Source organism: Nocardia sp. NPDC051321, assembly GCF_044455225.1.
GTDB lineage: Bacteria > Actinomycetota > Actinomycetes > Mycobacteriales > Mycobacteriaceae > Nocardia.
The window spans coordinates 127,516-242,031 of sequence record NZ_JBITEM010000011.1 but is presented as its reverse complement, the minus strand read 5'-3'; the positions used below and the strand labels follow the sequence as shown (position 1 = coordinate 242,031).

The following is a 114,516-nucleotide window of genomic DNA, read 5'->3' as shown; positions in this document are numbered from 1 at the left end:
CTAATCGCGGTCGGCATCGACTACGGCACCACCAACCCCACCCACGCCATCCTGCTGGGCCTCGGCATCGACGGGATCCTCTACGCCGTAGACGAATACCGCTACGAGCCCTCCACGATGAGCCAGCGCAAAACCGACGCCGAACTCTCCACCGACCTGCGCACCTGGCTCAACCAGTCCCACCTGCCGGATCTGCGCCAAACCCGGATGCGTGCCGAGCACATCATCGCCGACCCTTCTGCAGCGTCGCTGCGCGTGCAGCTGCACTCCGACGGCGTCGAGACCGCGGCCGCCGACAACGACGTCCTCTACGGACTGCGAGTGCTGACGATGCTGTTCGCCCGCAACCTGCTTCGCATTTCCACCCGCTGCCCGGCACTGCTGCTCGAGATCCCCGGCTACTCCTGGTCGACCACCGCCACCGAAGAGGGCGAGGACGCACCCATCAAAGTCAACGACCACGGCATCGACGCCCTGCGGTATGCGGTCATCACCACCGAACGCCTCTGGCGACCGGTGATTGGATTCGATGAGGTGCCCGATGCTGCCTGATACCGACATCGCCTGGCCGCCACCACCATTCGACCGCGCCCAGAAAGCCATGAAGACCTGGGATGCCTGGTACGCCGGAGACACCGACCGCCTCGCCGACATCTACCAGCGCTACCCGGCCTACCGACCCGCCCAGTTCTCCGGCGGTCTCGTCGGACGCATCGCCCGCTTCTTCTGGGGCCGCCCGAATCCCCAAGCCACCAAACGCCTCCACATCCCCCTCGCCGCCGACCTGGCACGAGGCTCCTCGGCGTTGCTGTTCTCCCAACCCCCACGGTTCGTCATCGGTGAAGACGACGCACGCGGAGACCGCAAACCCGCTCAAGCCCGCCTCGAGCTGTTGCTCGGCGGAGCCGACACCGCCGCCATCCTCCTCGAGGCCGGCGAGCTCGCCTCCGCACTAGGCGGCGTGTATCTGCGGGTCTGGTGGGACCGCTCGATCAGCGACCACGTCAACGTCGCCACCATGGCCGCCGACTGCGCCATCCCGCGCTGGCGATATGGCCGACTCGCTGGTGTCACGTTCTGGCAAGTTGTCGCCGAGGACACCACCAGCGGCGAAGTCTGGCGGCACCTCGAGTACCACGCTCCCGGCCGGATCCACCACGGCCTCTACCGAGGCGGACACGACCAGCTCGGACAGCGCCGCCAGCTCATCGAACACCCCGACACCGCCTGGGCCGCACCGCTGGTCGATTCGACCGCCGCCATCGCCACCGGCGTCGACACTCTCACCGCCCGCTACGTGCCCAACGTGCGACCCCACCGGGGCTGGCGCCACACACCCGGCCTGGCCCAGCTGGGGCGCTCGGATCTAGACGGCCAGGAACCACTCCTAGACGCCCTCGATGAGACCTGGTCGGCGTGGATGCGCGATATCGACCACGGCCGCAGCCGCCTGTTCGTAGACAAGCAGCTCACCCACACCCGAGGCCCCGGCACCGGGGCGACCTTCGATTCCGAACAGGCGATCTTCACCCCGCTGCCCGGAGCGGGCTTGGGCAGCCTCAAAGACGGAGCCCCACCGATCGTTCCGCAGCAGTTCGCCATCCGGTGGCAAGAACACAGCGAAACCGCCACCGAGATCACCGAACTCATCCTGCGCGGCGCTGGCCTGTCGGCCTCCACCTTCGGTGACCCCCGCACCACCGGACTGGTCACCGCCACCGAGGTCAACTCCCGCGACAAACTCTCCGAAACCACGCGCGACCAGAAAATCAACTACTGGAAAGCCGAACTCGCTCCGTTCGCCCGCACCCTCACCGAGCTCGACCGGATCCACTTCGGCAGCCGTATCGAACTCAAGGCCAACCCCGAGGTCCGCTGGCCCGTTCGTGCCCAGCTCCCGCCGCTCGAGACCGCCCAGCGGCTCGCCGCCCTCAAGTCCGTGGATCTCATTTCACTGGAACAGGCTGTGCGCGAACGCAACCCGAACTGGTCCGGCGACGACGTCAACGACGAAGTCGCGCGCATCCTGCATGAAGTCGAACAACGGGCCCGTATGCAGGCCCTCCAACCTCGTCTGCCGGGCAACGCCGCAGTCCATGACCAATTCGCGCACTGACCGCGAAAAAGCGGCTAGCCCGAAATCCACTGGGCCATAGCTGTTTCAGAACCACTCGTCATCTATTCCCGGAGGAAGCAAGCCATGTCCGACGACCCCACCCCACCCGCCGAGCCCGCAGAACCGCCTACCGAACCGGCTCAGCCCCCGACCGCCATACCCACACCGACGCCACCCGCGCCAGCATCGGCACCGGAGGAAGCCGAAGCGCAGGACCCGGTCCAGCTGGGGGCGGTGATCGCCGAGCTGCGACGTGACCTGGAAAGCGCCCGCACCGACGCCTCGGCCGCCCTCGACCAAGCAGCCCAGCAAGCACGCGAGGAAATGGTGCAGGAGATCGGACGCGCTCTGGGCCTGGTCGCCGACGAGAACACCGACCCCGAGCAGGTCATCGCCGAACTCACCGACCGTGCCAGCACCTCAGACCGCAGGCTGCGCGACTACCGGATCAAAGACGCCATCGCCGCGGCCGCCGACACCCATCGTGGCGACAACAAGCTACTCGTCCCGTACCTGCGTGGACTCGGCGCCCTCGACGAACTCGACCCGGACGCAACCAATTTCACCACCCGAGTCGACGCCCTGGTCGCTGACGCCATCACCACGAACCCGAAACTCGCCAACACCCCACCCGTCGAGCGCTCCGGTGGGGAGTTCAGCGCAGGCAACTCCACCCCGCCCGCACCTGCGGTCGAGGACGACATCGAGGCCATCCGCCGCAAAGTCCGCGACTCGATCGCCGACTCGCGCACCTAGGAGACCACCGTGCCCAACACCTTCCTCACCCCCGACGTCCTCGCACGCCGCAGCCTGGCCAACCTCTATGAGCTCACCGTCATGCTCCCGCTGGTCTACCGCGACATCTCCAGCGACTTCGGCCCGCAGAAAGTCGGCAACACCGTCAACGTCAAACGCCCCCCACGATTCGTGGCCACCGAATTCGACCGCGCCCGCGGCATCGTCATCCAAGACACAACCGAATCCAAGATCCCCGTCGTGCTCGACACCATCGCCGACGTCTCGGTCGAAGTCACCTCCGAAGAACTCACCCTCGACATCGAAAACTTCGACGAGCAGATCCTGCGCCCCGCCATGGAAGCCATCTCCCAGAAGGTCGACCGCGACCTGCTCTCGCTGCGTGCCCAGGTCACCCAGCACTGCGGAGCAGACGTGATGGAGGGCGGCACCGGGCGACTGTGGGAGAACCCGGAAAACCTCATCGAGGCCGGTCGCCAGCTCGACATCCAAAACGTCCCCGCGCCGGGACGGCGCGCGGTCGTCGGCCCGACCACCAAGGCCCGCTGGCTCGGCAAACCGCTGCTGCTGCACGCGGACAAGAGCGACTCCACCGCCGCGCTGCGGCAAGGCTCGATCGGACAGCAGCTCGTCGGGTTCGACACCTTCTGGAGCCAGAACGTCGGCCAGCCGCCCCCCACTCCTGTGCCCGGCCAGCCGAGCACCGAAGTCGGAGTCGCCTTCCACTCGACCGCCTTCGCCTTCGCTTCCGCGCCGATGGAACTGCCGCCCGGCGCCGAGGTCTTCACCGTCCAGTACAAGGGCCTGTCGATGCGTGTCGCCATGGACTACGACATCCGCCACAAGACCACCGTGATCTCCGTCGACACCCTCTACGGCGTCAAGTGCCTCGACCCCAACCGCGCCGTCCTCCTCAAAGGCCCCGACGCCACCGCTGCTCCCGCATCAGCACCCGACGCTGGAACGGGTGCGCCCGCGGAAACTGCGACCACGGCCAGCAAGCGCTCCGCAGCGAAGACAGGAGCTGCGGCCGCGTGATGCTCGTCTACGCCAAACCCACCGACCTCACCAACCGTCTGGACCCGATCCCGTCCAACGCCATCGCGCTGATCGAGGCAGCCTCGGCCCGCGTCCGCGACATCACCAGCAACGACCTCTACGACATCACCCCGCCAGGACTACCTGCCGACGACGACTTACGCGACGCATTACGCGAAGCGGCCTGCCTCCAGGTCATCGCCTGGGCCGAAGCCGGAATCAACCCAGCCACCGCCGGGCGGAAGGCCGAGATCGCCAGCCAAAGCGCCGACGGCGGATCGGTCTCCTACAGCCGGCCCGACCCCGCCGCGCTGCGCCGGGCATCTGAATACCTGTGCCACGAAGCGGTTCTCGTGCTCCGCAACGCGGGCCTGGCCAGCGGGCGACCACTCATCTGCTGATGGACACACCCAGCTACCCGCACGGAGTGATGATCGAGATCTACCGCGAAGGCGAACCCGACGCCTACGGCGACCTCCGCGACGCCGACGGCCAACTGCTCGACCGCTACGCCCACCTCAGCCACACCATCGGCCCCTGCGCGATCTCCTGGACCACCAGCGAGGAATACATCGACGGCGAAACCATCACCGTCGCAGTACAAGTCACCGCGCCGGTGGGCTCGGATGTACGGTCCGCCGACCGCGCCAAGATCGCCGGAGACACTTTCCGAATCGTCGGTACCGTCCTCGACCCGAGAAACTCCATCACCGGTTGGTCACCGGGCAGGCGCTTCCGCCTCGCTCGGGGCTTCTGACAAGGAGGGCCGGTGGACTTCGACCCGAGCAATAACGAACTCGAACTTGCTGTCGGCCTCGGCGAGAACACCCGCCAGATGCTGCAACAGGTCGTCGAGCTCGGTGCGGACTACTGGCGCACCCGATCTCATCGGCGTACCGGCCACAATGCCACCTCGGTGATCGGCTATGTCGATCCTGGCGGCGGCCACCAGTTCGGTGTCGTTTACGCCTACAGCCGTTATGCGCTCTATCGCGAGGCAGGCACCCGCGACACCGCCGCCGAGCACGTTCTGGCCGACTTCGTGAACCTGATCGAGGGGCTGTGATGCCTACCTACCCGAACGTGCACGAAGTGCTCATCGCCCTGCTGTCCCCGATCGCGACAACGGTAAAGGCCAAGCGGCAAGGACAGCCGGTGCCCTACACCGTTGTTCGCCGAATCGGCGGAGCAGAGGACAGCATCACCGACCGGCCGATTGTCCGCGTCGACAACTACGCTCACACCGACGAACAAGCCGAGCAGATTAAAGAAGCCTGCCGCCAACGCATTTCCGAGGCTGGCTGCACCCTCGTCAACGGCATCCTCATCGACACCGCCAACGAGATCACCGGCGGCCAGGACGTCCCTGCTCCCGACCCCAACGACCGGAAACAGACGGCGGTCTATCAGCTGTCATTCAGAGCGCTGTAGGGCTTGTCGCCGTGCTGGCCAGGCTCACCCGCCAAACTTGAGCCCAACGCCTTAACGACTACAGCGCTCCCGCGCTGCTGAAGACCAGGATCACCAAAGGCAGTGCCGCGCAGAAGCATGCACCGCCGGTGGCCAAGGCGTTCGGCAGCCGCTGCCCGCCTACATGGGCGAGTATGGCCGCACCCATAGCCGCGATGATCGCCAGCAGGACTGCGACTACCACCAGCAGTGCCCGAACACTGAGTGCAGGTTGCACTTCAACCTCCTGAGTAACGCCTGAGATGCGTGTCCTAAGAGTCCCTCCGACGTCAGAGGTCGTCTACTATCCGAGAGAACTTCGATACAACTCGGGACTATCCAGGACTAAAGGGAGTGCTCGATGGGACGGCGCCGGAAGCGGCTGGACCCGAATCACCCGCTCGCGGCATTTGCTACCGAACTCCAGGTGCTACGCGACACGGCGGGGAAGGCGGGCGCACCCGACGCGGTGCCCGGAATCTCTAAGTCGACCTACTACGCCTGGCTCTCTGGCTCGCGCTTGCCGAACCGAGACGAGTTCGAGATTCTCGTCAGAGCGTGGGGCGGCGACGTCGGCCACTGGATGCAACGAAGGCGGGAGGCGGAAAGCGTACTGGCAGAAGCGGCGGCTGCATCCCCGTCGCGAGAGGCTGCGATCAACCGGCCTACGGTGGAAGGGCAAGAAGCGCCACAGCCACCCGTCCGGCAGTCTGCCCAGGCTGAACGACCGTTGGGTGCGGCCGAACGTCGGTACGCCCTTCGCCTACGCGCGCTGCGGAAAGCGAAGATCGAGAACTCCCGCCAGATACTCATGATGATGGGGTTCGGTAGGCAGCGAGCAAACGACCGCACCGCCTTAGCCCTCCTTGCATTTGTCCGGGTCGGCCCTGAATCTGAATGGAGCCAGGCTAAACGGCCCATGATGCGAACGGTCGAAATTCTGGATTGGATGCGCACCGAATATGCGGTGGACTCCCCTCCGAGCGCTCGCGGGACTCTGCGAAGGTCCGTACTGGAGGGATTCATTGATACCGGTATCGCCGTTATGGATCCGGACGATCCAAACCGGCCAGCAAACTCCCCAAGACGGTGCTATCAAGTCAGCGCTGCCGTTCACGAGCTGCTTGCTACTTACGATGACGAAGATGGCTTCGCTGACCGGATGATGAAGTATCTAGCGGAACGCCAACTTCCTCCGCCGCGTGACGATTATGCTGTGCGGGTAGTTCGTCAGAGGCTCCATGCGCCTAGTCCGCCTAGTTCTTCGGCCACGCTGATTTCGAAAATCCTGACAGATTTCTGTGATCGGTATGCTCCGAATGGCAAAGTCCTTTACGTCGCCCACGCGAACAGTAAGGAGCGTCTTGTTGAACCTGCGGGACTTTCCCCCCTGGGCATCACGGCCGATCTCTATGATTTGTTGCCCGACGTCGTCGTGCACATAAAGAAAAAGCATTGGGTCATTTTGGTCGAAGCAGTTACTACCCACGGGCCCATCGACCTCAAAAGGCGTCAAGAGCTGGCCGGTATCTTCAGTGGTGTGCCGGTAAATCTCTCCTTCGTTTCGGCATTTCCGTCCCGTAATGAGCTCCGCAATTTCCTCAAAAAAATATCTTGGGATACCGAAGCGTGGTGCGCTGACGATCCGTCGAATCTCATAAGCTTCGGAGTCGGACGCTCACTCGCTACGAATAAATAACGGCCTGCCGTCTCGGGGGCCATCGGGTGCAGATATTCGACTCGTGCGCCGAAGTCAAATCTACCCGCCGCCGCAAACCTGGCCAGGTTTGTGACGGCTAAGTGTATGTGGAGAGGAACTCGCATGGTGGCAACCACTTTCGAGCAGATCGTCAATACGAACAAGGATCTACTGCTCAAGCCACTCAAGGGTGCGGTTCTTATCGCGCCGATGAGTGTCGGTGTCCCGATCAAGTTCACCGCAGGCGCAGATGCGAAATTTCAGTCGCTGGAGGACTATTCGTCGCTGGGGTTGATCGACAAGGCCGGTGGCCCACAGTTCCGGCCCGAGCAGCAACTCTCGGAGACCGAGAGCTGGGGTTGGCTCGAGCCGACCCGATCCGACATCGTAAAACGGGACATGAGTGTCGGTTTCACCGCGCAAGAGTTCAAACGTGCAGTGCTGGAACTGGTTTCGGGTCGCAGCCTCGCAGACGTGCAGGCCGACGCGGTGACCAAGGAGGTGTCGTGGAATGAGCCAGTCGCGCCGGACACCATCTATTACCGAGTGATCTTTTTGTTCGTCGACGGTGTCGGTGCGCGGGAGAAGTGGGTGCTGCGGATCATGCCGCGCGCGTCGGTGACCGAGGTTGGTCAGCAGCAGTGGAATTCGGAGAACATCGCGGCGTGGCCGATCACGGTCAAGGCGACCGTGGACGACAAGCTCGGCTACTCAATGCGCAATGTACTGTGCGGTCCCGGCGTCGGAAACCTGGTCATCCCCATGGGCTTCACCGTCGCCACACCAGCGTCGCCCCCACCTGCAGCCGACAAGAGCGACACCGAAAGCACACCGAAGAAGGTGGCATAAATGCCGAACTCCTCCAAGCGCCGCAAACCACGCCGCCGTAACTCCGGGACCGTCGCGCCGGAGAAGTCGACGTGGCTTCAGATGCGCGACGATGCCCGTGCGAGCAGGAAGCAGAAACGCAAGCGCCCCTACATGTTCGACGGCACCACCCCACCGACCCCGATCCATGAACCCGACACCGTGTGGCAGGTGCTGACCCTCGCGGCGCTGCTCGACGGCCAGGACATGCCCGCCGGCCGAATCCGGGAGTTGTTCGAGGCCATGTGTGGCGACGGGTTCGAGGCGGTGTGGGCTGTGATCAAGAGCGAGCCGGTGGAAGTGTTGTGGCCGTTGTTCGATGCCATCAACCGCCATTTCAGCTCGCTGCCCGACCCGGAGCAGGCAGGTGAGCTGCCGGGGGGCTGACTGGCCTCGTGATGCTCATCGAGGACTTCGGTGAGCACATCGAGGCCGACCTGTTCACCCGCGGGTGGGACCTGCTCGATTACATGCGTGGCGAACGCCCCTGGACTCAGCTGATCCGGCTGCTAGGACGGCAACCGATGTGGTCGCACTACCAGGCCGCGCTACTGATGGACCCCGAACTGGGCGAGCTCCGCGCTGCCGAACCCGAGCCCGAAGATGCGGAGCCGCCTCCGCTTTCGCCGCTGCATTACGACCTACCAGCACTGTTGGCGTTGCGGCATATCGATGTCACCAAGGAACTCATCCGGGTCGTCGCGTCGGTGTTCGGCGAGAGCCCTGCTGCGCCGTTGCCGCCTGAGCCGCGACCGATGACCGCCGAAGCGCACGCGCGTGCGCGTGCCGACCGGGATCAAGTGATCGACGTGCTGTCGCGGCTGGGAGTCCAACTGTAGAACGGCGGTGAATCGGTGGCGCAGCCCTATTCCGCCGGTTCGGCCCGCATGACCGTTGTTCCGGAGCTGGCGCGCGACTTCGTCACCCGCCTGCGCGGCCAGCTGCAGCGGATCCGAGAGAACCTCTCGGTACGGATCGTGCCGAACCTGGGCGAGTTCGCCACCGACCTGCGCGCCAGGCTGGCACGGTTGCGGAACTTCACCGTGCGGGTCCGGCCGGACCTGGACATGGCCGGGTTCGCCGCCCGGCTCAATGCCGCGCTGGCACCGTTTCGTGGCCGGGTGATCCGGATTCGGATCGAGATCGACAACTCCCAGCTGCTGTTGCTGTTGCAACTGCTGGCGCAGCTCAATCGCGCTGGGGGTCCGGCCGGGATGTCGATGGGGCGGCTCGGGTCGGTGATGAGCCTGGCCTCGGTCGCCGCCGGAGTGCTGAAAGCGGCCCTGATGGGCCTAGTTCTAGGGTCGCTGTTCCCACTGATCGCGGTCGCCGCGCAAGCCGCTGGCACCCTGGGATTGCTGCCCGCGGCCGCCGCCGCGGCCACGGCCGGAATCGCGACGATCGCGGTCGGCGTCTCCGGGGTCAAAGACGCTTTCGCCGCGGCCAAACAGATGTCGGAGACCTCAGGCAAGGACGCCGAAACCCGTTCTCGCGCCATCGCTTCCGCCCAGCGCGGCGAGCAGCAAGCCACCCGTGCGGTCGCCACCGCTCGCACCGACCTCAACCGCGCCTACGCCGACGCAGCGAAACGCTTGCGCGACCTCGAGCTCCAGGCGCGCGGCGCGGCGTTGAGCGAAGGCGACGCCCTGCTCTCGATCGCCGAAGCCCACCGGGACCTGGACCAGCTGCAATCCACCGACCCTTTGGAGTACGTGCGCGCCAACCAGCGCGTCGCCGAAGCCGAGCAGCAACTACTCGAGACGCGAGCCCGCCGCGCCGACATCGACGCCCAAGCCGCCGACGCCCACGCCAAAGGCATCAACGATGCCGATGAAGTCGTCGCCGCGCGCGAACATCTCGCCGACGCCGAGACCCAGCTCGCCGACGCCCGCACCGCCCTGGCCGACGCGAGTGCCCAAATGTCGCCTGCGGTCGAGGCATTCGAGCGGGCCATGGCCAAACTCTCGCCTGCGGCTCAGGATTTCGTCACCAAGATCCGCGGACTCGGCACAGAGTGGACCAGCTTCCGCATGGCCGTGCAGCAGCCACTGTTCAACGGTCTCGGCGACTCGGTCGTGGCACTTGCCGATGCCCAACTGGGGCGTGTGCGTGAGGGATTGGCCGGAATCGCTACGGTGATCAACGCCGGTGTCCGACACATTCTCGATGACCTGGCGATCCCGGCAACCGGGGTCAAGCTCGAGAAGATCTTCACAGGCGCCCAAGCCGCGATCGGCCCGCTGATCGACGGCGTCAACGACCTGCTCCAGGGCCTGCTATCCCTGGCCGGGGTCGGTTCGGAATTCCTGCCGGATGCGAGCCGCTCGTTCGCTGACACCATGGCCAGCTTCCGTGCTTGGGCTGAAAGCCCGGACGGGCAACAGAAATTCCGGGACTTCCTCACCGACTCCCTCGACGCTCTCGACCGCATCTGGGAGCTGGCCAAGTCCATCGGCAAAGCCCTGGCCGGCCTGATCACCACCGCCGAACCTTCGGGTGAGTCGATGCTCGAGTCGCTGGTGCGCAACCTCGACCGATTCTCGACCTGGCTGAACTCACCCGAAGGCCGCCAAGCGATGAAGGACTTCTGGGAAGACGTCCGCACCACCGTCACCAACCTCGCCAACCTCGTGGTGTGGATCGGACAAGCCGCCGAGAAGATCTACGAGTTCCTGGATGCGATTCGAGACATCACCGGTATCAACATCTTTCAGGGTGCGCTGTTCACCCTGATCGACAACCTCGAGAAGATCCCCGAGAAGTTCGACAAGATCCGCGAATGGCTCGACGAGCGTCTGCCCGGCTCACTGGTCGGGGCGGCGCTGAGTCTGAGCGGGTTCGGGGACTCCCTCGACACCCTGCACGCACGGGTGTCGAGCATCGTGTCCGGGATCGGCGATGCCTGGGATGGGCTGCGTGAGCGCACGGCCACGCCGATCAACTGGGTCATCGAGCACGTCGTCAACGGCGGATTCCGTGCGGCCTGGAACGCGATCCGCACCGTGGTGCCCGTGCTCACCGAATGGACCGGTGAGGTTCCACTCATCCCGATCACTCGCCGCGCTACTGGTGGTCCGGCAGCCGAAGGCCGAGTCGTTGGTCCTGGTTCGCGGACCTCGGATTCGGTGCCCGCGTTGTTGTCGCGTGACGAGCACGTCTGGACCGGCGCCGAAGTCGATGCCGTCGGCGGGCACGCGGCGATGCTGCGGCTACGCCGCTCCGCCCTCGCGGGGCAGCTGCCCCGCTTCCGTGACGGGGGTGGGCTGTTCGGGTCGGTCACCGACTGGATCGGTGACCGCTTCGCCTCAGCCACCGCGGCAGTGCGCGCGAAGATCGCGGAGCTGTTTCTCAACCCGGTACAGGCACTGGTCGACACCGTGCCCGATTTCGGTGGCGGTGTCGGGGAACTGCCCCGCGCGACGCTGGCCCAAGTCACCGATTCCGCCGCCGAGCTTATCGCCGGCCGAACCGCTGGCATGCGCGCCGGAGCCGATGCCCGCGCCACGGCACTGCCGCCCGGCGAGGGAGTGCAGCGGTGGCGGGCGATGGCCATCGAGGCCCTCAAACGCGTGGGCTTCGACCCCGCCCAGGTCGACATCATGCTCTCGCAGATCGAGTCGGAGTCCGGCGGAGACCCCGACATCGCTCAGCAGATCGTCGACGTCAACGGCACCGGCGAAGCCGCAGGCGTCGGTTTGTTGCAGATCATTCCGGGAACCTTTGCCGCACACCACGATCCGGATCTTCCCAACGATCGGCGCGACCCGTTCGCCAACATGGTCGCGGCGTTGCGCTACTACAAATCCCGCTACGGGCTGGACTTGTCGCAGATGTGGGGCCGCGGGCACGGTTATGACTCCGGCGGGATGTGGGAGCCGGGGACGCTGGGCTGGAACACCTCCGGCAAGCCCGAAGCGGTGCTGACCCACGATGAGTGGCGATGGTTGCGTGAACTCATCGACTCACGCGTCCCGCTCGTGCCCGACCAGCAGAAACCCGGCTTGGATGATCCCGCCCGCAAGGGGCTGGGTCTGGATACGTGGGACAGCCTCGGGCAGCGGGCGACCGAGTCGTTTACCAAGGCGGGCAAGGAATTCCTCGGCGGCCAGCTCGATGACGCCCTGTCGGTAGTCGGTGCCCCGAACCCGTTGAACTCCGAACGCGTGCGCGCACTTCAGGACTATCAGCGCTCCTATGAGGTGTTCGAGGCCACCAAAGCCGCACGCGCGGCAGGGACCGCGGACTACCAGTCGCTGATGAATCAGGTCGCGCCACCACCGGTGCCCACCGTCACCTCGCCAGCGGGGCCGATGTCACACACCGACAACTCGACCCACATCACCGTCCAAACCCGAGACGTCGACGAAGGCTACCGCCGCGCCCAACAGATCGCGGACCTACGCGCACTCCAATACACCGCGAGGGGGTGAAACCACTGCTGGTGCACCCGGATTCGGTCAGCGTCGAGGTCTTCGGCGTCGATGACTCGCATTGGATCATCAACGGCCCCCACGCCGATCGCGATGTGATCACCCTGGCCACCAGCCCGAAAGGCATCGGGGATGCTCCGGTCACCACCAGCTACAAGTCCTCGGTCTACCAGCGCGGCGCGACCTATCAGGGCAAACGCTATCTCAAGCGCGACATTACCTTCGCCGTCACCATCCACGGCAGCGACGAAGAGGAATGGGAGCTGCGGGATTCGGGGTGGCGCAACGCCTGGGACTACGAACTCGATCAGTGGGATCCCGATGCGACGCTGACGAAGTTGCAGATCAGCACCGACCGCTCCACCCGCTGGCTGTGGCTGGCACTGGATCGCAGCATCGAGTTCGAGTCCGAACGCGACCCCCACTTGCTGCGCAAATCGGTTGTGCCGATGGCGGTTACGGCCGCGCAGCCGATGTGGGAAGAACCCATGAAGGTGACTTCCTGGGAGAGCGGGCAGGGATCGGGTGAAGGGTTCATCGAGGTCTCCAACCCCACCGATCTCGAGATGGCACAGAAATGGGTGCTCACCCGCGGCAGGTGGCGGATCCCGGACCTGTCGTGGATCGGCAAGAAGTACCGGCGCACCCCCGGCGGGCGGTTCGGGAACCGGATGATCACCTTGCCGATGCTCGGTGACCGGGAAGGCGGAGCCCGCATCGACCTGGACCCGGACAAGCTCTACGTGCGAGACCTGGTCGGCACCAACCTGATCGGCCGATTGGGCGGATTGCATTTCATGCACCGTATTCCGCCGCGCACCCCGCCGACGCTGCTGCCGATCAGCGTCACCGATGCCCCGGTCGGCGGCGCGCGGGCCGAGCTGCGTCAGCCGCGGTTGTGGACGAGGGCGTGGGGTCTGCGGTGAGCGTCGATCTCGACTCGATGAGCTTGGCGCAGCAGTGCGAGGCGATCTGGGACGCCACCCTGGCTGCAGAACGTGCCGACGACCTCGATCGGCTCGCTCAACCACTGGTGCGGCTCTGGGACGGGCACTGGCGCCTGGCCGGGATCATCTGCTCGGAATACCGCGCCGAGTTCACCTGGGTCGACAACGACACCGGCACCGCCTTGGTCGAGATCCCGCTGTCTGACCCGCTGGCGCGGTGGGTGTGGCGCACCCGCGCGCGCATCGAAGCCGGTGAAGGCCGCAACATCCACATCACCTGCGACAAACCCGACGGCACCCGGTGGTCAGGGCATCTGCACGATCACTCGATCGAACGCCGTGCCGACGGCAGCCAGGTACTCACGCTGCGGTTCGTTCACGATTTTCAGCACCTGAAGGCGTATCTGATCTGGTCGAACCCGTTCTTCGGCCCGGAAGTCCAGATACCGCGTACCTTCGGCCCGATCCCCGGTCCGGCGCGGTGGGCGCTGAAACTGCCGCTGCTGCTCAACGTCATGCGTGAGCAGATGCAGCAACACGGCTGGCACCTGCCCGACGATCCGCTCGACCCCGCCTCCTGGCTCGGCGCGGTCGGGCTGGACATGTCGGACTGGTCAGTGGTCGTCGTCCCGACCAGCTTCGCCGAAGACCTGGCCGCCGGAACCCTTTGGGCGGTACCGCATTCGCGGTTCAAGTACTGGTTCGACATGGCCCGCGACATCCTCGAAGACGCCGAACTGTCGGTGCGGTGCCGTCGCTGGCTCGAAGGCGACCCGCCACCGTGGCCCGGTGCGCCCCGGCTGCGTCACGGGGTACTCGTCATCGACATCGTGAATTCCTCGGGCTTCTACAGCGACACCTCCAGCGGCGGAAACCCTTTCGACGGCCTGGCCCGCACGGTAGCCCGCTTCTCCGAGGACTTCATCGACACCATCGTTGAACCGATCGTTGATCCGGTCACCCCTGCCGACTACCTGATTCCTGGTCGTCGGCGTACCGATGTCACCACACCGTTCGTGGTGTATTTCGACAGTCCCGAGACCGGTATCGAAACCTCCAAATTCACCGAGACCGCTGCTACCGCAGTGCAAGTCGTGACCGGAGGGCAATCGATGCCGGGGGTCGCGGGCGCCCCACTCCCATACGGGGGTGGGGCACCCGCGATCCGACCCAGCCGACGAGGGTCTGTCAGCCGCCATACAGATGGCCGGCGATCTCCTGGCCGCCGCCATCGTCCTGCCGCCCGTCGGGGGCGCCACCGACGCTTTATTGCGCCCTTTATATCAAGGAACGCTGCTGGCCTGGCATGCGGTGAAATCCAATGCCCGAGAACAGAACTCGGGCTGGTCGAGACTGTTCGAGTACCTCGCAGGCTCGCCGGGGCGGGCCTACACGATCGCGGCAATGATGGCCCTGCGCAAGGGCTTTCACGATACACGAGCCTGGTTCTCTCACGAGATCACCGTGCGCGACGGTGCGCCCTTCGTCATCGGCGAGGGCGGGCACTGGTTCATCGGTGACCGCATCGGCGCCACCGCGCCCGGTGATGACACCTACACCATCCGCGTCGACCGCGTCCGCGAACTCACCCTGGCCTGGGACCGCGACCAATTCCCCGAATGGCGCCCCGTCATCGGCGACCCCACCGGCAACAAAGACCGCGGCCAACGCACCCTCGACATGGTCTCCGACCTCGTCTCCGGCGTGCACGAACTGGGGGTGATGGCATGAGCCCGGACGGCCAGTTCCCCATCCGCGACAACTGCGACCCCACCGACCCCGAAGAAGCGTTCCTGTGGATGCTCGTCGGGCTACCAGGGCTCAAGGGCGCACCGCTGCTGTTGCCGGTCCAGCACCTGCGCGCGGTCTCACGCCGACTGTGGGACTGCGGAGCACGCCCGATCGAAGACCCCGTCATCAAATACCGGCCACCACGCGCCGGTGACCCGCACTGGCTCCTCTCACCGGGCACCTGGGCCGACATCGACGACCCCGACCCCGAAGAGGTCTTCGACGTCCGGCGATTCGTGGCCGAACTCCCGCTCCGCCAACGCCAGCAACTCGCCGCCGCCCTCGGGTTGACCGGCACCGTCGGAGATCAGGCACCACCGGAGCCGATGCTGCCGGTCACCCGCCCGGTCACCACCGAGGCCACTGCCTCCAACGATGCACCGCCACAGTTCGACCCGACTCGACGCGGCGTCAAGGCCGTGCTGGCCTACCTGCGCAACGCCGAGCCCGAGGAACGCGAACGGGTGCTGGCCATCGAGCGCCACCTCGGCAAAGCCCGCCCGGCGATCCTGTCGCGCTACCAGCGCGCCTGAACCAAATACTCTCCGAGAGAAAGGGTTTCGCATGCCCGCACGTTACTGGCCGCTGCCTTCAGGTCATGTGGTGACCTCACCGTTCGGACCACGCGAAGACGGCTGGCATTTCGGTGCCGACTTCGGCTGGCCCGGCGGCTCGGCCGGGCTTGCGGTCTACGCCTGCCAGGGCGGCACCGTCGTGCGCGCAGGTCCGGCACGAGGATTCGGCCAGTGGGTGGTGATCGACCATCCCGACGCCGACGGCTCAGGCACCACCGTCTACGGCCACGTCCGCCCGAATGTCGTTCCGGGACAGCGGGTCGAGGCCGGGCAGGCGATCGCGGTGATCGAACCCGACCGTGCCCGCAACGGGGGCGCCGCCCCGCATGTGCACCTCGAATGGCACCGCAGCGTCCTCAGCCCACCCGGGCCCGATGTCCTCGACCCGCTGCCGCAGCTCGACGGCGCGGCTTACCCCTGCACGGAAGGAGATGTATTGACCGAGTTCGGTATCGACATCAGCAACCACCAAGGCGAGTTCGACTTCGCCCGCGCGGAAGCCGAAGGCATGAGCTTCGCCACCCACAAGATCTGCGAAGGCACCTGGCAAGACCCCCAATGGCCACGGGCCCGCGAGCAGATGCCCGCCCACTTCCAGTACTGGGGCGGCTACGTCTACTGCCGCCTGGGCACCCACCCCGACGCCGAGGCCGACGCCTTGGCCAGCTACGCCGACACGACCATACCTATCCAGATCGACTACGAAGACCTCACCGGCACAGCGACTCTGGCTGACCTGCTCGCGCGCGTCGACGCCATCACCGCCCGCGGATTCGCGTTGCTGCCTATCTATCTGCCCCGCTGGTACTGGCGCGACAACATGGGCTCCCCGGACCTGTCCGCGCTGCCGGTGCCGATATGGAACAGCCACTACGTCACCGGCATCGCCACTCCCGCCCAGCTCTACCCCGGCGATGCCTATCCCGGCTGGAACCCGATGGGCGGCAAGGACATCGCCATCCTCCAGTTCTCCTCCACCGCCGCGATCGGCGGACAACTCATCGACGTCAACGCGATCCGCGGCGGTACCGATCAGCTCGCCCGCATATTCAGAAAGGAACCCGATATGCAGCTCACCGACATCATCATCAACAAAGACGGCAACCCCGTCACCCTCGTCGACCTACTGGCCTCGCTCGACATGCACGCCTCCTGGGTCGTGGACCAGCTCGCCGGCCCCGACTCCCGTCGCCAGCCCGGTCCCGGCCTGGACCCCACCGGCTGGCCCCAGCTCGACGGCAAATCCGTCGTCGACTCGGTCGCGTCCGCGCACGACAAGATCGACGCCGTCACCACCACTCTGGGCCTGGTGCAGGACAAGATCCAGGTCATCCTCGAATCCCTCGAGGCCGACCCCTACATCGGCCGTCACCGCGCCCAGAAGCCGGAGTAGGCGATGGGATGGCTCAACGCCGAGGTCGTCCAGGCATTCGGGGTCGCGCTGGCCACCGTGATCGGTGCCTTCACCGCCCGCCAGGCCGGGCAGGTCCGCAAACTCCGCGACCGCGTCACCGAACTAGAAACCCAGGACCGCACCGACGTCGAACGCTTCCGCACCATGGTGCGCCTCATCCGTGCGCTACTGCATCACCGTGACGAACTCACCGGCCTGCTCGCCCAGCACGCCCCGGACGTGAAACCGCCCGAGGCACCAGCGATCCCGGATTGGCTCGCCACCGAATTGTGACCACACCCAACAAACCGACACCCGATGGGTCCTGGAACCTCGGCGCGTTCCGCCGGTTCCAGGACCAATCACCCGAAGACGCCAAAGCCGCCATCCGCTCCGGAGTCATCGGCGCCTACACCGGCGCGCAGAACACCCACCGCCGCGAAGTCCGCCAACCCATCCAGGCACGTCCCACCTACGACGAGATCCCCACCGACATCCCCCTGTGGGCCAACCTCACCGCCACCGACGACACCACCTTCCCGCTAGCTCTGCTGGCACGCCAACCCGACAAGGACGGGGTCCTCAACGAGCCACCGTTCTACCAACCCGCCACCGGCGCACTCGAAATCGGCATGATCCGCACCACCCGTGACCGCGAATATCGTCAAGTCGGACTCATCATCGGCCCCGCCGGATGGTCATTCGTCAACAGCGCCTTCGTCGCCGTCTACAGCCTCAACCAAGACAACGGCGACCTCTCGCTGATCTGGGACAGCGGCGACATCAAATCCGTCCTCAACTACGCATCCACCCAATACCGGTGGGACATCCCCACCATCGACGCCCGCCAAGGCGACGTCTACGGCGTCGGATTCCTGGCCAACTACGTCGGCATCGGCTACAAACTCGCCTCCGTCGCCCGCTGGATCATCAACCAGCCCTGGGGAACTCAACCCACCCACCCCTACTACTGGACCCGCGGCTACGACGGCGGCGGCACCGGTGGTGGCCTGCCATCCCCACCACCGTTCCTCATCCAGGCCCACCTCGGCACCAACCACTGGTGGCCCTGGTTTCTGCTCGGCTGACCGCCTTTGGCCTGCACTGGCACACCCCGGAAGGCTCACCCATGCCCGAATCACCCTGCCTCACAACCGATGACACCGAACGGCTGCGCCAGCCGCCACGACTACGCACCATCCGCTTCGGCTGCTTTCGGCTCACCTACATCCCCGATGGCCACGTCGGCCTCAAACCCCGCGGCTGGCTACCCGAGACCACCGACGAGGACTGGAGCGCCAACGCCGACCACCTAGATGCCAACGGCAATCTCGTCGCCGGGCTAGGTGGGCTCCTCGTCCAGCGCGGTCGTCGCGCACTGCTCATCGACGCCGGAGCCGGACCGATCACCATGCCCGACAACCCCGCCAACCCGATGACCGGCGCCATGCTCTCGGGCAGTCTGCTCGACAACCTCGCACGCGTCGACGGCCTGGGCCGCATCGACTCGATCGCGATCACCCACCTGCACTTCGACCACCTCGGCTGGACCCTACGACCTGCTCCTGGCAACGACCAGCGCCCCTTCCATACCGCCCGCATCCACATCGGCGAATACGAATGGAACTGGTGGCGCTCGCTTACCCCCGCCATGATCGACACCTTCCCTGGATGGGCCAAACCCAGCATCCTGAACCGGCAGGTCCTGGACCCCATTGCGGCCCAAGTCCACCCGGTCAGCCACGGTGCCAAAATCTTCCCTGGTGTACACGCGATGACGATTCCCGGCCACTCCACCGGCCACACCGGATACGTGATCCGATCCCGCGGCCGCCGCATGATCGTCTTCGGCGACGCCCTACACTCACCGGTCCAAGTAGCCCACCCGGAATGGATTTCCGCCTCCGACTACGACCAGCACGAGGCCGCATTCCACCGCCGTCTGCTCGTGGAGCGGCTCGCCGCTAGCGGAAACCGCGCCTTCGGCGTTCACTTCGCCGACGTGCCCTTCGGTCGGGTACGCCGCGATGACGCCGGCCGAACCCACTGGGTTCCCTGCGACTGATCCGAGGGACCTCACGTGGTCGACTATCTCGGATACCGCCCGCACAAGTACACGATCGTCCTCACCCGCGGCGCGGCCTTCACTCAACGCTTCGAAGTCATCGGCACACCGCTCCCGCAGGGCACGGCCTCCTGGCTCGACATCTACGACAGCGACGACGAACTCCTCACTACATGGCACGCCACCGCGATCAGCGCCGCAGCCGTCGACTACCTCATCGAGCCACACCAGACCGCCGATATCGCCGTCCACGGCCGCGCGAACTACTACCTCTACCTCTGCTACCCGGACACCACTCTGCCCTACTGCTGGTTCCGCGGACCGATCGTCCGCGAATAGTCAAGCAGCTCAGCGCATGAGCTCGAAACCAAGCGGTGACGTACCGGAGGTTGAGGGCGCGAACCGTGACTACCTACACGAGAACGGAAAGCTAGTGACGCGCATGCACGATTCTCACACCGCCGAGCGTTCCCAACTCAGCCGCAGCCAATTCCTGCGCATGACCGGTGCCGCCGTCACCTTCGCTGCGGCGAGCGGGCTGGCGACCGCGTGCTCGGACACTCATCAACCGCGCGCCGAGCGCGTACTGCTGGACGGTGTACGCGGCTACACCTGCACCCCCAGCGGATTACACCAATTCAGCAGCATCCTGGTCGACACGAACGGAAGGGTAGAAGCGCTCGATCCCGCAAATACCGCAGGCGCACGGCGTATCAACGGCCACAGCAGAGTGTGCCTTCCCGGATTCCATGACGCCCACGGTCACATCTGGAGTTTCGGCGCTGCCGCGACCCAGATCGACCTCGCCGGTGTGCGGTCGGTCGATGACGCGCTACGGGTCATCGCAACCTACGCTCACGAGCACCGGGAACGGCCGTGGCTGCTGGGGCGGGGATGGAACGACGTCGGCTGGGGCCGGTTACCGAGCGCGGCCGACATCGACCGAGTGGTCGCGGACCGCCCTCTGTGGCTGCTGCGCGTGGACAGCCATGCGGGCGTAGCCAATACGGCTGCGCTGCGGCTCGCCGGGATCACCGCCTCGACGCCTGATCCAGTAGGCGGGCAGATCATCCGCGACCACGACGGCCGACCCAGCGGCGTGCTGGTCGACGCCGCCAAAAAGCTGATCGAACAACACATCCCAGCTCCGACACTGCTCGACTACGAAGATCGGCTGCTCGCCGCTCAGCGCAAACTCAACTCTGCCGGGCTCACCTCGATCAGCGAGGCATCCACCGCCCCCGATCAGCTCCCCGCGCTCTTCGACCTCGCCAACACAGGCCGAATGACATTGCGCATCAATGCGTTTCTCAGCTGGGACGCCTTCACCCGATTCGGCACACAGGCACGAATCGACTCGGTCGCCGATGACATGCTGCGAGTCCGCACGGTCAAACTACTAGCCGACGGTGCCCTCGGCTCGTACGGGGCGGCGCTGCTCGACCCGTACACCGACCGACCCACAAGCCGAGGACTGCCACAGCTCGAGCCCGCCGAACTGACCTCCCGAGTTCGGCGGATCGTGGACGCGGGCTACCAGAGCGCGATCCACGCCATCGGTGACTACGCCAACCGCATCGCCCTCGACGCCTACACCGAAGTGCTGAGCTCGGCGCGCGAACCACGATTGCGGCACCGGATCGAGCATGCCCAGGTCCTCTCACCATCGGACCTACCGCGCTTCACACAGCTCGGTCTGATCGCCTCGATGCAGCCCAGCCACGCCACCGACGATATGAACATGGCCGAGACCCGCATCGGCCCAACCCGCCTCGCCGGTGCTTACGCATGGCGGTCGCTGCTCGACCTAACAGTCGTCCTCGCCGCGGGAAGTGACTTCCCGGTGTCCTCACACCGCCCATTCGACGGCCTCCACACGGCAGTCAACCGAACCGACCGCGACGGCCAGCCCATCGGCGGCTGGCACCGCGAGCAGGCGATGACCGTCGCCGAAGCCTTTCGGGCGTACACACACAATGCCGCCTACGCCGCTCATCAGGAACGCGTATTGGGATCTCTTGAGCCCGGCAAGCACGCCGATCTCCTACTCCTCGACCAAGACCCATTCTCGCCGCAGAAGGAGCTCTGGCAGACAGATGTCCTTCAGACCTGGGTCGGCGGCAAATGCGTCGGCGAATACGGCCAACTCTGAAAGCGGAACGGGAGCAGTTCGAGGGCGACGCCGAGCCTGCCTAGTGATAGTGCAACGCCCACAGTCCGCCGTCCGCGTGGCCAGAGGCGGCCGAAGGCAAACCCGACGATCGAGGGTTACAGACCGAGGCAGTGAGGAACAATTCTTCGTGGACGATGCTCGTCCACGAAGGGAAGTGACTCTCATGGCATCTGACGAAAGCTTCGCCGAACTCTTCGAAGAGTCCCTCAAAACACTGAACCTGCAAGCGGGCTCGACAACAACAGGTGTGATCGTCGATATCGACCACAAGGCCAGATTCGCGACAGTCCGTACAGGCGACGACTCGGAAGCGCGCATCCCGCTCGATGACTTCTCCGAGGACGCAAGTGATCTGAGTACCAAGGTCGGTGACGAGGTGCAGCTGTCCCTCAACTCGGACGGAGCCGTCGACGTCCAGTGATGAAGACAAGCGGGTGGCCGTCTTCGCCGACGCTCTCGATTTGTCTTGAAGTCGCCGTTTCCATTCGCCTTGCGTACTAGGTATCGGATCACCGGCCGGCATGGTGTCCGTACCAAGACCCGGTCCCGCCCGTGACGTTACGGGCGGGCTCCGGCAGCCAGGCCAGCAGCTCCTCGTTCAGGACGAGGTGCAGTCGATCTCAGCGAGACTCTGCCCGGCCTGTCGCCTGCTTCGAGATCAACGAAACACGTTGTGCCGCCATTGATGCCGCATAGGATGAAGCTCCCCGCGAGGGGCCGACCAACCAATTGTGTGCTGACCCGTATGGAGATTGCTGATGTCTGAGACCACGTCTGAGCCCGAGGTTGCCGATCTGGGTGCGATCCCCGGGACCGAGGGCAGCGGCGAAGCTATTGTGCTGACCGAGATCCCGAGGACCGAGATCACGCCCGAGAATCTCGCCACGCTGAGCCTGCACTACATCGATGGTGTGGCCACGCTGGTCGTCAGTGGCGGGACAGCCGTTCCGGAGGTGCTGCCTGTCGTGGACGGAACCGGCAGTGTCGTTGCCACTTACACGGCGGATCGAACCGTGACGGCGACAACGAGAGCCGCGATCAAGCTGAACTACGGCGACGAATCGGAGTTCGCGCCACCGCTCAGCACGCACTTGACCCTGTACAGCGCCACCATCGACACCAACGTGTAAAAGTCGACCGCTCTGCGTGCTCTCCAATCCCGCCCCGCTGTGGGTGCTCGTGTATCGGAGACGCCAGAAGCTGCCTCAGAGAACGGGCACGGCGCCGGGCCAGGTCGCGGGGTCGACGAACACGGGATCGCCCGATCAGATTTAAACGACTTTACCTTCCCGTGACAGCGAGAGGGTCTTGAATTCTGATGATTTGGCATAATCGTCGACGCTGACCAATGCGTTGCCGATGAATTCGTCTTTATTGATATCGTATTCGCATACGTCGATCTTGTGGAACTGGTCGGCGCTGCGGGCTGTCCGCGCTACGGCGGACGTGGCGACATCGGTCGCAGTATTCTTGGCGGAAGCCATCACGATCGCGTAGGCGCGGGCGAGGTCCAGCAAAGCCCCAGCGGCCTTGCCCGCCTGCTCCGTCGCGAGGTAATTGGCCTCGGCGCCGATGCCCGCGAGCAACGCCTCGCGGGCGTCGCGGGCGCCCGCCGGCTCGGTCACCCTGATCACGGTCGGAATCTGATGCACCCCCTCTTCGGCGCTTGTGGTCGAAGAGGTTTCAGAGTCGACGGAGGCGATCTCTTCCTCGGCAAGGCTCGCGGCGGGGGGTGTTTCACTGCTTGTCATGGAACGCTCCTGACGTTGTCGCTGAGATGCACAGTCCGATCCGGCCGCGCAAGTACGACCCCTGGTAGCTACCGGCCAGGAACGCCACGCCGAAACATGTTGTATAGCCCATGAATTCGGTGTCACAGGCCCACCATCTGCCGTTATCTCGGCAAGTCAACCCCGTAGCACTGCCACTCTCACGACAGTTACGTGAACTTCGTTGGATTTTCGGCGACTATTCCCGGGACCCCCTGACGCGCGTGATATTGCTGATGTGCGAGCGTTCGACGGGCCAGGATCGAGCGGCCGGGGCGGATGTTCGGAGAACACCGCTGCTGTCGATTCGCGGGCGCTCTGCTGGAACTGCGCCCCGAAAGCCGTTGCCCCGCATACCCTTGTGTCGATCTGCACACGGCCATCTAGCAGGAGGTTCTCACATGACTGTCAGTTCGATCAGGTCTGAAACCGAGTACGAAAGATTCAAGTCGAGAAAGCCGATCGTGGTTGTCGAATTCTACGCAGAGTGGTCTAAACTTTCAAAGGGCTTCGATCCGACATACGAGGCCATCTCCAACGATAAGCAGAACTTGGACGTTGCCTTCGGCCGGGCCGACGCGGACCAGTTGAGTGACTTGCTCACGAATGAAGGTGAGACGATCCTGCCGACTTTCATCGTTTTCGTGCGGGGCGGGGAGTTCGCGAAGATTGTCGGACCCAACGAGACCGAGCTAAAGGCTAAGATCCGCGAGGCAAGGGCGAAGCTCGCGATCTAGTATCCACTCATAGCCGCTGGGCGCGCGTTTTACGTGACGAGATCGCGTGCACATCGCCACGAGATGAAGGGCCATCGGAGGCGAGCGCTACCCCACCCCTCGCGCGGTCTTTCTGACTCTTGCCGCTACCCTCACCTGCTGCCAGTCATGGAGGGCGCGAAGACCAGATCTCGGTCTAAGCCGTTCTGAATAGCAAGTGGCGCTTGATGAGTGCGCCTGGATTGGGCGGTCCGACAGCCTCGGACGCCGTAGCATCACTGTTGACGGTGCCTCGCCCGGGGTTGCCGGTCCCCACAAGTGTGGGGCGCGAGCGAGGGGATCACGCATGGCATTCGACTGCACAGGGTTGCGGGAAGATCAGAACTACCCCCATCCCACCGATCCCCACAAGTACGTACAGTGCCGTGGCGGAACAGCTTTCGAGGTGCAATGCCCGAAGTGCAACTTCGATGCGGTCAGTTGCCCCGACGGCTTTCTGTCCTTCGACCAGATCACCAACAAATGCTTGTTCGACAACGAGGTCGAGTGACTTACCTGATGTGCCGCGGCGAGGCGATCGTCTCGACCAGGTCGCTGATGGCGTAGCTACCCCCTTCGAGGTGGGAGGCGATCCGGCCTTCGGTGTCGATCAGGACCGCACTCGGTGTGCCGGTCAACCCGTAGCGAGCCACGATCGCGGAGTCCCCGGGAACCAGCACGGGATCGACTCCGTGCTCACGTGCCCACTGCGTGTTCGCCGCCATGTGGCCGGTGCCGATCACCACGGTCGTGACCGCAAGCCGTTCGCGCCACCGCGGCAGCTCCGCGGCGATGCTCTCACACGGTGGACAGCCCGGACTGAAGAACAGCAGCAGCACCGGCAGCCCCAAAGCGACTGCCTCGTCCAGACTTCGGCGCTGACCGTCGGTGCTGTCGAAGGCGAACCTCGGGGCGGTCGCACCGACCGGCAACGGCTGGCGCGGTTTGCGAGCTGCGAGCCCCTTGGCCAACTCGCGACGCAGCTGGGCGAGTTCGAGTTGCCCACGCAACATCAACGCCGCGAAAACGATGATCGCCGCGAGACCCACCGCCCGATCCAGGGGCAACTGTTGGGGCACATCGTCGTATCTCACCGATCCCCACACCACCAGCCCGGTCAATACCGCGAGCGCCGTATTACGCACCAGTGTCGCGGGACCGATCGGTGCCGAGCTCGCCGCACCGAAACACGAACACGCTGGCCGCCGCCCCCGGGCGAGTAACCCGATCACGACCGTCGTGAACGCCGCCACCAATACCAGCGCCCCCACCCCCGCCCACACCGCCGTCTGTGACGGCAACACCGCCACCGCGACGACCAACTCCACTGCGGGCAACCCCCATACCGCCGCACCGAGGACGGCAGTCGGTATCCCGAAGTCCTGCAACCCCTGACGAGTCCCGGGCCGGTCGGCCAGCTTCGCCCAAGCGGCCCATCCGAACACCACGGCCACCACGAGCCGGCCGATCCACACTCCGTAAACGGTCACGCAAGCATTCTCGCGCAGCCCCGGACATCGAACCGGCCGAACCCCACAACATTTGAACCCGACCACCGGATCAGTGTGTAGGTTGCGCCCGCGGACTGCTCAGCCCTCCGTAGGCGAACCAGACAGACCGCAGAGCAACACCCTAAGAGAACTGTTGCAAAACCGCACGGGTGTGTCGTCAGCGCGACATCACACAACATGTCCAGAACCCAAGAGAACGCCACACCACGCGCGCAGGTTCCGGCGGCGCCTCGTCTTTGAGGTCGGCCTGGTTATAAAGCGGGAACGTGAGATTCCGGCGTGCTTGGCGACCTGGTCAGTCGATCGGGATGCTGAGTTTGTGGTGGAACAGGTTGTCGGGATCGTATTTGCTTTTGATCGCTTTGAGCTGTGGTAGGTGTTGGCCGTAGTAGCTGTCGAACATGTCGCGGCCGTGGTCGGCTTCCTCGTAGTCGTCGTCGCCGATATAGCCGCCGCTGAGATACGGGTAGAAGATCTCGTAGGCCTGGTGTTGCCATTGCTCGTAGTTTTCGCTCAGCTCGACCATGGTGGCGGTGTCACCGGCGTCTTCGCGGAGTACCGAGTACGACATGCCCATCAGCCATGGGCAGCCGCGGTTCTTGATGGCGGTGGCCTCGGCCGGGAGCCCGGAGTTCGGGTCCAGGCCCAGCAGCTGGATCCGCAGGTTTTCCCGGGGTTGGGTGATCGCGTGTTCGGCCAGGGCCTGGATGAATTCGCCGGTGAACGGTTCGGGTACGAATCCGGCCTTGATCTTCATGTAGCGCAGGTGTTCTCGGCGTTCGCGCCGGATATCGGTCAGGTCGGGGTAGTACGGTGCCGAGGTGTCCTCGAGGCCCTGTACTCGCATGGTTTCCAGATAGTCCGCTGGCCGGATATCGAATTCCTCGGTAGCAGGGAGCTTTTCGCGCATGTCCGCGACGAGCGCGTCGCGTTCGGCGTCGGTCTCGGTGGCCAGGGACCCGAGGATCTCGAGGTGCCCGCGCCAGATGACGATCATCGGATTGAATGCCAGGGGCGCGTTGAGCGAATAGTCTTGCAGCGCGGTGAACGTCGACACGAACGACGCGGCGTCGGTCAGCGGGTATTTGATGAAGAAGTTCGCCGGTGCGGCGGGTGCTTTGTTCAACTCGACGGTGAGGCTGGTGATCACACCGAAGGAACCGGTGCCGCTGCCGCGGATCGCCCAGAACAAATCCGGGTGGGTGTTTTCGTCGACAACGACTACCGAACCGTCGGCCAGAACCATCTCCGCGCGCAGCAGCCGGTCGGTCTGGATGCCGTAGGTGCGCACGTAGTGACCGTAGCCACCGCACTGGATCTGACCACCGATACCGACCGCGATGCACTCCCCGGTCGGCAGCATCAACCCACCCTGATCGAATGCCTGCACCATCAGGTTTCCGGTCAGCGTGCCACCGCCGACAGTCGCTGTCTGCTGGTCACCGTCGATGGCGATGTCGTTCATCTCGACCATGTCGATCACCACCGCGTGCCCGTCACGCCCGCCCAGACTGGCGCCCTCGAAGGAATGACCGCCCGAGCGGATGGCCAACTGGGTGACCCCCGCTTCCCGGGCACAGCGAATGATCTCCTGCACCTCCGCGGTCGAGCGCGGAGCCACCACCGCGACAGGCTGAGCTTGCGCCAGGTAATTCCACGTCGCGGTGGCCTCGTCGAAGCTGGAATCCCCGGGAAACGACATCGGCATCGAAGAAAGCCGATCGTGAACCAGTTCTTTGAAGCCCGCCATGCGAATACGGCCTTTCGTTGGTTTCCGATGTCGCTCAGCGGCCCTCGATCATGTCGCCGAGGAGCAACCGCAACTGTGTCAACGAGCAGAATGTGCACTGACCTTCGCATCGGGGGTTCTCGAGGGCACGAATTCACGAGCACATGGCGTGTCGTCGTGACAGAACCTGAGGTGTGAGGCGGCCATCGTGGTCCTATCAGGTCCTGCAATCTGACAAACCACTGAATCGGGGGCTTCGTTCATGGGGATGGAGACGAACACCGGCCCTGCCGGACGTTGCATGGCGATATAGCGGGCCTGTCGATCGCCAACGGAACATCCTGCGCCCGTGCGCGTTCGATGGCCCATTTGACATACGGTTGCGGAAACACGGTGGGCTGCTGGGCGAACAGATACGGATCGAACGGCAGCAGTTCGCGCGCCTGTTGACCGGCCAATATCACGACTGGGCTGAAGTTGCGAGCGGCCGAATACACCGCGCACAAACCATGGCTTGAGAACCAGCAGGTGCACGCAACGCGGCTAGTGCATTCACGGGGAACCGCAGCACACTCGGTCGATCGCCGCGTGGTGGACACCCCAGATAATCATTCGACCCCAAAGCCGAATAGTGGCGACCGGTTATGTCGACTACATCGAGGACATGCTCACATATACCCTAGGGAACATAGTTTCGAACTATAGCGCTCATGGATCGTCGCAGCCATCCATTGCATACTGGTTGGTCTAGTTCTTCTTCAGCGACGAAGGGGTACGTCGGATGCTGACCGAGGCGGACGCCACCGGAGGGTGGACGCTGCACGAGCATCCGACCCAGGGCGTCATGCTCACCCGGCAGATGTACCGACGTCAGCTCACCGTGTGGCAGGAAGGCTCGCTGCTGTGGTTCGCCGTCGACAGCGGCACCAAGACGCTGAAATGGGGGCGACGCGGCACCGTCGCGGCGGCTAAAGCTGCGGCCGAGAAGGCAGCCCGGCCCACACTCACAACAACCGACTGAGCGGAACGTGCTGCAATAGCCGAGTAGCGTGTCCGACTGTCCTAGCATTGGCGAATGAGCAGTTCCGGACGACGCCTCCTAGCCTGCGGGCTCGTGATCGTATTCGCGGCAAGTTGTGTCGTCGCAGTTATCGCTCTGCGGGACCATTGGCCTGCGGCACGCGTCGGCATAATCGTCAGCGCCTCAATCGGTCTGGTCACTCTTGCCGGTCTCCTTGCGGCGTTCGCCAGCAGCAACTATCTGCGCCGCGAACAACTGGCCGAACAACGCGAAAGTGCATTTCAGAGACGCGTCGACCGAGAAATCGAATCCCGCGTCCGATCTCTTGAGGCAGCGACTGTCGTCGCGGGAAGACTCGCTGCCACGATCGACGCGTACGAACGCATCGCAACCGCGCGGTCATCCCTTGGCTCTTCCCGCGAGGACGTTCGCTCTGATCAGTGTGATGACGTGCACTTGGACCTTGCCCGTTGGTGTAGGGAGTGGCAGGTGACCCGCACGGAAGCCATGATGCAGATCCTCTACATCCCACTCGGTGTCAGGAGCTTCATCGAGGCGGTTGTCACAGACATCGACGAGATCGCTTGCACCCCGGAAGCGATTGACCAAGCAAATCAGAGCACATTGACTGCGGGGCTTGAGCAGTGCCGCCGCGGGCGGGGAAAATTGGACTACTTCCGAGGTCTCGCGGCGGTGAACCTGGACCCCCAGTCGGGTGCGGTCATCGACTATTTCACGAATGCCGGCTCTGGCCCGCGAGTGCAACCGGAAACTGGACGACTGGTCGGTCCCAACTATCCAGATCTGCGTCGGCAGACCGAAGTTGACCATATCGATCAGCCCGCGAACCCCACCAGCTCGCTTCGGACATGTCTGAGCCGAAGACGGTCCCCTTGATGATCTCTGACTTGAACGCAATTCAGTCGACACAAGGCGCGCAGTCGAGGCCCTCACTGGCCGCGAATACCATCCTGGAGGTGCGGGACGGCTGTCCCGCTGCCGCCGCGCGTGACCCCGGCGAGGAATGAAATTGGTTGGCGGAGAAGCGTTCTGACCGTCGGTAAGCCGATCGTTACGGGGGCTCACGATAACGCCTGGGCATCTTGAGGCTTCGATGTTGGATGCCCTCGAACTCTTCCTACATGCTGCGTGCACTATCCAATGGTGAAGCCCCTAGATGCCTCATCTAGCCGCAGGAGCCTTCGCAGCCGGACCGAGGTGCCGCCGACCGAGGAAGGCACAGACGCGCCCGCGAATACGGCCAGTCCTGAAACCAGACAAGACGGCATACCTGGGCGGTGCCGCCGAGGGACGAGCTGGCTGTTCCCCGACCCTCGACGGCACCCGTATCCGAGCAGGTTCCCGCGCGCAGACGCGGTGAACCGGTCGTAGTTCGACGCCGAGCCTAGGTTGGATGGGTGTGATCCCTAGTCATCGTTGTCATCGGATTCGTTGCGATCCGCCGCAGCGTCCGCCCGGTCGGCGAAACCTGATGTCGCTGACGGTGACAACGGATCACGCTCCGCGGCTTCGCTGATGCGGTCTGCCGCCTCCCGATCCATCCATTGCTCACCCATGACGAGCCTCCTTGTGTGTTGCGAGGCCGCGCCACGGGATACGAGACGCTGTCGTTCGACCCCAGGGCGCGGGTGAGTGTCGGCGGTCGTTACCTGGGGGTTGATGGAGCCGGTGGTCCACGGAGGGATTTCCGGCCACTGGATAACCGGTCACTGAAGCGGCCTGAGCGACCGGGCTGCATGCATCGTTTCACACGTTCGAGGAGCACTGACCGTCTAGTACACCTTGCCCGAGAAGAAGCGACTGACGCCCGGTGAGCCTCTCGTCAGTTTCTCGTGGGGCCCATTATCGCTCTCGTACGAAAGAGGCGGAAGAACGTGCACAGAATATGTTCCACTCGCGCCGCTGCATCTGCGGTCAACGTGGTCATCGCCCCAGCTCCTCGGACTCCGGGGTGCCGAATCGATACTCCCGAACCGTCTTCGGTGTCTGAGGCCCATCCGTCGACGACCTGCTACGGATGCTCCAAAGGTGTCGTGGCTATAAAACCGTCAGCAGATAGTCCGCACTGACGATCCGTGCCCGCAAGTAGTCCAGGCGGGCCGCCAAATCAGCGCGAACGTCAACAACCTCGCGAATGCGAGCTTCGAGGTCCCGAGTTTCCAGTTCATTGATGGCGGCGTCGACAAGAAGTTGCCGAACCAGCGGTTCAGAGTCATGCAAAGGGACTGACGAAACCGCGTCGAGCTCCTTGAGCATCTTCTCAACCGTTTCGAGTTCGGCACGGTAGTCAGCAAGGATGAGCACACGGTCTACCAGCGCGCTCCGAGCAATTGTTGTGGCTTCATCGAGGATCGACGGGCATCCTGAATCGCGGCCGTGGGCAGGCTCGTCAATGGAGTTGGCCCGTGCCAACCAGATGCGGTACGCACGGGCGTTGATGTCATGGAGGGCGGTGGCCAGGTCGATACGCGCGCGGTGTACATCGAAAAGCTCGCTCTTCCAAGCGAGACTTGACCGGATCTCGGAGGCGAGGAGGTCGGCCAGGCCGACCAACCGCGGTTCTCGCCAGGCGAACGGTGCCACTCCCTTGTCGCGACCGGTCCGGCCCGCCGCCTTCTGCCACTCCCGAACAAGCTTCTCGTGATTCGGGTATCCCCCGAGCGCCACCTGACCGGCCGGCCACCTGAATGCGGCGGCGTGGAACAGCCTCCGGTCACGCAGGCCGAGCCATCGGGGTTGAAGCGTGGTCTCTTGGTTGAACACCAGCACGCCGTAGGTCAGTCCCCAAGCCATAAATCCGATAAAGAACCCCACCACAACCTCGTCCGCGAAAATCATGGAAGAAACGAATCCTGTGACGACACCAACGAAACCGCTGATGGCGTTAAACGATTCCGGGTTACCACGCCCGCGAGTTTTGACCTCCCGCTGACGAGCCAGACATCGCCTGGCCAGATCATCCGGCAACCTGCTCATGTCGACACCCGACCGGTGTCCCCAGCCGTAGTTGAACGCGTCCGCGACGGCATCCTCGCCACGGTCAGTGATCAACGCGTTGATGCGTCGACGGCGGGATCCCTGCTGCGCCCGTCCGCCAGTGTTCCCGCCCACCTGATCCCCCAATGTAGCTCCGCCCCTATTGATTCCGGTGAGGCCGCATCTCGCTTCAACGATCGTAGCGGGATGCCGAGCCACTCGGAACGGCATGACGTTAACCATCTGCCGACGGAACTCGACGAGTCCACGGCGAAAGGTCTCAGGTGCACGGCCAAGCCCGCACTGACAACTGACTGACCGAGCGGAATGCGCGTTGGCCGAGTTGAGTTCCTGCACTTGCAGTCCGCGCAGCACTTCTAGTCCTCAAGGCGTTTCGTTGCGGGCGGCGCACGCTGCTAAACGATCCTGGTGAGCCGCTGCACGATGCGTCACGGCGGCTAGCTGGTGTTCGTCGGCGTTGCCGGTGCCCCGCGGCAATGCCGCTTCATGGACAGCGGCTGCCCTGTCATGGGCTAGGCCGTGTTTCATGGCGCCGACGCAGTGCAGGCGCCTGGTTCTTAGTGTTCTCATTGTCGGACAAGGGCATTCACTGCCGCACACAGAGAGTCAGGGCTAAAAATGGCGGGCTTCATTATCGGCGAAGTGGATTTTGAAGGCTGGGAGTGGGGCGACTACGGCCACCCCTACGCCGCGGACCAGTACGTGACCGTGGGCCCGGACGGAGCCCATGAGCGTCCCTGCCCGGATGGCATGGAGTGGGATCCAAAGCTCAGGCACTGCGAATACCCCGACGCAGGCTGACGACTGTTGCTGGCAGCGGAGGCGGCGGGCCGCAGGCTCCGCCGCCGTCTCTGTCACGGCGGGCGGTCAGCTGGTTTCGGTCATCCACAGCGCCAATCAGTGGATGGGTGACCGGACTTTCAAAACACCGCCTAGAGCGGCTCGGTCATATGCCGCGATAGTTCGACTACGTGCTGTTTCCGCGCGAAGACGAGACTGCTCTGCTCGCTTTGCTGCGAGCTCGACATCCTCGTTCGTGATCGGACGGCCGGCCTTCAAGTCCACGCGTCGTGCGACTAGCTCGCTTACACGCGACCCAGCCTGATCAGCGGCTAAGCCACCCATGAACCCAGGCTAGGCCGCTCGCCAGATTCATTACAGACGTTCGGAAGCACGGCCTCTCGGAGGTTTCGCTCGGATGTCCTGCGGTATCCGGCACGAAACTGCACGGTTTCCAGCCAGGGCCGTGCCCGAGATTCAGGAGGATGTCGTGGCCGACAAGAACTATCGCTCCGCCGAGACAGGCGAGTACGTGACCGAGGAGACCGCCGCGGAGAACCCGCGAACGACCCTCGGTGAAGACGAACCCCACGGCGGGGATAACCGCCGTGATCGTTCATCGATCACTGGGAACTTCGTCAAGCCGGACACCAGTCGGCGTCACCCCGATACCACCGTCACCGAAAACGAATGACCGCGCAGACATCGGCCGGTGCACCCAACCGTTCTGACGGCCGGGTTAGTTTTCCGGTTCGAGCTGCTCGTGGATGGTCAGTAGCAAGTGGTCGAACGCGGCCACTGCTTTGACCGGCGGTGTGGGGAGGCGTGGGATGGCAGCGATCAGTGCCTCGGCGATCTGGCGCAGTATGATGTTGGTTTCTTGTGAACGCCATTGCAGGACCTTGAACGCCTGATCGGTGTCGATGCCGCACATGAACATCAGCACCCCCTTGGCCTGCTCGATCGCCGCGCGCGATTCCAGGACTTCGGGCATGAAGGTGTCGAGGGTCTGGCGCTCGATAGAGGCGATGGTGGTGCCCAAGTCGATGTAGTAGCCGCCCGTGCCGATCGGGTTACCGGTGGCGTCGAGGATGCGGTCCGAAACCACCATCACGTGATGGACTCTGCCGGTGGTGTCGCGGAATCGGTGCCGACTCGAGAACGGCTCACCCCGGCGCACGGATCAATTCCGCGACCTGGGCGCGGTCCTCGGGATGCTTGTGTGACAACAGCAACTCGGTGGTGGGCTGGACCTCGCCGGGAGAGTAGCCGTGCATGCGATAGACCTCTGGTGACCATTCCCAGCATTGGGTGGCGAACCAGAACCGGAAACTCCCGAAACCCGACCCGCCACCACCCACAGGAGGGAACACCAGCGCGCTGTTCTCCACGTCCCGGTCTTCCACGGGATCGACGTGTCCTGTCACCCGACAAGTATGACCCCGCCCGAACCTCGGAGCGACCGTCGGCCGTAGCCACCAAACGTTCTCTCGTGCCGCCGGGAGGAACAGTCCGGCCATCGGTTGTCCAGCAGCAAACGCGCCGCATCGGCGCACCAAACGCAGGTGCGGGCTACCGAGGCCCTTGCTTGCCGACAGAACTCGACGAGCCCACGCCGAAAGGTCCAAGGCGCACCACCCCAGACGTCATACCACATTTATCGACCGTGCGCGAATCCTCCACTCTGTGATCGTGGTTGCAACTTTCCTGCTCGACTTTTACTGGACCTTTTTACCCGAATACAGCCGAATACCACCGTATTTCGACGCATCCCCTCGACCTGTATACACGCTGGTAGAGCGAGGTATCCGAACATATCCGAAGGTGGCCGCAGGGGAATATGTCATAACCCAGAGGTCGCAGGTTCAAATCCTGTCCCCGCTACAGCAGGCCCAGGCCAGAGAAATTTTCAATCTCTCTGGCCTGGGCCATTTTTCGGCCTGAAGGTGTGCGGCGGCAGCGGCAGCGGCAGCGTCATCACCTTCAGTGATGTCGTGGGTGATCCCGTGGATGAACCTGCGGCCATCCACAACAGCGCCCCGTGCACACCAGTTGATATCGCGGCGCACTCCGTCGTCGCGAGTGATCTGCCACGTCGTCGTCTGGAACACGGTGGTCTCGTCAGAGACGAGGGCCTCGGCCAGCGCCTGGGCTTGATTGTCGGCGGAGGTGACATGGCGAAGCGAGGAGACACGGGTGTTCTCGAATAGCCCACACGACGGGGCGCCCGCCGTCAGTTCAATCGTCGTGGGCGGACGCCTGTGCCCCGATCGCCCTGTGCCGCAGCCAATAGATCACCGCCGCCATTCTTAGTGCAACCGCAAGTTGTTCGGGTCGTCACTCCCTCTATCAACGACTTTCGACGGGATCAGCGAAAGCGGCTGGGGCGGTGGCTCCCCAACCCGTAGCGATCAAAACGGTTGCGGCAAGCAGGGCGGAACTTCGAAGACGATCGAGGCGCATAGCGGTTCCCATCCGGTCCTCTTAACCCGGGCCGCGAGCTATCCAGCACTGTCGGGTGGCCCAGGGCATTTCAGCCCTGGGCTCCCACAGATCCCGGCGTGACAATCTCTCGTCACCGGGCTCTTGTCACCCTCTCCACCGGGAAATGCGCACCCATACCCAATGGGCGAAGAGCCGTGGATACTGCCGCGTGATCCGGCGCCAGCAGAGCATGGCCTTCTTGGCGGTGCGCAACCGTTTGTATTTCTTGCGGATCCACCGCACCAGATAGGAGTTGATGCGGAACAGGAGCGGAGTCAGCGCGGAGCGGGAGAACGCCCCGTAGTACTGCATCCAGCCGCGCACGATCGGGTTGATCTCGTGCGCAAGCTCGGCGAAACCGTGGCCGATCTTGCGGTGCAGCCGCCATCGGCGGATCTGCTCGCTGACCTTGTCGCGGGCGTCGTTGCTGATCGCTGGCAGGAACGAGGCGATTAGCCGACCGCTCTTGATCCGAACGGTACGGGCACGGAAAGTGAACCCCAGGAACGTGAACGCGGTAACACCGTAGTCGCGGTGGCGCCGCTGGTCCTTGCAGTACACGATCTTCGTCTTGTCGGGATGCAGCCGCAGCCCGACCTGTCCCATCCTGTCCCCGATCGCCTGGACCAGTCCCCTGGCCTGACGCTCGGTAACGCAGTGCACGACCGCGTCGTCGGCATAGCGCTCGAAGCGGACGGTCGGATACTCCCGCACCAGCCACATATCGAACGCATAGTGCATGAACAGTTCGCCAGCACAGGCGAGACCGCAGACCCCTGCGGGGCGCCGCGGTCTCGCCGTTGCAGCATGCCATCGGCGAGCTGCATCGGCGCGGTCAACCACCGCTTCACATACAGCCTCACCCACGGCTGGTCGGTGTGAGCCTCCACCGCCTTGACCATGAGGTCGTGATCGACGCTGTCGAAGAACTTCTGGATGTCCAAATCGATGGCCCAGTCGGTCTTCCAGCATCGTTGCTGGCATGCCCGGACCGCGTCCAGAGCCGAGCGTTTCGGCCGGTAGCCATAGGAATCCGAATGGAAGATCGGCTCGACCTTCGCCTCCAACCTAGGTGCTACCACCGTCTGCGCGACCCTGTCCGAGTTCGTCGGCAACCCCAAGCGTTCTCACCCCACCGCCATGCGGCTTCGGGATCTCCACCGCCATCACCGGAGGCGGGAAATAACTGCCCGACGACATCCGATTCCAGATCTTGTACAGGTTGCCCTTCAGATCGGACTCGAACACCTCGAGAGTCACCCCATCCACTCCCGGCGCACCCCGATTAGCTTTGACTTTCCGATATGCCTCCCATACTTCCCACTTCGAAATCTCGAACGTTTTACCTGACGGCTTCAGCTCGCCCATGCGACTCCTCCCGGAACACGCTGTCCCGGTTGATCGAACGCACAACACCACGGATGACCCGGCCCCTTCGCTCCACCCCCACCGCGCCCAGCAGAGACTTCACCGCTACTACGAACCGGTCCGGCCGGCACGCCCCGCGACGGTACTCACTGCCTCACGGTTCAGCCGCTTGGCAGGCTCCCCCTCGCCCCCCGCGAACACGCGAAAAGCATTGTCGGGACACGCCTTCCCACGTTCCGTGCAGAACCCGCAGACCGGACTCACGTCGCCTACATGCCGGACACCGCCTGGCCAATCAGCGGTCACCCGCCAGGCTCATCCCGGGCGTTCCTACTGCGACCCGGTTTCGATGCCACCTAGTGAGTTACGACACGTCAACAGCGATCCCCGAAAACGAGGACTGCGCACCGTCTTTCCGATCCCCACCTGACGCATACCCTGCGCCTTTTCCACATCGATCACCACGACGGTCTTCAGCCAACGCAGCATGTGATGGTTTGAAGCCTCCCACCGCAGGGCGACTCCGAAGGGCCAAACCTTCATCTCCTGCGCAGCATCATGTCAAGAAGTTCTACCTACATCGAACTCCTCTCCACCTTCGTGGCACACGTAGGGTCTCAAAACTCGTGGCGGAATCTCAGAACGTTTAGCGGTGACATGGCAGATCCGCCTCGGTTCTGAGATTCCGCGCGCTCTTCGCTGCAGATTGGCAAGCTTGGCTGGTGCGGTGTTCGAAGCAACCTCCGCCGCTTGGCCTAGCCGTTCGTTGGCGTACCTTCGGGCGATCAGCTCGAAGAGCGACGCCCGACTGCCCTGTAGCCGATGTGCGAGGTCTGCTCCAGATCAACCCTCTTGAGCGATAGCGGCCCTTCGGAATGTTTCGACAGAATCGTGGGGGCCTGGATTGATGATGGCCACCATGCCTTTCCCGCACTGAGGGGTGCTGTAAACGTAGATCGGGTTGTGGTTGCTGATGATGATGCTGGAAGTGGCTCCGTTGTGAAGCACGCCGGAGTCGAATCCCCCGAGGGGGTGGCACGGGTCCCTGAGGCGGGCCGTGCTTTCGGTGGCGCTGAAATGGCCGTAAAAGTAGAAGGTGACCACTTCGCCAGGATTGCCGTGGACGACTTCGGGCGAAAATCGGAGCTTGCCTCCCTTGCCGACGTCTATGCGGATATCCGGGCGGGCGTGTGCGTCCGCTGCGGGCGTCAGGGGGCTGACGACTACCGCTAAGGACAGCGCGGCGAGGCTTGCTGTCAGGAATCTGCTGTGCATGGTGTGGTACCTCCGGGTTCGGTGACCTGCAAGAGGACGGCTGAAACTCGGTAGCTCGGAAACCCCAATGAGCTGACGAGAGGTTTTCGGCGGAATGTGCGGTTCGACACTGATTGTTCGGTGCGGATGTGCCCGAAGATGGGAATCACGTTGGAGGTAGGCGTGTCATCGAGGTGTGACCATCGAGCGAGGCCCTTATGCTGACAGCCAGGATGCGTTCAGATCACCCAGCAGAACAGCCGTCCTGTAATAGCCGCATAGCGAGCGATCATCCAGCGGAGGTTGGCAGCGGCGGCGCGGTTCGCGGCAGGACGTCGTAACCACGGACGAGGCGTGCGGGAATGCCGCCGCACCAGCGCACCGAACCCCAGGGCAAGCTGCCGAGGCTCCCGACTTGCCGACAGAACTCGACGAGCCCATGCCAAAAGGTCCGGGTCGCACCAACCCGGACGAGATACCACATTTATCGACCGTGCGAACCCTCGCCTCTCTGACCGTGGCCGCAACTTTCCTTGTCCTCGCTACAACGAAAAGCGGCCCGGAGGAATATGTTGCGGGCCGCTTTTCTGATTCCGGACCGCATTGACAAACGCCGACCGGTCCATCGCAAACGGCAGTTCTCGGCCGCACGCCAAGTCGCGTGCTCTCGGGTATGGACAACACATTTATCACGCTCCGCGCGCAAAGTACTACTGGCACTTGCCTCCCAACTCTGTCGCGATCACTCTTGACCTCGACACCGAGGAGCCCTGGATGTCCATCCGCGAACACTGGTATCTCGCCTACGAGCGCGACGTACTCGGCACGCCCGGCACACCATGGCCGACAAGATCCCGCTCAATATCGCGGCTCGAGCCACCGGCGGCACACGAACCGCCCACCGCCGGCAAGAAGGAGCGGCGCGGGTCACTGCTCAACGCAATTCGTGCCGCTGTCGCGGCGGTGCACGGGTAACCCACAGCCCGGTGCCGCCGAACGCGGTAGTGCTATCCCGCGAACTCGCACAACCGCAATGCCCTGCTGCGCACTGCTCCGAGACTGATCTTGTCACCACCGGAACCATTGGCCCGCAACGGCTCAACGCCCGCCACCCCCGCCTCCTCAGCTTTGTCGTTGAGCGCATACGACTTCCCGTCCGGCGCAACGAACACCGCCTGCACCCCCGCCCGGCACTCGAGGGTGCCGTGATCGACCGTGAACGGCCACAGGGCCCCCAGGTTGTCGCTGGCCACCGCCTGCCTGCTGGACGTCGGCTCCGGCAGCGGCACCGGACTCGGCTGCGCCGCCTCCTCACCCCCTCCCCCGCATGCACTGATCACCAATACACCGCCGCTGGCAACCCCGGCCAACAGCAACCGTCGAACCTTCGAGACCATCTCTTCCTCCCAAAGCATCGGTATTCAAATCGTCCATGAATGGTGTAGCGCTGAGTGATTCGATCAACTCGCAGGCAGTGATCGGTACATGGTGCGTGGGGCGGGAGCGTCGTCGCGAGATGCCGATCTGACCAACTCGGCGCGGCTGTGTACGCCCATGGTGTCGTAGAGGTTTCGGATGCGACGGTACATGGAACGCTCGGAAAGATAATTCTGGCGGGCGATTTCGGCGACCGTCATCGAGGTGCGCAGCATGCGCAGGAGCCGGGTGTCGAAGTCGTCCAGGGTGGGCGGGGCAGATCGTCGGACATCTCTGGCGGGCACAAGGTTTCGGGAGCGCGGGAGATCCGGTGCCCGGCGGGCAGTCATCACGTCGCGTGGCGGGCGACGGTTGTCGCGAGCCGAACGTACGTGGTCGAGCAGTTGGGCGCGCAGGAGTTCGGCTTGCCGCTCGATGGATATCGCGATGTTGACCACGAAGTTGGCACCTGAGCGGATGGCGAAATAGGTCGAGTGGCCGGTGAGGTCGTTGGTGACCGCGACGATCAGTCCCATGGCATGTGTTGCCCGGATCGAACGCAGGCTGTCGGCCTGGCGCTCGGTATTGACCGGCAGCACGATCGGCGCACCGTCGACGTCGCCGCGCGCGGTGAGTTCGTCGTAGTCGGCGAACTCCAGTTGAAAAGCCGGAGCCAGCAGGCTCCCGCATGGCCCGTTCGCCGGATCCAGATAGTCGCGCAGACTCGGATGCGCGAAGGCGTTCGGCTTGGCCATCTCTGTGATGTCCCAGCTCAATTGCGCGGTGTTCATGGAATCCCCCCACTGACTTACTGTTCCTGACTACTTGGTTGGACGTGCGAACCGCCCGATCGGTTCCATAGCGAGACAACCGATTTGCGAGTCGCTACCGCCCACCGGTCAGCCGGTGATGATCTCGCGCAGGACCACGTCCAGCTGAGCGGTCATATCGGCCGACGTCAGAGAGCCCGCCGGACCCGCAGGCTGAGGCCGTCGATCAGGGTGTGGAGTTGCCTGGCCACGCCGTCGCGCTCGGAAATCTGTTGCGCCAGCATGCCCAGTTCGGCCAGGTCTTCGATGACACAGCGGCACAGGTCGTACGTCTGGCCGAAATGCCGGCGTTGGACTTCGGCCAACGAGAAAGCGGCCCGCAACTCTGTAGTTGCGGGCCGCTTTCCATGTACCCGGGAGCGTGGCCTCACGCTCGACCAGGCGCGCGGTCTACTGCCCAGCCGCGCTCGTGGATTCGAGCACCGGCGGCTCGATGCCGAGGTCGCGCAGGCTGTTCCGGTACAGCTCAACGTTCGCGAGCTTGATGTCCTCGTAGCCACGCACGGTGTCGGCGAGCGCGGCGGCCTGCACCGCGCGGTCGTAGCCTGCGTCGTCGAGTGTGTCCGCGAGCGTCGTCACCATCTCGGTGTAGTGGGCGAGCAGGGTGCGCTCGACCCGCCGGACGTGGGCATAACCGAATGGATCGAACTTCGTGCCGCGCAACCGCTTTCCCTTCGCCAGCACCTTGAGCACGAGATGCCCGCGCGGCCCGATGCCGATCTTCTTCTTGCGGCCCATCGCCCGCAGCACCGGCGGGTGCAGCTTGTAGGTGAGGTTCGCCCCTTCGGGCAGCTGACCCGCGACCTCGTGCAGGAAGGCCGGGTCGACCAGGCGGCGGGCCACCTCGTACTCGTCCTTGTAGGCGGTGAACTTGTACAGGCCACGCGCCGCCTGCTCGCTGAACTCGGTGCGCTCGGTGGTGCGCAGCTGCGCGTCCCAAATGTGTTGCACGGTAAGCACATAGTCACGTGCGACGCGGACACCCTGGAAGCCGATCAGCTCCGCGGCCCGCAGTTCGACGAGCCGCCTGGTCTCACCCGTCGCGGTCAGGCCGTCGAAAAGATCCGCAGGGACCTTGATTTCGGCGCGCTCGGCCCGCGGGCGACCCGCCGCCGCGGCGAAGTCGTCCGGCCTGGCGACCGCGATCCGGCCCCAGCGGAACGCCGCGATATTGGCGTTCACGGCGACGCCGTTGATCTCGATGGCCTCCTCGATCGACGCCGCGGGCAGGCGCAGCCCACCGAGTTGGTACGCGGCGCCGACCATCAGGAAGTTGGCGGCCGCGGTGTTGCCGAACAGCACCTCGGCGGCGGCGAGCGCGTCGAAGGAACGCACCTCGCGCGACGCCTGCTCGAGCCTGGACAGCAGCACCGGTGTTTCCGGGTATTCGACGGCCTTGTCGTACACCATGTCCCCGGTCGGGGTCTTACTGGTGGACGCGACGGACAGGGTGGTCGCCTTCGAGCCGTAGGCCAGGTTCTTGTTGTCGGTGGCGGTCAGCAGGTCGAAGGCGATAATGCAGTCCGCCGAGCCCGGGGTCAGCCGGTTCGCGGGCTCCAGCGCACCGGTGGCGAACCGCAGGTGCGAGACGACCGGTCCGGCCTTCTGACTCAGGCCGATCTGGTCCAGGCTGGCCACCTCGTAGCCTGCCCGCAGCGCGGCGGTGGCAAGCACCTGGTTCACGGTGACGATGCCCGTGCCGCCGATGCCCGCGAGGAAGACGTTCTGTGTCGTCGTCAGCACCGGCTGCGGGAGATCGGGCAGCACCGCCGGGGCCGGACGCTGCGTTGCCTTGCGCTTCTTGGCTTTTGCGGGATCCGGCAGTTCCACCGTGACGAAGGACGGGCAGTCGCCGTCCATGCAGGTGTAGTCGGTGTTGCAGGAGGTCTGATCGATCCGGGTCTTGCGGCCGAATTCGGTGTCCACCGGCTGCACGGACAGGCAGTTGCTCTTTACGCCGCAGTCACCACAGCCCTCGCAGACCGCCTCGTTGATGACCACCCGGGTCCGGCGCGTCGGCAGGGTGCCGCGCTTGCGCTGCCGACGCGCGTCGGCGGCGCAGTGCTGGTCGTAGATGAGCACGGTGACGCCGGGCACCTCACGCAGCACGCGCTGGGCCTCGTCGAGCCGATCGCGGTGCCACAGCCGGGTACCCGGTGCGAGATCGCGCTTGCGGTACTTCTTCGGCTCGTCGGCGCAGATGATGATCTGCGCGACGCCCTCGGTGCTGAGCTTGTGGGTCAGCATCGGCACCGCGAGCGCGCCCTCGGCGTCCTGCGCTCCGGTCATCGCGACGACGTCGTTGTAGAGCAGCTTGTAAGTGATGTTCACCCCGGCCGCTATGCACGCCTGCACCGCGAGCTGGCCGGAGTGGAAAAACGTTCCGTCGCCGATGTTCTGGAACAGGTGCGGCACGTCGGTGAAGGGCGCCTGGCCGATCCACTGCGCGCCCTCGCCGCCCATCTGGGTCAGGCCGGTGACCTGGCTGTCCTCCCGGCCCGACATGGTCACCATGGTGTGGCAGCCGATGCCGCCGCCGGCCAGCGAACCCTCCGGCACCGCGGTGGAGCGGTTGTGCGGGCAGCCGCTGCAGAAGTAGGCGGCCCGCTTGGCGGGCAGCACGGACAGCGACAGTGGCTGCGGTAGTGGACGTTTCGTGTCCAGGTAGCCGTGCAGGGCGCGGCTGAGCGGTTTGGTGATGCGGCCGGTGGTGAGTTCGCCGTCCTGGCTGAACAGCGGGCGACCGGCGGCGTCGCGCTTGCCGATGATCTCCGGTGCGTCGGCCGTGCCGTACAGGATCTCCCGGATCTGGGTCTCGATGAAGGCGGTCTTGTCCTCGACCACCACGAGGCGGGACAGGCCCTTCGCGAACTGCCGAACACGCTCGGGCGCAATGGGAAACGGCATGCCGATGCGCAGCAACCGGACACCGGCGCGCATGAGCGCGTCGTCGTCCACGCCCAGATCGATCAGTGCCTGCCGGACAGCGTCGAAAGTGGTTCCGGTGGCGGCGATTCCGAGGGTGGCGTGCGGTGGGTCCAGCTCGATGACGTCGAGGTCGTTGAGCGTGCTGTACGCCTTGACTACCTCCCAGCGCGGGCCATATAGGTCCGCCTCGGCGATCACGCTGTCCGTCGGCGCCGCCATCGGCCGCTGCAGATAGTTGAACGGCCGTCCCTCCCAGGTGATCTCGGGGATGATGATGTCGATGTCGCCCGCGTCGCCGTCGACCGACCAGGCGCCGTCGGCGACATCGGCCACGATCTTCAGCGCGACGAGGCACCCTGAGGCACGCGACAGCGCGACACCGTGCAGGCCCATGGTGATGATCTCGCGGGCGTTGCGCGGGAACAGCACCGGAATGTTCATCGCGGCCAGGGATCGCTCGCTCACCGCGGGCACCGTCGAGGACTTCGAGGCCGGATCGTCGCCGACCAGCAGCAGCACACCGCCGTTGGCGTTGGCGCCGTACATGTTGGCGTGCCGCAACGCGTCGGTCGCCCGGTCCAGGCCGGGTCCCTTGCCGTACCAAACACCGACGACACCGTCGTGGGTAGCGGTACCCTTGGGCAGATCGGCCTGGCTCCCCCACACCGAGGTGGCGGCCAATTCCTCGTTCAAACCCGGGACAAACGAAATATCGTGCTCGGCAAGTACGTTGGGCATCCCGCCGAGCATCTTGTCCACGCCACCGAGCGGACTGCCCTGATACCCCGACACGAACGTGCCGACCCGGCGTCCGGCGCGCAGGTCACGCACGTGCTGTTCCACCAGTTGACGCGCGATCGCCTGGACCCCGGTGAGGACAACGGTGCCCGCACCGACGCGGTAGCGGTCGGCGAGGTCATAAGGCGCCGGAATCAGATCGTGATCGGCGAGCTCGGTCATACATCCACCCGTCCGGCCGGCGCCGATCGGGCGCCGCCTTAGTTGAGCACTTGATGCCCTTTACCCTGCCCTCGAAGGGCGGAATGAACAACCTTGGCTTTGCAAAATGAGCATCTTGCGCAATTTTACCCTCTGTGAATGGGCACACACTATGCACGATGTGAGGTTTGGTGTGACCCCCGCCACCACACCCGGATCGGCGCCGTCCACGGACCCACCCAGCAAACGGGACCTGGCTGAGGCAAACGTCGAGTGACAGCTCCGCGATGGCTCGCTCGACGAACCGCACGGCACGCGCCCAGCCTGAATTTCGAGAGCCATTCGCTATGACGAGCCATAAGCGAGGTGTCCGGCGCAGTGACCTTGGTCAAACGCACAGGAAATGCGTTGTGAATTGTCCAATATGCCGGACCCGGTTGCGCGCGGCCGAAGCCGCGACGCTACGTTCGCTGCGGATGGTGCCGCTTTCGCGGCCACCCACAGTCGTTGAGCCGAAAGGTGGTGTGCCGGTCCGACCTTCGGTTCGACTGTGAGGTCATGTCTCTCCGTCCACGTGGCGAACGATGACGTTCGCCGCGATTTCCCATGCAGTGGTGGTCCGTTCGAGTTGCCGAGGCGTTGTCGGGGTCGGTAAGTCGATAGGGGCCGATATTCGAAGGAAAACCGTGCACAGAGTTCCGTTCAGGATCGCGATCCTGGTGTTGAGCGTCGTCTCGGCCGGCCTGCTCGGCCTGCCCGCAAACGCCCAACCGCTCTATCCCACACCGGATCCGGATGTGTTCTACGCGGCGCCCGCCGACCTAGCGGCACTGAACCCGGGCGACGTCGTGCGCGCCCGCAAGATCGACACCGGCCCCTACGTCGGCACCATCGGCTGGCAGGTCGCGTTCCGGTCCACCAACTCGCAGAGCAAGCCGGTGATGGGGGTTACCACCGTCCTGCTGCCGATCGGCGTCAAGAATCCGCCACTGGTCTCCTACCAGGCGCTGATCAATTCCCTTGGCACCCAGTGCAACCCGTCACGCTCACTGTTCAACGGCGAGTTGCAGGACGCGGTCGGCGCGATGCTGCCGATCGGGCGGGGCTGGGCTGTTTCACTGCCCGACTACCTCGGCCCCACCTCCGCCTATGGCGCGGCGCGACTCAGCGGCATGATGACGCTGGACAGCGTCAAGGCCGTGCAGCAGGTTGCCGAGCTCGGCCTGTCCACTTCGCCTGTCGCCCTTGCCGGTTACTCCGGCGGTGGGATGGCCACCGCGTGGGCGGCCGCGCTACAGCCCACCTACGCGCCCGACCTGAAAATCACCGCGTCGATCGCAGGCGGCATCCCCGCCGATCTCGAGGAGATGGCGATGGCGCTCGGCTTCGCCCCGCACCCCGGCTTCGGGCTGGCGTTCGCCGCCGCGATGGGCCTCGAACGCGAATACCCCGACCGGCTCCCGGTGTCGGACCAGCTCAACGAAAACGGTTTGTGGTTCCGCGAATTCACCCATGACGCCTGCCGCCGGTTCCTGCTGTTCCACGGCGCGTTCCGCAACGCCGAACAGATGGCCGCCTCGAAGAGCCTGATGGACAGCCCGGTCGCCCACGAGGTGCTGCGCGAGAACAGCCTGCGCTACTTCGACGGCGTGCCCACCGTTCCCACCTACATCTGGCAGGGCCGCTACGACGAGATGACCTTCTTCCCGCCGGTAGCCGAAGTCGTCGACCGCTACTGCAAGGCAGGCGCCCGAGTCGAGTTCCACCCCTACGAAATAGCCGAACACTTGACCACGGCCGCCGCAGGCTTCGTCCAAGCCTGGAACTACGTAGAGGCCCGCTTCCGCGGCGAACCGGCCCCAACCACCTGCTGACCCCGATATCAACCGCTATGGGCCCTACCTCGCTGAGGTGGGGCCCATTGCGGTTGTGCGACCGCATCTTCCGCTTCCAGGACTGCCTCGCTCTGCCAATTGCCGCTTCTACCTGCATATTTCGCAGTGGTTCAACATCGAGGGTTGACATCGCGTGCCCGATAAGTGAAGCTTTGTGCAGCGCCATAGTTGCGCCTTCTTCCCGAAATTCACGGGAATCTCTTCATCCCAATAGTTTTCGAGCCGTGGTCTGCTGAGAACCATCCAGGCGTAACCAGCCGGATCGGCAGCACTCGCCCACGGTTGCGATGCATCTGCAAACGAAGCCTCGACCCTTTCCCGGGTCGGGGCTTCTCGCGTTTCTACCGACGCGGTCTCCAATCCGACAGTACGTGAGGTGTTTTGGCATGGCGGTGTCCGCATTGAATCCGGGGTTGCCTGCCCGGAATCCGCGACATTCAGGGCAGGTGGTGCGCGGTGGATCTGTCTTGGGTTCGTGAGCATGCGAACTGGCTCACCGCGCTGATCCCCACCCTCGGAGCGGAACCGGACCAGCCTGCCGCGCAGGACGGCAAGGTCGTGGACTTCCACGGCATGACACCCGACAGTGCGGCTCGCGCGGTCGGGCGGATCTTCGATGTACGGAGCATGATCGACGCCGTCCAGCGCCAGATCGCGCCGAAATCCGGTGTGCCGCAGGCACAAGCGATCGTAGATCCGCAGGCGTTCACCGATCTGGACGACCGCGGCAACCGCATTCCCAAGCCGGATACGGTGCCCAATCCCGTGGGTCCACCGCCGCCGACTCCTGCTGATCCGGAGTTGGCGAAACTGCCACCGGCGATCACGTCCGTCGATCCGTCGCAGAAGCCGACGGATCCGCCCTATTACTCCCAGGGTCCCGGGCTTGTGCCCGCGAAGCCAGAGCCGCCGCGATTCAGCTACGTCGACCCGCAAACCGGCGAGGTCAAGCCAATGAACCTGCCGGAATCCAAGCCTCAGCCCGGTGTTGTGCAGACTCCTGGCGGATCGGCGGCGGTCGACAACTTCGATGGCACCTCGTGGGAGCTCAAGCCGGTCAACCCGGACTCCCCCGATGCCAACTTGTCTCGCCATCTGATCTACAACGGCCCCGACGGCAAGCAGAAGACGTACACCGCCAACTACGGCCCGGACGGCAAGCTGCGCAACATCATCGATCCCGGCTCGGGTGCCTACGTCGACTTCGGTTACCAAAAAGGCGAACTGGTGATCACCGGGACCGGGACACTGGACCCGGGCCGGGCCTTGGCGACCACCGACGAGGTGGAGCAATTCTTCATGCTGGTGGTACCTCCCCTCAAGGGAGCCCGGCCCGTGATCCAGGGCGGCAAGGGCCTGTACAACCTTCTCAAAGATGACCCACAGGCCCCGATGGTGCCACCTCCGGTACCCCGCAACAGACCCGACACCAACCCACCACTCACGATCACGCCGCCCTATCCCGACATCCCGGAGATCCCCCACCTCCCGAATACCCCCGATCTCCCTGATATCCCCGGCGGCACCGACATCCCCGGCCTCCCGGACAAGCCCGAAATCCCTGACATTCCTGACGGTTCCCGGATCCCCGATCCCGGCGACAACGGTGGAGTACCGAATCCTGGCGCACCCACTGTCGTACCCGTGCCGGTACCGGCGCCAGGCACCAAGCCGCCGAGCGAGCTCCCCGGCCCGACCGAATTCGGCCCGGCCGATCCCGGAAATGCCGATGGCCAAGGGGAATTCCCCGGCCCGTCGGCACCGGAGATCCAGGGCGGCGAGGAGCAGTCGGGTTCGCGCCTACCTGAGGCGACAGGCCCCGACAATCAAGGATGGCCCGACGATTCGTTAGACGAGTACGAAGAACGAGAAAAGAAAAGGCTTGAGCGCGAGGCCGACGAGGCGTGGGGTGCTCGGCCCGAGCCCGAGCGTCCGCCACAAAGGCAGCCACCTCCTGCTCGTTACCCGAACCAATGGGATGGGACCAGCGAGGGACGCAAGGAATTCGGCACCCCAGATAGAATCGATCCCCTCACCCAATCGGATCTAATACATATCCTACGGAGAGACCCCAATCGGCCGGATCAAGGCGGGCACGGCTTCGGCAGCAACGTCCCGGGGAAGACCGTCTTTCCGAAGAGTTGGGGTGACCCTGAGGATGCAGATAAGCCCAGCGAACAGATTATCGATGCCATCGAAGATATCGCCAGAAATCCGGATTCCGTGCCGCGTTGGCAGCCAGATTTTCAGACATGGCTTGTCGAAGGAGTACGCGATGGAGTTCGGATCCACGTAATCGTGGACCCCCGCGGACACATTGTGACCGCCATACCAAAAGATGGTCCAGGTGTCATGCAGAACGACGAGAATGGTGTGCCGCAGCCGCTTCGATAGTATCGTTGAGAACCACTGGTGACCATGTTCACCAGACACTGAAGTAGGAGGATTCCGCCGTGGCTCGTAAAGGGCTCGAACTGCACGACAGATCGACAGACCTGTTAGAGCAGCTTGTAGATCGACTCCCGGCCGATGTGGTCGAGGAGTCGAGGATTCTGTTGTTCGGAGGTGAAGTCAGTCTCTTTATCGAATTGCTCACGGCTGCCCTGTTACGTCGCAGGGTACCCATCACTCCGAATGAATATGATCAGCTACGCGATTTATTGTTCGCTCCGACAATTCCGCTCCGCCACCACAAGTTCGTAAATAACCGCACGGAGGTGGTCGCGGGGTTTGTCGTCCGAGATACGTTGGCCGATGGCCCAACCTTCGCAGTCATTGCGAGTGAATTACCTGGTTTCGATGCTTTCGATTCGGTTGCCCTCCAGGATCTGCGTCAGCTCGAACTCGTCGAAAATAGTGGTCCTGCATCGTCGGGCTCATTCGACTGGGTTCTACTGGGATGGGCTAACGGTGTTCTCGAAATGGAGATCAATTCGACCAGACATCCAGACGCCTGGAATGCCAAGGACGTGCACGACCTAGTTTATGATTTGCGCATTCGTGACGCTATCGAAGATAGCCTTCCTCAGTTGAGCGAGGATCTCCGCCCTGCCGTCGAGAAATGGGTCGCCCAGTATGATCGCATCTACTCATCATTAACTGTCGATGACTCTCGCCGTTGGGTTGCCTTGAAGGGCCAGCGCCGCAGGGAGAAGTTGAATTGGTGGTGGTATCGCATTCCAGCCAGCGGACCGGTGGTCGAGGAATATCGCAGCTATATGGCCGGCTTCGAGGAATGGCGACGCAAACGGGACGCTGAATCCAGTGCGCAGGAAGATGGGCCAATGTGATCTTTCGCCGACGAGTGTAAATAGAGGAATCCGCCGTGTTCCAAAAAGAGATTGAATTGCATGACCGACTCGCCGGGCTATTGAATAAATTGGCCGATCGAAGGACTGTCGATGACGACGCAGCCGACCGCGAGTATTTTTCCGGAGGCGAACTGAGCCTAGTTGCCGAGGGGCATGTGGCCGGACTGGTCATTGAACGCATACCAATCACTCCGGATGAATATAAAGAAATCCGCGATGTACTGTTCATCTTCAGCCTCCCGGTTCGTCACGGTAGATTCATTAACAATCGCGACGAAGCCTTGGCGGGACTTATTGTCCGAGATACCTTGCCCGAAGGCTCTCCTTTTGTGATCATCGCGAGTGGACTTCCCGGCTTCGACGCTTTCGCAGCTGTAAGCCATGCGGCTCTGCGTGAACTCGAATCGATTGAGTACGAGGTGACCAGCTCTCCGAAAATATCGTTCGATCGACTGCTTTTGTCATGGGCGACCGACGTGTTAGATATGGAAGCCAACCCTACCCGTGCACCAGACGCATGGAATGCCAGAAAAGTCAGCGACCTGACATACAGCCTGTCGAGACGTGACACCATCGAAAGACTGCTGCCCGCGCTGAGCGAGCCGCTACGCTCCGCAGTCGATACCTGGCTCGCCGAATACGACCACATCTACACCTCGTTCACCGTCGACAACACCGACCGCTGGATCGCATGGAAAGGACGACGCGTCAGAGACGGCCTTAATTGGTGGTGGTATCGCATTCCGCCCAGTGGTCCGGTGGCCGAGGAATACCGCAGCTATATGGCCGGCTTCGAGGAATGGCGACGCAAACGAGACGCTGAAACCAGTGCGCAGGAAGAGGAACCAGCTAACCTTTCGTCGACGACTGCCGCCGAGTCCTCCGCGAAGGAAAACGACTGAGCCCGTGATGGCAAGTGGCCCCGGAGTCCAACTCCGGAGCCACTTTTCGCGCGGTGGGCGCGGTCAGCTGATGGAGCGGACCTGCTCCTCGTATTCGGCGCGGGTTTTTTCGTCGGCGGGATGTAGGGCGCGGTCGCCGTCGATGAGGCGGCGGACCAGGCGCATGGCGCGTTCGGGGGTGGCGGCCAGGGCTACGTCGATGGGGCCGAGGTAGCTAGGGACGGCAACCTCGGCCTTGCGGGTGGCGACGGTGCGCAGGATGGCGGCGGCGACGTCTTCGGGGTCGACGGTTGGCATGCCGTGGCCGAGGGTGAGGCCGGAGGAGAGGCGGGTGCGCACGGCCGAGGGCAGCACGCAGCTCACGCTGACGCCCTGCGGGGCGAATTCCAAACGGGTTGCGGCGGAAAGGCCTACGGCGGCGAACTTGCTCGCGTTGTAGACGGCGAGGCCGGCGACCGGGATCTTGCCCGCCAGCGAGGCGACGTTGATGATGTGGCCGTGGCCGCGCTCGATCATGCCGGGCGCGACGGCACGCATGCCGTGGATGAGGCCCCAGACGTTGATGTCCATGGTGGCCTGGCCGACCACGTCCGGCTCGTCGAGGAACGAGCCCGCTGGCATGACACCCGCGTTGTTGACGAGGACGTCGACGTGGCCGAGGTCGGCGATCACCTTGTCCCACTGGCCGCGCGAGCGCACGTCGAGCTCGTAGGATTCGACTCCTATTGCGGCAGCGGCGGTTTCGGCGGCGACGGTGTCGACGTCGGCGATCACCACCTCGGATCCCTTGGCCGCGAACAGTTCCGCGGTGGACTGGCCGATGCCGCGGCCGGCCCCGGTGATCAGGACGCGCGCGCCCTTCAGGTCGAAGCCGGGGTATCCGTGACCGAGAATTCTCATGCGAAGGCTCCTTGTTCGAGCGCACGGCGGGTGCTGCGCAGACTGTGCTGGAAGGTGTCGAGGCGGCGGCGGCCGTCCATGAAGTTGGGGCCCATCACCGCAAGGTCGTCGGCGGTGGCGTCGAGGCGAAGGACCTTGGTTCCAGTCGCGCGCAGCTGGGCGATCTCGGCATCGAGCTTGGCGCTCATACGGTTTCGCAGCTGCCGTTCGAGGAAGTGGCCGGCGCCGCTCGCGGGGATCTTCCCGGTCGAGGCCATCGGGGCGAGCACGACGAGCTCGTCCAGCTTTTCCGGGATCAGCAGATCGACCGAGGCTGTCGAACCGGCGCCACCATCGATGAAGCGGCGCCCGGCAATGGCTACCGGCGGAAACCAGCCCGGCACCGCCCACGACGCACGCAAGGCGGCACCGAGCGGCGCGACCGGTGCGTCGGGCGATCCGAACGGAACCCGTTCTCCCGTCGCGTAATCCATGCTGACCAGCCAGGTAGCCGGGTGCGCAACCCAGGAACGGCCGGGGTTCAGCCGCACGGCCAGCTGTTCCAGCCAACCCGCGTCACCGCCGCCTACCGGCAACAACCCACTGCCCGCGGTGAGCAACGCTTGCCCGGACTCGTTGCGGCGCAGCGGGAGTCGGAACGAGCCGAGTCGTGGACGCGGAACCGGCGGGAGACGCCCGGGGCCGGACCGCATGTGCGCCAACAGGATCGGATTCGTGGACGTGCCGTCCTGCATATCGACCAACTCGTCGACCGAGACGCCGCTGCCGAGCATGGTCACGTACTCCGCGCCGGCGGAAGTCCCGAGCAGCACGTCGGCCTCGCGGGGATCCCAGGCGAGCGCGTCCCGGACGGCGGCCAGCGCCGCGACGATCCACGCGGCGCCGAGCGTGCCACCACAGCCGATGGCCAGGCCGCGTCGCTGCGGCCCGTTGTTGTTACCCATGGTTCCACACACTAACAGCATTCAAATACCAGCGGTATCCCAAATCTCGCGGTACGTAGAATCACGGCATGGCACGTCTGACCCGGTCCGAGAGCCAGGCCCGCACCCGCGCTGACCTGATCGCCACGGCACGCGACCTCTTCCTGGCCGACGGCTACGCGAGCACCAGCCTGGAGCGGGTCGCCGAGGAGGCCGGCTACTCCAAGGGTGCGGTCTACTCGAATTTCCGCACCAAAAAAGAGCTCGGCCTCGAGGTGATCGAGCTGATCCACGCCACCAAATTCGACGAGGTGACCGACCTGCTCGCGGCGGGCGACAGCTTCGAGCAACAGCTGGAGCGGTTTCAGGAGTGGGCGGAACGGACCGTCGGCGACGTCGGCTGGACCATGCTCGAATTCGAGTTCGCGACCGTCTCCCGCGACGATCCGGCCTTGCAGGCGGCGCTCGTGTCGAGCCTGAGTGTGGTGCGCGGCGCGGTCGCCGCGCAGGTGCAAACGCTGGCCGACACGATGGGCATCGAGCTGCCGGTGCCCGCCGAGGACGCCGCGACGGGCATCCTCAGCATGGGCATCGGCCTCGGCATGCAGCGCGCCATCGACCCGTCGATCCCGGCCCGGCTGATCACCGACGCCGTCCGGCTGCTCGTCACCCTCGGTGCCGGACCGCTTGCCGCGAAAAGCGCCGTCACGCCGTGAAGTGCAGGGTCCATTCGCCGCGATAGTGCAACCGGGTGACGCTGCCCGGTGGAATGTCGATCCGCCAGAACGATTTCGGCGGCGCGTCCAAGGTCACCAGCAGGGCCGCGCGGATGACGGCGGGATGGGTGACCGCGATGGTCGACTTGCCCTCCGACGCGATCTCGGCCATCCAGTACCTGGTTCGCTCGATCACATCCACCACGGATTCGCCGCCGTGGCCGCGGAACATCGGGTCGGTGAGCCAGGCGTAGAGCTCGTCTTGGGGCACCGACATCAGCGCTCCGCCACGCCACGCGCCCGCGTCCAGGTCGCGAAGCCGGGTGTCCTCGTCACCGGGCAGGCCTAGCAACGCGGCCGTCTCGACGGTCCGCCGCTCCGGTCCGGTGAGCACCCGGGGCGCGGCGAGCGGCGTGCAACCGGAAATCGCCCGGCGGCCGGCTTCGGTCAGCGATTCATCGACTGGAAAACGTGCCTTCCGCATCGCCTCGGTCATGCCATGGCTGACGAGGTCGAGTCTGAGCACCTTTTGCACTGTTCCGCCTCTCCGAGTATTCAGGCCAGGCTCAGGTGCCACGACAGTAGCGCTGGCGGCCGTCGGTGAGGAGCGAAAGGGTTACCCCCGTACCCCATGAGTTACCCATATACACCCGAGATCAGCGGCCCTCGGCTGCGTCGGCCTTGTTGTCGGTGCCTCGGTGCACACTGATGTCATGGCTCAGTTCTCCCCCGCTACCCAGGAGTGGTTCGACGGTGCCTTCCCGGCGCCGACCGCCGCCCAGCTGGGTGCGTGGGAGGCGATCGCGGCGGGCGAGCACACCCTGGTGATCGCCCCGACCGGGTCGGGTAAGACGTTGTCGGCATTCCTGTGGGCGATCGATCAGCTGGCCACCCGCGAGAAAGCGACGGAGCAGGCCGGGACCTCGGTGCTGTATGTGTCGCCGCTCAAGGCGCTCGCGGTAGACGTTGAGCGCAACCTGCGGGCGCCGCTGGTTGGTGTGACGCAGACCGCCAAGCGGCTCGGGCTCGATCCGCCCGCCATCACGGTCGGGGTTCGGTCCGGCGATACCAGCGCGTCCGATCGGCGATCGATGCAGCGCACGCCGCCGGACATTCTGATCACCACACCTGAATCACTGTTCCTGATGCTCACTTCCGCGGCCAAGGAGACGCTGCGGAACGTGCGCACGGTGATCGTGGACGAGGTCCACGCGATCGCCGGTTCGAAGCGGGGTGCGCATCTCGCGCTGTCGTTGGCCAGACTCGATCAATTGACATCGGCGCCGCGCAGCGACTCGATGGAGGGTGGTGGCCGGGCGACGGGTGGGCCGGGAAGACCCGCGCAACGGATCGGCCTGTCGGCCACCGTGCGGCCGCCGGACGAGGTCGGCCGGTTCCTGGTCGGCAACGCGCCGATCACCATCGTCTCGCCGCCCGCGCCGAAGACCTTCGACCTGTCCGTGCGGGTTCCGGTGGCGGACATGACCGAACCCGGCGAGTCCGATCAACCCGGCTCGATCTGGCCGCACGTGGACGAGGCCATCGTGGATCTGGTGCTGGAACACCGCTCTTCGATCGTGTTCGCGAATTCGCGCAGGCTGGCCGAGCGGCTGACCGCGCGGCTCAACGAGACCTATGCGGCCCGGCTGGGCGAACCGGTGCAGACCGAGCACAAGCCGCCTGCGCAGCTCGGTGCGTCGACCGAGGTGGTGCACGGTGCGGGCCCGCTGCTCGCACGGGCGCACCACGGATCGGTGAGCAAGGAGCAGCGCGCGCTCATCGAGGACGATCTGAAGAGCGGGCGGCTGCGCTGCGTCGTCGCGACCAGCAGCCTCGAGCTCGGCATCGACATGGGCGCGGTCGATCTGGTGGTGCAGGTGGAGGCGCCGCCGTCGGTGGCAAGCGGGCTGCAGCGAATCGGGCGGGCCGGGCATCAGGTCGGCGAGATCTCGCGCGGGGTGCTGTTCCCGAAGCACCGCACCGATGTCATCCACTGCGCGGTGGCCTCGCAGCGAATGACCGCCGGACAGATCGAGGCGATCCAGATCCCGGCGCATCCGCTCGACATTCTCGCGCAGCAGACGGTGGCCGCGTGCGCGCTGGAATCGATCGATGTCGACGCCTGGTTCGACATCGTCCGCGGTACCGGAAGTTACGCGGCGCTGCCGCGCTCGGCCTACGAGTCGGTGCTCGACCTGTTGGCCGGACGGTACCCGTCGGACGAGTTCGCCGAGCTGCGACCGCGACTGGTGTGGGATCGGGACGCGGGCACGCTCACCGGGCGCCCCGGCGCGCAGCGGCTCGCGGTGACCTCGGGCGGCGCAATCCCCGACCGTGGCCTCTTCGCGGTCTACATGGTCGGCGAAAAGGCCTCGCGGGTAGGCGAACTCGACGAGGAGATGGTTTACGAGTCGCGAGTCGGCGATGTGTTCGCGCTTGGCGCGACGAGCTGGCGGATCGAGGAGATCACCTTCGACCGGGTGCTGGTGACGCCCGCGTTCGGCCAGCCGGGCCGACTGCCCTTCTGGCACGGCGACGGATTGGGCCGTCCCGCCGAACTCGGTGGGGCGCTCGGCGAATTCGTGCGGAAGGTCGGCCAGCACCCGGAAAACCTGGAAAAGCTCACCGGCGCAGCTGGTTTGGACGCGTTCGCGACCGCGAACCTCGGCACCCTCCTTGACGAACAGCGGACCGCGACCGGCCATCTGCCCACCGATAAGACGCTGGTGGTGGAGCGGTTCCGGGATGAGCTCGGCGACTGGCGACTGGTGCTGCACTCGCCCTACGGGCTGCCGGTGCACGCGCCGTGGGCGCTGGCGATCGGGGCCAGGCTGCGCGAACGGTTCGGCGTCGACGCCGCGCCGAATGCCTCCGACGACGGCATCGTGGTGCGACTGCCCGATACCACCGACGATCCGCCCGGCGCCGAGTTGTTCGTCTTCGAACCGGACGAGATCGACGACATCGTCACCGAACAGGTCGGCGGCTCCTCGCTTTTCGCGTCCCGCTTCCGTGAATGCGCGGCGCGGGCACTGCTGCTGCCGCGGCGCGACCCCGGCAAGCGTGCCCCGCTGTGGCAGCAGCGGCAACGCTCGGCGCAGCTGCTCGATGTGGCGCGCAAGTTCCCCGACTTTCCGATCCTGCTGGAGACGGTGCGCGAATGCCTGCGCGACGTCTACGATCTGCCGTCGCTGCGCGACCTGCTCGGCCGGGTGGCCCGCCGCCAACTACGCCTGGTCGAGGTGGAGACGGCGACGCCGTCGCCGTTCGCCAATGCCCTGCTGTTCGACTACATCGGGCAGTTCATGTACGACGGGGACAGCCCACTGGCCGAACGCCGCGCGGCCGCGCTGTCGCTCGACTCCGGCCTGCTCGCCGAACTGCTCGGCCGGGTGGAACTGCGCGAACTGCTCGACGCCTCGGTCATCGAGCTGACCGAGCGGGAACTGCAGCGGCTCACCCCGGAACGTCATGCCCGCGACGCCGAAGGACTCGCCGACCTGCTGCGCCTGCTCGGACCGCTCACCGCCGCCGAGGCCGCCGAACGCTGCGTCGACGATCCCGCCGAGTGGTGCGCAGAGTTGGTGAAATCGCGTCGTGCCCTGGAGGTTACGTTCGCGGGCCGCAGCTGGTGGGTGGCCGTGGAGGACGCGTCCCGGCTGCGTGACGCGCTCGGCGTACCGCTGCCGATCGGCACGCCAACGGCCTTTATCGAACCCGTCGCCGACCCACTCGGCGATCTGGTCGGTCGATTCGCCCGTACGCACGGTCCGTTCAGCACCGAGGCGGTCGCCGCGCGCTTCGGCCTCGGCACCGCCGTCGTCGCCACCGCGCTGCATCGGCTCATCACCGAAAAACGGATCGTGGAGGGCGAATTCACGCCGGGTGCGGCGGGCTCCGAATGGTGCGACGCACAGGTGCTTCGCCGCCTGCGCCGACGCTCGCTGGCCGCCGCGCGGCATGAGGTCGAGCCGGTATCGACGGCCACCCTCGGCCGCTTCCTGCCGGCCTGGCAGCACATCGGGACCAGTGAACTCCGCGGTGTCGACGGTGTCGCCGCCGTCGTGGAACAGCTTGCGGGCGTGCCGATCCCGGCCTCGGCCTGGGAGTCGCTCATCCTGCCCGCGCGGGTCCGCGACTACTCCCCCGCCATGCTCGACGAGCTGATGGCCACCGGCGAAGTCCTCTGGTCCGGCCACGGATCGATCACCGCCAAGGACGGCTGGGTCGCGCTGCACCTGACCGACCAGGCCCCCTTCACCCTGGCACCGCCAGACGACATCGAACTGTCCGAGGTGCAGCTGCGTCTGCTCACCGCACTCGGCGCCACCCTCGCGCCCCCCTCGGCCGCCGCCGAGACGCCCAACCCGACGCCGGTGCCGCATGGCGGTGGCGCGTACTTCTTCCGGCAGCTGTCAGATGCGACCGGTTTGCTCGACGACGCTCAGGTGGCGGCGGCACTATGGGAATTGGTCTGGGCCGGAATGGTTTCGGGCGATACGTTCGCGCCGGTGCGGGCCATGCTGTCCGGTACCGCGCGGACCACGACCGCCCATCGGACGCCGCGCCGGGCACCGCGCGGGCGGGCTTATCTGCCGCGCCCGAGCATGCCGACGCGATCCGGGCCGCCCGCGGTGGCGGGGCGATGGTCGCTGCTGCCGGAGCGGGTGTCGGACAACACCGTTCGAGCACACGCGACCGCGGACATGCTCTTGGAACGGTATGGCGTGCTGACCAGGGGGTCGGTGCAGAACGAGGGCGTGCCCGGCGGTTTCGCGCTGATGTATCGAGTGCTCACCGAGTTCGAGGACCGGGGCCGTTGCCGCCGTGGGTATTTCATCGACTCACTCGGTGGCGCGCAATTCTCCACCACCGACGTGGTGGATCGGCTGCGGTCGTTCGACCCGGAGCGCAGCCGTCCCGGCGAGACCCGGCCGCAGACCGGCAAGGCGCTCGCGTTGGCCGCGTGCGATCCGGCCAACCCCTACGGTGCGGCGTTGACCTGGCCGAAAGGTGATGGCGACGGCGGCCATCGCCCCGGGCGCAAGGCCGGTGCGCTTGTCGTCCTCGTCGACGGCGACCTGGTGCTCTACCTCGAACGCGGCGGCAAGACCCTGCTCACCTTCACCGAGGATCCCGGCGCCCGCCAGTCCGCCGCCCAAGCCTTGGCCGAGCTGGTCCGCAATCGCCGCGTCGACTCCCTGGTCATCGATCGGGTCGACGGAGAAACCGTGCACGGCAACACCTTCGCGGGCTTCCTCACCGAAGCGGGGTTCTCCGCGACACCGCGCGGCCTGCGCCTGCGGAGCCGTCCGTGAGCCGACGCAACCCGACCGGCTCAGCGAGGTGGGTATCACCAGTGAGTGAACGGTCCCGCTGGGCGAACCTCGGGATGCGGCATGCCCGAGGGTGACACCGTCTACCTGACAGCCGCGCGACTGCGCGCCGCGTTAGCGGGTAAGACGTTGACCGGCAGTGACTTCCGGGTGCCGCGGTACGCGACCGTCGATCTGCGGGATCAAGTCGTGGAAAGCGTCGGCAGCTACGGTAAGCACCTGTTCATCCGGACGCCGACGGTCAGCATCCACACGCACCTCAAGATGGAGGGCACCTGGCGGGTCTTCCACTGCGGCCAACGCTGGACCAAGCCGCGGGTCACCGCCCGGCTGGTGCTGCGCACGGACGAGGTCGAAGCCGTGGGATTCTCACTCGGCAAGGTGGAAGTGCTCCGCGCCGCCGACGAGCACACGGTCATCGATCATCTCGGACCTGACCTGCTCGGGCCGGATTGGGATGCGACCGAGGCTGTTCGCCGACTGGAACGATATCCGGAGCAGCCGATCGGCGTCGCGCTGCTCGACCAGCGAAACCTTGCCGGTATCGGCAATATCTACCGGAGCGAGGTCTGCTTCCTGCGCCGCGTCCATCCGGCCACCCCGGTCGGTCAGGTGCCCGATCTGCTGGCGCTGGTAAACGAGGCGCAGCGGATCATGACCGAGGCCGTGCGGAAACCACCACGGCGCGAACTGATATACGGCCGCACCCGCCGTTCCTGCCAAAGGTGCGGTACACCCATCGCATCGCAGCTACTGGGCGAGTCCGCACCCGCTTCGGACCGGATCGCGTACCGCGAACGCGGTATCTACTTCTGCCCACACTGCCAGCCGATCCCTGGCGCCTGAGCCAAGTCTGCTTGCAGAAAGTCCGGCAATGGACCAAGCCCATTGGTTCGCCGCACCGAATCAATTGTGCAACCGAACCAACCGCTCGGCGTGCCCACCGGCTATTACCCGCCCACCACTGTAATTTGCCACTCAGTTGCTAATGATCGGCGCGCTCGGCACGACTACATCCGTGGCAGTCACGACACAGCACAGGAGCAGGCCATGACGACGGTATCGAGATCGGGCAGACGACCGCTCCTCGCGATCGCCGGCCGCCTCTTCTTCGCCGCGCTGGCCACCATGGCCACCGTGCTCTTCAGTTACCTACTGCTCCACCCGAATTCGACTGCCGAGACGCCGGGAACACCGCGGCCGCCGATCTCCTCGGTATCGCCGCGCCCTTGACGAAGTGACCCCTCCCACTTAACTTACAACATGTAAGTTGATGAGGAGTGTGGCATGAACGATCCACGGCAATACGTGGTCATCGGCGGCGGACTGGCCGGCCTCGCGGCCGCGGTCTGGCTCGCCGAGGCGGGCAAGAAGGTCACCCTGCTGGAGCGCCGTGGCCGACTAGGCGGCCGCACGCACGCCATGAAGGTCGACGCGGTCGACGACCTCCCGGACAACGGCCAGCACGTGATCGCCAGCGGCTACGAGCACCTGTTCCGGTATCTCACCAGCGTCGGCACTCGGCAGTACGTCGCCTTCCCGCACCATGCCACGCTGCGCTGGCCCGACGGCCGCAGCGTCACCATGAGCACGAAGGGCCTCGGCGCGCTGCGCACCCTGGCCGGCGCGCATCCCGACGCCAATCCGCTCGAACGGGTCCGCGCCGCCGTCGCCACCCTCCGGCTCGGCTGGCAGTGCCTGCACCAGCCCGCCGATCTGCCCGACCTGACCACCGAGCAGTGGTTCAACCGCGTCGGCATGCCCGCGAAAGCCCGTGAGGCACTGTGGGATTGGCTGGCCCTGGGGGTCGCCGCCGAGCCGGTGCAGCAAGAGTCGGCGAAGGTACTCGCCGATGTCATGGCCACCGGCATCCGCATCGGCATCAAACACCGTCGTCCCGCTACCATTGGCTACCCCACCACCGACCTGGATACCCTCTACGTCACCGGCGCGCTGAAAGTCTTTGCGCGACACGGGGTCAAGGTTCAGCATCGCGCGGTGGCCCGCCGGATCAACATCTTCGACGGCCGCGTCACCGGGGTGGCGCTGGCCGACGGCAGCACCGTCCCCGCGGACGCGGTGGTGTGCGCGGTGCCGAACTCCAACGTCAACGGCCTGCTCGACGACCTGCCCGAGCACGCCGAAATCTACGCGGCCGCAGACAAATTGGGTTACACCCCGATCGTCAGCACCAACCTCTATCTGGACCGCCCGCTGGGTACCACGGCCGAATTCGAGGCGCTGATCGGCGGCACCGGCGTGATCGACGAGGTCTTCGACCGCCAGCGGATGACCGGCCGCAAGACCGACCAGGCCTGGCTGTACTGCCTGACCACCAGCGGCGCCTACGCACAGATCCACAAGACGAACGAGGAGATCGTGGCCGAGCAGCTCGAGCTGCTGCGCCGCTACTACCCCGCCGCCAAGGCCGCGAAGGTGATTCAGGGGCACGTGGTTCGGATGCCGAAGGCGACGTTCTCGCAGGTGGTCGGCACGCACGCGCTGCGACCCGAGCAGCGCACCTCGGTGCCGACGCTGGTACTCGCGGGCGACTGGACCGCCACCGACTGGTCGGCGACCATGGAAAGCGCAGTACAGAGCGCGGCCAGGGCGGTCGATCTGTTGCTTGCGCTACCGTCGGTGCGGTGAGCACGGATCGCGCCACGTCCGAGTACGTCGCCCAACCCCTGACGGACAAGCCACTGACCACCGAACCCGCGACCGGCCAGCCGACGCCCAAGCGCCGCATGTCGGCGGTGGACCGGCGGGCTCAGCTGCTGGACGTCGCGCGCGACATCGTGGCCGCCGACGGCTTCGGCGCGGTCAGCATCGACCGGGTGGCGCGCGAATCCCAGGTCGCTCGTGCCCTGGTGTACCAACAGTTCACCGACCTGTCCGGCCTGATGACCGCGCTGCTCGACCGCGAGTCAGCGATCGCGCTGGCCGGGGTTGGCAGCGTCGACTGGTCCGACACGGTCGACGTGGATCAGGTCGGTCGCGGCATCCTCGCCTACCTACATGCCGCGCCGACCAGTTGGCGAATCATCCTCAGCCCACCGGACGGCGGCCCGCCGGGCCTGCGCGACCGGCTCGAATACGGCCGGGCCTACGCGCGGGCGATCGGCGCACGACACCTCTCCCGCTATGCGGGCGTCACCGTCGACCCGGATGGTCCGACCGAGCGAATCCTGCTCGCCGCCTTGGAGGAACTGGCCAGGCTGCACCTCACCGATCCGGCGAAGCACCCGGACGAGATGGTGCTGCGCTATATCCGTTCGCTGGTCGGCTGGGCCATGCGCCTGGAAGCGCCCCGCTGACCTGCCGCGTCACCCAGCATCACGAAAATCTCACGGACAGCTTGGTTTTCTGTTCTCCAGGCGCGGATCTCGCGCCGGGGAGAAAGGAAAACACATGAAGATCAGCACCCTGCTCGCGGCCGTCGCGCTCTCGGCAGGCCTCGTCGCCGGAGGGTCGGCGGTGGCCAACGCGGAGACGATCTATGTCGGCACGTACGGCACCGAAGCGGCCTGCCGGGCGGACGGCTCGAACGCCCCCGCGCACCCGGACTGGACGTGGTGGCAGTGCCAGCAGACGCCCACCGGTGAGTGGGATCTGTACTACTCCAGCAACTGATCACACCTGTCGTGCCGGACCGCCATCCGGCCCGCTCCGATCCGTCATCCCGGCGGTCGCCCGGGAGGACGGATCGGCCTGGTCTGAAATGACCTATTCTCTGATCTCGTGCGTGTGCTGGTGGTCGAGGACGATGAAGGTCTTGGCAATGAAGTCGTCGCCGGGCTGCGCTCGGCGGGCTTCGCCGTCGATCTGGCCTGTCGGCTCGCCGACGCGGACCTGAAGATCGCCGTCAACACCTACGACGTCCTCGTCGTCGACCGTGGCTTGCCCGACGGCGACGGCCTGCACCTGGTCGCCGCGCACCGCGCCGCGGGTCAGCGGATACCGGTGCTGATGCTCACCGCGCGCGATGGCCTGGCCGACCGCATCGCCGGTTTCGAGCACGGCGCCGACGACTACCTCGTCAAACCGTTCGCGCTGCCCGAACTCGCCGCCCGAGTGCGCGCGCTGAGCCGCCGCCGTGAACATCCCGCGCCCGCCCGCCTCGTGCTCGGCGATATCGACATCGACCTGCCGCGCCGTCGCGTCCAGCGCGCGGGCATCCTGCGCTCGCTGACCCCGAAGGAATTCGCCGTGCTCGAACTGCTCGCCACCCGCGCGGGCAGCGTGGTGTCGCGCAGCGAACTCATCGAGTGCTGCTGGGACGAGATGGCCGAGCCCGCCTCGAATGTGGTCGACGCGGTAATCGCCCAGCTGCGCCGCAAGCTCGGGCCGCCGCAGGTGATCGAGACCGTTCGCGGCACCGGCTTCATGATCGGGAGTGCCCCATCCGCACGCTGATTTCCACGTCCAGCGCCCGGCCCGCCGTGGCCAGGCTGCGCCGTACCCGCTGGCTGTTGACCGCGCTCATCACCGTGATCACCGCGACCTGCCTGATCATCCTCGGCATCCTCGCAGCGACCATCGACGCGCGCTCACGGCACAATGCCGTCGACAACACCCTGGACCGAGTGGTGACCGGACTGTGGCGCAGCATCGACTTCAACCCGGACGACCAGGCCATCGACCTCGGCCTCCTCGAGAAGGACGACCTGGCCAACGGCGAGACCGCGGTCATGATCGTCACCAACGACGACAACGGACACTGGCGAGAGATCTACGGGCACTTGCGGTCCTGGCTGCCGCCGAACAATGGCGCGGAGGCGCTGGCCGACGATGCCGTGCGCGCGGAAGGCATCGTCTTCCAGGACGGGCATGACAGCGCGGGCCGTCCGGTGCGGCTGGCGGCCACGCCGATCTTCTGGGAGGACACGAATACCCAGGCGGTTGTCGTCGCAGGCACGAATCCGGGTCTGGTGGATCGTGATCGGGCATTGCTGTTGTGGGCGCTCATTGTCGGCGGGCTCACCCTGGTCGCGCTCTCCGCCCTTGCGGCACACGCTCTTTCGGGCCGCAGCATGCGGCATGCGCTGCTGCTCGTCGAGGAGCAGGAACGCTTCCTCGGCGACGCGGCGCACGAATTGCGCACGCCGCTCACCACTTTGGGGCTGGTCACCGCGCCTCGTCGGCGCGATCCGCACGAGGTGGAGCGCGCACTGGCCGAGGCCGGCGCGCTTGGCACCCGGATGGAGCGGATCGTCGCGGGTCTGCTCGCGCGGGCCAGGATGCAGTCGGGCGTGACGACGATGGAGCAGGTGCAGTTGCTGCTCGACCAGCTCACCGAGTCGGTGGTCGAGGAGTTCAAGGCGAATATCGTTGTGCAGAGCAGTCCTACGGTCGTCGTCGGCGATCCGAACCTGCTCGGCCTCGCGGTGCGCAATCTGATCGAGAACGCGATCACGCACGGCGCCATCAACCCGGGCGCGCCGGTGGAGGTCCATGTCGCGGACGGGCGCGTCAGCGTGCGCGATCACGGCGCGGGGTTGCACCCCCAGCTGTCGAGCAATCCGTTCCAGCGCGGCGTCACCGGCGGGCGCGGCAGCGGCATCGGGCTGGCCTTGGTGGCGTGGATCGCCGAATTACACGGCGGGACCGCGACGATGGAGCCCGCTCCGGGCGGCGGCACCATCGCCACTATCGCGCTGCCGCCGCCCACGCTCGGGCTTTCCTGAGTCCCGGGCTACCGGTTCGCCTGCCGCACTTCCTTGTTCACCACGCCGTCGGCCGGAACCGGCTCCAGAATCTCGGGGCGAGGTTCGGGGGCCGCGATGCGCAGGGCGTCGGCGGAGTCGTCGTCGGGTTGGGTCTGTGAACGGATCTCCGCCTCCACCCGCGCACGGTAAGTCGTTACCTCACGCTCGATTTCGGCATCGTCCCAGCCGAGGATCGGCGCGACGAGCTGAGCCACCTGCTCGGCACAGTCGGCGCCGCGGTCCGGGTACTCGATGGAGATACGGGTGCGGCGGGCCAGGATGTCGTCCAGGTGCAGCGCGCCCTCGGCTGCGGCCGCGTAAACGGCCTCTACCTGCAGATACGACGGCGCCTCGGTAATGGGTTGCAGCAGTTCGGGTTTCCCGTCCGCCATAGCCATCACCTCGTCGATCAGCGCGCCGTATCGGTCCAGCAGGTGCTTGATCCGGTACGGGTGCACGCTGTACGCCTCGGCCAGCTGCACGGTCTGATTGACCAGCGCGAAGTAGCCGTCGGCGCCGAGCAGCGGCACCTTCTCGGTGATCGTCGGCGACACCCGGGCCGGAATGTCCTGTGCCGCTTCGTCGACGGCGTCGTAAGCCATCACTCGATAGGTGGTGTACTTGCCGCCCGCGATGCTGACCAGGCCGGGCGCGACCCTGGCAACGGCATGTTCGCGGGACAGCTTGGAGGTCTCGTCGCTCTCCCCCGCCAGTAGCGGCCGCAGGCCCGCGTAGACGCCGTCGATGTCGTCGTGGGTGAGCGGGGTGACCAGCACGTCGTTGACCCGGTCCAGCAAGTAGTCGATGTCGGCCTTGGTCGCCGCGGGGTGGGCGAGGTCGAGGTTCCAGTCGGTATCGGTGGTGCCGATGATCCAGTGGGTGCCCCACGGGATGACGAACAGCACCGAGGTCGGAGTGCGCAGAATGATCGCGGCGTCGCTGACGATGCGATCGCGCGGCACCACGATGTGCACGCCCTTCGAGGCGCGCACGTGGAAGCGGCCGCGCTGATGGGCCAGCGCCTGCACCTCGTCGGTCCACACGCCCGTCGAGTTGATTACCACGTGCGCGCGGATGTCGGCGGTGCGGCCGTCCTCGCTGTCGCGCACCTGCACGCCGACCACCCGGTCCGCCTCACGCAGGAAGCCGACCACCTGGGTGGAGGTGCGGATCACCGCGCCGTAGTGCGCGGCGGTGCGGGCGACGGTCATGGTGTGGCGGGCGTCGTCGACCACCGTGTCGTAATAGCTGATGCCGCCGATCAGCGCGCTGCGCTTCAGGCCGGGGGCCAGCCGCAGCGCGCCCATCCGAGACAAATGCCGTTGGCCGGGAACGGATTTGGCGCCACCCATGGTGTCGTAGAGCATCAGCCCGGCCGCGACATACGGGCGCTCCCACGCGCGGTGGGTGAGCGGGTAGAGGAAGCGCAGCGGCTTCACCAGGTGCGGCGCCAGCGCGGACATCGCGAGCTCACGTTCCTTCAGCGCCTCACGAACCAGGCCGAACTCCAACTGCTCCAGATAGCGCAGGCCGCCGTGGAACATCTTCGACGACCGGCTCGACGTGCCAGAGGCGAGGTCACGCGCCTCGACCAGCGCGACCTTCAGCCCTCGGGTGGCCGCGTCCAGGGCGATGCCCGAGCCGACGACACCGCCGCCGATGACGACCACATCGAAGTGGTCCTTGCCGAACCGCTCCCAAGCCGCCCTGCGCTGCTCCGGACCGAGGAACTGGGATTCCGGTTTCTTGGTCATGCTCGACTCCTCCAGCCGCGTGTCGACGACGTAGTGGTCTTTCTCGGGCATTCGTTCGAGCTGCTCTTGGTACAGGCTATGCCAGTGGCCTCGGATCTCTTCGACCACGGCATCGCTCGTGTCGTTCCCGCGCTACTCGTCGGTAACTGCTATCGACACTAATCCAGCGGCCCGCGCACGGCGAGGTGATCGCCACCATGACCCGCGAAGGCCGCAATCGGACACGCGGCCTGAGCGACGGGCCCGGAGGAGGCAGCCTGCGTAACCACGGAGGGACCCGCGAAGGCCGCAATCGGACACAGCGGGCCTGGTGTTTAGTAACCTGCACGAATGCGTCGCTATGTGGCCGCCATCGACCAGGGCACGACTTCGAGTCGCTGCATCATTTTCGATCGGCAGGGGCGCGTCGTCGGCGTGGCCCAGCGGGAACACGAGCAAATCTTTCCGCGACGGGGCTGGGTCGAGCACGACGCCGAAACCATCTGGAAAAACACCGATTTCGTGCTGGGCGAGGTGCTGAAGCAGAACAAGCTCAGCAGCGACGACATCGCGGCGGTCGGCGTCACCAACCAGCGCGAGACGACGGTGGTGTGGGATCGCGCCAGCGGCAAGCCGATTCACCACGCCATCGTCTGGCAGGACACCCGCACCGACCGGCTGACCACCGAACTCGGCGGCGATATCGGGCCGACCCGTTACCAGGAGCGGACCGGGCTGCCGCTGTCCACCTACTTCGCCGGGCCGAAGCTGCGCTGGATCCTGGACAACGTCGACGGTGCGCGCAAACGCGCCGAGGCGGGCGAGCTGTGTTTCGGCACCATGGACAGCTGGGTGCTGTGGAACTTGACCGGCGAGCACATCACCGACGTGACCAACGCGTCGCGCACCATGCTGATGGATCTGGATACCCGGCAATGGGATTCGGAGATCTGCGCGGAGTTCGGCGTGCCGGAGTCGCTGCTGCCCGAAATCCGTAGCTCCTCCGAGGTGTACGCGGAGATCACCTCCGGTCCACTGCAGGGGATTCCGGTCGCCGGCATTCTCGGCGACCAGCAGGCGGCGACCTTCGGCCAGGCCTGCTTGTCCCCCGGCGAAGCCAAAAATACTTACGGCACCGGCAATTTCATGCTGCTCAACACCGGCACCACGCCCGTGGTCAGCAAGCACGGGCTGCTCACCACCGTCTGTTATCAGCTCGGCGACGAGCCCGCCGTGTACGCGCTGGAGGGCTCCATCGCGGTGACCGGCTCACTGGTGCAATGGTTCCGGGACAATCTGGGCATCATCTCCTCGGCGGACGAGATCGAGCCGCTGGCCCGCAGCGTCGAGGACAACGGCGGCGCCTACATCGTGCCCGCCTTCTCCGGCCTGTTCGCGCCGCGCTGGCGGCCGGACGCGCGCGGCGTGATCGCCGGGCTCACCCGGTACGTGAACAAGGCTCATCTGGCCCGAGCGGTGCTGGAGTCCACCGCTTTTCAAACCCGTGAGGTGGTCGACGCGATGCGCGCCGACGCCGAATCCGAGCACCTCGACCTGGAGCTGACCACCCTGAAGGTGGACGGCGGCATGGTCAGCAACGACCTGCTCATGCAGTTCCAGTCCGACATTCTCGATGTGCCCGTGGTGCGCCCGGTCGTCAATGAAACGACCGCACTGGGTGCCGCCTACGCCGCGGGCCTCGCGGTCGACTACTGGTCCGGCACCGACGACATCCGGGAGAACTGGGCCGCCGACAAGACCTGGGAGCCAACGATGTCCGCCGAGGATCGCGACGAGCAGCTGGCGGCGTGGAACAAGGCCGTCGAGCGCACCTACAACTGGGCCGACTGAACGGAACGGCCTTCGCGCCTATCGCTACCCTGCGGCCCTGGCCAATCGTTCCACCGCAGTGGCCAGGGTGTCGGCGTCGGAAGTCGTGAAACACATGCGCATCGAGTTGCGGTAGCCGCCGTCGACGGCGAAGGCCGCGCCGGGCACGTAGGCGACGCCCGCGTCCAGGGCACGCGGTAGCAGCGCCTGCGTGTCGGTGCCGTCGGTGAAGTCGGCCCAGACGAACATGCCGCCGGTCGCGTCGGTACACCGCACGCGATCGCCGAAACTGGCGCGCACCGCGTGCACCAAGGACTTGGCGCGGGTGCCATAGACAGTGCGGACGTTGTCGACGTGCGCGGTCAGCCAGGCCTCGTCGGCGAGCAGGTCGGCGGCGATCTGGTGGGTCAATGCCGAACCACAAAGGTCCGCACCCTGTTTCAGCAATTCCACCGCGCGGCACACCGCGTCCGGTGCGACCATCCAGCCGACCCGCAACGAGGGTGCCAGGATCTTCGAGGCGCTCGACAGCCGAATCACGTTGCGGGAGTAGGTCGCCACCGGCGCGGGGGCAGGTTCGTCGAACCACAGCTCGCCGTACGGATCGTCCTCGATCACCCAGAAGCCGTGCGCGTCAGCGAGTTCGGCGAGTTGGGCGCGGCGTTGCGGGCTCATCGTCACGCCGCCGGGATTGTGGAAGTTGCTCACCGTGTGGACCACGGCCGGGCGTTCGCCGCGTGCCAGCAGATCCACGAGCACATCGGTGCGCATGCCCTCGGCATCGAGCGGCACCGCGACGATCCGCGCACCGGCGGCCCGGAAGACCTGCAGCGCACCGACATACGCCGGATCCTCGACGATGACCAGCGCACCGGGATCGAGCAACACCTCGGCGAGCAGCGAAAGCGCCTGCTGCGAGCCATGTGTCACGAAGACCTCGTCCACGTCCACCGTCCGGCCGAGCCGAGCCGATTCGCGTTCGGCGAGCACCGCGCGCAGCGGCCGCCAGCCGGGCGACTCGGTGTACTGCAAGCAAGCCGCGCTGCTCAGTGCCGCGTCCGCCGCGGCGGCGATCCGCTCGCGCGGCATCAGTTCCGCGTCGGGCAAGCCGCCTGCCAGGCCGATTATCTCGGCGCGCGTGGTGAGCTTCAGCAGGTCACGGATCGCCGAGCTTTGCAGACCGCCGAGCTTGGCCGCGAGCGGTGGGGTGGTCGGCGACATGAGAACCTCCGAACGGTCGCCAAGGTACGCGAAACCTCACTGTCCCATATCGTGACCAGGATATGAAATTACTTTCTCAGTATTTGAGATTATTCTTCGCGCTTGTCGATCGAGTACAGCAGGTTCTTGCCGTCACGCACCACCGTGGTGATGGTCTGCGGATAGCGCTGCTCGGTCCCGTTGGGCCGGATTTCCCGCAGGTCGACCGCGTAGGTCCCGGTGGTCACCTCGGTAATCTTCAAACAGTGCGTCGTGCCCTTGGGGACCTGCTCATCGATGCCCTTCTGGATGACGTCCGCGGGGGACACATTCACCGTGTCGTCGGCGACGAACTTCCGGGCATTCGCGCCACTGCGCTGCACGTAGAAGGCGTATTGGAAACCGAGGATGGCACCGGCGCCGCTGTTGGTGTCGCCGTTGCCGTTGCCGTTGGTCACCTTGCCGTCCTTGCTGATGCTGGCGACGCAGTTGACTCCAGTACTTGTGCTCGCGGCGGGCGGCGTCGGGTTATCGCTGCCATTGCCCTTGGACACCATGATGACGGTCACCGTCAGACCGACCAGGATGACAACCGCGAGGATGCCGGCAAGCACGTTGCGTCCGGTGTGCGAACTGGCCCGCTTCGGCGGCGGCGGCGGGGCGGCCGGGGCGGTGGGCGCCAACATCTTCGCGATCGGATCATCCGCCCAGGACAGGCCCGGCGCGGTCAGCGGCGGCGGCTTCGGCACGCTGCCGGTATTCGTCGGGCGGTTCCACCACGAATCCTTGTCAGGGTCGGCGTCCTGCTCCCGATCGACGGGCGGCACCCGAGGCGGAACGGGCGGTGTCGGCCGCGGCTCAGGGACGGACGTCGAGTCGGGTGCGCGGTACTGCGGAGGGGGCGGCGGTGTCGGGCCCAGTTCGGCGGCGGGACGCCACACCAGCTCCGGATGGTCGCCCGTCTGCTCCGTCACCTGCCAGTGCGGACCGGTATCCCCTCTCGGCGGGCCGAATTCCGAGACCGGCGGACCGAACTCCGAGACGGGAGGTCCGAATTCTGAGACAGGCGGGCCGAATTCACCCACCGGGGGTCCGAAATCCGACGCGGACTGGTCGTCGGATTCCTTCTCCCTCGGATCACCCTCGGAGGTCACACCCAATCCTTTCCCCAAGACACGCGTATGGGGCGGTCGTGAACGACCGCCCCACCCGTCGAATCAGCCCCAGTAGTCTCAGTACTGGAGTGAACCACCCCACTGGGTGGTGACACCGCCTACATCGACCGTTTGCGGAGCGAGATCGCCCGGCTGCAGCGGAAGTTTAACCTGTGCGGCCGCTTCGAGCGCCGCGGCACCGCCCGGCTGCTCCTTGATCCAGTCCTCGACGGCCGCCTTGGCCAGGTTGGCCTGAGTGGTGTCGAAGACGGAGATCGTCTTGTTGTCGGCAAGGCCGATGCCACCGGTGTAGGTGGTGACCTTGACCGTGTTGGTGTCGACGTACTCGACCGACACACCGGCCTCACCGGCACCGGCCGGAGTGCGGTACCCGACGGTGCCGACGTAACCCGACTCATTGTTGAAGTGGTGCGTGTTGGCCACGTAACCCGGCAGCAGCGCGCCGCCATCGACGTTCGCACCGATCTCCTGGTGCGGACCGGTCATCTCGACGACCGGAGCGGGCGGCGCCGCCTGCAGCTGCGGGGACTGCCAGCGCGGCTGCTGCTGCGGCTGGACCAGCGTCTCCGGCTGCTGCGCCTGAGCGTTCTCGTCGCCCGGGGTCTTCGGCGTGGTCTGCGTGCCAGGGGTACCGGGCTGCTGCGGGGTGGTGGTACCCGGCTGAGCCGGCTTCTGGTCCCCCGGCGGCGTGTTCGGCACGACCGCGGGCTGCGGCTGATCCGACTGACCCGGCACCGGCAGCGGCGCGACGCGCGGGGTGGTGACACCCGGCTGCGTCGGCTGAGCCAGCTTCGGATCCTTGTTCGGATTCGGCATGACCGGGTCCGGCGTATTGACGCCGGGCTGACCGGGCGTGGTGACACCCGGCTGCGTCGGCGTCTGCGGATCGGCCGGCTTGTTCGGGTCCGGCTTGGCGGTTTCCGGACTCGGCGGCGCCTCGTTGTTGGTGCCCGGTTGCACCGGAGCTGGGCTCGGCGGCGCGGTGGTGGGTGGAATGCTCGGATCGGTAGGAGCGGCCCCCGCCGGCGCTGCCAAGAGAGAGGCCACGGCAGCCGCGGCAGCCAGTGGCAACGAGGTGCTCGCCATCGCTCGCTGCGCCCGACTCGGCTTACGATGTTTCACTTTTCGTTTCCCTTTCCCGGGTGTGACCTGGAGTTCAGTCACACTCAGTTGTCTCTGACGAGACGCCCGGTCGTCGAACGACGCGAAGGTCATTCGACGTTTCGACTGGGAAAAAGATCCATCCCCCCGAACACCGAACCACGCGACCGCCCGCCGATCGCATCTCTGCGGGAAGTGAACCATATGTAGGCCTGATGAGCAATGTGAATCAAAACTTCAGGCTGCACGAACGCCGCTGAACCGCAAGACCATTCAACCCTGGTCGCCCCGCCGCCGTGGCGGAGGCGGGAATCCGGGTCGCCGGATCACCTCGGCGGACGCGTCAATCCAGGTCGTCGTGCCGCATCAACTGGCGTGCCGCTTCGGTCACCGACCCGGTCAGCGAGGGGTACACCGAGAAGGTCTGCGCCAGATCGTTGACGGTCAGGTTGTTCTGCACCGCAAGGGCAATCGGCAGGATCAGCTCCGACGCGATCGGCGCCACCACCACACCACCGATGACAACGCCGGTGGCGGGACGGCAGAAGATCTTCACGAAACCCCTGCGCAGGCCGAGCATCTTGGCTCGCGGGTTGGTGTTCAGCGGCAGCATCACCGTGCGGGCTGGCGTCTCGCCGTTGTCGATCGAGGTCTGGCTCACGCCGACCGTGGCGATCTCCGGGCGGGTGAACACCGCGGACGCCACCGTCTTCAACCGGATCGGGCTGACGCCCTCGCCGAGCGCGTGGTACATCGCGATGCGGCCCTGCATGGCGGCCACCGAGGCAAGCGGCAGCAGGCCGGTGCAGTCGCCCGCCGCGTAGATGCCGGGTACCGAGGTCCGCGAAACCCGGTCGACGCGCAGGTAACCGCCGCGGTCGAGTTCGATGCCGACCCGCTCCAGTCCGAGACCATCGGTGTTGGGCGTGGAGCCGACGGTCATCAGCGCGTGCGACCCGGCGACGGTCCGGCCGTCGGACAGCTTGACGACCACGCCCTCGGCGGTGCGCTCCACCGCGTCGGCGCGCGCGTGCTTCACCAGCTCGACACCGCGTTCGGCGAGCGCGTCCTCCAGCACCAGGGCCGCGTCCGCGTCCTCGCCCGGCAGCACCCGGTCGCGACTGGAGACCAGCCGCACCCGTACACCCATTTCGGTGTAGGCGGAGACGAATTCCGCACCCGTGACACCGGAACCGACGACCACCAGGGTCTCCGGCAATTCTGCCAAGTCGTAGAGCTGACGCCAGTTCAGGATGCGCTCACCGTCGGGCTCGGCACCCGGCAACACGCGCGGGCTCGCCCCAGTGGCGATCAACACAACCTCGGCCTCGATGACCTCTTCGGTGCCGTCCGCCAGCTTGGCCAGGATCTTATGCGCGGCGAGCCCGGTAGCCGGGTCGATCAGCTCCGCGCGACCGGCGAGCACATTCACGCCCACGGTCTGCAGCTTGGACCTGATGTCGGAGGACTGGGCCAGCGCCAACGCCTTGACGCGACCGTTCACCTCGGACAGTTGCACGGTCGCCTGGTTCGGGTCGAGGGTGATGCCGAGATCGCGGGCGCGGCGCAGGTCGGTGCGCACGCCGGTGGAGGCGATGAATGTTTTCGAGGGAACACAGTCCCAGAGGACACAAGCCCCGCCGATGCCGTCGCTATCGATCAGCGTCACCGACGCACCGTGCTGGGCTGCCACCAGCGCCGCCTCGTAGCCGGCCGGTCCGCCACCGATGATCGCTATGCGGGTCATTGATACCTCCGCTTCTGGTTGCGCACCGGGATCTCCGGTACCTGTCAACGTTATCGGGCGAGGTACGCCCACCCGCCGCCCGGCCACCACCCCCCACGGAATCGCTACACGATGGGCGGGTCTACACGGTCGCCGCGCCCGGAACGCGCCACAGGAATGCCGCATCTGGCCGGGATAGAGTCGATCCCCGGATGTTATTGGCTACCCTTCTGTGGTGCCGATCTACGCCGCCTATGGGTCCAACATGGACTCAACCCAGATGCTCGAGCGCTGTCCGCACTCGCCCATGTCCGGAACGGGCTGGTTGGAGGGCTGGCGGCTCACCTTCGCTGGTGACGACATCGGCTGGGAAGGGCCGCTGGCGACGGTGGTCGAGGAGCCGGGCTCCCGCGTTTTCGTCGTGCTCTACGACGTGTCGCCGGAAGACGAACAGCGGCTGGACCGCTGGGAGGGTTCGGACTTCGGCATCCACAAGAAGATCCGGCTGCGCGTGACGCGCAGTGAGAGCGGTGCCGAGCCGACGCTGTCCTGGCTCTACGTGCTTGACGCGTACGAGGGTGGCCTGCCCTCGGCCCGTTACATCGGGGTCATCGCGGACGCGGCCGAAAAGGCCGGTGCTCCTGAGGATTACGTGCATTCCCTGCGAACTCGCAACAGCCGCAACGTCGGCCCGGGAAACTTCGGCTGACAAACGAAACGACGTGGCCGGCCCGAGGGGTCGACCACGTCGCTGTTCAGCTCGAAATCACTACGCGGACTCGCGCATTCGCACGCTAAGCGTTCAGCACGATATTGGTCAGCACTCGCACGCCCACCGCGAGCGCCCGCTCGTCGAGATCGAAGGTCGGCTGATGCAGATCGAGCTGCTCGCCGTGCCCGGACCAGACGCCGAGACGCGCCATCGCGCCGGGCACCTCCTCCAGATACCACGAGAAGTCTTCGCCACCACCGGATTGCATGGTGTCGGCCAGCGCGTCCGGGCCGATCTTGCGGATCGCGTCCTCGTACATCCTGGTGGACTGTTCGTCGTTGACCACCGGCGGCACGCCGCGACGGTAATTCAGCTGGTAGCGCACGCCGGTGGGGGCGAGCAGGCCGTCGACGATCTCGCGCACCATCGGCTCAAGCAGCGACCAGGTCGCGTGATCGCCGGTGCGGACGGTGCCGGTGAGCATGCCGGTCTGCGGAATCGCATTGGGCGCCTTGCCCGCACTGACCGCACCCCACACCATCACCGTGCTGGTCCTCGGGTCGATGCGACGGCTGAGCAGACCGGGCAGGCCGGTGATCACGGTACCGATGGCGTAGACCAGATCGCTGGTGAGATGCGGACGCGAGGTGTGCCCGCCCGGCGAATCCAGCACCAGTTCGACGGTGTCGGCGGCCGAGGTGATCGCGCCGACCCGGATGCCGACCCGGCCCACCTCCAGTCGCGGATCGCAGTGCAGCGCGAAGATCCGCTCTACACCCTCCATCGCACCGGTGGCGACCACGTCGATCGCGCCGCCCGGCATGACCTCTTCGGCGGGCTGGAACACCAGTCGCACGCCGACCGGCAACTCAGGCACCTCGGCAAGCGCGAGCGCGGTGCCGAGCAAAATCGTGGTGTGCGCGTCGTGCCCGCAGGCGTGCGAGACGCCGGGCACGGTGGAGGCGAAGCTCAGGCCGGTGAACTCCTGCAGCGGGAGCGCGTCCATGTCGGCACGCAGGCCGATGCGCGGGCCCTCGGGCCCGATGTCGCAGATCAAGCCGGTGCCACCGGGCAGCGGCTGCGGCGTGAGACCCGCCTTGATCAGCCAGGACGAGATGAATTCGGTGGTGGCGAACTCGGTGCGGGAAAGTTCCGGGTTGGCGTGGATGTGCCTGCGCCACTGCACGAGGTCTAACGCGTGCTCGGCCAGCCAGCCCTCTACTGATCCCAAACCTGTTCCTACGGTGTTCGGCAATACGATGTCCGCCGGGTCTTCCGCGAGGGCGCATGCCCCAGCGTCGGTTCCCGTCGCCCGCTCAGCCGAACGGCCGGTAGTGCTCACCGAATATCCTCCTGTCGTTGAACGAGCCGTTGCAACAACCTGTCTCTTTGTTCTTCATCGTTGGCAGCGGCGATCGCGGTACGCGCGAGTGCGAGCGCACCATCGACAACCGCACGATCCGCCGAAGCGTTGACGCTCGCCGCGGCGAAGCCGGGCTGGTGCGTCACCGCGCCACCGGCATCAATGCCGATGACCGGGTGGATGCCCGGAATGACGTTGGTGACGTTGCCCATGTCCGTGCTTCCGAGCGGCCGCTGTGCCTCGAGCTCGGGTGCGATCGGCACTCGTCCCAAACCGGTTATCTGCTCGCGGTAGGCAAACAGTAACGCCGGATCGGGTGTCAGCTCGGTATATGTCGGCGCGACAGTCCGGATTTCATGGGTGCAGCCGGTCGCAAGGGCACCCGCCTCGAAACACGCCGACGCTCGTCGCGTCAGATTGTCGAGAGATGCGGAGTCGACTGCGCGTAGGTAATACAGCAGTTCCGCACGTCCGGGGACGATGTTCGGGGCTACGCCACCATCGCCGACTATACCGTGAAGTTGCTGGCCAGGCTGGATATGCTGCCTCAGCAATCCAAGAGCTACCTGGGCGACAGTGACCGCGTCGCCCGCGTTGCGCCCCAGTTCCGGCGCGGCGCTGGCGTGTGCCTCGCGGCCGTGGAACACGATGGCGAGATCGGCCATCGCCAGCGAGTGCGCGCCTGCGATGTCCCACGGGCCGGGGTGCACCATCATCGCCATCGCCACGTCGTCGAACACGCCGCGCTCCAGCATCAGCACCTTGCCCCCGCCGCTTTCCTCGGCGGGTGTGCCGAGCACAAGCACGGTGAGCCCGAGCGCGTCGGCGACCTCGGCGAGGCCGAGCGCGGTGCCGACGGCCGAGGCGGCAATGATGTTGTGCCCGCAGGCATGTCCCATCCCCGGCAGCGCGTCGTACTCCGCGCAGATGCCGACGGTGAGCGGGCCGCTGCCGAAGCTGGCGCGAAACGCGGTCGGTAATTCGGCAACGCCGGTGGTGACCTCGAAGCCGCGCTCGGCGAGCGGGCCGATGATCTTGGCGACGCTCCTGGTCTCCTCGAACGCGAGCTCCGGCTCGGCGTGGATCGAGTGCGAAAGATCTATCAGCTCATCGACCGCGGCCTTGATCGCCGCGTCCGACTGCTGCACGGCATCGGCACGCGCGACGTCATAGTCGCTGCGCGATTCCTGGTGCCCGCTGCGCGGTGGTGGCATGGAACACAGTGTTGCACTCGTCGGCAAACCGAGCGCATCGCATACCCGCCCAGCGGACCGCACCGCGCGGCGTTCTTGCGACATTCGCGCAGCTCAGGACGTCGAACACGCAATCAGGAGCGCCGATCCGACCGAACGGCCGTCCGACTAGGCCGTGGCGAAAGCGAGGTTCTCCGGGGTCGTCGGCACGGCCAGACCCGCCAGCGCGTTGGCGTGCAGCGCGCGCTTGATCACCGGCAGATTCGGCTTGCGATTGCTCGCCAATGCCGCGGCCTTGGCCACCGCGGTCGCCAGCAACGACTCCGCGTCGGCCTTGCCGTCGACGATGCCCGCGGCGATCGCCTCGTCGGCCGGGTAGCGGTGGCCGGTGGTCATCGCCTGCACGCAGACCTGGTTGGACAAACGCTCGGTGAGCAGGGCGTTCATCCCGACGGTGAACGGCATGCCGAGGTGCACCTCGGGCAGGCAGTAGAAGCCGCGATCGGCCCGCATCACCCGGAAGTCGTGCGAGGTGGCCAGCATGGCGCCCGCGCCGAAAGCGTGGCCGTTGATCGCCGCCACCGTCGGCATCGGGAACTGCAGCAGCCGGGTGTAGAGCGAGTGCACGCGGTCCAGGTAGCCGTGCGACTTGTTCAGGTTGCCGAACAGCCAGTCGGTGTCGAGGCCGTTGCTGTAGAACTTGCCGCTGGCCACGGTGACCAGCGCGGCCGGGCCCTCGGAGTCCTCGACCTTGTCGAGCACACCGTGGAACTCGTCGATCCAGTCGGGGTGGAAGCGGTTCTCGCTGTCCGTCTGTCCCTCGTTTCCGAGGTAGACGACGAACACATCCCCATCACGTTCCAGATACGGCATGGGTGCAGAATATCCGGCGCCCGGCGACTCTCCTACTCGCGGGTAGCATTCTTGCCCAAGGCGCCTACCTGGCACGCGACCGTCTCGCAACGGCTACGCGCGCGTCACCCGAGCGCGGTCCGCGCCGCACTCGATGGCCGGATCCACGAACCTCCACCGCAGCGCGGCGGCCGCCCACACCCGGCGCCGCAAGCGCGGCAATCCAATACAGTGATCCACATGCTTGCCGAACAGGCCGCCGAGGCGATCGCCGAACGTACTGGAGTGCCGCGTCACCGGGTTGCGGTGGTGCTCGGCTCTGGCTGGCAGGAGGCCGCCGCGGAGATCGGCACGCCGGTCGCGTCGGTGCCGATGCCGGAGCTGCCCGGGTTCGGCAAGCCGAGCGCGCAGGGGCACGGCGGCATGGTCCACTCGGTCACCGTCGGCGACACGCCGACGCTGCTGCTGATGGGCCGCCAGCACCTGTACGAGGGCTACCAGCCCGGCGATGTGGTGCACCCGGTCAGCGCGGCCATCGCGGCAGGCGTCGAGATCGTGCTGCTCACCAACGCCGCGGGCGGCATCCGGGAAGGCCTGCGCGTCGGCGAGCCGGTGCTGATCAACGATCACCTCAACCTCACCGGCCGCACCCCGCTGACCGGCGCCACCTTCGTCGACCTCGTCGATGCCTGGGATCCCGAATTACGTGCCATGGCAAAGGAAATCGACCCCAGCCTGACCGAGGGCGTGTACGCGGGCCTGACCGGGCCGCAGTACGAGACCCCCGCCGAGATCCGGATGCTGCGCACCATGGGTGCCGACCTGGTCGGCATGTCGACCGTGCTGGAGGCCATCGCCTGCCGCGCGCTCGGCGCACGGGTGCTCGGCATCTCGCTGGTCACCAACCTGGCCGCGGGCGTCACCGGCGGGCATCTCTCACACGCCGAGGTGCTGGCCGAAGGCCACGCCGCCGCGCCGCGCTTGGGCAAGCTGCTGCGCGGCGTGCTGGAACGGGTGTAGATGCTGCGCTTCGGCACCGCTGGTCTGCGTGGACCGCTGCAAGACGGTCCGGACGGCATGAACGTGACGACGGTGACCAGGGCCACCGCAGGCATCGTCGAGTGGCTGCGCGGGCGCTGCCTCGGTGGCGGCGCGGTGATCGTCGGCCGCGACGCGCGGCACGGGTCCGCCGAATTCGCCACCGCGACGGCGGAAATCTTTGCCGCGGCGGGCTTTCCGGTGACGTTGCTGCCGAGGCCACTGCCAACCCCGATCGTCGCCTACGCGGTCCGCGAGCTCGGCGCGGTCGCGGGCGTGCAGATCACCGCCTCGCACAATCCGGCCGCCGACAACGGCTACAAGGTCTACCTCGACGGCGGCTCGCAGCTGCTGGCCCCGGCCGACACCGAGATCGAGCGGTGCATCGACGCGGTCACCGACCCTGTCGCCCGTACTCCGGTCGAGCCGGTGGACGACGATATCGTGCGGCGGTATCTGAATCGGGTGTCGTCGCTGCCATCGGTGATCGGCGGCGAGGGCACGCGGGCCGCGATCCGGATCGCGATGACGCCGCTGCACGGCGTCGGCGGCGACCTGGTCGTGCAAGCGCTCGCCGTGGCGGGATTCACCGACGTGCACGTGGTCGAGGAACAGTTCGCCCCCGATCCCGACTTCCCCACCGTCGCGTTCCCGAACCCGGAAGAGCCCGGCGCGACCGATCTGCTGCTCGCCCTCGCCGCCAGGATCGGCGCGGACGTGGCGATCGCGGTCGACCCGGACGCCGATCGCTGCGCGGTGGGAATTCCGTTGCCGGACAACACCTGGCGAATGCTGCGCGGCGACGAGACCGGCGTGCTGCTCGGCGACTGTGTGCTGCGCACCGCACCGCAGAACGCGCTGGTGGCCACCACGATCGTGTCGTCGCGGCTGCTGTCCAAGCTGGCCCCGGCCCGCGGCGCCCGTTACGCGGAAACCCTCACCGGCTTCAAATGGCTGGCCCGCGCGGGCGACGGCCTGGTCTACGCCTACGAGGAGGCGATCGGCCACTGCGTCGATCCGGCCACGGTCCGGGACAAGGACGGCATCTCGGCCGCCGTGCTGACCGCCGATCTCATCGCCCGGCTGAAGTCGGCGGACCGCACCCTGACCGACCAACTCGATGATTACGCGGTCGAATTCGGCCTGCACAGCACCGATCAGGTGGCGTTGCGGCTGGATTCGGCGGCGGCCGCCGCGGCCGTGGTGGCCGGGCTGCGCGCGAGCCCGCCTGCCGAGATCGCGGGCGAGCCGGTCGAATATTCCGACCTGCTCCAGGCGCGCGGTCGGATGCGTACCGACGCACTCGTTTTCGAAGGCGCTACCTCGCGCATCGTGGTCCGCCCGTCCGGCACCGAGCCGAAACTCAAGTGCTATCTCGAGGTGTGCACGCCGGTCCCGGCGCACGCCGATCTCGCCGCCGCCAGGACAACTGCGGGACAACACCTTTCCGCATTGCGCGAATACTGCCAGGGGCTCTGAACTGCCAGGCATCATCAGATGATGACGGCGATGCACTGTACTCACTGCGGCGGCGAGGGCCTGTTGCTCGGCTACATCGAGGACTCCGGCGACAGTTCACGCGGCCATGCCCGCTGGGTCGAGGGCCCGTTGGAAATCGGCTCCTGGGGCGCGAAACGGACCGGCCGCACGCACTGGCTGGTCGACGCCTATCGGTGCGCGGACTGCTCGCACCTGGAGCTCTTCACCCGGTCGAAGGACGGATGAACAGCGCCAACGAGAGCCGATCCGGCTAGCGCGGGCCGAACTGGCGGTCGCCCGCGTCGCCGAGGCCGGGGACGATGTAGGCGTGCTCGTTCAGGCCCGCGTCGACGGCGGCGGTGACCAGGTTCACTGGATGGCCCGAATCGGCCAGTGCCGCAACACCTTCCGGTGCCGCCACGACACAGACCGCGGTGATGTCGGTGGCGCCGCGGGCGACCAGGAGTTCGAGGGTGTGGCGCATCGAGCCACCGGTGGCCAGCATCGGATCGAGCACGTAGACCGGGAGACCGGCCAGGTCGGCGGGCAGCGATTCCATGTACGGGACCGGCTGGTGGCTTTCCTCGTCCCGGGCGATGCCGACGAAGCCGATCCTGGCGTCGGGGATCAGCTCGGCGGCCACGTCGACCATGCCGAGGCCCGCCCGCAGCACCGGCACCAGCAGCGGCGGTTGCGCCAGGCGCGCGCCCTCGGTGACAGCGACCGGCGTGGTGATCTCGAAGCGCTGGACCGGCGCCGCGCGCAAGGCCTCGTAGATGAGGATCCTGGTGAGGTCGCGCAGCGCCGCGCGGAAGACGGAATTCGCGGTTCGCTCGTCTCGCATCGTGGTCAACAGGGCGGCGGCGAGCGGATGGTCCACGGTGTGAGTACGCATGAGGGAACGATAAAGTGACCAGTGGGCCCGCCGCCGAAGCTCCACCCGAAAGTTTTTTCGCATCGGTGGGAACCGAACGGGAAGAGAGCGCGTCGAAGCAAGTGAATGACGTACTCTGCCTGGGAACAACAGATGGGGGAAGCTCTGATGCGGAAGATGTCGGCGGACACCGAGGGCATCGCAGCCTATGGCGCGACCGCCCATGTGATGGCCGGGGAGATGGCTGCGGCCGGGGCGAGCGCGGTCGCGGCGGAACCAGCGCTGCTCGGCCCGATCATGGGGTTGATCGGCGGCGACTTCATGGCCGCGTACGCCGCCGCGCACGCGGGGCACGTCGCATCGATCGGCCAGCTGTCGGCGGTGCTGACCAGCATGGGGGCGGCCTCCACCGGTGCGGCCACGGTGCTCACCGAGACCGACCTGAACCACGCGGGGTCGCTGCAGAGCGTGGCCGCCGAACTGGACGGGTGAGCCTGTGATCGATATCAGCGCACTGGCCAAACCGATCTTCGACCTGCTCGAGAGCTTCGGCTCCGGCGTGCTGCCGACCGGCGGCCCCTCCGACGCACTACGCAGCACGTCTACCGCCGTCGACCAGATCCACCAGATGGGTCGCGACAGCATCAACGGCATGAACACCGCGTGGGACGGCCAGGCCGCCGACGCCGCCACCGCGAAGGCCCTGAAGGTACAGACCTCGGCCGCCACCATCTCCGACCGTGGCAACGACATGGCAACCGTGGTGAACCAGGCCGCCGCCGAGGTCGAATCGGGCCAGAAGGACCTCACCGGCATCGCCCAGTCGTTCGTCAACACCGCGGCGAGCGCGGGTCCGGCGCTGGCCACGCCCGCGGGGCTGACGATGATCGTCGGCTCCGCGATCGACCACCTCGGCCAGGCGCTCAACGTGGTCGGCCGGGTACAAAACGAGCTCACCACGCACACCGCCTCGATGACCGACCTCACCCCGCCGCCGTCCACGCCGTCGCTCGCTGGGGCGCCGGCCGCCGTCACTACGGCCGGTGTGCAGCAGCTGACGTCGACCGCGTCCAGTGCGCTCAGCGGTGCCGGTTCGATGGCCAGCAGCCTGATGAGTACCGCGATGTCCACGATCCCGGCTTCGACGGCATCGCCGAAATCCACCTCCGGCACCCCGAGGGCAACGGGCACACCCAAGCCGGACACCGGTTCGGCGGGCATGCCGAGCGACGGCAAGGGCGTGAAGATCACGCTGCCCGACGGCAGCACGGTGGAGGCGCCGAACGAGAAGGCGGCGACGGCGGTCCGTTCGGCGATCAGCGCGGTCGGCACCCCGTACGTGTGGGGCGGTAACACGCCCGGCGCCGGACTCGACTGCAGCGGCCTGACCAAATACGCGTACGGCGAGGCAGGCATGGATCTGCCGCGCCTGGCCGCCGACCAGGCCATCGGCACCTCGGTCTCCCCCGGCGACCTCATGCCCGGTGATTTGGCGGTGTGGGACGGCCATGTCGCGATGGTGATAGGCAACGGAGAATTCGTCGAGGCCGGTGACCCGGTCCAGATCAGCTCGATTCGAACGGAGAACTCAGGGATGGGCTTCCATGGCTTCTACAGGCCGACTTCATGAGCGAGCGAACCACAGGCACAGCCACCCGGGTGGTCACGGCGGACCCGAGCGTTAGCGAGGTGGAGTCGTGAGTACGCCGCAGCAACCGACTGTTCCCAACGTCACGGTCGCGGGCAGCACGAACCGCTCGGGCACCATCTCGGTGCGCGCCACCGATCAGGGCATGCCGGTGGAAATCAAGTTCGAGCGCAGCGAATATCGTTACGGCGCACAGACTCTCGCGAACGAGATCCTGCGGCTCACCAAGCGTTCCACCGTCGCCGCCAAGGCACGACGGCGCGAGCTGCTCGCCGAGGCAGGCATGCCCGCCGACATCCTGGACCGGCTCGGCCTGCCCACCCGCCAGGCGGCGGTGGACGAGCTGGACCGAATCGACGACGCGGACACCGGACCTACGACCTGGATGAGGCCAGTATGAGTGAGCGGAGCGAGCGAACAAGGAGCACAGCTGCCTCAGCGCTCATGCCGGAGCCGAGCGTCAGCGAGGCGCAGGCATGAGTGCGGAGATGGATGCTCTCGTCGCGAACGCGACGCAGAAACTGGAGGCATTAGAGGCCGCGCTGTACGGCCTCAAGCAGGTCCGCGGCCGCCACACCACCGAGGATGGCACGGTCACCGTCGAGGTCGACAGCGACGGCGCGCTCGTCGCGTTGAGCCTCGCGGAAACGGTCACCTCGCTGGCACCCGCCGAGGTCGGACAGCTGATCGTCTGGGCGTGCAGGCAGGCCGCCGAGGACGCGGGCAACCAGCGCTCGAAGGTCGTTGGGACACTGAACGAGTCATTCGTTCCCGGGCCGAACGACGCCAAAGGAACCATTGGGGGCGGGCCGGATAGTGCCTGACGCGGAAGGTCGATAGGCTTCCGCTCATGGCTTCTGGAGACATCGTCCCGATCGAGCTCGGCCTGACCGACGGCGATCTCGTCACCCTGTGGGCACCGCGCTGGCGAGACGGTGACGACGAGTGGGAGGCGTTCCTCGGACACGAGGACTCCCTCTATGGTTTCGAGACCGTTGCGGAGCTGGCCGCGTTCATCCGGACCAACTCCGACAACGACCTCGTCGAGCATCCGGCATGGAAGGTCGTCGCCGGGCTGTCGGCGGTGGAACTGGAGCCGGAGGAGAACTTTTCCTTCGATCTGGTCGCGGTGCCCGAGCTGGCCGCCGGTGAGCCCGACGTGGACACCATCGCCGAGCTCGAGGACACCCTCGGCATGGTTCGCAACATCGGCGAGGTGTGCGAGCTGGAGACGGTGACCAAGTTCTTCGGGTCGCATCCGGTGCTCGGCGCACTGCCCGGCGGAGTCAACGCGTTCATCGGGCGCGACGGCGAGGAACTCTGGGACCAGATCGGCGCCGCCATCGCCAAGGGCTGGGACAGCGTCCTCGACGCCATCGACTCCGTCGTGCACACCCCCGACGTCGACGCGGAAGCCGTCGCCGTAGCGGAGGCGGAGCTGCTGGCCGCCGAGGAGAACGTGGTCGACGCCGACGACGCCGCGGACAACGAGGAGGACGAGTTCGAACCCGTCGACCTCGACGCGGACGACGAGGACGAAGAGGAAACGGAAGACGAGTCGTTCTGGCACGAGGTCGGCATCGACCCGGTCAAGATCATCGCCTCGGACGGCACCTACTTCACGCTGCGCTGCTACCTCGACGACGAGCCGATCTTCCTCGGCTCCGACAACACCATCACGGTGTTCACCTCGGAGCGCGCACTCGCCAGGTACCTGGCCGACGACCACGAGCACGACCTGTCCCGGGTGAGCACCTTCGCCGACGTGCAGACCGCCGCGGTCGACGGCTCGCTCGAGGTCGAAGTCACCGACGAGAACGTCTACGTGCTCCCAGGCCTGGCCGACGACCTCGCCGAAGGACCGGAAGCCGTCGACATCGAACAGCTCGACCTCGCGGTCGAACTGTTCACCGACGCCTCCGACTACGCGGGCGACGACACCGTGGAACAGGCACTGGCCCAATCCAATCCGCTCGGCTGGTACGTCTCATACCTGCTGAACCCGGACCCGAGCCGGATGGCCCCCAACCCGCCGTTCACCGCGGAGGCGCAATCCTGGCGAGACCTGGAGCGCAACTTCGAGGCCAGGCTCAACCAGCAGTAGCGCCGTCCCGCCTCTCCGGGTATTCAGGCCAGACTGAGTAGCGCGGTAGTGGCATTGGCGGCTGGCGGTCGGGAGCGTGTTGAGTTAGCTCGTACCCGGTGAGTTACCCATGTGCTCGCGAGATCAGTTGGTGCGCTGGGTATCCGCTGTTCGTGCAGTGGTTGGTAGCCATGGGTCGCTTCACGTAGCTGAGGCCATATCGGGTGGGCGTGGCCATCGCTCGCCGGAGTTATTCAGGTGGTCTCGGCCGTGCTGGGCGGCCGTGGTTGCATCAAGTCCATCGCAGATTTGTGCAGGTGACTGCGGTCGTCGCGCGCTGCCGTGGTTACTTCGGGTGGTTGCGGTCATCCGTTGTGCCGCAGCCACTCTCGCGTAGCTGCGGTTACTTCAGGCGGATCCAGATTTGTTCGGCGCGGCCGAGGAGGCGGTCGTCGGAGCCGTAAACCGCTGTGGAGGAGAAGGATTTGCGGCCTTGTTCGCCGTGGTTTTCGCCGATGACGACGCATTGTTCGCCGACCTCGGGGAGGGCGTGCACGGCGGCGGTCATGGAGCCGAGGAGGGCGGGGCGGTTGAACATGTCGGGGAGGGACCAGCCGCCGGGGCAGTCCATCGCGGCCCATAGGACGGCGGGGCCGAGCGGGAGCGTGGCGTCGGGGGTCCATGGTGCGGCAACCCGACCGTCGCCGACGGCACCGGCCTCGATGCGCAGCCCGTCGGTGCGGGCGCTGCCGCAGACGAAGCAGGACGCGAACATCTCGTTGCTCCGGTAGGAGCTCGCCGCGGCGGCCGCGGTCGCGAACGGCACGGATTGCGGTGCGTCCCGGTCGAATTCGCCCGCGCGGGTTTCGGCGACCAAGGTGTCACCGTCGTACAGGCTGCCGCCCCGCACCTCGAGCGGTGTGTCGAGCGGCGTCGGGCTGCGCAGAATAACCGTGACCGCGGCGTCCCCGTGCCGCTCGGCGAGCAGCCCGCCCACGTATCCGCCGTTACCGGAATCGGGCGGCCCGTTGAACCGACTAGAAATCCGCAATGTCGCCATACTCAGCACGCTAGCGAACCAACACCCCGCCCCTCTCGCCCCGTCCGGCGGACGAGACGTGGCTCACGGGGAACTGGTGCCGGCATCGTCTGAGTGGCGCCCACCACCAGTTCCCCCTCGACCAACTCAGCTGCTATCCGAGCAGCACCGCGTAGCCGGGCTTGATGATGTTGTCGATGATGCGCAGCCGCTCCGGGAACGGGATGAACGCCGACTTCATCGCGTTGATGGTGAAACGCTCCAGATCGCTCCAGCCGTAACCGAAGGTGTCCGCGAGCTTGAGCATTTCCTGGCTCATGCTGGTGTCGCTCATCAGCCGATTGTCGGTGTTGACCGTGACACGGAAGCGCAGCCGGGCCAGCAGATCGAACGGGTGCTTGTCCAGCGACGGAACCGCGCCGGTCTGCACGTTCGAGGACGGACAGAGCTCGAGCGGAATGCGCATGTCGCGCACGTAATTCGCGACGAGTCCGAGGCGCGCGTCCTCGATCGCGCCTGGCACGCTGATGTCGTCGGTGATCCGCACGCCGTGACCGAGCCGGTCGCAGCCGCAGAAGGCCAGTGCCTCGTGGATCGACGGCAGGCCGAACGCCTCGCCCGCGTGAATCGTGAAGTGCGCGCTGTTGGCTCGCATGTATTCGAACGCGTCCAGGTGCCTGCTCGGCGGGTACCCGGCCTCCGCGCCCGCGATGTCGAAGCCGCCGACGCCGCGATCGCGGAAGCGCACGGTGAGCTCGGCGATCTCCCGGGAGCGGGCCGCGTGCCGCATGGCGGTGAGCAGGCAGGTAACCACGATCGGACGTCCCGCCGCGGCGGCCGCGGCCTCGCCCTCCCGGAAACCTTCCAGGGTGTGCTCGACCACTTCGTCGAGGGTCAGTCCGCGTTCCAGGTGCTGTTCCGGGGCGAAGCGCACCTCGGCGTACACCACGCCGTCGGTGGACAGGTCCTCCGCGCATTCGCGGGCGACCCGGCGCAGGCCCTCCGGCGTCTGCATGACGGCGACGGTGTGCGCGAACGTTTCCAAATACAGTTCCAGCGATCCGCTGTCGGCCGCGTCGCGGAACCAGGCGGCCAGCGCCGCCTCGTCGGTGGCGGGTAGGTCCTCGTAGCCGCATTCGGCGGCCAGCTCCAGCACCGTCGCGGGCCGTAGACCACCGTCGAGGTGGTCGTGCAGCAGCGCTTTTGGCGCCTGTCGGATCGAGGCAAGGGTCAATGCGGTCGGTCCAGTCATGTAACGACGGTAGCCGCACCGCGCCCGAACGGCACCCGACTGCCGAAGTGGCAACCATCTCGTTGCCCACCCATCCCGCGCCTGCCCACATCCGGATACCGGCCCGCCCCACCGAATGCCGCACTGACCAGCGACAACTCCACACTGTGCGATGCCGCACACCGCGACGATCAGCCGATAATTCCGCACCCGCCCCCGCCGTCTCGCGTCGGAAGCCGAACGCGACACACACCCGGCGCGCCGCGATCCAGGCGCATAGCTCCATCGACCGAAGCTGTGCGCCGCAAACTAATTCACACGCAGCAACGGCAAACCATCCGTTTTCCAGGCAGCCGGATCAGGCTTCGATGCGGCCGAGCACGATTGGGGTGGTGGGCTTTTCGACGGAATCGCCGATATCGAAAGCATCGACCAACGCGGCGTGGGCGCCGGGGAACGCACCGGGGGTGTCAGTGTGCAGGGTGAGCAGCGGCTGGCCTGCGGTCACGGAATCGCCTGGCTTGGCGTGCATTTCGATGCCAGCACCGGCCTGGACCGGGTCGCCTTGGCGGGCCCGGCCCGCGCCGAGACGCCAGGCGGCGATGCCGACGCCCATGGCATCGAGGCGGGTCAGTACGCCGTCGCGCTCAGCCCGCACGACCTCGGTGTGCTTCGCCGTCGGCAGCGTCGCGTCCGGATCGCCGCCCTGGGCGCGGATCATCGCGCGCCACTGGTCCATCGCCCGGCCATCGGCGAGTACGTCGGCCGGGTCGATGTCGAGGCCGGCCAGCCCGACCATCGCACGGGCCAGGGTGATGGTGAGCTCCACGATGTCGGCGGCGCCACCACCGGCCAGCACCTCGACCGACTCGGCGACTTCGAGTGCGTTGCCCGCGGTGCGGCCGAGCGGAGTGTCCATCGCGGTCAGCAGCGCCACCGTGCGCACCCCGGCGTCGGTGCCCAATTCGACCATGGCCGTGGCCAATTCGCGGGCGCCGTCGAGGGTCTTCAGGAACGCGCCCGCGCCGACCTTCACATCGAGCACCAGCGCGGCGGTGCCCTCGGCGATCTTCTTGCTCATGATCGAGCTGGCGATCAGCGGAATGGATTCGACCGTGCCGGTCACATCGCGCAGCGCGTAGAGCCGCTTGTCGGCGGGCGCGAGATCGGCCCCCGCCGCGCACACCACCGCACCGATCGCGGGATCGGCGAGGATCTCGCGCATCCGCGGCACCGGCACGTCGGCCTGCCATCCCGGGATGGCCTCGAGCTTGTCCAGTGTGCCGCCGGTGTGCCCGAGCCCACGCCCGGACAACTGTGGCACCGCGGCACCGCACGCGGCGACCAGCGGCGCCAGCGGCAACGTGATCTTGTCCCCCACGCCGCCGGTCGAATGCTTGTCCACGGTCGGCCGCGGCAGATCGGTGAAGTCCAGCCGGCTACCCGACGCGATCATCGCGTTGGTCCAGCGGGCCGTCTCCCGGCGCGTCATCCCGCGCCACACGATCGCCATCGCCAGCGCCGACATCTGCTCGTCGCCCACCGCCCCGCGAGTGAACCCATCGACCACCCAGTCGATCTGCGCGTTCGACAGCTCGCCGCCGTCCCGCTTGGTGGTAATGATCGAAACCGCGTCCAGTGCCGTCACATTCGCCAGTCTGGCACGAGATCGAAAACAAGTCTGGCTTCTTGTCGGTGGGGTTCGATAGCCTCTCCGCATCAAACGTTCGAGGGGCTAGGGGGCAGTAAATGACATCCATCCACATCGACCGCCGCATCAGCAGGCTCGAAACACGGCTCACCGACATCGAAGACACGCACATCGAGTCGCTCTACAAGCTCACTCGTGGTGCTGCGGGCAGCACGATCGAGACCGGTCGGCTTATCGACTGGACCAACAGCGCGAGTCGAGCTTTCACCCTGATCATGGAACGGCTAGGGACTGCGCCGATCGAGTTCCCGCCGGTTGCTCGCGCCACCGAAGCCGAGATCGACGCGGCGCTCGAAGCTCAGCTCTGAGCACTCACTCAGAGCTGTCCGGCGCCCAAGTCATCCGGGCCGAAGGCATCAGGCAGCAAGGCACGTAGCGGAACGGGCCCGTCCTTGTGGTCGACCAACAGGTCGGGTCCCCCGTGTTCGTAGAGGAGTTGGCGGCATCGTCCGCACGGCATCAGGATTTCGCCACGGGAATCGGTGACCGAGATAGCCAGCAGGCGCCCGCCGCCGCCCGAATGCAAGTTACCGATGAGTACACATTCGGCACACAGGCCCAAACCATATGAGACATTTTCCACATTGCACCCGCTCACAATTCGGCCGTCGGTGCTGAGAGCCGCCGCGCCGACCGGAAACCGCGAGTACGGCGCATAGGCATTCCGCATGACTTGAATCGCGTTGTCGTGCAGGGATTTCCAGTCGATTTGCGACATCGGGAACCTCTTCTGGAACGAGCTGAACTTGGCCGCGCGAGGCCATCGAAGGAACCCTTCACGTATCAAGAAAGGCAAACCTAACCCGCCAGACTGTAGCGCAACGCACGGCACGCCGAATTAGTTCCGGCAAACCTAGAGGATTAGAGTCCAGAACAGATCGGTTCAGGTTCCCGGCAGCGGGCCGCAGCGCAGCCACCTGGGCATTTGCGCCCAAACGCAGCCGGCCTCGAAGCAATGAACCGGGTCCATCAACGACGTTGGAGGCACCGCACTCTATGACCACGATAGAAGCTCCGGCCCAGCCGAAGCGGAAGACGCTGTACCGAGGCGACCCCGGGATGTGGTCCTGGGCGCTGCACCGGATCACCGGTGTCACCATCTTCTTCTTCCTCTTCGTGCACGTCTTGGATACCGCGCTGGTCCGGGTCAGTCCGGACACCTACAACCGGGCGATCGAGACCTACAAGAGCCCCATCGTCGCGCTGATGGAAATGGGCCTTGTCGTCTGCGTGCTTTTCCACGCGCTCAATGGCGTCCGGGTGATCCTGGTCGACTTCTGGGCCAAGGGCCCGAAGTACCAGCGCCTGATGCTGTGGATCATTCTCGCGGTCTGGTTCCTGCTGGCGGTGCCCGCTATCGGCCGTCAGTTCTTCTACCTGTTCACGGAGCACTGAGATGACAGCATTGCGGAGCAATTCCGTGGGGGGCGGCGGTCGGGCGACGGGTGGGCCTGCACCTGTCCTCGGTAAGTCGTACGACCGGCCCGCGAGCCTGGACAACCCGCGCTCGCCGCGCATGCGCGCGAACAGCAACTTCGAGAAGTACGCGTGGCTGTTCATGCGCCTCTCCGGCCTGCTGCTGATCGTGCTTGTCCTCGGCCACATGTCGATCATGTTGCTGCTCGACGGCGGCGTGAAGCGGCTGAACTTCGGCTTCGTGGCCGGCCGCTGGGCAAGCCCGTTCTGGCAGCTCTGGGATCTGTCGATGCTCTGGCTCGCCCAGCTGCACGGCGGCAACGGCCTGCGCACGGTGATCGCGGACTACTCCCGCAAGGACTCGACCCGGTTCTGGCTGAACACCCTGCTGGCCATCTCGATGATCCTGATCCTGGCCGTCGGCACCTACGTCATTTTCACCTTCGACCCCAACATCAGTTAGGAACAGGCGAACTCGATGAGTGAGCGCAGCGAACGAATCATGGGCACAGCGTGCGTCGCGCATGCCGGAGCCGAGCGCAGCGAGGCGCAGGCATGAGTGACTCGCGTATTGAGGAGCATCGCTACGATGTCGTGATCGTCGGCGCCGGTGGCGCAGGCATGCGCGCGGCGATCGAGGCCGGGCCCCGGGCGCGTACCGCCGTGCTGACCAAGCTCTACCCGACCCGCAGCCACACCGGCGCGGCGCAGGGTGGCATGTGCGCCGCGCTGGCGAACGTCGAAGAAGACAACTGGGAATGGCACACCTTCGACACCGTCAAGGGTGGCGACTACCTGGTCGACCAGGACGCTGCGGAGATCATGGCCAAGGAGGCCATCGACGCGGTGATGGACCTGGAGAAGATGGGCCTGCCGTTCAACCGGACGCCCGAGGGCAAGATCGACCAGCGCCGCTTCGGTGGACACACCCGCGATCACGGCAAGGCGCCGGTGCGCCGTGCCTGTTACGCCGCCGACCGCACCGGTCACATGATCCTGCAGACGCTGTACCAGAACTGCGTCAAGCACGACGTGGAGTTCTACAACGAGTTCTACGTGCTCGACCTGGTGATGAGCGAGACCGACCGGGGCCAGGTCGCGACCGGCGTCGTCGCCTACGAGCTGGCCACCGGCGAGATCCACATCTTCCACGCGAAGTCGATCATCTTCGCCACCGGCGGCTCGGGCCGGATGTACAAGACCACCTCGAACGCGCACACGCTGACCGGTGACGGCATGGCGATCGTGTTCCGCAAGGGTCTGCCGCTGGAGGACATGGAGTTCCACCAGTTCCATCCGACCGGCCTCGCGGGTCTCGGCATCCTCATCTCCGAGGCTGTCCGCGGCGAGGGCGGCATCCTGCGCAACGCCAGCGGCGAGCGGTTCATGGAACGCTACGCCCCCACCATCAAGGACCTGGCGCCGCGCGATATCGTCGCCCGCTCGATGGTGCTCGAGGTGCTCGAGGGTCGCGGCGCCGGGCCGAACAAGGACTACGTCTACATCGACGTGACCCACCTCGGCGCGGACGTGCTCGAGGAGAAGCTGCCCGACATCACCGAATTCGCCCGCACCTATCTCGGTGTCGACCCGGTGACCGAGCTGGTTCCGGTCATGCCGACCTGCCACTACGTGATGGGTGGCATTCCCACCAAGATCCGCGGCGAAGTGCTGCGCAACAACACCGATGTGGTGCCCGGTCTTTACGCGGCAGGCGAATGCGCGTGCGTCTCGGTGCACGGCTCCAACCGTCTCGGCACCAACTCGCTGCTCGACATCAACGTGTTCGGCCGCCGCGCGGGCATCGCCGCCGCGGAGTACGCGCTCCGCACCGAGTTCGTGGAGATGCCGGAGACCCCGGCACGGATGGTCCAGGACTGGCTGGCGCTGATCCTGTCCGACCACGGCAACGAGCGCGTCGCCGACATCCGTACCGAACTGCAGTACACGATGGACATGAACGCCGCCGTGTTCCGCACCGAGGACACTCTCAAGCAAGCCCTCACCGATATCCACGTGCTCAAGGAGCGCTACAGCCGGATCACGGTGCAGGACAAGGGCAAGCGCTACAACAGCGACCTGCTCGAGGCCGTCGAGCTCGGCTTCCTGCTCGAGCTGGCCGAGGTCACCGTCGTGGGTGCGCTCAATCGCAAGGAATCGCGCGGCGGCCACGCCCGCGAGGACTACCCGGACCGCGACGACGTGAACTTCATGCGGCACACGATGGCCTACAAGGAGAGCCCGGATCTCATCTCGGATATCCGCCTCGACTTCAAGCCGGTGGTGCAGACCCGTTACGAGCCGATGGAGCGTAAGTACTGATGACTGTGCATACCCACCCCGGCGGCTCCGCCGCCTCACCGTCCCCCGGAGTACTCGAGACACCCCCGGCCAAGCCCGCGCCGGTCCCGGACGGCTCGGTGATGGTCACCGTCAAGGTCGCCCGCTTCAACCCGGAAGACGACAAGGGCGCGCACTGGGAGTCGTTCCAGGTGCCGGTCCTGACCACGGACCGTTTCCTCAACGTGCTCATCTACATCAAGTCCTACCTGGACGGCACGCTCACCTTCCGGCGCTCCTGTGCGCACGGTGTGTGTGGCTCCGACGCCATGCGGATCAACGGGGTGAACCGGCTGGCCTGCAAGGTGCTGATGAAGGACATGCTGCCCAAGGGCGACAAGTCCCTCACGATCACCGTCGAGCCGATCCGCGGCCTGCCCGTGGAGAAGGACCTCGTGGTGAACATGGAGCCGTTCTTCGACGCGTTCCGCGCGGTGAAGCCCTATCTGATGACCTCGGGGAACGAGCCGACCCGCGAACGCATCCAGAGCCAGGCCGACCGCGCCCGCTTCGATGACACCACCAAGTGCATCCTGTGCGCCTGCTGCACCACCTCCTGCCCCGTGTACTGGAGCGACGGCAGCTATTTCGGCCCGGCCGCGATCGTGAACGCGCACCGCTTCATCTTCGACAGCCGCGACGAAGGCGCCCGCGAACGCCTCGACATCCTCAACGACGTCGAAGGTGTCTGGCGCTGCCGCACCACCTTCAACTGCACCGACGCCTGCCCCCGCGGCATCGAAGTCACCAAGGCCATCCAAGAAGTCAAGCGCGCGTTGCTCTTCGCCCGCTGATCCCCGACACCCGAAGGCCGCCTCCATCGAAAGATGCAGGCGGCCTTCGCTGTTGGAGGCTGCCGCTACTTGTGGCCATTTGATTCCCATTTCCTGGCAGCCGCGGCCATTTCAGTAGCATTTCGGCGGACATTTCAGTAGCCCTTCGACCACCGCTTACCAGTTGAAAGGGCGAGGCACAGCTCGGTAGCTCATGTCGGCCCCATCGAAAGATGAACGCGCCTTCGCCGATTTCCGGGTACCGAGCCGGGCTAGTTGTCGTAGGAGGCTACGCCGACGGGGCCGGAGCCTAGGCAGAGGGTGAGTCCTGTTGTGTGGGAGGCGATTCGGAGGGTTGAGCCGCTTCCTACTACGCGGACGAAGACTGTGTTGAGGCCTTTTCGGACGGGGACGGCGACGGATTTGCCGTGTTCGAGTGCGACGGATAGTTGGCCGTCACCGCTGGCCAGGTAGTTGAGCTGGGCGGTCCATTCGTGGTCGAGCATGGGGCCGTCGAGTGGAATGGGGAGCGGGTCGGGGCCTTGGATTCGGTAGCCGCAGTTGGGGTCTGTGCCGGGCAGGATGCGGCGGTTCCACCAGACCTTGGCTTCGACGATCGTGCCGGTGTCGGTGATCATCCGCAGGTGCGTGGTCGAGTCGGCGAAGGTGCCCGGTGCGGCGATGGGGGCGAGGACCTGGGTGGTCAGGTTTTGTGGGTAGGCCAGGGGGTTCAGGACGTCCCATGGGACCTCTTGCTCCAGTAGTGGTGCGCCGTCCCAATGGTCCAGTGCCGGTTTCACGTTCGCGATATACGTCTTGGTCGGGCTAGGGCTCCAGGACCGGACGAAGGTGTACGTGGAGAACAGGCTGCTCACTACGAACAGCGTCAGCACCGGTATCGCGGCGCGGCGGCCGAACAACGGACTCAGCGCCTTTCGTGGACTCGCCCGCAGGATCAGTGCGCCAACGACGGACAACGTCACGCCGAGATCGGCGAAGTACCGCAGTGACTGCATGAGTTCGGCCGCGGTGTTCGGACCGCCGCGCACCAGCGCCACCGGCAGTTGCATCAGCAGCACATAGGCCACGGCGAGCACCCACACCGGCCACACTCGTCGCCTGGTGTAAATCGACAGTGCCACAACCGAAACCAGCAGGATCCAGGCGACGACCACCGCCGCGCCGGGTGGGTCGGCCCATGGCGCGGCAGGCAACCATCGCTCCCACCGCCACGGCCCGCCGACCAGCGCGGGCACGACGCCGAGCGAGGTCGCGTTGGGTAGCCAGTCGCGCATGCCCTGCGGATTGTTGTGCACCCCGGAGAAACCGACGACCGCGAGATACGCCGCCAGCCAGCAGAGCAGCACCAGGCCCGACCCCACCCACAACCGCACACCGCGCCGCGCCACCACGCGAACAGCGGCTTCCCGCCCGTCGACATAGTGGGCGAGCACCGCGACAGCGAACGCGACGAACGGGATGATCACCGATTTCTCGAAGAACAACAGCGCCACCGCGAGCACGACCATCCCGGACAGGACATACCGCTGCCGTCCGGTGCGCACCAGAAGCAGCGCATCCCCGATTACCCAGGCGAGCGCGAATTGCAAAGGCAGCGCGTTCAATGCGGCCGACCACCAGGCGAACGCCGGGAGGGTCACCGGCGAGAACAGAAAGAAGATCAGTGGAATGAGCAGCGCCCACCGGTCGCCGAGCAGCACGCGCAACATCCGCAGCACCGACAACGACACCGCGAGCTGCCCGATCAGCAACGAGAGCGCGGGCACCGCCCACACCAGCGGCGCCATTGCCGTCGCCACCCAGGCGGTTGCGAAGGCGAGCGGCATGAAATGCCCGTCGTGATCGTGCCACAGCAGATCCGCGGAAAACAGCGGATACCGGGCGGCCCGGCCGACCAGGATCAGATCGTCCCAGTAGAAGTACCCGCTGCCCGCCACCCAGCCGCGCAACGCCAGTTGCAGCACGATCAAACACACCGCCGCGACGACAACGGATGACACTCGCCCGAGACGGCGTTGGATGCGCGCCGCGACCGCCTCCGGGCGCGGCGTGGGCACGGCCGTCGATGGTGCGATCGCAGCGGTGTCCATGCCGAGCCACCCTAGTGGCGGCCCGGCTACACCCAGGTGTGGCGCCGCAGTGGAACGATCAGGCCGCGTATCCGGTGGCCTTCTCGACCTCGACCCGAACCGCGACCCGAACTTGGCCTTCGGCGGGGAGGGCGTGGTCCTTGCCGTCGTACTTCCACGACAGGCGGTGGCCGACCTCGAGATCGACATCTCGCACGATCGTCGTCTTCCCCCGCAACTCGACATAGCTCTCGCCGTCGGCGGAGTCGATCACGGTCACGCTGACGCGCGGGTCACGCACCATGTTGCGGTGCTTGAGCCGGCCTTCCAGAGTGGAGAACAGCAGGTCGTCACCGTCCCTGAGGACCCACATCGCGGAGGTCTGCGGGCTGCCGTCGGCATTGATCGTGGCGAGCACCGCGTAATTCTTGGCGTCGAGCAAGGCGATGGTGGCTTGGCTGAGCGTGATTCCCATGCGCTGGACAGTAATGGGCACGCCGGAGAATCCGCCTGTCGTTTTTCGCGATAGCCAATTGCCATCAATACCGGCGGGTTGCCGGTAAGTTGATCTTGGACGTGCTCTCCAGGTTGCCGCACACATCGTCGGCCGCGCCGTGACAATCCGTCGCGGATGGCTCGAGAGGAAGGCGCTAACCCCATGTACGTGTTCCGAACGGCCATCGCCGCGACCGTGCTGACCTGCCCCGCACTGGTCGCCGCGGCCGCGACGGCCTCCGCACCGACCAGCGCCGTGCCACACCACCATTGCGCCGCGGCGCAGGTGACCTCGGCCGTCGTCACCACGAATGCCCGTGGGCCGGCCGTTCCGCACCGCACGGTGCTCAGCACCCTGCTCTACCCGGGACTCGTCGATACCGCGGGCCCGCTCGGCATGGGCGGCGCGGCGTTCGGCCTCGGCCTGGCGGGTCTGATCGGCACCGGCAGCGCGTTGCTCGGCACCGGCAGCGTCGCCGCCGCACCATGGGCGGCGTTCCTCGGCACCGGCAGTGCCGCAGCCGGGACCGGCAGCGCCGCACTCGCACCGCTCGGTGTTGTGCTCGGCGCGGGTGCCGCGTTCCTCGGCACCGGTAGCGCCGCCGCGGGCGCCTCGGGCAGCGTCGCCACCGGCGGCCTCGGCACCCCCTTGGCCATGCTCGGCGCGGGTAGCGCGGCCGCGGGCACCGGCAGCGCGAGCCTGGCCGGAGCAGGTGCGGCCGCCGCACCTTTCGCCGCGATGGCGGGCACCGGCAGCGCCATGCTCGGCAGCGGCAGCGTCGCCGCGGTCCCCTTCGGCGTCGCCTTGGGCGCGGGGGTCGCCGCCGGAATAGCCACCGGCAGTGCGGGAATGGCATCACTGAGCGCCGCGTCACCGGTCGCGGGGGACGAGACCACCCGCACGGGCAAGAGCGCGGGCATCGGCACCGATAAAAGCACCGACACCGAATCGACCGACGTGGGGTACCGTCCGTTGAAACTGGGCCCATCGACACACTGATCCGACAAGCGATTTCGACTCCCCATCCTCAAGATTGCCTAGAACAAACGGGAATTCACCGGCGGATCCGCCAGGATCCATCGGCACAAAGCGAAGGCCGCCTCATCGAAAGACAAAGGTGGCCTGCCCATTCCAGGCGACTCTTGATCTACAGCGCCGCACGGACCTTCGCGGCGAACTCGTAGTCACGCTGCCAATCCGCCCCCGTCGGCAGCGCGATCACCCGCGAGACACCTTGTGCCGCATAGGCGGACAGCTGCTCGGCGGCCGGTACGACGTCCGCCGGCAAACCGACCGCCAGCACCGTGACCGAGAGTGGCGCACGGTCCCGCTGTGCGGCGAGTTCCTGGAGTTCCGCGATGTCCTTGGCCAGTGGCTGCGGGTCCGATTGGATGGTGATCCAGCCATCGCCATAGGTGGCGGCACGCCGCCGCGCACGGGCGCTGTTGCCGCCCACCAGAATCGGCGGCATCGCCGAACCTGGCGCGAGGGTCACCTCGAGCCCGTCTGCCAGCGTGGTCGGCTGTCCGGTAACGAGGCCGGGGAGCACCGCCAACGCCTCGTCGGTGCGCCTGCCACGGTCCTCGAACGAGACGCCGGCCGCGCGCCACCCGATGTCGCCGTGGGCTGGATTCCCGGTGCCGACACCGACGACGAGCCGGTCGCCGGACACGTGCTGCAGGGTGCTGATCTGTTTGGCCGCCCAGGCGACCGGACGCAGCGCCAGCAGCATGACGTTGTAGCCGATGCGGATTCGGTCGGTGACCGCCGCGGCCGCGGCCAGGGTGACGGTGCTGTCCAACATCGGGGCGCTCGCCACCAGGTGATCGGTAGACCAGACCGAATCGAGTCCGAGCTCTTCGGCAAAGCGGGCGCTGGCCCGGACGTCGCCGATGATCGGGTGCTCGGGGTCGGGGGTCGAGGTGGGCAGGAAAACGCCTATCTCCATGGTCATGGTCTTCCAATCACTCGCTGTCGGCTGCTGTTACGTAACGCTACGTGCCTGCACCGAGCGTTCCAATCGCCTGGTTACTCACGATCATGTCGCAAACGCTCACCACGTGTCCGCATCGAATGATGCGGTGCTCGGCGCGGCCGCCGACCGGGGCGTGCCCAACCTGGTGTGATCACCGGCGACCGCCACCAGAACCATGCCGCCGATCTGCGCCGCGACTTCGCCGACGCCGAATCACCCGTCGTAGCCTCGGAATTCAGGCCCGACGAACAACGCCGCGAGATGACCGGCGGCGGAGCACCGGTCAGTGACCGACGACGCTGGCCGGTGCGCTGGACCAGGCTTCGCCCGCGATCACGACGTGGTCGAGAAAGCGAAGGCCGACGGTGCGCGCGGCCTCGGCGAGCAGGGTGCTGGCGCGGCGGTCGTCGAGGCTCGGGGTCGGGTCGCCGGAGGGGTGGTTGTGCACGACGGCGAAGGCGCGGCCGTCGTGGCGCAGCACGGTATTCAGGATTTCGCGGACCGGGACCGCGACCTGATCGACCGCGCCCTCGGCGACGAATACCCGCCGCCGCAACTGGTTCTGGGCGTCGCACACCAGGACGAGCAGTCGCTCGACCCGGGCGCCGGTGAACAGCGGGCGGGCCGCGGCGGCGACATCGGACGCGCCGCCGAGGCGGATCGCCGTGCCGGTGTCGCCGCGCGCCCGGGAGCCGAGGTGGAACGCGGCGATCAGGGCCGCTGCCTTCGCCACCCCGACGCCGGCCCGGCGCGACAACTCTTCGGGACGGGCCGCCGCCAACCCGGCCAGCCCGCCGTGTTCAACGAGAAGTTCCACCGCGAGATCCAGCGCGCTGGCGCCGGGCCTGCCGTGCCGTAACAGCAAGGCCAGCAATTCGACATCGCTGAGCGCCTGCGGACCGAGCGCGAGCAGTCGCTCGCGCGGCCGTTGCTCGACGGGTACATCGATAAGAGAGACCGGCATCGTTTCACCCCTTGGTCACGGCGACAGTGTCACGGAGTGTGCCAGGCCCTACCGACATGTTGCCCGCGGCCGCGGAGCCGCCCGAGATGTCCGATCCCTGCCGATTGCGGATCGGCGCGAGTCGGGCACACTGAGAGCGTCGACCGAGTACAGGGGCAGATGAATGTTCAAAGCGCGCAAGGCAACCGCGGCACCGGGGCACGTCATGCTGCTGTCCGCGGCGCTCGCCGCGATCGCGCTGCTGGTGACGTCGTGCACCAGCGACAAGGACCCCGTCGGACCGCCGGTTCCGACCCTCGATCCCTACTACCGGCAGACGCTGTCATGGGGTTCGTGCGACGGCTACCAGGGCGGCAAGGAACTCGGCGCGGCCGGGATCGAGTGCGCGCGGGTGCTGGTACCGATCGACTACGGCAAACCCGGCGGCGACACCGCGCGGATCGCCATCTCCCGGCTGCGCGCCACCGGAACCCGGGTCGCGTCGTTGCTGACCAACCCGGGTGGACCCGGCGCACCGGGGTTGGCTTTGCCACTGGCACTGGCGAAGTCGCCGGTGGCCGAACGTCTCGACGTGATCGGAATGGACGTGCGCGGGCTCGGCGCCTCGACCCCGCACGTCAGCTGCCGCTCGGCCGCCGAGTTCGAGACGGGTCAGCGCGTGCTCGGCCGGACCGACCCGCTCGCGGAGATCGACCAGGTCGAGGAGGAGAACGAGGACTACGCCAACTCGTGCGCGCGGCGCACCGGGCTGACGCTGCTCGCGCATGTCGGCACCGTCGACGTCGCCCGCGACATGGACGTCGTCCGATCCGCGCTCGGTGAACAGGAGCTGACGTACTTCGGCGGGTCCTACGGCACTCGCCTCGGCTCGACCTACGCCGAGCTGTTTCCGGATCGGGTGCGCGCGATGGTCCTCGACGCCCCCGTCGACCCCACCACGAATATCGGCGACGAGGTGATCACCGCTGCCGGCTTCCAGCAGGCGTTCGACGCCTACGCCGCCGACTGTGCCAAAGCACCGGACTGCCCGCTCGGCACCGATCCGAAGAAAGCGAACGAGAACTACCGCGCGCTGGTCAACCCGCTGATCCAGCACCCGATCCGCGGGCTCGACTACGGCGCCGTCACCACCGCGACGATCGCCGCGCTCTACCATCCCTCGTCCTGGCCGGACCTGACCAAAGGCTTGACCGACCTCGCCAAAGGCCGCAGCGACGTCTTGCTCGACGAGGCGACCACATACGAGGACGCCTCGTCCGATGACGTGCACCGCGCGGTGCTCTGCCTGGAGGAGGTCCGGGTGACCGATCGTGCCGTCGCGGCCGACATCGTCCGCCGATCCCGCTCTGCCGCTCCGGCTTTCGACGACGGCACGGGAAACGCCAACGCCTCGGCGCCGCTGGACGCCTGCGCGTTCTGGCCCGTCCCACCGACCGCCCAGCCGCACGTACCCAAGGTGGTCGGCCTACCGAAGGTCGTGGTCGTCGCGGCGACCGGCGATCCGGCGACGCCCTATCCCGGCGCCGTCACCCTCGCGAAAACCCTTGGCGCCGCGTTGATCACCTACGAGGGCACCCAGCACGGAGCCGCGTTCGAGGGCATCACCTGCGTCGACCAGCCCGTAGTGAAATATCTGATCGATCTGACAGCACCGGCCGATGGCCTGCGGTGCTCGAAAACGTGAGCCGCCGAGCTACCCGTCGACGACCACGAACTCGGGCCCTGGCAGCGCGAACAAGGCGTTGGCGGCGAGCTTTTCGAGATGCCGCAGTTGACGCTCGTGCACGACGATCCGGCGCAGTGCCTCGTTGATCGTGGCGTTGCTCGTCGAGGTGCCCATCACGGCGGCCGCGGCGGCGAGCAACTTCTGGTCGAGATCGATCCGCACGGATTTCATGCGTCCTCCTTCGTACATTCGCCATTTTGCGCCATGTTGCTCGCTCATGTCCGGCAAATCGGGACAGCGTCGGCGAATACCCGGCAGCGAGCGACGGCGGCTGGTCAGCTCGTCGGCGGAATCCGTCGTCCGATGCCGGTAATTGCACAGTAAAGGACGGTCAGCTAGGCAGTTTGCCAAGCTGCGTTGGCTTTTGTTGTCGGGAGGCCCGAGCGGTGCTTGCATCGACGTATGTTCACCGAAGCGCAGCTGTACTCACCGGTGACCCGGTCCGGCGACGGCGATGTGACCGTCCACCTCAGCGACGAGCACCCCGGCGTGCACGACGCGGACTACCGGGCTCGTCGCAATGCCATCGCCGCGCTTGCGCTCGATTACGCACCGGGCAAACCCGTTCCGCAGATCGACTACACCGAAGAGGAGCAGCAGGTCTGGCGGATCGCCTCGGCCGAGCTCGCCCGCAAGCACCAAACCTATGCCTGCGCGGAGGTGCTCGAGTCCGCGGCGCGGCTCGCGCTGCCCGAGGACCACATCCCGCAGCTGAACGAGGTCTCGGCGGCGCTGGTGCCGCTCAGCGGATTCCGCTACGCCCCGGCCGCCGGACTGGTGCCGCTGCGCCAGTTCTTCGGCTCGTTCGCGGATCGGACCTTCCACTCCACCCAGTACATCCGGCATCACTCGGCACCGCTGTACACCCCGGAGCCCGACGCCATCCACGAGATCATCGGCCATGCCAATCAGATCGCGAGCCCGCGCTTCGCCGCCATCTACGAGGCGGTCGGCGCGGCGGTGGGTCGCTTGGAGACCGAGCCCGCGCTGAAGTTCCTCGCGAACGTCTTCTGGTTCTCGATGGAGTTCGGCGTGGTCCGGGAGAACAGCGAGGTCCGTTGTTACGGTGCGGGATTGCTGTCCTCCTACGGTGAGATCGAGGAGTTCCGGGGCGCCGACCTGCGACCGCTCGATGTCGCGGTGATGGGCACCGCGGTGTACGACATCACCCACTACCAGCCGATTCTGTACTGCGCCGAGTCGGTCGCCGAGATCGAGGACGTGATCGGCGGGTTCTTCGCGACGATGGACGACGAGACCCCGGACCGGCTGCGGCAGTCGAGTGCGGCTGGCGCGCAGTAGCTTTCCCGATCCGAACCAGTAGCGAGCAGGGTTCAGCCCTGCTCGCTCGGTTTGTCCTGGCCGAACGGCAACCCTGCCTCCAGCAAATCCAGCATCCTGCCGATGTTGTCCAGATTCATCGGCGTGATGCGCGCGATGGCCAGACCCGCGCCCGTCAACGCGCCCGCGAATACCCGTATCTCGAAATCGTCGGCGGTGCCACCGACCCGTTCGGCCATCACGGCGGCGACCATCTCGATGTTGCGTTCCATCTCCAGACCGATGGCGGAGCGCAGCTCGGGCACGTGATAGACCAGCGCCTGCCGTTCCTGCTCGAACGCCATCGCCGCCGCGGGCAGCTGGGTGAAGACCGCCTCGATCGCGTTGCGGAAAGCGGTCAGCGGCGCGATATCGGGCGGCTGCGCCCGGATGGCCTCGATCAATATCGGATCGAGGTCGTCGGCCAGCACCAGCTGTTCCTTGCTCGGGAAGTAGCGGAAGAAGGTGCTCGGCGATACCTCGGCGGCCGCGGCGATCTGCTCGATGGTCGTCTCGTTGTAGCCCTGCGTGCGGAACAGCCGGAACGCTTCTTCGCGAATCGTCCGGCGGGTCCGCACCTTCTTCCGCTCACGCAGGCCGCGCACAGCAGGCTCTTCTCCGGACAATTCAACCGACATATGTCGATTCTGACTTATCGGCGACACGGACGGCGCCACCGGCGATATCCAGCCCTTCCGCCGCAGCCGTGTTGGCGGGCTGCTTCGCTCGGATGAAGGCGGCGGCCAGTACCGCCGCCAGCGCGCACAGGGCCGCGCAGGCCCACAGCATCGCGGCCATGCCGCCGACGAACGCGCTCTGCACCTGGTGCAGCACCGCCGAATCGCCGAGCTGGTGCGCCGCCTCGACTCCGGCGTTGACGCCATCGGAGATCGGATCGTGGTTCAACGAGCCGAGTTCCGAGCGGTACTGGGTGGACAGCACCGTGCCGAGGATCGCGACGCCGATGGTGCCGCCGGCCTGACGCAGGGCCTGAATCAACGCGGAACCGGAGCCCGCGCGTTCGGCGGTGAGCTCGCCCATTGCCAGACCCATGGCCGTCGGCATGGCCAGGCCCATGCCCGCGCCGAGCACCGTCGTCCACAACGCGGTGAAGCCGTAGCCACTGTCCACACTGGTCATCGCGCCGAGCGCGAGCGCACCGGCCAGCAGGGCGAAACCTAGGGCGAGCAGTCCTCGGGCGCCCAGCTTCGGCAGGATCTTGTCGCCCAGCCTGCTGCCGACGATCAGCCCGCCGATCAGCGGCAGCAGCCGCAGACCACTGCCGAGTGCGTCCACTCCCAGTACCGCCTGGAAATACTGTGGCACGGTGAAGAACATGCCGAACATGGCGAAGTTGACGACGATGGAAAGCCCCGTGCCCCAGCGGAATCCGGCGTTCTCGAACAGGCCGAGATCGATCAGCGGATGCGCCGACCTTCGCTGCCAGAGTACGAAGGCACCGAGCAACAGCACACCGGCGACCACGGTGACCCAGGCCGACACATTGCCCCAGCCGAGATCGCCGATCCGGATGAAGCCGTAGGTGAGACCGAGCATGCCCGCTGCGGAGAGCAGCACGCCGGGGACGTCGACGCGGAGTTGGTTCTCGCTGCGCGATTCCGGCACGAGCGCGAAGACCGCGAGCGCGCCGATGATCACCATCGGGACATTGATCAGGAATACCGAGCCCCACCAGAAGTTCCGCAGCAGCCAGCCGCCGAGGATCGGCCCCAGCGGCAGACCGAGGGCCGTCGAGGTCACCCAGATGGTGAGCGCGCGCTGACGTTTTGCAGGCTCAGGGAACAGCGATGGCAGCACCGACATGGACAGCGGCATCATCGCCGCCGCCCCGACGCCGAGCACCACCCGTGCGGCGATGAGCTGGCCGGACGATGTGGCAAACGCGCAGGCCAGCGATGCGACGCCGAAGATGAGCAGTGCGCCGAGCAGGAACTTCTTGCGGCCATAGCGGTCGCCGAGCGCACCCGCGGGCAGCATCAGCGCGGCGAGCGCCAGCGTGTATGCGCCGGTGAACCATTGCAGCGCAGCGGTATTCGCGTGCAGATCGACGGCGAGTGTCGGCAACGCCACGGTCAGCACCGTGGTGTCGAGCCCGATGGTCAGCATCGCTACCGCGAGCGCGCCGAGCGCAAGCCAGCGGCGTGTTGCGTCTGTCTTCATAACCCCTCCGAAAATGATAGAAACTATTTTTTGATAGTAGCTTCCATTTAGTAGGTCCTGTCAATACCCCGCTCCGGCGCGCATTCGGCCGACCCGCCGCAGAATCGCTAGGCTCGCGAACGATGAAGATCCGGGACTCGCGCCGCCGCGCCACACTCCGCCTCTGTTCCGCGCTGGCCGCCCTGGCGGTGATCGCGGGTTCGGCCGCCGTTCCGGCGTTCGCCGCACCGCCACCGAGCACGCCGACGACACCGTTCACCACCCCCGATACCGACGGCTGCCCGCAGAAGACGCGCCCGCCCGCGCCGATCGACGAGTCCGAGGTTCCGGCGCCGGGTGAACCCACGCCGACGGCGCTGCCCATTCCGACGCCCCCGGTCGGCGGCGGCCAGCTCGGTCAGTGCGGCGCGGTGCTGCCCAAGGGCGGACCCCCGGTGCCACAGGACATTTCAGCCACCGCCTGGCAGCTGTCGGACCTGGACACCGGCGAGGTGCTCGCGGCCAAGGACCCGCACGGCCGCTATCGACCGGCCAGCACTATCAAGGTGCTGCTCGCCACCATCGCGCTGCGCACCCTGGATCTCAACAAGGTGGTCGTCGGCACCCAGGACGACGCGAATGCCGACGGCACCCGGGTCGGCATCGGCCCCGGTGGTCACTACACCAACCGCCAGCTCATGCAGGGCCTGATCATGTGCTCCGGCAATGACGCGGCGCACGCCATCGCCACCCAGCTCGGCGGCGAAACGGCCACCGTCGCGAAGATGAACGAGCTCGCGAAGTCGTTGGGCGCCTTGGACACCCGCACGGCCAGCCCGTCCGGCCTGGACGGACCCGGCATGAGCACCTCCGCCTACGACCTGTCGGTGCTGTTCCGCGAGGCCATGACCATCCCGCTGTTCACCGAGCTCATCCACACTCAGCAGGTGGACTTCCCCGGCTATCCCGCGAACCCGAAGATCGAGGGTGACAAGGACCACCCCGGCTTCCCCATCGGCAACGACAACCATCTGCTCTACGACTACGACGGCGCCATCGGCGGTAAGACCGGCTTCACCGACGACGCGAGACAGACCTTCGTCGCGGCCGCGGAACGCGACGGCCGCCGTCTCGCGATCACCTTGCTCAAAGCGGACGTCCGGCCGCTGCGGCCCGCGGACCAGGCAGCCCGCCTGCTCGACTACGGCTTCGCCCTCCCCCGTGGGACATCCGTCGGCAGGCTGCCCGACCCGGACCGCAAGCAGCCGAAAAGCGGTGCCGCCCTTGCCTCCCCGCCGCCCAAAGACCAGGACTCCCGCCCCTTGGCCGACGAAGAGCACGGCGACAACCGGACCGTCTGGATCGTCGGCGGCGTCATCCTCGTCCTTACCCTGCTTCTGGGTGCGCGCCGAATGAGCCGGCGCCGGTAGCTCCCCGCTGTGAGCCGCGCGCCTGGCTCGAGTAGCAGGCGGCAGGTTCGGATCGCAGATTCGCTACACAATGTTCGCGGCGAGGGAACCGATCGCCGCGGCGCTGCGTCTATGGCTTGTGTAAGTGACTTCCGTCTTTCGGATGCGGTCGCCGTGCGAGAAGGGATGTATCGACGTGGCTGGAATTCTCGGCGTGGACATCGAGGTGCTTGGCAAGACAGTCCAGTCGCTACGCGGTGCCGAGCAGGTGCTCAACGACGCGATGAAGGCAATGACCAGGGAGGGCCACGGCGACATCGGCACCAAGGTGCTCAACGACGCCGCCGAAAGTTTCCAGCGGCGGTGGCATTTCGGCATCGAGCGGATCGGCGAATCCGCCAAGGTGACCGCGGAAGGCGTCAGCAAGTGCCACGACGCGTACCGGGACGTCGACACCGCCATTGCCAAAGCGCTCGACCAGGTCACCGGTGTGATCGACGGAAAGACGCAGGCCAAGGCATGAGCGAAAACCCATATCCCAACCTCGGTTTCAACCCGGTCCCCGGCGCGCCAACCGACGTCGCCGGACTGCGCGGGCAGATCAACACGTCGGCGGACGCGGTCCGGGAAACCAACGACCTGCTGACTCGCCTGCGCAACAGCAACGACAACGTCTGGAAGGGCGACGCGGGCGATGCCTTCCGCGCCAACTTCGACGCCACCCTCGCCCAAGACCTCGGCTACGCGCAGAAGTCGCTCGAACGCGCCGTCAGCGTGCTCGACCAGTGGCACACCGACCTGGTCGGCTACCAGGACACCGCCAAGGGACTGGACGCCGAGGCCGCCGACGCCAAAGGCCAACACACCCAGGCCGTCTCGGCCCTGCAATCCGCCAAGGCCAATCCGGACCTCGCCCTCGCGAACGTGATGTTCACCGACCAGGGTGAGCTACAAGCCGCGCAATCCCGCCTCGACGCGGCCACCGCCCAGGTCCGCTCCGCAAGCACCGCCGTCAACAACTGGCAAGGAAAAATCGACTCCATCCTCCAACGCGCCCGCGACCTGGAAACCCAGCACGACAGCACCGCCCGCCGCGCCGCCACCGAGCTGGACGCCGCCGCAAAGGATTTCGCCCCGAGCCCACCGGACAAAAGCATCTGGGACCGCATCGCGAACGCAGTGAGCGGTGTCGGCAAATGGATCGACGAGCATCGTGAGGGCGTCCATCAGGCGCTGTCGATCATCGCCGCAGTAGGCAGCCTCGTCGCCCTCGTGACACCTCCGCCGGTCGACATCATCGGCTTCGCCTTCGCTGCGACCGCTACCGCCGGGTTGCTGGCACTCGACTTATCTGACCCGACAATCCGCGATGGTCTGAAGAACGGCGAGTTGGATGCGTGGAAGACGGTCGGCTTGGATTCATTGGGACTTGCCCCTGTCGGCGGTGCGGGAATTGCAGCCGGGAAGGTTGGATGGGGAATTTTGCGCGGTAGCGAAGCTGTGGCGGATGGCGCTCACGCTGCCCAATCGTTGGGTGCACTCGAGCGGATCGGAGGCACTGTGTACAACGCTGTCACCCACGAGCCCCTCCTATCTTCCAAGATAACCGGAGGCGCAATAGACGTCGCAGCGAAGATTCCCGGCGTCCCGAACATTGTCGAAGCACTCGGCATGAACACTGCAACGCGGAATGTATTCCAAGCGACTGGGCTGGCTGGAGAAAACGCTAAAGTCGCCACCAGCGAGGCAGTGGACCTGTTTGCCCGCTCGGGTAAAGTTGTCCATTCATTACTGAACCCCGCCATGTCATGGGCAAGGGATCACTGATATGTCGCCATCCGAAAGATTGACACCATTATCACTCGCAGTCGATATACCGAACGGATACGTCGGACTTCCGCTTGACGATATTGATCGTTCCATAGCACGCACGGAAGCTGCGTTCTCCCATATCGGCCCCGGCGCGGTGAGTTCAGCAGCGCCCGCTGTACTACAGGCACTAAAAGTGCTCCTTACTCGAATATCCCAGGTCAACGCCGTCTATTGCGGCCTGGGTCGGCATGCATCTGCCAACGGCACATTGATATCGTCCAACCTGATTGTCTCGTTGCACGAGTACAGCGAACGGAAGAATCCGCGCTTGACCCTTGCGGACATACTGCAGGCAAGAAGTAACGGTACCGAGACCTTCAAGAATATTGAGCTCATAGAAATATCAGGACGGCAAATTCTGATGTTCGACCGGATGAGAACCCTCCCAGCTCCCGATCTTCCTGATCATTCATCCGCTGTTCTCGACGAGAAAGTCTACCAGCTGGAGGCCATTGTTCCGTCATCGGATGGCGCTACCATTGCCGCCATCGAATTCTCCACTTCTTTCGTCGAATACGGCGAAGAATTCGTTCCAATGATTGCCGCCATGGCAGCATCGGTGGACTTTGCACCCTCGGTTGCTCAGTCCAGCATGCCCTCCTCGCTGGATCTGTGAGCCAACGATCATGCCCAATGACATAATTGCTTCACCGCCCGCTAGCTCCTGCCCGGAGACCAAGATTGCGATACGGAAAGGCAGGGCCGTTCGCTGGCTTCTCTTCCTGATCGGTCTCGGATGCTTGCCGCTCACCGTGCTCTTGATCGACATTCAACCGCGGGTCGCCTCTAGGAATCTGGAGACGTTAGTTTCACTCGGCATTAATTTGTCCGCAGGCAGCATGACGATTGGGCTGATCCTGGGCGGGACGCTGCTGTGGATCCATCGCAGAAGACGGAAATCTCTGAAGCGATATCCGTGGCTGGCTTGGCCCGTGAATTATATTTCCACCGGTCGATACGAATGGGTACAACTACTCGATCGGAATCGCCAGCCGGTGTCCACACTCATACTCAGCACCTGGCCCAAAGATATCGGAAAGCTGGTGAACCACAGCACCTCCGAGATCTGGTTTGCCGGTGACCCGAAGAGGTATGGCGTCGTCTCCAGGCCAGGTGGCAGCGATCTGCGTTATGCCTACTATTCCCGTTCCAGAACACCCCCTCAGCTCACCTTCCGGACGAGTAATTCGAGTGATCAACCAGACCGGAGCGCGTCCCCGCGGCCTCAGTTCCAGCTGACGCGGGAACGCGGATACACCTCGATGAAGCCTGTGGACGAATTACAGGGACAGCCGAAACGGCACGGCGGGAGAAGCGATGAGCGGTACCCCTCGCCTCGCATGCTGCGGCGCACGCTCGCCTTCATCATCGACTGGCTCATCCACGTGGGGTGTGGCGTAGGGACCGCGATCGCCGTGAGCCCCGAGTTCTCTCCGGATGCCGTCAGACGGCAAGAATGGCAGCATCTCGGTGTCAATCCTGTTGTTGCGGTGGGCTTTTTCCTCGCCGCGTCCGCATTCGACCGAATCGTCGTCCAGTCGATATTCCATACAACAGTCGGCAAGGCATTGTTCGGCCTAGTAGTCATCCGTCCCCAAGACGGCGAGTATCCGTCGTTCGGTCGTCTGCTGGCCGTGTGGTTGTTCCATGTGTACCTGCCGCTCGGCATCTTTGGTAATGGAGTTGGTCCGGACCGGATCGAGGACTATTTCCTGCCTGCGGTGCGGTGGCGAGATGTGCGGCGCGGCGGTACGACGTGAACTGCGGGCGGGTTGCTATCGCGGAAGGGGCGCCCATGCCTCGATGGCGGCAAGATCGAGCGCTCGATCGAGAATGGCTTCGGCAGCCGCCGGTGTCCACGGAAGATCGGGAATCATCGGCCGCGTGGTCGGCGCAGAGTCGAAAGGGCAAGGGCAGCAAGGGCTCCCGCGCCGAAGAAGGTGGCTCCTGCGCCGACGGAGAGTTCGCGGGCTGAGATGCGTGGGGCGATGACCGCGGCGGGGGGTGCGGGGATCTCCGCTTCGGGTTCGTTGTCGGAGGCGGTGGCGGCCCAGGCGGTAGCGAACAGGATGATGCGGTAGGTGACGTAGCTGAAGACCATCAGGCCGATGATCGAACCGAAGGCGGCGCCCGCGGGGCTGCTCAGCACCTTCTGCAGGTAGATCGACGCGACGAACTTGAAGATTTCGAAGACCAGCGCGGCCAGCGCGGCGGCCTTGGCGGCGCTGGCCAGGGTGACCGGTTCGCGGGGCAGGCGGGCGATGATCCAGGCGAACACCGCCCAGGAGGCGAGGAAGCCGAGCAGGATCGACACCAGCGCCAGCAGCAGGCGGGCGCCTGGCAGGTGCGAAAGGCCGAGACTGATCAGCAGCCTGGCACCGAGGGTGCTGGAGGCGAGCGCGGAAAGGCCGAGGGAGACAACGAAGGCCAGACCCAAGCCGAGTAGCGCGCCGAGGTCGGACAGCTTGGCCATGAACCAGTTCTTATCCTCGCTCTTCTGCTCCCACTGCTCGGTCAACGCCGCCCGCAGGTTGGCCATCCAGCCGAGCCCGGACCAGATCCCCGCCAACAGGCCGATGGTGCCGACGGTGCCGCGGGACTCCACCGCCTTGTCGATCAGTTCGTTCAACTGCTCGCCGAGCGAGCCGGGGATGTTGTCGACGATCTTGGTCTGCACCTCGCCGAGCAGATCCGGATTGCTCGACAGCACGAAACCGGCGATCGCGAAGGCGACCATCAGAAGCGGAAACAGCGACAGCACCGTGAAATACGTGATGCCTGCGGCGTAGTAGTCGCCGCGCTGTCGCTGATACCGCCCGCCCGCGCGCACCAGATGGTCCAGCCATGGCAGCGCCTGGATCCGTCGTTCGATCCCGGCCTTGACGTTATCGATCACCTGCACCAGTTCGCCCCTTCAGGAGTGATCTCGCAGGTGCCGACCTCAGCGGGCCAGCAGGCCCACTCGGTCGTATACCTGTGCGAGGGTGTTGCCGGCGATCTCTCGCGCACGCTCGGCACCGGCGGCGAGGATGCGGTCGAGTTCGCCCTGATCCGACAAATACTCTTGCACCTTCGCCTGCAATGGCGTGACAAATTCGACCAGCGCGTCGGCGACGTCGGATTTCAGGTCGCCGTACCCCTTGCCCGCGTAGTCCTTTTCGAGCGTGACGATCGGCGAGCCGGACAACGAGCTCAGGATCACCAGCAGATTGCTGACACCCGGCTTCTGCTCGACGTCGTAGCGGATCTCCCGCTCGGTGTCGGTCACCGCGGATCGGACCCGCTTGGCGGTGACCTTCGGGTCGTCGAGCAGGTTGATCAGACCCGCGTCGGAAGAGGCCGACTTGCTCATCTTCGAGGTCGGGTCCTGCAGGTCATAGATCTTGGCGGTGCCCTTTTCGATGTGCGCCTCGGGCACGACGAAGGTCTTCTTGAAGCGGGTGTTGAAGCGCTGCGCGAGGTTTCGGGTCAGCTCGAGGTGCTGGCGCTGGTCCTCGCCGACCGGCACCTGGTGCGGGCGGTAGAGCAGGATGTCCGATGCCATCAGCACCGGATAGGTGAACAGGCCGACCGAGGCGTTGTCCGAGCCCTGCTTGACCGACTTGTCCTTGAACTGGGTCATCCGGCTCGCCTCACCGAAGCCGGTGATGCAGCTGAGCACCCAGGCCAGCTCGGCGTGCTCGGGCACCTGGCTCTGCACGAACAGCGTCGACTTCTTCGGGTCGATGCCGAGGGCGAGCAACTGCGCGGCGGCGGCCTTCGTCTGGGCCTTCAGCGCCTTCGGATCCTGCGGCACGGTGATCGCGTGCAGGTTCGGGATGAAGTACAGCGCGTCGTAGTCGTCCTGCATGGTCACCCAGTACTGCAGCGCCCCAAGGTAGTTGCCGAGGTGAAACGAGGTACCGGTGGGCTGGATCCCGGAAAGGACCCGCTGCTTGCGTTCAGCGGCCGGAATTTCTGCAGGAACGGACATGCCCCCGATCTTTCCATGCGGCGCCCACTCCTCGCCCGCCCACACCCTCAACTAGTCGCCGCGCGCGGCTCCTCGACGGAATTTCGCTCCGCCCAGTTACGCGGGTCCACGCCGGGCATGCTCGACCGCCCCTTGGTGACCAGTCGGTGCTCGCGCTGCGAAACGAGCTTGTAGATCGGCGCGCTCGGCCCGAGCAAGGAGCCGCGCAGCACCGGCGGCAGCAGTGGCGGCGCCAGATGCGCGGTGCGCACGGCCTGCGCGACCGCACGGTAGGCGACCTGGTCGGTCCTGCCCCAGCGCATGCCGTACAGCTGCCGAATTCGCGGCGGCAGGCTGCCCTGCACCAGCAGGAAGAACGCGGAGGTGACCTGCTGCAACGGCATCCGCTGCGGATACGGCACGCGCTGCCCGGCCAGATAGGAGCCGACCAGCCGCGCCTCGTCGGTGAGAAACAGCTCGTCGGAGGCGAGGTAGGCGTCGAAGGACGCACGGAATTCCGGATAGCTGCTCGGTGCCGCGTCGACGGGCATGCCGAACAACTCCGCCCAGCGCACGTAGTCCTGATACAGGCCCTCGCGCTCGCCGTCGGTCATGGGGCGGACCAGCAGGTCGTACATCACCTCGGCGGAGTCGAAGGTGAACGCCATCGTCATGTACATCAGGTGCGGGTCGAGCGCGGAATAGCCGGTGCCCGCCGGGTGCCGCGCCCCGGCGTCCTCCGGCAAAACGCCGCGTACCTTGGCGTGCTTCTTCGTGGTGAATTCGAGAGCACGATCCGCCTCGGCCTTGCTGCCGAGGAACACCGCCTCGAAAAGGTGACCGGTGAGCGAGAGCCGGGTGTACGGCGTCATCCGGTGCTCGGTGTTCTCCGCGGTGCCGACGTAGAGCAGCGGGTGGACCGCGCCGATGACCAGGGCGCGCTGGCCGTAGGTCAGGCCGACCGCGCGCTTGCTCATGACCCGCCTGGCCATCGAGTGGTCGCTGAAATAACCGGGCTCCGACATTGCCGCCTCCTCATCGAGAGCATCTGGCAACAGCATCCGCCAGATTTACTATTCTGGCAATACTCTCTGCCAGAATTCGACGTGCCAGAATCAAACTGTGACTGCATCGCGTAGCGATTCCGTGGGGGGCGGTGGTCGGGTGACGGGTGGGCCTGCATCGCGTAGCGATTCCGTGGGGAGCGGTGGTCAGGTGACGGGTGGGCGCGTGCAGCGGACGTATGGCGGGATCTCCGCGGATGAGCGCCGGGCGCAGCGGCGCTCCGCGTTGCTGGAGGCCGCGTTGGAGATCATCGGCGAACAGGGACTGGCCAAACTGACCGTCTCGGGGCTGTGCGCCAAGGCCGGGCTCAACGAGCGCTACTACTACGAGAGCTTCGACAGCCGCGATGCCGTGCTGACCGCGCTCGTCGACACGATCGCCGAGGAGCTCGCGATCGCGATCGTCGCGGCCGTCGGCACCGCACCGAAGGATTCGCGGGCCACGGCGCGGGCCGCGATCGCGGCGGGCATCCACCTGCTCACCGACGACCCGCGCAAGGCCAAGGTCACGCTGGTCGCAGGCATGGCGACGCCGGAGCTGCGGGCCCGAACCACGGAAACGGTGCGGGTGTTCGCCCGGATGGTCGCTGCCGAGGGGATCGACTTCTACGGTATCGATGACCCGGCTTCCGATCCCGCGATCGACTTCCGCGCCAACTATCTGGTCGGCGGCCTGGTACAGACGCTCACCGCCTGGTTACAGGGCGAGCTGCCGCTCACCCGCGAGGAGCTCATCGAGCACACCACCGACGTATTCGTCCTGCTCGGTGAGGATTTGGCGCGCCGATTGGCATGACGCCTTCGGTGTCAGAGCTCCAGCGAAACGTCGTGCAACCCGGTCGACTCGCCTTGCAGGACCACGCGGAACGGGACGCCCTTGCGTGACCAATACTCGGCGCAGTCACGCATCGCCTCGGCGAACCACGCCCGCTGGGCAGGCTCCTCGGCCAGCAAGTCCGCCGAATCACGGATCACGACAACGTATCCCGTGCCGTCACCGACGAAATCGTCCAGATCACGCAGGCATTCGTCGAAGGCGTCTTTGTTCTGCCCGAAGTAGTACGGAAACTGCAGGGCCGCGGCGACTTCGTCGAATACTCGCGCGATCGTCCGCATCTTCGTGCCGCGTAGTTCGCGCACCAGATAGCCGGACGGGGCGCGGAAGCGCACGCTGCTCAGCTCCGCGGCATCGACTTCAGTCGCGCCGAGCACGGGCACGCCGACCTGTTGGGCGCGCGAATCGGCATCGACATGGCGAGCAAGGAACTGCGACAACGGCATTGCCTTGGTCATCAGCGCATCCTCGTGAAGGTCTCGTAGTGGTCCCCGGTGTACCAGGCCGATCCGTCGCTGCCGGTGACGATGCGCTCGGCGTCTCTGGATCGGCCGCGCTGCTTGGGGTTCACGTCCCACTCTTGGTAGGTGATCGGTTTGCCCGCCGCGTCTTTGGCGGCCAGCGTGCCCCCGCGATTCATCCACCGGTCGCCGCCCTTGGTGCCGGGGGCATTCGCCGAATCGGGCCAGCGGCCCGCGTCGATTTCGGCCAGGGTGTCGTAGGCGCGGACCGGAACGCCCGGTGCGCGGCTGGCCGACGGGCCCGCCGCCGAGGGTTTCGGAAGGCCGGAAGCCGTTGCGCCGCTGCCGGTGCGGGCCGTCGTGGTGCCGGCGACGGTGTCGTTACCGCCGCCACGCAGCCCGAGGACCGCGACGACGACCACCGCAAGCGCCACCGCACCCAGCAGGGCGAGCGTGCGAATGGCCTTCGGCGACAGGTTCATCGGTACTGCACCGTGACCGGCGCGTGATCGGACCAGCGCTGATCGTAGGCGGCGGCGCGTTCCACCACGGCCTGCTTGGCGCGTGCGGCGAGATCGCCGCGGGCGAGCTGATAATCGATGCGCCAGCCGGTGTCGTTGTCGAAGGCGCGGCCGCGGTAGGACCACCAGCTGTACGGGCCGTCGACCGCTGGATGCAGCTGGCGCACCACGTCGACATAGCCGGAGGCGAGCAGCTCGTCGATCCAGGCGCGCTCCTCGGGTAGGAATCCGGCCGATTTCCGGTTGCCCTTCCAGTTTTTCAGGTCGAGCTCGGTGTGCGCGATGTTCCAGTCGCCACTGACCACGAACTCGCCGCCGCGGGCGGTGAGGTAGGCGCCGAGTTCGGCCATGTACCGGTACTTTTCGTCCTGACGCGGGGTGCCCGCCTCACCGGAATGCACATACACGCTGGCGACCGTGACCTCGTCGAAGTCGGCCTCGATATAACGGCCGGACGCGCCGAACTCGCTGCTGCCGAAGCCGATTCGGACCGCGTCGGGTTCGCGCCTGGACAGGATCGCGACGCCGGCCCTGCCCTTGGACTCCGGCTCGGCCTGCGCCAGCCACCAGCCGTCGGCCAGCGCGGGCGCCAGCGCCGCTCTGGTCTGCTCGTCGGTGGCCCTGGTCTCTTGGACGCAGACGATGTCGGCCTCCGTCGCGGCGAGCCAGGCCAGCATGCCTTTGCCCGCTGCCGCGCGGACGCCGTTTACGTTCACACTCGAAATGATGTAGGCCACCGCACGACCGTACAATGCTGGTCAGATGAATTCCTTCGGACACCGCCGTCCAGGAAAGGGTGATGACGATGCCGTCTGACACCGCCAAGTCCGCCGCCGCCGCACAACGCGCTACCAGCGCCGCGCGTCCGCCGGTCAAGACCAAGAAGCCGGAACTCCCCAAGGCTGTCAAGGCATTGCACATGGGCTCCGGCGATCCGCTGCTCCTGTTGCACGGCTTCATGATGTCGCCGCACTGCTGGGAGCAGACCGCGACCCGGCTGTCGAGCCAGTGCGAGGTGTACGCACCCGCCTTCGCCGGGCACTGGGGTGGCGAGCGCGCGGACGGCTGGTCGGTCGACGTGCACATGCTGGCCGACCGCATCGAGGATCAACTCGACGAACTCGGCTGGCGCACTTGCCACATCGCGGGCAACTCACTCGGCGGCTGGGTCGGTGTCGAACTGGCCCGCCGGGGCCGGGCCCGCACGCTCACGCTGGTCGCCCCGGCTGGTGGCTGGCACGTGCCGTCGCTGACCCAGCTGCGGACCAATCTGAAGTTCCTTTCGCTGGTCCCGATCGTCGAAATCGGCAAGCGGCTGGGCGGTTTCGCGGTCAACAACCCGATTGCCCAGCGGTTCGCGCTGCTGTGGTTGAGCAAGAACGCGGCCGCGGTCCCCCGCCGCGACGCCGCCGCCGCCATCATGGCCGCCCTGCACTGCCCATCCATGCTTCCGTTCATCGTCAGCAGCATCCGCGGGCCCGAGCAGGAAGACCTGTCTACGTTGGAGACACCGGTGCGCCTGCTGCTCGCCGAATACGACCGCGTCATCCCCAATCGCGTCTACGCCCGCCGCTACCTGAAGGAGCTCCCCGAGTCCGCGGACCGCATCGTGGTGCATGGCGTCGGACACGTCCCGATGCTCGAGGCGCCGGACCGGATCGCGACCCTGATCGCCGAGCACGTGTACGCGAGTCGCAACCGCCTCCGCGCGGTGTGAGGCACGGGATATCCACAGGTCAGGAAGTTATCCACAGATCGAGGAAAGGCCTCGATCTCGCTGGTGCCCACGCCTACTGTTTCGAGGCATGGGGAGCACACAAACCGACCGCGCAATGCATCAACTCCGCGGCGATGTCGATAGCCTGTACGACCTGAACAACAGGATGAGCCGTGCGGCCAAGGAAACGGACAGCGTGGTTCGCGATACCGACCTAAGGCTCCGACGGCTGGCACGGACGTCCGGGCGCCAGTTCGGTGTGCTCCTCGCCGCCCACCGTCAACACGGGCAGCGCCTGGATCGAGTGGAATCACTACTCGGAGACGTGGTTACGCAGGTGAATCACCTGGCGGAGCTGCCGACACGAGCGGACGAGCTCGCAGAGCAAATGAGCTGTTTGGCACCACTACCAGCGCGAGTGGACGAGCTCGCACAACAAATGAGCTGTCTGGCACCACTACCAGCACGAGTCGACAAGCTCGCAGAACACATGGGCCGCCTGGCACCGCAAGTGGGCGAGTTGGCGGAACAAGTGAGCTGCCTGGCACCGCTACCAGCACGAGTCGACAAGCTCGCAGAACACATGGGCCGCCTGGCACCGCAAGTGGGCGAGTTGGCGGAACAAGTGAGCTGCCTGGCACCGCT

The 114,516-nt window shown here is 66.0% G+C and carries 114 protein-coding genes and 3 pseudogenes (1 of these 117 only partly in view); 72 read left to right on the top strand and 45 right to left on the bottom strand.

From position 1 onward, the window contains the following. The 8 genes from ACIA8C_RS26930 to ACIA8C_RS26895 all read left to right on the top strand — a co-directional run. Positions 1-552 carry the 3' portion of a PBSX family phage terminase large subunit gene (locus ACIA8C_RS26930; RefSeq protein WP_397139322.1) on the top strand. The gene continues 756 nt to the left of window position 1, outside the view, so only the last 552 of its 1,308 coding nucleotides appear in the window; its start codon lies off the left edge, out of view; its stop codon occupies positions 550-552. After that, a complete protein-coding gene (locus ACIA8C_RS26925) occupies positions 542-2,116 on the top strand; it encodes a phage portal protein (RefSeq protein ID WP_397139320.1) in 1,575 nt (524 codons plus the stop codon). The genes ACIA8C_RS26930 and ACIA8C_RS26925 overlap by 11 nt, the downstream gene beginning before the upstream one ends. 84 nt (positions 2,117-2,200) lie before the next feature. Then, complete coding sequence (locus ACIA8C_RS26920; protein WP_397139318.1) at positions 2,201-2,872, top strand: hypothetical protein; 672 nt, start codon at positions 2,201-2,203, stop codon at positions 2,870-2,872. A gap of 9 nt (positions 2,873-2,881) precedes the next feature. Then, entirely contained in the window at positions 2,882-3,910 is a 1,029-nt protein-coding gene (locus ACIA8C_RS26915) for a P22 phage major capsid protein family protein (RefSeq protein ID WP_397139316.1), read from the top strand. After that, positions 3,907-4,311 (top strand): hypothetical protein, encoded by a 405-nt coding sequence (locus ACIA8C_RS26910; RefSeq protein WP_397139314.1) that lies wholly within the window; start codon positions 3,907-3,909, stop codon positions 4,309-4,311. Before ACIA8C_RS26915 ends, ACIA8C_RS26910 begins: the two co-directional genes overlap by 4 nt. Beyond that, positions 4,311-4,667, top strand: a complete 357-nt coding sequence (locus ACIA8C_RS26905) for a hypothetical protein (RefSeq protein ID WP_397139312.1) — start codon at positions 4,311-4,313, stop codon at positions 4,665-4,667. The genes ACIA8C_RS26910 and ACIA8C_RS26905 overlap by 1 nt, the downstream gene beginning before the upstream one ends. 12 nt (positions 4,668-4,679) lie before the next feature. Beyond that, entirely contained in the window at positions 4,680-4,976 is a 297-nt protein-coding gene (locus tag ACIA8C_RS26900) for a hypothetical protein (protein WP_397139310.1), read from the top strand. Next, complete coding sequence (locus ACIA8C_RS26895) at positions 4,976-5,341, top strand: hypothetical protein (protein WP_397139308.1); 366 nt, start codon at positions 4,976-4,978, stop codon at positions 5,339-5,341. The genes ACIA8C_RS26900 and ACIA8C_RS26895 overlap by 1 nt, the downstream gene beginning before the upstream one ends. 58 nt (positions 5,342-5,399) lie before the next feature. Here the strand turns inward: ACIA8C_RS26895 and ACIA8C_RS26890 are convergent, their stop codons facing one another. After that, positions 5,400-5,597, bottom strand: a complete 198-nt coding sequence (locus tag ACIA8C_RS26890) for a hypothetical protein (RefSeq protein ID WP_397139306.1) — start codon at positions 5,595-5,597, stop codon at positions 5,400-5,402. A 123-nt stretch (positions 5,598-5,720) separates the two neighbouring features. Here ACIA8C_RS26890 and ACIA8C_RS26885 point away from each other — a divergent pair, with 123 nt between their 5' ends. The 17 genes and pseudogenes from ACIA8C_RS26885 to ACIA8C_RS26805 all read left to right on the top strand — a co-directional run bounded on the left by ACIA8C_RS26885 (position 5,721) and on the right by ACIA8C_RS26805 (position 22,429). Then, on the top strand, positions 5,721-7,058 hold the full coding sequence (locus ACIA8C_RS26885; RefSeq protein WP_397139304.1) for a BsuBI/PstI family type II restriction endonuclease: 1,338 nt from the start codon (positions 5,721-5,723) through the stop codon (positions 7,056-7,058). A gap of 123 nt (positions 7,059-7,181) precedes the next feature. Further along, positions 7,182-7,907: a hypothetical protein gene (locus ACIA8C_RS26880; RefSeq protein WP_397139302.1), complete on the top strand. Its 726-nt coding sequence runs from the start codon at positions 7,182-7,184 to the stop codon at positions 7,905-7,907. Beyond that, positions 7,908-8,312, top strand: coding sequence for a hypothetical protein (locus ACIA8C_RS26875; protein ID WP_397139300.1), 405 nt, complete (start codon positions 7,908-7,910; stop codon positions 8,310-8,312). An 8-nt stretch (positions 8,313-8,320) separates the two neighbouring features. Then, positions 8,321-8,764: a hypothetical protein gene (locus ACIA8C_RS26870; protein ID WP_397139298.1), complete on the top strand. Its 444-nt coding sequence runs from the start codon at positions 8,321-8,323 to the stop codon at positions 8,762-8,764. 15 nt (positions 8,765-8,779) lie between these two features. Further along, positions 8,780-12,355 (top strand): hypothetical protein, encoded by a 3,576-nt coding sequence (locus ACIA8C_RS26865; protein WP_397139296.1) that lies wholly within the window; start codon positions 8,780-8,782, stop codon positions 12,353-12,355. Beyond that, entirely contained in the window at positions 12,352-13,281 is a 930-nt protein-coding gene (locus ACIA8C_RS26860) for a hypothetical protein (RefSeq protein WP_397139294.1), read from the top strand. The genes ACIA8C_RS26865 and ACIA8C_RS26860 overlap by 4 nt, the downstream gene beginning before the upstream one ends. After that, the gene (locus ACIA8C_RS26855; protein ID WP_397139292.1) at positions 13,278-14,822 is read left to right on the top strand and encodes a hypothetical protein; all 1,545 of its coding nucleotides are present in this window, start codon (positions 13,278-13,280) and stop codon (positions 14,820-14,822) included. Before ACIA8C_RS26860 ends, ACIA8C_RS26855 begins: the two co-directional genes overlap by 4 nt. Further along, positions 14,767-15,033 carry a hypothetical protein gene (locus ACIA8C_RS26850; RefSeq protein ID WP_397139290.1) on the top strand — a complete coding sequence of 89 codons (267 nt, stop codon included), beginning with the start codon at positions 14,767-14,769 and terminating at the stop codon, positions 15,031-15,033. Before ACIA8C_RS26855 ends, ACIA8C_RS26850 begins: the two co-directional genes overlap by 56 nt. Further along, positions 15,030-15,626, top strand: a complete 597-nt coding sequence (locus ACIA8C_RS26845) for a DUF2744 domain-containing protein (RefSeq protein ID WP_397139288.1) — start codon at positions 15,030-15,032, stop codon at positions 15,624-15,626. The genes ACIA8C_RS26850 and ACIA8C_RS26845 overlap by 4 nt, the downstream gene beginning before the upstream one ends. A 31-nt stretch (positions 15,627-15,657) precedes the next feature. Then, a complete protein-coding gene (locus ACIA8C_RS26840; protein ID WP_397139286.1) occupies positions 15,658-17,061 on the top strand; it encodes a peptidoglycan DD-metalloendopeptidase family protein in 1,404 nt (467 codons plus the stop codon). Positions 17,062-17,064: 3 nt separating this feature from the next. Further along, the gene (locus tag ACIA8C_RS26835) at positions 17,065-17,355 is read left to right on the top strand and encodes a hypothetical protein (RefSeq protein WP_397139285.1); all 291 of its coding nucleotides are present in this window, start codon (positions 17,065-17,067) and stop codon (positions 17,353-17,355) included. Next, entirely contained in the window at positions 17,352-18,149 is a 798-nt protein-coding gene (locus tag ACIA8C_RS26830) for a hypothetical protein (protein WP_397139283.1), read from the top strand. Before ACIA8C_RS26835 ends, ACIA8C_RS26830 begins: the two co-directional genes overlap by 4 nt. Before the next feature lie 41 nt (positions 18,150-18,190). After that, on the top strand, positions 18,191-19,126 hold the full coding sequence (locus ACIA8C_RS26825; RefSeq protein ID WP_397139281.1) for an MBL fold metallo-hydrolase: 936 nt from the start codon (positions 18,191-18,193) through the stop codon (positions 19,124-19,126). A 15-nt stretch (positions 19,127-19,141) separates the two neighbouring features. After that, positions 19,142-19,465, top strand: coding sequence for a hypothetical protein (locus tag ACIA8C_RS26820; protein ID WP_397139279.1), 324 nt, complete (start codon positions 19,142-19,144; stop codon positions 19,463-19,465). A 103-nt stretch (positions 19,466-19,568) separates the two neighbouring features. Then, entirely contained in the window at positions 19,569-21,278 is a 1,710-nt protein-coding gene (locus ACIA8C_RS26815; protein ID WP_397139277.1) for an amidohydrolase, read from the top strand. A gap of 184 nt (positions 21,279-21,462) precedes the next feature. Beyond that, a pseudogene (gene rpsA / locus ACIA8C_RS26810) lies at positions 21,463-21,696 on the top strand (30S ribosomal protein S1); the annotation flags it as partial. 361 nt (positions 21,697-22,057) lie between these two features. Continuing rightward, positions 22,058-22,429 (top strand): hypothetical protein, encoded by a 372-nt coding sequence (locus tag ACIA8C_RS26805; RefSeq protein ID WP_397139276.1) that lies wholly within the window; start codon positions 22,058-22,060, stop codon positions 22,427-22,429. Between the two features lie 141 nt (positions 22,430-22,570). On the opposite strand, the gene ACIA8C_RS26800 is transcribed toward ACIA8C_RS26805, so the two are convergent. Beyond that, positions 22,571-23,050 (bottom strand): hypothetical protein, encoded by a 480-nt coding sequence (locus ACIA8C_RS26800; RefSeq protein ID WP_397139274.1) that lies wholly within the window; start codon positions 23,048-23,050, stop codon positions 22,571-22,573. Between the two features lie 419 nt (positions 23,051-23,469). Here ACIA8C_RS26800 and ACIA8C_RS26795 point away from each other — a divergent pair, with 419 nt between their 5' ends. Both ACIA8C_RS26795 and ACIA8C_RS26790 read left to right on the top strand, forming a co-directional pair. Beyond that, entirely contained in the window at positions 23,470-23,805 is a 336-nt protein-coding gene (locus ACIA8C_RS26795) for a thioredoxin domain-containing protein (RefSeq protein WP_397139272.1), read from the top strand. A 325-nt stretch (positions 23,806-24,130) separates the two neighbouring features. Further along, positions 24,131-24,334, top strand: coding sequence for a carbohydrate-binding module family 14 protein (locus ACIA8C_RS26790; RefSeq protein WP_397139270.1), 204 nt, complete (start codon positions 24,131-24,133; stop codon positions 24,332-24,334). A gap of 1 nt (position 24,335) precedes the next feature. Here ACIA8C_RS26790 and ACIA8C_RS26785 read toward each other — a convergent pair whose 3' ends face one another. Both ACIA8C_RS26785 and ACIA8C_RS26780 read right to left on the bottom strand, forming a co-directional pair. Further along, the gene (locus ACIA8C_RS26785) at positions 24,336-25,313 is read right to left on the bottom strand and encodes a peroxiredoxin family protein (protein ID WP_397139269.1); all 978 of its coding nucleotides are present in this window, start codon (positions 25,311-25,313) and stop codon (positions 24,336-24,338) included. Between the two features lie 316 nt (positions 25,314-25,629). After that, the gene (locus ACIA8C_RS26780; protein WP_397139267.1) at positions 25,630-27,042 is read right to left on the bottom strand and encodes an FAD-binding oxidoreductase; all 1,413 of its coding nucleotides are present in this window, start codon (positions 27,040-27,042) and stop codon (positions 25,630-25,632) included. Positions 27,043-27,844: 802 nt separating this feature from the next. Between ACIA8C_RS26780 and ACIA8C_RS26775 the strand changes: the two genes are divergently transcribed. After that, positions 27,845-28,084 (top strand): hypothetical protein, encoded by a 240-nt coding sequence (locus ACIA8C_RS26775; RefSeq protein ID WP_397139265.1) that lies wholly within the window; start codon positions 27,845-27,847, stop codon positions 28,082-28,084. A gap of 93 nt (positions 28,085-28,177) precedes the next feature. Continuing rightward, on the top strand, positions 28,178-28,981 hold the full coding sequence (locus tag ACIA8C_RS26770) for a hypothetical protein (protein WP_397139263.1): 804 nt from the start codon (positions 28,178-28,180) through the stop codon (positions 28,979-28,981). Positions 28,982-29,511: 530 nt separating this feature from the next. Here ACIA8C_RS26770 and ACIA8C_RS26765 read toward each other — a convergent pair. Continuing rightward, positions 29,512-29,661 carry a hypothetical protein gene (locus tag ACIA8C_RS26765; RefSeq protein WP_397139261.1) on the bottom strand — a complete coding sequence of 50 codons (150 nt, stop codon included), beginning with the start codon at positions 29,659-29,661 and terminating at the stop codon, positions 29,512-29,514. A 481-nt stretch (positions 29,662-30,142) separates the two neighbouring features. Beyond that, a complete protein-coding gene (locus ACIA8C_RS26760) occupies positions 30,143-31,228 on the bottom strand; it encodes a hypothetical protein (protein WP_397139259.1) in 1,086 nt (361 codons plus the stop codon). Between the two features lie 516 nt (positions 31,229-31,744). Here ACIA8C_RS26760 and ACIA8C_RS26755 point away from each other — a divergent pair. After that, on the top strand, positions 31,745-31,903 hold the full coding sequence (locus ACIA8C_RS26755; RefSeq protein WP_397139258.1) for a carbohydrate-binding module family 14 protein: 159 nt from the start codon (positions 31,745-31,747) through the stop codon (positions 31,901-31,903). Between the two features lie 469 nt (positions 31,904-32,372). After that, a complete protein-coding gene (locus tag ACIA8C_RS26750; RefSeq protein WP_397139256.1) occupies positions 32,373-32,576 on the top strand; it encodes a hypothetical protein in 204 nt (67 codons plus the stop codon). Between the two features lie 45 nt (positions 32,577-32,621). Here the strand turns inward: ACIA8C_RS26750 and ACIA8C_RS26745 are convergent, their stop codons facing one another. The 6 genes and pseudogenes from ACIA8C_RS26745 to ACIA8C_RS26720 all read right to left on the bottom strand — a co-directional run bounded on the left by ACIA8C_RS26745 (position 32,622) and on the right by ACIA8C_RS26720 (position 37,009). Beyond that, positions 32,622-32,993: an ANTAR domain-containing protein gene (locus tag ACIA8C_RS26745; protein ID WP_397139630.1), complete on the bottom strand. Its 372-nt coding sequence runs from the start codon at positions 32,991-32,993 to the stop codon at positions 32,622-32,624. A 55-nt stretch (positions 32,994-33,048) separates the two neighbouring features. After that, positions 33,049-33,309, bottom strand: a complete 261-nt coding sequence (locus ACIA8C_RS26740) for a PAS domain-containing protein (RefSeq protein WP_397139254.1) — start codon at positions 33,307-33,309, stop codon at positions 33,049-33,051. Positions 33,310-34,471: 1,162 nt separating this feature from the next. After that, entirely contained in the window at positions 34,472-34,927 is a 456-nt protein-coding gene (locus ACIA8C_RS26735) for a group II intron maturase-specific domain-containing protein (RefSeq protein ID WP_397139628.1), read from the bottom strand. After that, positions 34,916-35,448 (bottom strand): annotated as a pseudogene (locus ACIA8C_RS26730) (reverse transcriptase domain-containing protein); the annotation flags it as partial. The pseudogene ACIA8C_RS26730 and the gene ACIA8C_RS26735, both read right to left, overlap by 12 nt. Further along, positions 35,435-35,734 carry a hypothetical protein gene (locus tag ACIA8C_RS26725; protein ID WP_397139253.1) on the bottom strand — a complete coding sequence of 100 codons (300 nt, stop codon included), beginning with the start codon at positions 35,732-35,734 and terminating at the stop codon, positions 35,435-35,437. The gene ACIA8C_RS26725 and the pseudogene ACIA8C_RS26730, both read right to left, overlap by 14 nt. 843 nt (positions 35,735-36,577) lie before the next feature. Then, the gene (locus ACIA8C_RS26720; RefSeq protein WP_397139251.1) at positions 36,578-37,009 is read right to left on the bottom strand and encodes a hypothetical protein; all 432 of its coding nucleotides are present in this window, start codon (positions 37,007-37,009) and stop codon (positions 36,578-36,580) included. A gap of 753 nt (positions 37,010-37,762) precedes the next feature. On the opposite strand from ACIA8C_RS26720, the gene ACIA8C_RS26715 reads away from it, so the two are divergent. After that, on the top strand, positions 37,763-37,963 hold the full coding sequence (locus ACIA8C_RS26715; RefSeq protein ID WP_397139249.1) for a hypothetical protein: 201 nt from the start codon (positions 37,763-37,765) through the stop codon (positions 37,961-37,963). Between the two features lie 32 nt (positions 37,964-37,995). On the opposite strand, the gene ACIA8C_RS26710 is transcribed toward ACIA8C_RS26715, so the two are convergent. The 4 genes from ACIA8C_RS26710 to ACIA8C_RS26695 form a co-directional block, all read right to left on the bottom strand. Continuing rightward, on the bottom strand, positions 37,996-38,385 hold the full coding sequence (locus ACIA8C_RS26710; RefSeq protein WP_397139247.1) for a DUF2511 domain-containing protein: 390 nt from the start codon (positions 38,383-38,385) through the stop codon (positions 37,996-37,998). A 63-nt stretch (positions 38,386-38,448) separates the two neighbouring features. Then, positions 38,449-39,195, bottom strand: coding sequence for a hypothetical protein (locus ACIA8C_RS26705; RefSeq protein ID WP_397139245.1), 747 nt, complete (start codon positions 39,193-39,195; stop codon positions 38,449-38,451). Positions 39,196-39,362: 167 nt separating this feature from the next. Continuing rightward, the gene (locus tag ACIA8C_RS26700) at positions 39,363-39,539 is read right to left on the bottom strand and encodes a hypothetical protein (RefSeq protein WP_397139244.1); all 177 of its coding nucleotides are present in this window, start codon (positions 39,537-39,539) and stop codon (positions 39,363-39,365) included. A gap of 85 nt (positions 39,540-39,624) precedes the next feature. After that, positions 39,625-43,122: an indolepyruvate ferredoxin oxidoreductase family protein gene (locus ACIA8C_RS26695; RefSeq protein WP_397139242.1), complete on the bottom strand. Its 3,498-nt coding sequence runs from the start codon at positions 43,120-43,122 to the stop codon at positions 39,625-39,627. A gap of 698 nt (positions 43,123-43,820) precedes the next feature. On the opposite strand from ACIA8C_RS26695, the gene ACIA8C_RS26690 reads away from it, so the two are divergent. The 4 genes from ACIA8C_RS26690 to ACIA8C_RS26675 all read left to right on the top strand — a co-directional run bounded on the left by ACIA8C_RS26690 (position 43,821) and on the right by ACIA8C_RS26675 (position 49,209). Next, complete coding sequence (locus tag ACIA8C_RS26690; RefSeq protein WP_397139626.1) at positions 43,821-44,975, top strand: lipase family protein; 1,155 nt, start codon at positions 43,821-43,823, stop codon at positions 44,973-44,975. A 648-nt stretch (positions 44,976-45,623) separates the two neighbouring features. Then, positions 45,624-47,390 carry an EndoU domain-containing protein gene (locus tag ACIA8C_RS26685; RefSeq protein WP_397139240.1) on the top strand — a complete coding sequence of 589 codons (1,767 nt, stop codon included), beginning with the start codon at positions 45,624-45,626 and terminating at the stop codon, positions 47,388-47,390. A 59-nt stretch (positions 47,391-47,449) separates the two neighbouring features. Then, positions 47,450-48,286, top strand: a complete 837-nt coding sequence (locus tag ACIA8C_RS26680) for a hypothetical protein (RefSeq protein ID WP_397139238.1) — start codon at positions 47,450-47,452, stop codon at positions 48,284-48,286. Positions 48,287-48,321: 35 nt separating this feature from the next. Further along, the gene (locus ACIA8C_RS26675; RefSeq protein WP_397139236.1) at positions 48,322-49,209 is read left to right on the top strand and encodes a hypothetical protein; all 888 of its coding nucleotides are present in this window, start codon (positions 48,322-48,324) and stop codon (positions 49,207-49,209) included. A 63-nt stretch (positions 49,210-49,272) separates the two neighbouring features. Here the strand turns inward: ACIA8C_RS26675 and ACIA8C_RS26670 are convergent, their stop codons facing one another. Together ACIA8C_RS26670 and ACIA8C_RS26665 are read right to left on the bottom strand one after the other, a co-directional pair. Then, the gene (locus tag ACIA8C_RS26670; protein WP_397139234.1) at positions 49,273-50,109 is read right to left on the bottom strand and encodes an SDR family oxidoreductase; all 837 of its coding nucleotides are present in this window, start codon (positions 50,107-50,109) and stop codon (positions 49,273-49,275) included. Continuing rightward, positions 50,106-51,053 (bottom strand): patatin-like phospholipase family protein, encoded by a 948-nt coding sequence (locus tag ACIA8C_RS26665; RefSeq protein ID WP_397139232.1) that lies wholly within the window; start codon positions 51,051-51,053, stop codon positions 50,106-50,108. The genes ACIA8C_RS26670 and ACIA8C_RS26665 overlap by 4 nt, the downstream gene beginning before the upstream one ends. A 68-nt stretch (positions 51,054-51,121) precedes the next feature. On the opposite strand from ACIA8C_RS26665, the gene ACIA8C_RS26660 reads away from it, so the two are divergent. Further along, positions 51,122-51,748: a TetR/AcrR family transcriptional regulator gene (locus ACIA8C_RS26660; RefSeq protein WP_397139230.1), complete on the top strand. Its 627-nt coding sequence runs from the start codon at positions 51,122-51,124 to the stop codon at positions 51,746-51,748. On the opposite strand, the gene ACIA8C_RS26655 is transcribed toward ACIA8C_RS26660, so the two are convergent. Continuing rightward, positions 51,738-52,283 carry a histidine phosphatase family protein gene (locus ACIA8C_RS26655; protein ID WP_150404323.1) on the bottom strand — a complete coding sequence of 182 codons (546 nt, stop codon included), beginning with the start codon at positions 52,281-52,283 and terminating at the stop codon, positions 51,738-51,740. The genes ACIA8C_RS26660 and ACIA8C_RS26655 overlap by 11 nt on opposite strands. A gap of 178 nt (positions 52,284-52,461) precedes the next feature. On the opposite strand from ACIA8C_RS26655, the gene ACIA8C_RS26650 reads away from it, so the two are divergent. The 8 genes from ACIA8C_RS26650 to ACIA8C_RS26615 all read left to right on the top strand — a co-directional run bounded on the left by ACIA8C_RS26650 (position 52,462) and on the right by ACIA8C_RS26615 (position 62,771). Next, on the top strand, positions 52,462-57,066 hold the full coding sequence (locus tag ACIA8C_RS26650; RefSeq protein WP_397139228.1) for an ATP-dependent helicase: 4,605 nt from the start codon (positions 52,462-52,464) through the stop codon (positions 57,064-57,066). Positions 57,067-57,147: 81 nt separating this feature from the next. Then, the gene (locus ACIA8C_RS26645; protein WP_397139226.1) at positions 57,148-57,930 is read left to right on the top strand and encodes a DNA-formamidopyrimidine glycosylase family protein; all 783 of its coding nucleotides are present in this window, start codon (positions 57,148-57,150) and stop codon (positions 57,928-57,930) included. A gap of 204 nt (positions 57,931-58,134) precedes the next feature. Next, a complete protein-coding gene (locus ACIA8C_RS26640; RefSeq protein ID WP_397139224.1) occupies positions 58,135-58,317 on the top strand; it encodes a hypothetical protein in 183 nt (60 codons plus the stop codon). Between the two features lie 54 nt (positions 58,318-58,371). Continuing rightward, positions 58,372-59,733, top strand: a complete 1,362-nt coding sequence (hpnE, locus tag ACIA8C_RS26635; RefSeq protein WP_397139222.1) for a hydroxysqualene dehydroxylase HpnE — start codon at positions 58,372-58,374, stop codon at positions 59,731-59,733. A 98-nt stretch (positions 59,734-59,831) separates the two neighbouring features. Continuing rightward, entirely contained in the window at positions 59,832-60,401 is a 570-nt protein-coding gene (locus ACIA8C_RS26630) for a TetR/AcrR family transcriptional regulator (RefSeq protein ID WP_397139624.1), read from the top strand. A 94-nt stretch (positions 60,402-60,495) separates the two neighbouring features. Beyond that, positions 60,496-60,717, top strand: coding sequence for a hypothetical protein (locus ACIA8C_RS26625; protein ID WP_397139220.1), 222 nt, complete (start codon positions 60,496-60,498; stop codon positions 60,715-60,717). Positions 60,718-60,825: 108 nt separating this feature from the next. Further along, positions 60,826-61,500: a winged helix-turn-helix domain-containing protein gene (locus ACIA8C_RS26620; protein WP_397139218.1), complete on the top strand. Its 675-nt coding sequence runs from the start codon at positions 60,826-60,828 to the stop codon at positions 61,498-61,500. Between the two features lie 56 nt (positions 61,501-61,556). Continuing rightward, entirely contained in the window at positions 61,557-62,771 is a 1,215-nt protein-coding gene (locus ACIA8C_RS26615) for a sensor histidine kinase (protein WP_397139216.1), read from the top strand. A gap of 8 nt (positions 62,772-62,779) precedes the next feature. On the opposite strand, the gene glpD is transcribed toward ACIA8C_RS26615, so the two are convergent. Beyond that, positions 62,780-64,546, bottom strand: coding sequence for a glycerol-3-phosphate dehydrogenase (glpD, locus tag ACIA8C_RS26610; RefSeq protein ID WP_397139622.1), 1,767 nt, complete (start codon positions 64,544-64,546; stop codon positions 62,780-62,782). A gap of 330 nt (positions 64,547-64,876) precedes the next feature. Between glpD and glpK the strand changes: the two genes are divergently transcribed. Then, a complete protein-coding gene (gene glpK, locus ACIA8C_RS26605; protein ID WP_397139214.1) occupies positions 64,877-66,376 on the top strand; it encodes a glycerol kinase GlpK in 1,500 nt (499 codons plus the stop codon). A 24-nt stretch (positions 66,377-66,400) separates the two neighbouring features. On the opposite strand, the gene ACIA8C_RS26600 is transcribed toward glpK, so the two are convergent. The 4 genes from ACIA8C_RS26600 to ACIA8C_RS26585 all read right to left on the bottom strand — a co-directional run bounded on the left by ACIA8C_RS26600 (position 66,401) and on the right by ACIA8C_RS26585 (position 71,578). After that, positions 66,401-67,576: a PLP-dependent aminotransferase family protein gene (locus tag ACIA8C_RS26600; RefSeq protein ID WP_397139212.1), complete on the bottom strand. Its 1,176-nt coding sequence runs from the start codon at positions 67,574-67,576 to the stop codon at positions 66,401-66,403. A gap of 89 nt (positions 67,577-67,665) precedes the next feature. Then, positions 67,666-68,709, bottom strand: coding sequence for a hypothetical protein (locus tag ACIA8C_RS26595; RefSeq protein ID WP_397139210.1), 1,044 nt, complete (start codon positions 68,707-68,709; stop codon positions 67,666-67,668). A gap of 78 nt (positions 68,710-68,787) precedes the next feature. Then, positions 68,788-69,852: a hypothetical protein gene (locus tag ACIA8C_RS26590; protein ID WP_397139208.1), complete on the bottom strand. Its 1,065-nt coding sequence runs from the start codon at positions 69,850-69,852 to the stop codon at positions 68,788-68,790. A 322-nt stretch (positions 69,853-70,174) separates the two neighbouring features. Then, a complete protein-coding gene (locus ACIA8C_RS26585; RefSeq protein WP_397139206.1) occupies positions 70,175-71,578 on the bottom strand; it encodes an NAD(P)H-quinone dehydrogenase in 1,404 nt (467 codons plus the stop codon). Between the two features lie 214 nt (positions 71,579-71,792). Between ACIA8C_RS26585 and ACIA8C_RS26580 the strand changes: the two genes are divergently transcribed. Next, complete coding sequence (locus ACIA8C_RS26580; RefSeq protein WP_167460962.1) at positions 71,793-72,266, top strand: gamma-glutamylcyclotransferase; 474 nt, start codon at positions 71,793-71,795, stop codon at positions 72,264-72,266. Positions 72,267-72,351: 85 nt separating this feature from the next. Here ACIA8C_RS26580 and ACIA8C_RS26575 read toward each other — a convergent pair whose 3' ends face one another. The 3 genes from ACIA8C_RS26575 to ACIA8C_RS26565 form a co-directional block, all read right to left on the bottom strand. Further along, positions 72,352-73,500 carry a M20 family metallopeptidase gene (locus ACIA8C_RS26575; protein ID WP_397139203.1) on the bottom strand — a complete coding sequence of 383 codons (1,149 nt, stop codon included), beginning with the start codon at positions 73,498-73,500 and terminating at the stop codon, positions 72,352-72,354. A gap of 107 nt (positions 73,501-73,607) precedes the next feature. Next, positions 73,608-74,846, bottom strand: coding sequence for a M20 family metallopeptidase (locus tag ACIA8C_RS26570; protein WP_397139201.1), 1,239 nt, complete (start codon positions 74,844-74,846; stop codon positions 73,608-73,610). A 147-nt stretch (positions 74,847-74,993) separates the two neighbouring features. Beyond that, positions 74,994-75,698, bottom strand: a complete 705-nt coding sequence (locus ACIA8C_RS26565) for an enoyl-CoA hydratase-related protein (RefSeq protein WP_397139199.1) — start codon at positions 75,696-75,698, stop codon at positions 74,994-74,996. 141 nt (positions 75,699-75,839) lie between these two features. Between ACIA8C_RS26565 and ACIA8C_RS26560 the strand changes: the two genes are divergently transcribed. The 3 genes from ACIA8C_RS26560 to ACIA8C_RS26550 are packed head-to-tail and all read left to right on the top strand — an operon-like array spanning position 75,840 to position 78,440. After that, positions 75,840-76,697, top strand: coding sequence for a purine-nucleoside phosphorylase (locus tag ACIA8C_RS26560; RefSeq protein WP_397139620.1), 858 nt, complete (start codon positions 75,840-75,842; stop codon positions 76,695-76,697). Then, positions 76,698-78,194, top strand: coding sequence for a phospho-sugar mutase (locus ACIA8C_RS26555; RefSeq protein ID WP_397139197.1), 1,497 nt, complete (start codon positions 76,698-76,700; stop codon positions 78,192-78,194). Positions 78,195-78,215: 21 nt separating this feature from the next. Beyond that, positions 78,216-78,440, top strand: a complete 225-nt coding sequence (locus ACIA8C_RS26550; RefSeq protein ID WP_397139195.1) for a hypothetical protein — start codon at positions 78,216-78,218, stop codon at positions 78,438-78,440. 25 nt (positions 78,441-78,465) lie between these two features. Here ACIA8C_RS26550 and upp read toward each other — a convergent pair whose 3' ends face one another. Continuing rightward, positions 78,466-79,089, bottom strand: coding sequence for a uracil phosphoribosyltransferase (gene upp / locus ACIA8C_RS26545; protein WP_397139193.1), 624 nt, complete (start codon positions 79,087-79,089; stop codon positions 78,466-78,468). Positions 79,090-79,236: 147 nt separating this feature from the next. On the opposite strand from upp, the gene ACIA8C_RS26540 reads away from it, so the two are divergent. From ACIA8C_RS26540 to ACIA8C_RS26520, 5 genes are all read left to right on the top strand, one after another. Beyond that, positions 79,237-79,560 carry a hypothetical protein gene (locus ACIA8C_RS26540; RefSeq protein ID WP_397139191.1) on the top strand — a complete coding sequence of 108 codons (324 nt, stop codon included), beginning with the start codon at positions 79,237-79,239 and terminating at the stop codon, positions 79,558-79,560. 4 nt (positions 79,561-79,564) lie between these two features. After that, positions 79,565-80,698, top strand: coding sequence for a C40 family peptidase (locus tag ACIA8C_RS26535; protein WP_397139189.1), 1,134 nt, complete (start codon positions 79,565-79,567; stop codon positions 80,696-80,698). Positions 80,699-80,765: 67 nt separating this feature from the next. Beyond that, entirely contained in the window at positions 80,766-81,116 is a 351-nt protein-coding gene (locus ACIA8C_RS26530) for a hypothetical protein (protein WP_396995809.1), read from the top strand. A 76-nt stretch (positions 81,117-81,192) separates the two neighbouring features. Further along, entirely contained in the window at positions 81,193-81,540 is a 348-nt protein-coding gene (locus ACIA8C_RS26525; RefSeq protein ID WP_396995808.1) for a YbaB/EbfC family nucleoid-associated protein, read from the top strand. Between the two features lie 26 nt (positions 81,541-81,566). Beyond that, positions 81,567-82,820 (top strand): primosomal protein, encoded by a 1,254-nt coding sequence (locus tag ACIA8C_RS26520; protein WP_397139187.1) that lies wholly within the window; start codon positions 81,567-81,569, stop codon positions 82,818-82,820. A 382-nt stretch (positions 82,821-83,202) separates the two neighbouring features. Here ACIA8C_RS26520 and ACIA8C_RS26515 read toward each other — a convergent pair whose 3' ends face one another. The 3 genes from ACIA8C_RS26515 to ACIA8C_RS26505 all read right to left on the bottom strand — a co-directional run bounded on the left by ACIA8C_RS26515 (position 83,203) and on the right by ACIA8C_RS26505 (position 86,717). Continuing rightward, complete coding sequence (locus tag ACIA8C_RS26515; protein ID WP_397139185.1) at positions 83,203-83,859, bottom strand: hypothetical protein; 657 nt, start codon at positions 83,857-83,859, stop codon at positions 83,203-83,205. A gap of 133 nt (positions 83,860-83,992) precedes the next feature. Then, positions 83,993-85,090, bottom strand: coding sequence for an adenosine deaminase (locus ACIA8C_RS26510; RefSeq protein ID WP_397139183.1), 1,098 nt, complete (start codon positions 85,088-85,090; stop codon positions 83,993-83,995). A 337-nt stretch (positions 85,091-85,427) separates the two neighbouring features. Further along, positions 85,428-86,717, bottom strand: a complete 1,290-nt coding sequence (locus ACIA8C_RS26505; RefSeq protein ID WP_397139181.1) for a thymidine phosphorylase — start codon at positions 86,715-86,717, stop codon at positions 85,428-85,430. A 101-nt stretch (positions 86,718-86,818) separates the two neighbouring features. Between ACIA8C_RS26505 and ACIA8C_RS26500 the strand changes: the two genes are divergently transcribed. Then, positions 86,819-87,088, top strand: a complete 270-nt coding sequence (locus ACIA8C_RS26500) for a hypothetical protein (protein WP_397139179.1) — start codon at positions 86,819-86,821, stop codon at positions 87,086-87,088. 8 nt (positions 87,089-87,096) lie between these two features. On the opposite strand, the gene ACIA8C_RS26495 is transcribed toward ACIA8C_RS26500, so the two are convergent. Next, positions 87,097-87,498, bottom strand: a complete 402-nt coding sequence (locus tag ACIA8C_RS26495) for a cytidine deaminase (RefSeq protein WP_397139177.1) — start codon at positions 87,496-87,498, stop codon at positions 87,097-87,099. 278 nt (positions 87,499-87,776) lie between these two features. Between ACIA8C_RS26495 and sdhC the strand changes: the two genes are divergently transcribed. The 4 genes from sdhC to ACIA8C_RS26475 all read left to right on the top strand — a co-directional run bounded on the left by sdhC (position 87,777) and on the right by ACIA8C_RS26475 (position 91,330). Continuing rightward, positions 87,777-88,175 carry a succinate dehydrogenase, cytochrome b556 subunit gene (gene sdhC, locus ACIA8C_RS26490; RefSeq protein ID WP_357386540.1) on the top strand — a complete coding sequence of 133 codons (399 nt, stop codon included), beginning with the start codon at positions 87,777-87,779 and terminating at the stop codon, positions 88,173-88,175. Between the two features lies 1 nt (position 88,176). Beyond that, on the top strand, positions 88,177-88,659 hold the full coding sequence (locus ACIA8C_RS26485) for a succinate dehydrogenase hydrophobic membrane anchor subunit (protein ID WP_397139175.1): 483 nt from the start codon (positions 88,177-88,179) through the stop codon (positions 88,657-88,659). Positions 88,660-88,766: 107 nt separating this feature from the next. Then, entirely contained in the window at positions 88,767-90,518 is a 1,752-nt protein-coding gene (gene sdhA / locus ACIA8C_RS26480; protein ID WP_397139618.1) for a succinate dehydrogenase flavoprotein subunit, read from the top strand. 101 nt (positions 90,519-90,619) lie between these two features. Then, positions 90,620-91,330: a succinate dehydrogenase iron-sulfur subunit gene (locus ACIA8C_RS26475; protein WP_223885298.1), complete on the top strand. Its 711-nt coding sequence runs from the start codon at positions 90,620-90,622 to the stop codon at positions 91,328-91,330. Positions 91,331-91,581: 251 nt separating this feature from the next. On the opposite strand, the gene ACIA8C_RS26470 is transcribed toward ACIA8C_RS26475, so the two are convergent. Together ACIA8C_RS26470 and ACIA8C_RS26465 are read right to left on the bottom strand one after the other, a co-directional pair. Next, the gene (locus ACIA8C_RS26470) at positions 91,582-93,420 is read right to left on the bottom strand and encodes a hypothetical protein (protein WP_397139173.1); all 1,839 of its coding nucleotides are present in this window, start codon (positions 93,418-93,420) and stop codon (positions 91,582-91,584) included. A 58-nt stretch (positions 93,421-93,478) separates the two neighbouring features. Continuing rightward, on the bottom strand, positions 93,479-93,874 hold the full coding sequence (locus ACIA8C_RS26465) for a PPOX class F420-dependent oxidoreductase (RefSeq protein WP_397139171.1): 396 nt from the start codon (positions 93,872-93,874) through the stop codon (positions 93,479-93,481). Between the two features lie 183 nt (positions 93,875-94,057). Between ACIA8C_RS26465 and ACIA8C_RS26460 the strand changes: the two genes are divergently transcribed. After that, entirely contained in the window at positions 94,058-94,894 is an 837-nt protein-coding gene (locus tag ACIA8C_RS26460) for a hypothetical protein (RefSeq protein ID WP_397139169.1), read from the top strand. Between the two features lie 148 nt (positions 94,895-95,042). On the opposite strand, the gene ACIA8C_RS26455 is transcribed toward ACIA8C_RS26460, so the two are convergent. After that, positions 95,043-95,849, bottom strand: coding sequence for an LLM class flavin-dependent oxidoreductase (locus ACIA8C_RS26455; protein WP_397139167.1), 807 nt, complete (start codon positions 95,847-95,849; stop codon positions 95,043-95,045). A gap of 112 nt (positions 95,850-95,961) precedes the next feature. Here ACIA8C_RS26455 and ACIA8C_RS26450 point away from each other — a divergent pair. Beyond that, positions 95,962-96,107 (top strand): annotated as a pseudogene (locus ACIA8C_RS26450) (alkaline phosphatase D family protein); the annotation flags it as partial. A gap of 46 nt (positions 96,108-96,153) precedes the next feature. Here ACIA8C_RS26450 and ACIA8C_RS26445 read toward each other — a convergent pair. After that, positions 96,154-96,834: a RadC family protein gene (locus ACIA8C_RS26445; protein ID WP_397139165.1), complete on the bottom strand. Its 681-nt coding sequence runs from the start codon at positions 96,832-96,834 to the stop codon at positions 96,154-96,156. Positions 96,835-96,997: 163 nt separating this feature from the next. On the opposite strand from ACIA8C_RS26445, the gene ACIA8C_RS26440 reads away from it, so the two are divergent. Next, positions 96,998-98,518: an alpha/beta hydrolase gene (locus tag ACIA8C_RS26440; protein ID WP_397139163.1), complete on the top strand. Its 1,521-nt coding sequence runs from the start codon at positions 96,998-97,000 to the stop codon at positions 98,516-98,518. Between the two features lie 9 nt (positions 98,519-98,527). Here the strand turns inward: ACIA8C_RS26440 and ACIA8C_RS26435 are convergent, their stop codons facing one another. After that, complete coding sequence (locus ACIA8C_RS26435) at positions 98,528-98,731, bottom strand: type II toxin-antitoxin system VapB family antitoxin (RefSeq protein ID WP_397139161.1); 204 nt, start codon at positions 98,729-98,731, stop codon at positions 98,528-98,530. Positions 98,732-98,962: 231 nt separating this feature from the next. Here ACIA8C_RS26435 and ACIA8C_RS26430 point away from each other — a divergent pair, with 231 nt between their 5' ends. After that, positions 98,963-99,862 (top strand): phenylalanine 4-monooxygenase, encoded by a 900-nt coding sequence (locus ACIA8C_RS26430; RefSeq protein ID WP_397139159.1) that lies wholly within the window; start codon positions 98,963-98,965, stop codon positions 99,860-99,862. A gap of 32 nt (positions 99,863-99,894) precedes the next feature. Here ACIA8C_RS26430 and ACIA8C_RS26425 read toward each other — a convergent pair whose 3' ends face one another. Together ACIA8C_RS26425 and ACIA8C_RS26420 are read right to left on the bottom strand one after the other, a co-directional pair. Beyond that, the gene (locus tag ACIA8C_RS26425; RefSeq protein WP_397139157.1) at positions 99,895-100,518 is read right to left on the bottom strand and encodes a TetR family transcriptional regulator; all 624 of its coding nucleotides are present in this window, start codon (positions 100,516-100,518) and stop codon (positions 99,895-99,897) included. Next, positions 100,508-102,061, bottom strand: a complete 1,554-nt coding sequence (locus tag ACIA8C_RS26420) for a DHA2 family efflux MFS transporter permease subunit (protein WP_397139155.1) — start codon at positions 102,059-102,061, stop codon at positions 100,508-100,510. Before ACIA8C_RS26420 ends, ACIA8C_RS26425 begins: the two co-directional genes overlap by 11 nt. A gap of 122 nt (positions 102,062-102,183) precedes the next feature. On the opposite strand from ACIA8C_RS26420, the gene ACIA8C_RS26415 reads away from it, so the two are divergent. The 5 genes from ACIA8C_RS26415 (at position 102,184) to ACIA8C_RS26395 (ending at position 107,081) form a co-directional block, all read left to right on the top strand. Next, positions 102,184-103,470 (top strand): D-alanyl-D-alanine carboxypeptidase family protein, encoded by a 1,287-nt coding sequence (locus tag ACIA8C_RS26415; protein ID WP_397139153.1) that lies wholly within the window; start codon positions 102,184-102,186, stop codon positions 103,468-103,470. Positions 103,471-103,645: 175 nt separating this feature from the next. Further along, positions 103,646-103,972, top strand: coding sequence for a hypothetical protein (locus tag ACIA8C_RS26410; protein ID WP_397139151.1), 327 nt, complete (start codon positions 103,646-103,648; stop codon positions 103,970-103,972). Then, positions 103,969-105,276 (top strand): hypothetical protein, encoded by a 1,308-nt coding sequence (locus tag ACIA8C_RS26405; RefSeq protein ID WP_397139149.1) that lies wholly within the window; start codon positions 103,969-103,971, stop codon positions 105,274-105,276. The genes ACIA8C_RS26410 and ACIA8C_RS26405 overlap by 4 nt, the downstream gene beginning before the upstream one ends. A 1-nt stretch (position 105,277) precedes the next feature. Next, positions 105,278-105,937 carry a hypothetical protein gene (locus ACIA8C_RS26400; protein ID WP_397139147.1) on the top strand — a complete coding sequence of 220 codons (660 nt, stop codon included), beginning with the start codon at positions 105,278-105,280 and terminating at the stop codon, positions 105,935-105,937. A 10-nt stretch (positions 105,938-105,947) separates the two neighbouring features. Next, entirely contained in the window at positions 105,948-107,081 is a 1,134-nt protein-coding gene (locus ACIA8C_RS26395; protein ID WP_397139145.1) for an RDD family protein, read from the top strand. Between the two features lie 113 nt (positions 107,082-107,194). On the opposite strand, the gene yhjD is transcribed toward ACIA8C_RS26395, so the two are convergent. From yhjD to ACIA8C_RS26380, 3 genes are read right to left on the bottom strand one after another with little or no spacing between them, the layout of a single operon-like run. Further along, a complete protein-coding gene (yhjD, locus tag ACIA8C_RS26390; protein ID WP_397139143.1) occupies positions 107,195-108,223 on the bottom strand; it encodes an inner membrane protein YhjD in 1,029 nt (342 codons plus the stop codon). Positions 108,224-108,262: 39 nt separating this feature from the next. Beyond that, entirely contained in the window at positions 108,263-109,294 is a 1,032-nt protein-coding gene (gene trpS / locus ACIA8C_RS26385; protein ID WP_397139141.1) for a tryptophan--tRNA ligase, read from the bottom strand. 47 nt (positions 109,295-109,341) lie between these two features. After that, positions 109,342-110,298 (bottom strand): oxygenase MpaB family protein, encoded by a 957-nt coding sequence (locus ACIA8C_RS26380; protein ID WP_397139139.1) that lies wholly within the window; start codon positions 110,296-110,298, stop codon positions 109,342-109,344. A gap of 190 nt (positions 110,299-110,488) precedes the next feature. Here ACIA8C_RS26380 and ACIA8C_RS26375 point away from each other — a divergent pair, with 190 nt between their 5' ends. Then, entirely contained in the window at positions 110,489-111,133 is a 645-nt protein-coding gene (locus tag ACIA8C_RS26375; RefSeq protein ID WP_397139137.1) for a TetR/AcrR family transcriptional regulator, read from the top strand. 11 nt (positions 111,134-111,144) lie between these two features. Here ACIA8C_RS26375 and ACIA8C_RS26370 read toward each other — a convergent pair whose 3' ends face one another. Genes ACIA8C_RS26370 through ACIA8C_RS26360 form a run of 3 tightly spaced genes read right to left on the bottom strand, consistent with a single transcriptional unit; the run spans position 111,145 to position 112,891 of the window. Further along, positions 111,145-111,630: a barstar family protein gene (locus ACIA8C_RS26370; RefSeq protein ID WP_397139135.1), complete on the bottom strand. Its 486-nt coding sequence runs from the start codon at positions 111,628-111,630 to the stop codon at positions 111,145-111,147. Further along, positions 111,630-112,115 (bottom strand): ribonuclease domain-containing protein, encoded by a 486-nt coding sequence (locus tag ACIA8C_RS26365; protein WP_397139133.1) that lies wholly within the window; start codon positions 112,113-112,115, stop codon positions 111,630-111,632. The genes ACIA8C_RS26370 and ACIA8C_RS26365 overlap by 1 nt, the downstream gene beginning before the upstream one ends. After that, entirely contained in the window at positions 112,112-112,891 is a 780-nt protein-coding gene (locus tag ACIA8C_RS26360; protein WP_397139131.1) for an exodeoxyribonuclease III, read from the bottom strand. The genes ACIA8C_RS26365 and ACIA8C_RS26360 overlap by 4 nt, the downstream gene beginning before the upstream one ends. Positions 112,892-112,953: 62 nt before the next feature. Between ACIA8C_RS26360 and ACIA8C_RS26355 the strand changes: the two genes are divergently transcribed. After that, positions 112,954-113,871, top strand: coding sequence for an alpha/beta fold hydrolase (locus ACIA8C_RS26355; protein ID WP_397139129.1), 918 nt, complete (start codon positions 112,954-112,956; stop codon positions 113,869-113,871). Positions 113,872-113,986: 115 nt separating this feature from the next. Then, positions 113,987-114,516, top strand: a 530-nt coding sequence (locus tag ACIA8C_RS26350) for a hypothetical protein (RefSeq protein WP_397139127.1), incomplete at its 3' end; no start/stop codon positions are given.

Coding starts and splice junctions, on each gene's coding strand:
- ACIA8C_RS26630 (WP_397139624.1), top strand. CDS start 59,832: ATGTCGGCGGTGGACCGGCGGGCTCAGCTGCTGGACGTCGCGCGCGAC.
- ACIA8C_RS26880 (WP_397139302.1), top strand. CDS start 7,182: ATGGTGGCAACCACTTTCGAGCAGATCGTCAATACGAACAAGGATCTA.
- ACIA8C_RS26395 (WP_397139145.1), top strand. CDS start 105,948: ATGCCCAATGACATAATTGCTTCACCGCCCGCTAGCTCCTGCCCGGAG.
- ACIA8C_RS26585 (WP_397139206.1), bottom strand. CDS start 71,578: ATGACCCGCATAGCGATCATCGGTGGCGGACCGGCCGGCTACGAGGCG.
- ACIA8C_RS26470 (WP_397139173.1), bottom strand. CDS start 93,420: ATGGACACCGCTGCGATCGCACCATCGACGGCCGTGCCCACGCCGCGC.
- ACIA8C_RS26370 (WP_397139135.1), bottom strand. CDS start 111,630: ATGACCAAGGCAATGCCGTTGTCGCAGTTCCTTGCTCGCCATGTCGAT.
- ACIA8C_RS26805 (WP_397139276.1), top strand. CDS start 22,058: ATGTCTGAGACCACGTCTGAGCCCGAGGTTGCCGATCTGGGTGCGATC.
- ACIA8C_RS26435 (WP_397139161.1), bottom strand. CDS start 98,731: ATGAAATCCGTGCGGATCGATCTCGACCAGAAGTTGCTCGCCGCCGCG.
- ACIA8C_RS26815 (WP_397139277.1), top strand. CDS start 19,569: ATGCACGATTCTCACACCGCCGAGCGTTCCCAACTCAGCCGCAGCCAA.
- ACIA8C_RS26665 (WP_397139232.1), bottom strand. CDS start 51,053: ATGGGTAACAACAACGGGCCGCAGCGACGCGGCCTGGCCATCGGCTGT.
- ACIA8C_RS26525 (WP_396995808.1), top strand. CDS start 81,193: ATGAGTGCGGAGATGGATGCTCTCGTCGCGAACGCGACGCAGAAACTG.
- ACIA8C_RS26440 (WP_397139163.1), top strand. CDS start 96,998: ATGTTCAAAGCGCGCAAGGCAACCGCGGCACCGGGGCACGTCATGCTG.
- ACIA8C_RS26355 (WP_397139129.1), top strand. CDS start 112,954: ATGACGATGCCGTCTGACACCGCCAAGTCCGCCGCCGCCGCACAACGC.
- ACIA8C_RS26720 (WP_397139251.1), bottom strand. CDS start 37,009: ATGCACAGCAGATTCCTGACAGCAAGCCTCGCCGCGCTGTCCTTAGCG.
- ACIA8C_RS26600 (WP_397139212.1), bottom strand. CDS start 67,576: ATGTCGCCGACCACCCCACCGCTCGCGGCCAAGCTCGGCGGTCTGCAA.
- ACIA8C_RS26925 (WP_397139320.1), top strand. CDS start 542: ATGCTGCCTGATACCGACATCGCCTGGCCGCCACCACCATTCGACCGC.
- ACIA8C_RS26510 (WP_397139183.1), bottom strand. CDS start 85,090: ATGACTGGACCGACCGCATTGACCCTTGCCTCGATCCGACAGGCGCCA.
- ACIA8C_RS26640 (WP_397139224.1), top strand. CDS start 58,135: ATGACGACGGTATCGAGATCGGGCAGACGACCGCTCCTCGCGATCGCC.
- ACIA8C_RS26500 (WP_397139179.1), top strand. CDS start 86,819: ATGACATCCATCCACATCGACCGCCGCATCAGCAGGCTCGAAACACGG.
- trpS (WP_397139141.1), bottom strand. CDS start 109,294: ATGTCCGTTCCTGCAGAAATTCCGGCCGCTGAACGCAAGCAGCGGGTC.
- ACIA8C_RS26520 (WP_397139187.1), top strand. CDS start 81,567: ATGGCTTCTGGAGACATCGTCCCGATCGAGCTCGGCCTGACCGACGGC.
- ACIA8C_RS26400 (WP_397139147.1), top strand. CDS start 105,278: ATGTCGCCATCCGAAAGATTGACACCATTATCACTCGCAGTCGATATA.
- ACIA8C_RS26895 (WP_397139308.1), top strand. CDS start 4,976: ATGCCTACCTACCCGAACGTGCACGAAGTGCTCATCGCCCTGCTGTCC.
- ACIA8C_RS26430 (WP_397139159.1), top strand. CDS start 98,963: ATGTTCACCGAAGCGCAGCTGTACTCACCGGTGACCCGGTCCGGCGAC.
- ACIA8C_RS26875 (WP_397139300.1), top strand. CDS start 7,908: ATGCCGAACTCCTCCAAGCGCCGCAAACCACGCCGCCGTAACTCCGGG.
- ACIA8C_RS26670 (WP_397139234.1), bottom strand. CDS start 50,109: ATGAGAATTCTCGGTCACGGATACCCCGGCTTCGACCTGAAGGGCGCG.
- ACIA8C_RS26745 (WP_397139630.1), bottom strand. CDS start 32,993: ATGGTGGTTTCGGACCGCATCCTCGACGCCACCGGTAACCCGATCGGC.
- ACIA8C_RS26790 (WP_397139270.1), top strand. CDS start 24,131: ATGGCATTCGACTGCACAGGGTTGCGGGAAGATCAGAACTACCCCCAT.
- glpK (WP_397139214.1), top strand. CDS start 64,877: ATGCGTCGCTATGTGGCCGCCATCGACCAGGGCACGACTTCGAGTCGC.
- ACIA8C_RS26800 (WP_397139274.1), bottom strand. CDS start 23,050: ATGACAAGCAGTGAAACACCCCCCGCCGCGAGCCTTGCCGAGGAAGAG.
- ACIA8C_RS26645 (WP_397139226.1), top strand. CDS start 57,148: ATGCCCGAGGGTGACACCGTCTACCTGACAGCCGCGCGACTGCGCGCC.
- ACIA8C_RS26445 (WP_397139165.1), bottom strand. CDS start 96,834: ATGCCGGTCTCTCTTATCGATGTACCCGTCGAGCAACGGCCGCGCGAG.
- ACIA8C_RS26825 (WP_397139281.1), top strand. CDS start 18,191: ATGCCCGAATCACCCTGCCTCACAACCGATGACACCGAACGGCTGCGC.
- ACIA8C_RS26475 (WP_223885298.1), top strand. CDS start 90,620: ATGGTCACCGTCAAGGTCGCCCGCTTCAACCCGGAAGACGACAAGGGC.
- ACIA8C_RS26465 (WP_397139171.1), bottom strand. CDS start 93,874: ATGGGAATCACGCTCAGCCAAGCCACCATCGCCTTGCTCGACGCCAAG.
- ACIA8C_RS26460 (WP_397139169.1), top strand. CDS start 94,058: ATGTACGTGTTCCGAACGGCCATCGCCGCGACCGTGCTGACCTGCCCC.
- ACIA8C_RS26835 (WP_397139285.1), top strand. CDS start 17,065: ATGGGATGGCTCAACGCCGAGGTCGTCCAGGCATTCGGGGTCGCGCTG.
- ACIA8C_RS26550 (WP_397139195.1), top strand. CDS start 78,216: ATGACGGCGATGCACTGTACTCACTGCGGCGGCGAGGGCCTGTTGCTC.
- ACIA8C_RS26775 (WP_397139265.1), top strand. CDS start 27,845: ATGCTGACCGAGGCGGACGCCACCGGAGGGTGGACGCTGCACGAGCAT.
- ACIA8C_RS26495 (WP_397139177.1), bottom strand. CDS start 87,498: ATGTCGCAAATCGACTGGAAATCCCTGCACGACAACGCGATTCAAGTC.
- ACIA8C_RS26840 (WP_397139286.1), top strand. CDS start 15,658: ATGCCCGCACGTTACTGGCCGCTGCCTTCAGGTCATGTGGTGACCTCA.
- ACIA8C_RS26795 (WP_397139272.1), top strand. CDS start 23,470: ATGACTGTCAGTTCGATCAGGTCTGAAACCGAGTACGAAAGATTCAAG.
- ACIA8C_RS26705 (WP_397139245.1), bottom strand. CDS start 39,195: ATGAACACCGCGCAATTGAGCTGGGACATCACAGAGATGGCCAAGCCG.
- ACIA8C_RS26485 (WP_397139175.1), top strand. CDS start 88,177: ATGACAGCATTGCGGAGCAATTCCGTGGGGGGCGGCGGTCGGGCGACG.
- ACIA8C_RS26650 (WP_397139228.1), top strand. CDS start 52,462: ATGGCTCAGTTCTCCCCCGCTACCCAGGAGTGGTTCGACGGTGCCTTC.
- ACIA8C_RS26905 (WP_397139312.1), top strand. CDS start 4,311: ATGGACACACCCAGCTACCCGCACGGAGTGATGATCGAGATCTACCGC.
- ACIA8C_RS26715 (WP_397139249.1), top strand. CDS start 37,763: ATGTCCATCCGCGAACACTGGTATCTCGCCTACGAGCGCGACGTACTC.
- ACIA8C_RS26415 (WP_397139153.1), top strand. CDS start 102,184: ATGAAGATCCGGGACTCGCGCCGCCGCGCCACACTCCGCCTCTGTTCC.
- ACIA8C_RS26365 (WP_397139133.1), bottom strand. CDS start 112,115: ATGAACCTGTCGCCGAAGGCCATTCGCACGCTCGCCCTGCTGGGTGCG.
- ACIA8C_RS26845 (WP_397139288.1), top strand. CDS start 15,030: ATGAGCCCGGACGGCCAGTTCCCCATCCGCGACAACTGCGACCCCACC.
- ACIA8C_RS26405 (WP_397139149.1), top strand. CDS start 103,969: ATGAGCGAAAACCCATATCCCAACCTCGGTTTCAACCCGGTCCCCGGC.
- ACIA8C_RS26570 (WP_397139201.1), bottom strand. CDS start 74,846: ATGCCACCACCGCGCAGCGGGCACCAGGAATCGCGCAGCGACTATGAC.
- ACIA8C_RS26780 (WP_397139267.1), bottom strand. CDS start 27,042: ATGCCGATGTCGTTTCCCGGGGATTCCAGCTTCGACGAGGCCACCGCG.
- ACIA8C_RS26885 (WP_397139304.1), top strand. CDS start 5,721: ATGGGACGGCGCCGGAAGCGGCTGGACCCGAATCACCCGCTCGCGGCA.
- ACIA8C_RS26455 (WP_397139167.1), bottom strand. CDS start 95,849: ATGACCATGGAGATAGGCGTTTTCCTGCCCACCTCGACCCCCGACCCC.
- ACIA8C_RS26380 (WP_397139139.1), bottom strand. CDS start 110,298: ATGTCGGAGCCCGGTTATTTCAGCGACCACTCGATGGCCAGGCGGGTC.
- ACIA8C_RS26695 (WP_397139242.1), bottom strand. CDS start 43,122: ATGACCGAGCTCGCCGATCACGATCTGATTCCGGCGCCTTATGACCTC.
- ACIA8C_RS26660 (WP_397139230.1), top strand. CDS start 51,122: ATGGCACGTCTGACCCGGTCCGAGAGCCAGGCCCGCACCCGCGCTGAC.
- ACIA8C_RS26685 (WP_397139240.1), top strand. CDS start 45,624: ATGATCGACGCCGTCCAGCGCCAGATCGCGCCGAAATCCGGTGTGCCG.
- glpD (WP_397139622.1), bottom strand. CDS start 64,546: ATGACCAAGAAACCGGAATCCCAGTTCCTCGGTCCGGAGCAGCGCAGG.
- sdhC (WP_357386540.1), top strand. CDS start 87,777: ATGACCACGATAGAAGCTCCGGCCCAGCCGAAGCGGAAGACGCTGTAC.
- ACIA8C_RS26540 (WP_397139191.1), top strand. CDS start 79,237: ATGCGGAAGATGTCGGCGGACACCGAGGGCATCGCAGCCTATGGCGCG.
- upp (WP_397139193.1), bottom strand. CDS start 79,089: ATGCGTACTCACACCGTGGACCATCCGCTCGCCGCCGCCCTGTTGACC.
- ACIA8C_RS26625 (WP_397139220.1), top strand. CDS start 60,496: ATGAAGATCAGCACCCTGCTCGCGGCCGTCGCGCTCTCGGCAGGCCTC.
- ACIA8C_RS26920 (WP_397139318.1), top strand. CDS start 2,201: ATGTCCGACGACCCCACCCCACCCGCCGAGCCCGCAGAACCGCCTACC.
- ACIA8C_RS26515 (WP_397139185.1), bottom strand. CDS start 83,859: ATGGCGACATTGCGGATTTCTAGTCGGTTCAACGGGCCGCCCGATTCC.
- ACIA8C_RS26555 (WP_397139197.1), top strand. CDS start 76,698: ATGCTGCGCTTCGGCACCGCTGGTCTGCGTGGACCGCTGCAAGACGGT.
- ACIA8C_RS26420 (WP_397139155.1), bottom strand. CDS start 102,061: ATGAAGACAGACGCAACACGCCGCTGGCTTGCGCTCGGCGCGCTCGCG.
- ACIA8C_RS26565 (WP_397139199.1), bottom strand. CDS start 75,698: ATGCCGTATCTGGAACGTGATGGGGATGTGTTCGTCGTCTACCTCGGA.
- ACIA8C_RS26710 (WP_397139247.1), bottom strand. CDS start 38,385: ATGGTCTCGAAGGTTCGACGGTTGCTGTTGGCCGGGGTTGCCAGCGGC.
- hpnE (WP_397139222.1), top strand. CDS start 58,372: ATGAACGATCCACGGCAATACGTGGTCATCGGCGGCGGACTGGCCGGC.
- ACIA8C_RS26725 (WP_397139253.1), bottom strand. CDS start 35,734: ATGGGCGAGCTGAAGCCGTCAGGTAAAACGTTCGAGATTTCGAAGTGG.
- ACIA8C_RS26765 (WP_397139261.1), bottom strand. CDS start 29,661: ATGGGTGAGCAATGGATGGATCGGGAGGCGGCAGACCGCATCAGCGAA.
- ACIA8C_RS26425 (WP_397139157.1), bottom strand. CDS start 100,518: ATGTCGGTTGAATTGTCCGGAGAAGAGCCTGCTGTGCGCGGCCTGCGT.